Below are 106807 nucleotides of genomic sequence, written 5' to 3'. Positions count from 1 at the left end.
TGGAGAGGTTGTTCCGGAGCTTAAAAACAGAATGGATCCCATCAACTGGGTATATGAGCGCTCGTGAAGCCAAACGGGACATCGCCGCATACCTGATGGATTACTACAACTGGCAACGGCCCCATCAACATAATGATGGGGTGCCGCCTGCGGAAGCCGAGAATCGGTCTAAACAGGTGTCCGGATTTAGTTGACCACTACAGAATGCCCTTGTTCAAGAACTTGCTTGACGACTTCGTCCTTGAATTCTGGCATGTATCTTTTGTTGCTCATCCTGGTTCCTCCTGTGCTCAAAGAATAGCCTGGAGGTGTCTAATCAACCGTGGGCAGTCCATTCTAATCAGAACAGTGTCTAAGAAAAGCGGGGCGATTCATCTCAGAATCGTCACTTTTTGGGGTTCTTCGGCGGAACCCGATTCCGGCCTTAGAAAGGCTTGAGCCGTGTGCTGGGAAACTCGCATGCCCGGTTCTTAGGAGAGTGGTGGTCGGTAACGGCCACTACTTATCCGATTCAAATGCCCCCGCTAGTCCTCCTAGTCATTCAGGGCAAAAGTTACCAAATTTATTAGTTGGTCTTTGGATGATATTAGGTAGGTGTTGCACAATAGTTACCATTTTAATTTTTCGGTTTGAGTCTGTTTTTTATTGATTTATGCCAGTCTGCCTGTGAAAAGTTACCATCTTTATTGTTTCGCCACAAAGGCTGCCAATGAGGCAGCCTTTTTCTATTTAACTGATTGAGACTAAGGATTGGTATTTAAGTACGCTTGTGTCGAGATACGAGTCCAATCACGCACTTTGCTTAAGTAAGCTTGTTGAGAGTCGATGATCTCTTTAGCGAGTGGATCGCTTGCTGCCTGCTCTTGCAGAAGTTCGTTGTTGGCTTGGCGTAGCGCGGCAAGTACTGCGGGTGGAAAGTCACGAACTTTGATGTCTGGGTACTCACTTTTCATCGCTGCCCAGCTCGTTGCATTCGCATCGATCGCTTGGTTGTACATATCGAAAGCGGCGACGCGGAAAGCGGTTTCTAAGATCACTTGAATATCTTTTGGTAGCGTATCCCATTTCTTTTTGTTGACCAAAAATTGGGTTTCTGAGCCAGGCTCATGCCATGCGGTGTAGTAATAAGGGGCGATTTTATGAAAACCCATTCGCAGATCAAAGGCTGGGCCAACCCATTCCAGTGCGTCGATGGTGCCACGCTCCAGTGATGTGTACAGCTCTCCCGGCGCGATGTTGGTGGGCTTAGCTCCCACTTTTGCCAACACTTCACCTGCAAATCCAGGGATACGCATTTTCAGTCCCTGTAGGTCTTCAACGCTGTTGATCTCTTTTTTAAACCATCCGCCCATTTGAATATCCGAGTTTCCACCGGGGAAGGAGAGTAGATTGTGTGGCGCATACACCTTCTCCATTAACTGCATGCCACCACCATAGTAGAACCAAGCGTATTGCTCAGTGGCAATCATCCCAAATGGCATTGAAGAGAAGAAGAGGGTATTGGGTACCTTGCCTTTCCAGTAATAAGAGCTGGAGTGCCCAAGATCGTATTGACCGGATTTCACCATATCAAACACACCTAATGGTGCCTTGTGTTTGTTGGCAGAATCGATACGGATTTGAATACGTCCATTGGACATTTCTTCTGCCAGTTTTGCCATGTTTTTCGGAGCATCACCGAGGATCGGGGTATTGGCTCCCCACGTTTCGGCAAGAGTGAGTTTATAAACGGGCTGCTCATTAGCTTGTGCCGTACCTAAAACTGCGCTTAGGATGAGAGTTAGTGCGACGCGGCTTTGGGTGAAATAGGTTGTGATTGACATAACTTCCTCGTTGTTATCGTTATTGAAGTTGTAGAGTCTAAGCTGCTGAAAAAAGAGTCAATAATCCCATGTTGTGAATTGGCGATGAAATAGAGTACGAAACACCAAGATTGAACATAAAACAAGCATGATGAGTGGTGTTTATCGGTAGAACGCCAGAACCTTGAGATGGAATTAGGGAAGACTAGAATTTTATTTTGATTCAAGAAGTGTTTGATGGGTCACGCCAAGGTGAAGCTCCTTGGCGTAACGGTATTAGATATCGCTGAAATATTGGTGAGTTGCAAGATAGCGCTGAGCTTCTGCTTGTCCCATGTAACGCGCCAACGTTTTCGTTGGTACGTTGCGAAGATCCACAACGATCAAGCCATCTAACGCGTTATTGAATGCAGGGTCCACATTAAAGCTCACCAACTTTCCATTTAATCCTAAGTACTGGCGTAGTAATACTGGAATTCCCTTTCCCTCATCAATCCGAGCAATCACTCGTGAGAGGAGTTGCAAGTCAGCAAGTGAAGTCAAAAGGCTGGCATTCCATTGTGCCTGCCCTGTAGGCAATGGGTTGGTGGCCATCACCAGTTCAGCTTGCTCACGGTCGTAATAGTGTAAAGTCATGGTGTCTGCGAGTAGGTGCCTTGCTTGTTCACTATAATCATTGCTGATACTGACTGGCCCAAATAGGCGGGTGTATTGAGGGTGGCGCTCGATATAAGTACCAATACCTTTCCAGAGTAGGAGTAGTGCCGCCATACTTTTTTGGTATTTACTATCAATGACTGAGCGACCCATTTCAATCGCATTGCCCATTTTTGAGAGAAAGCGCTGATCGTATTGAAAGAGAGTGCTGGAGTAGAGACCGTGAGCTCCTTTATTTTGTAGAAGTTGATCGACCAGACCTAAACGGTAAGCACCAACCAGTTGGTTTTGCTCGCGATCCCAAATGAACAGGTGCAAATAATCGCGATCAAATGGGTCAATATCGAGCGCGCATCCAGTACCTTCTCCTACAGCACGAAAATTCAGCTCACGAACGCGGCCAATTTCATGCATCAATGATGGAATATTCTCAGCCGTTGTGCAGTACACATCAAATTGGTTATGACGCAGCATATGGTCGCCATAAGGAAGCTGAGCAATATCTTCCAGTAGGTCATCGAGTGGTAGACGCTCTGCCACGGGAAGCAAGGATTGATCCTGGGCTGTTTTATTGCGCATGGGAGAGGACTGTAAAAGGTAAGTATTGAGGCGCAGATAGTTAACCAACTGCTGATCACACAGATGCTGTATTTCACTGTGAACAATCGTTTCACCGATCGTAATACCTATTTCAGTCTGCTTTATATTCAACAATTCACGGCCTAGCAGCAAGGTGCGCAGCATCGGATGAATTTTTCCCGCGAGATAGAATGGGGTAGAGTTATGGCCATCAATATAAACAGGAACGGTGTGTGCTTGGTGTTTTTTGACTAGGCGTCCATTCTTTATCTTCTAAGCGACCCTGCTTACTATCGACCAATTGGGAGACCTCACCGGCTGGAAACATGAGTAGCAATCCACCTTGTTCCAAATGCTTATGAGCTTGGCGTAGAGCATACAGATTGGCTTTTGTGGCCTCAGTACCTTCAAACACATCCACCCCAATAAACAAAGAAGCGAGCTCGGGAACCAGTTTTAAATATTGATTGGCTAGAACTTTCACATCAGAACGAACGGAAAGCAGTAATTCGGACAAGATAACCCCTTCCACACACCCGAGAGGATGATTAGCGACGACGATAGTCGCACCCTGCGATGGAACATTGGTTAGCTGACCGCGTACCATTTGATAATCAATCCCGAGGACATCGAGAGTAAAGCGTAGAAATTCGCGAGTATCACCGCCGGCTGGGCGTTGTGTGTAGAATTGATTGAGACGCTTCAATCCAGTAGCCCATTCTGCTAAGTGCTCACCTAAACCAAATGGAGTTTTTCGTGGTAAAACGAATGGCGAATTAGAAAGCATAGCAACCTCTTATTTGATGAGTCATCAAGAGGCTAGTGTGAGCAGATTGCAAAATGGCGACAGTTCGATGAGATTTTTATTGCGCTAGTGAGATAAGTGAAAATGAGCTGAAATAGATGAGGTATTTTCAGAAATAAGTCCTTTTGCTCACAATTTGTACAAAAAGTGTGATGTGCAAAGAGTTTTAGTGCTAGTTTATTTAGGCGGGTAAAACGCAACCAATGAAAACGATATTACACCTTTGATTTGCTGATCTGGAATAGACGGGAGCTTATGCTCCCGTTGCTTTTCTCGGCGTAACCATTCGCTTCCCACCGAAATAAAAGTAACCGCTTACTCGCTGAGGTCGTGCGCGCTCATCTAATGCATAATATGTCTATGTTCATTGGACGTTACTCACTTACCATCTATCTGAATTTGGGTATATCGATCTGTAAAATCAGCCGGCCTAGTTAATCACACAATTTCTGTGCATTCCTTTTTGCTTAATCCTCTAAACCGCTAAATACTTAATTTAGATTGCGATAGAAAGGATTCACTATGCTTGGATACCGGTACCGATTTCATCAGTCTTGCTCCCACGGATTGCACAATGGCTTTACTTTGATTGAGCTAGTCAGTGTCATTGTGATACTTGCTATATTGGCTATTATTGCTCTTCCACGCTTTCTTAATATGTCGCAAGATGCTTATAGGGTGACGATTCAATCTGTTGCTGCCTCCTTAAAAACTAGCTTGGATTTAGCGCACAGTGCCTATTTGGCCGATGGAGATACGAATGGTCAGTGCAATGTGGGTGGCGGTCAAATTGATGTAGGGTATGCAGGATGGGGCGTTTCAGGTACGTGGCGCTGTGCAGGTGATGAATTAAATGATGGTGTTGGTCGAGGATTTGAGTACGTTCATTGCAGCAGCTTACTAACTGCAGCTATCAATGGTGTGCCCGATGGTATGCTGACTAAAGCGATTGATTATGGAAGCCCAGTTAATCGAGTATGTGTCTACTACTTTGATCAGGCGGTTTATAACGGGTCTTGGGTGATGTACAACTTAAGTGGCCGTGAGGGTGATGTCCAAGTGATAGAAGGTGCGATACCTTAGACAAATTGAATTGAAGCTGGCTAGAGATAAAGTGGTGGCCCCTCCCAGGTTCGAACTGGGGACCAAGCGATTATGAGTCGCCTGCTCTAACCACTGAGCTAAGGGGCCAAGTAGGTGTCAGATTATAGGGGAAGGGGTTAGGTGTGTCTAGCCAAAGCAGGTTCAATAGTGCTTACAATTTATTCACTTAGCTTATATAAAAAAGAAAAGGTGAGCTTGAGCTCACCTTTTTCAGTTCATAACCAACTTGAATTATTCATCCAAGAAGCTGCGCAGAACTTCTGAACGGCTTGGATGACGCAGCTTACGCAGCGCTTTAGCTTCAATCTGACGGATACGCTCACGGGTTACATCAAACTGCTTGCCTACTTCTTCCAGAGTATGGTCGGTATTCATATCGATGCCGAAACGCATACGCAGCACTTTCGCTTCACGAGGTGTCAGGCCTGCTAATACATCGCGGGTTGCAGCTTTAAGGCTGGTTGCTGTCGCAGAATCCAGTGGCAGTTCAAGAGTGGTATCCTCGATAAAATCACCCAAATGCGAATCTTCATCATCACCGATAGGTGTTTCCATGGAGATGGGTTCTTTCGCAATTTTTAGCACTTTACGGATCTTGTCTTCAGGCATTTGCATACGTTCTGCCAATTCTTCTGGCAGCGGCTCACGACCCATCTCTTGCAGCATTTGACGCGAAATTCGATTCAGTTTGTTAATCGTTTCGATCATGTGTACTGGAATACGAATTGTACGTGCTTGGTCTGCAATCGAACGGGTGATCGCTTGACGTATCCACCAAGTTGCATAAGTTGAGAACTTATAACCACGGCGGTATTCAAACTTGTCTACAGCTTTCATCAGGCCGATGTTACCTTCTTGGATCAAATCCAAGAATTGCAGACCGCGGTTGGTGTATTTCTTAGCAATCGAAATAACCAAACGCAAGTTTGCTTCTACCATCTCTTTCTTCGCACGACGAGCTTTTGCTTCACCGATTGACATGCGACGGCTGATGTCTTTAATACGTTCAACAGACAGTGAAGTCTCTTGTTCGATCATCTGTAGCTTTTGGATTGAGCGACGAATATCTTCTTCTTGCTCACGTACTTTTTGTACATAAGGTTTATCAGAAGCAAGCACTTTATCCAGCCACTCTTCGTTTGATTCATTACCTGTAAACAGAGCAATAAACGATTTCTTTGGCATTTTCGCGACTTCAACTACCGCTTTCATCACCAAGCGCTCTTGGGTACGAACGCGATCCATTGAGGTGCGTAGCGTTTCAACCAAATGGTCGAATTGCTTTGGTGTTAGGCGGAATTCGCGGAAGATATCCAGTACCAAGCCTGAAGCTTCAGAAGCTTGATTACTGTCACGACCAAATTCGTTGACCGCTAGCTGCAGATTTTGGAATTTACCGCGCAGTTCATTGAATTTTTCACGAGCAAGCTCAGGATCGATACCAACTTCTTCTTCAGAATCGCTGCTTTCGCTGTTGCCTTCTCCGTCTTCATCCTCGTCTTCGTCTTCCTCAGCGGCGATCTCGTCATCTTCATCGGCAAGATCGGCTTCAGTCAGTTCGGAACCGATGTGAGTTGCCGTAGGTGCTTCGGTCTCCATGTCGTTAGGATCAACGAAACCAGCAATCAGATCCGTTAGGCGTAATTCTTCAGCCTGAACACGATCAAACTGTTCAAGAATATAAGGGATGGTTCCAGGATACTCAGCAATCGCACTTTGAACTTGGTTGATACCATCTTCAATGCGCTTGGCGATATCGATTTCACCTTCACGTGTCAAAAGCTCAACCGTCCCCATTTCACGCATGTACATACGTACTGGGTCGGTGGTGCGGCCAATCTCACTCTCTACGCTAGAAAGTGCCGCGGCGGCTGCTTCAGCCGCATCTTCGTCAGTGATGGTAGTATCATCGCTGAGGGCAAGATCATCGGCATCAGGAGCAGTTTCAACTACCTTGATACCCATGTCATTGATCATCTGAATAATATCTTCCACCTGCTCTGAATCAACGATTTCAGCAGGCAAGTGGTCATTTACTTCGGCGTAGGTCAGATAGCCCTGTTCCTTGCCACGTAGGACAAGTTGTTTAAGCTGTGACTGCGGATTTTGATCCATAGACGGTATCCAACTTCGTATCTGGTGAAGGAATAAGTATGCGCAATGCAAACCACGTATACTAACAAATTTATTCTTTGCTGACTATCTCAACAGGGTTACGCTTTCAAGCCTTTTAGAATCAAATCTTGGAGCTCCCTTCTTTCTTCGGTTGATAAACCGACACTTCGCGCTTTAGCCTGCAAATTTTCAATTTGTTTTTCTACGCACTGGGCAAGAATTTTGTCCAATGAGTCTAAAAATAATTCTTCTTGATTGTCTTCAACAAGGGGGATCTCCCAGCTTGCTAGACGAGACAGAAGTGCCTCATTTTTTGAGTTTCGCCAATGTTCGAGCAATTGACCCGTAGTGATATGGGGATATTGACGACATTTCTCAAGTACTTCACTGAAGGTATCTAACCCCGGGATCATTAAATGACGAACACTAGCGAGGTCGGGTACCAATTCAGCATAGCTTGGATTTTGTACCAAGAGTGCAATAACATCACGCATCGGCGTGCGTTTTATTGCTTTATGTGGTGCGGGTCGATTTTCTGAATTACGCGCTTTTTTACGGCGCAACTGGTGATCAAATCCCGTCCGTTCATCGAGCAACTTTTCTAGGATCTCTTGTAAAAAAGGATCCGGTATCTTGTCGATAAGTGGTGTTGCTAATGCGCGTAATGCCGATTTTCCTTCATGGGATCCCAAGTTGAGCTGGTGAAGTTCAATAAGGTTATCAAACAAGTATTGTGAAAGCGGCGTTGCGTTAGCAAGCTGCTGTTCAAAATCGGCTTTACCGTATTTACGTACGTAGCTGTCAGGGTCTTCACCATCCGGCAAAAACAAAAACTTTAAGATATTTCCACTTTTGAGATAGCTTAGTGCATTTTCGAGTGCACGCCATGCGGCATCACGGCCAGCACGGTCACCATCGTAGCAACACACCACTTGGTTGGTTTGGCGAAACAGCAGTTGTAAGTGATCACCCGTGGTTGAGGTACCAAGAGAAGCAACGGAATAATCCACCCCATATTGAGCCAGTGCCACGACATCCATATAACCTTCCACCACTAGGATTTGTGGTGGCTCACGGTATGCCTGCAGGACCTCATAAAGGCCATACAGCTCTTTGCCTTTATGGAAAATCGGTGTTTCTGGTGAGTTCAGGTATTTTGGCGTGCCTTGCTCGGTAATCCGTCCGCCAAAGCCGATCACTCGGCCACGACGATCGCGGATCGGGAACATCACTCGGCCACGAAAACGGTCATAACGGCGGCCATTATCGCTCTCAATCAACACGCCGGCGGTCACTAGCATATCTTCGCTGCTACGCTGTTGACCAAAGTTGCGCCGTACAAGATCCCATTCATCGGCCACGTAACCGATACCAAATTTTTGGACGATTTCGCCTGACAAACCACGGTTTTTCAAATAGTCGATTGCGTGTTTATTGGCCGTTATTTTCAGTTGTTGTCGATAGAACTGTGCGATGCTGCCCATAAGGTCATACAGGCTGCGTTTCTCTTCACTTTTTACCGTTGGGGTGTTCTTGGCAAACGGGCTTGAAGGTGTGCGTTCTTCACGCTCCACTTCCAGCCCTACTGTCGAGGCAAGTTCTTCAATGGCTTCAGGAAACTCCATTCGCTCGAATTCCATGACAAAGTCGATGGCATTACCATGCGCACCACAGCCGAAGCAGTGATAGAACTGTTTTTCCTGACTGACACTGAATGAAGGGGTTTTTTCGTTATGGAAAGGGCAGCAAGCACCGTAGTTTTTGCCCTTTTTCTTCAGTTTTACGCGTGCGTCAATGACGTCGACAATATCGAGTCGAGCGAGGAGACCATCAATAAAACTGCGTGGGATGTGTCCTGCCATAAATCTTGCGTGCACCGAAAACGAGAGGGTCAAATACAAACAAGCCGTGCGTTCCAAAGGATTGCACGGCTTGCTGTAATTGGGTTGGGATTAAGCCAGTTTAGCGCGGACTAAACCGCTTACTTTACCCATGTCTGCACGCCCTTGAATGTGCGGTTTCAGTACAGCCATCACTTTGCCCATGTCTTGCATACCAGTGGCGGAAGAGTCAGTTATCGCACTGTCAATTAGTGCACTCACTTCTTCATCCGTCAAAGGTTGAGGCATAAATTCCTCAAGCACGGTGATTTCTATCTTTTCCGCATCAGCCAAATCTTGACGATTGGCTGCTTCGTATTGGCTTACAGAGTCGCGACGTTGTTTGACCATTTTGGTCAGCACGCCAACAATGTCGTCATCGCTCAGAGTGATCTGTTCATCGACTTCACGTTGTTTAATTGCGGCCAACGCTAAACGGATAGTGCCAAGGCGTTGTTTATCCTTGGCTTTCATCGCTAGTTTTTGCTCTTCTTTGAGACTATCAATCAGAGCCATAACAAATTCCTTAGTTTAGGAAATTGTTATTAGTACAGACGAACGCGACGTGCGTTTTCGCGAGCCAGCTTCTTAGCGTGACGCTTTTGAGCTGCTGCTTTAGCGCGTTTGCGAACGGTAGTTGGCTTTTCGTAGTGCTCACGACGACGCACTTCAGAAAGGATACCTGCTTTTTCGCAAGAGCGTTTGAAACGACGCAGAGCTACGTCGAACGGTTCGTTTTCACGTACTTTAACTACTGGCATATGCCTTTCACCTCAGGGGTTAATTCGTTAATGCTGATATTTTGGTGACCCGAGCAGCAAGAACTCTTGTGCGCCAAGTCGATAATCAGCCAGATCAAAATGGTGCGGAATTTTAATCCGATCGTCCTTCCTTTGTAAAGCACTTTGTCGCTTACATTCTGGACAAGGTTTGTTTGTCGCGCCAAGGCGAGGTAACATTACGCCATATTTGATTTTTAATGGCAGCGTGCTGAGAAAACTATGCGCATTATTGGTATTGAAACCTCTTGTGATGAAACGGGTGTCGCGATTTACGATGACGAAAAAGGACTGCTGTCTCATAAGCTCTACAGTCAGGTAAAACTTCACGCCGATTACGGTGGTGTCGTGCCGGAGTTGGCATCGCGTGACCATGTTAAAAAAACCATTCCGCTGATCAAAGCGGCGATGGACGAGGCGAATGTGGCGCCACAAGATTTAGATGGCGTGGCTTTCACCGCAGGTCCTGGTTTAGTGGGCGCTCTGTTGGTTGGAGCCACCATCGGACGTAGTTTGGCTTACGCATGGAATGTGCCTGCGGTGTCGGTTCACCATATGGAAGGCCATCTGCTGGCTCCGATGTTGGAAGATAATCCACCGCCATTTCCGTTCGTGGCTTTGCTGGTTTCAGGTGGCCACACCATGCTGGTGGAAGTAAAAAATATTGGTGAATACCGTATTTTGGGTGAGTCGATTGATGATGCAGCCGGTGAAGCCTTTGATAAAACAGCCAAGCTGATGGGGCTCGATTACCCTGGCGGACCGTTACTGGCGAAATTGGCGGAAAAAGGAACTGCGGGACGGTTTAAGTTCCCACGTCCAATGACGGATAGACCTGGGCTTGATATGAGTTTCTCTGGTTTGAAAACCTTTACTGCGAACACGATTGCCGCTAATGGTGATGATGAACAAACGCGTGCGGATATTGCTTACGCTTTCCAAGAAGCGGTGTGTGACACTTTGGTCATTAAGTGTCGACGTGCATTGGAAGAAACCGGTTTAAAACGCGTGGTGATTGCAGGTGGTGTGAGTGCCAATAAACAGCTACGTGCGGATTTAGAAAAACTGGCGAAGAAAATCGGCGGTGAAGTGTATTATCCGCGCACTGAGTTTTGTACCGATAATGGTGCAATGATCGCTTATGCCGGTATGCAGCGTTTGAAAAATGGTGATGTGTGTGAACTTGGCTTGCAAGCTCGCCCACGTTGGCCAATTGATCAGTTAACGCCAATTCAGAAATAAGCACTACGAAATGGTATTGAAACGGTCGCGCTAGCGGCCGTTTTTTCTAAACAAAATAATGGATTAGCGAAAGCTTGCTTTCTGTTCCGACTTGTCTAAGCCGCACTTCGTGTTAGAGTCAGTTTCTATTTTTAATGATGCAAGTATAACTAAAATGAATTCGTGGTTTATTGATGGCCAAAAAATGGCTTACCTTGATGTCGGGGAAGGAGAAGTGCTGGTGTTTGGGCACAGTTATCTGTGGGATCACCAAATGTGGGCTCCGCAAATTGCGGAGTTGAGCCAACATTATCGTTGTATTGTGCCGGATTTTTGGGCGCATGGTGATTCAGATGCCGCCCCTGCTGCGATGAGTAACCTCAAAGATTATGCGCAGCATATTCTTGCGCTGATGGATCATTTACAGATTGAGCAATTCTCAATCGTTGGTCTGTCTGTCGGTGGCATGTGGGGCGCAGAATTAGCTGTGTTAGCGCCAGAGCGCGTTAAATCACTGGTGATGATGGACACCTTTGTGGGGCTTGAACCGGAAGTCACGCATAAAAAATATTTTTCGATGCTTGATGCGATTGCTCAGCTTCAAGCTGTGCCAGCACCGATTGTTGATGCTGTTGTGCCGATGTTTTTTGCATCAGACACCCTGAAAAATGAGTTGCCTGTGGTTACTCAGTTCCGTTCTGCACTTCAAAAGTTATCCGGTGAGCGCGCAGTTGAAGTGGCGCGTTTAGGGCGCATGATTTTTGGACGTCGCGATTTGATGGATGAGATTGAAAACTTAACGCTGCCAGTGTTGATCATGGTGGGTAGTGAAGATACTCCTCGCCCAGTTTTAGAATCCTATCTGATGCAGGATGCGATTAGTGGTAGCCGACTCGAAGTCATTGAGGGGGCTGGGCATATCAGCAGCCTTGAGCAAGCAGATCAAGTCACGCATCATCTGAGCACATTCTTCGCAACGGTGTATTAATTAATCCATTTTTGAAAAGCCGCTGAGTCTTTACGCTTAAGCGGCTTTCTTTTTTACACATTGGAAATCAGTGTTAGGATTGATGGCTTTTTTTCTCGCCCACTTTTGGCTCCGTCCCTGCAAACAGACGTTTTACGTTTTGGTGGTGGCGCAGCACGATCAAGCAGCACAGCATCGCAACTGGAAGCGTATATTGCGGTTTGATAAGCCAAGTGTAGAGCGGCGCTAGCAACACAGTCACTAAGGCTGCAAGCGACGAGTAGCGAAACAGTACGACCACGACAAGCCAAGTGGCCATTACCATCCCAGTTAAATCGAGTCCAATCGGTGCGATTGCCCCTAAAGCCGTGGCAACCCCTTTTCCCCCTTTGAAATGGAAAAAAATCGGGTACATATGCCCAAGACAAGCGGCGATTGCCACCAATCCCAACATAAAAGGTTCAATATTGAGGAAGTAGCCGCCCCAGACTGGGATGGTGCCTTTGAGCATGTCACACAATAAAACGGCGACTGCGGCTTTTTTGCCACCGATACGCAGCACGTTGGTCGCTCCGGGGTTTTGTGAGCCCACATCGCGCGGATCCGGCAGGCGCAATATTCGGCAGATCAGCACCGCGCTGGAGATTGACCCCAGTAGATAGGCAAAAATGATCATGCTGAGCGCCAGTGGAGTCATAACAGCCTCAAAGTGCGTGTTTCGAAAAGTTATCTCGAATAAGTATTTGTATTCCCTGCTGAATAAGAAAAAATCTTTTAGGATTTAGCATCTTGAACAGGTTTGGGTATATCATATCGCGATTGAGTGGATAGTACGATTTTTTCATTGGTTTGGGTATCCGACCTGTGAACAGGAAGCGATTGAGCATGGATAAAGTCTTTATTGAACAGTTGGAAGTGATCACCACGATCGGTGTTTACGACTGGGAACAGCAGATTAAGCAAAAACTGGTGCTGGATCTGGAAATGGCGCATGACAACCGTCCTGCGGGAAAAAGTGATGATGTGACCGATGCTTTGGACTATGCCCAAGTCAGCCAAGCGGTGATTGAGCATATTGAACAAGGTCGTTTTCTGCTGGTAGAACGTGTGGCTGAAGAAGTTGCAGAGCTGATCATGACTCGTTTTGCTGTGCCTTGGATCCGCATCCGTTTGACCAAGCCGGGTGCAGTGCCGCAAGCCAAAGGGGTGGGTGTGATCATCGAGCGAGCGCGTGGATGATCACGGCTTATATTGGAGTGGGATCAAATCAAGATCGTCATCAGTCGATTGAAGCGGGAGTGCGAGCACTGACTCAGCTCGCGAGCACTTCACGCATCTCCACCATTTATGAGTGTCCGTCGGTGGGGTTTGCTAGCCATCCTTTTTTTAATTTGATGGTGGAGATAGAGACAACCTTATCTTTGCCTGGGTTAATAGCGCAGTTGAAAGCGATTGAATTCAGATATGGTCGTTCGCCTAATGCGCAAAAGTATCAGGATCGAACACTGGATCTTGATATTGTGTTATTCGGTGACTGTGTGTCGGAAATAGAGCCTGTTTTGCCCCGCCCTGATATTTACCGTTATCCGTTTGTGATCCAACCTTTATACGAGCTCTGTCCGCTGCGAGTGATTGCTGGCGATGGCCGAACTGTTGAGCAGATTTGGCAGCAAGCGCAGGATTTAGCAACACTCACTCCAGTACCTATTTGGTTTTCTATTGAAGAGAAGAAACAATCATGAGTTATTTTGAGTCATTCATTCTGGCTTTAATTCAAGGTTTTACTGAGTTTTTACCGATTTCGAGTTCCGCTCACCTTATCTTGCCTTCGGCAATTTTAGGTTGGGCAGATCAAGGGTTAGCCTTTGATGTGGCGGTGCATGTCGGCACTTTAGCAGCAGTGGTTATCTATTTCCGTAAAGAAGTGATCGCGTTGCTGAGCGCTTTTTTTGCCTCAATTTTTAAAGGTGATCGCAGTAAAGAAGCCAAATTGGCGTGGTTGATCATCTTAGCCACCATTCCCGCTTGTGTATTTGGTTTCCTGATGAAAGACATTGTTGAGTTGTACTTGCGCAGTGCTTGGGTTATCGCAACTACCACCATCATATTTGGTCTACTGCTGTGGTACGCCGATAAAAACTCAGAACTTAAAGCGGATGAGTACCAAGCGGATTGGAAAAAAGCACTGTTTATTGGTTTAGCGCAAGCGGTGGCGATCATTCCAGGTACATCGCGCTCCGGTGCAACCATTACCGCAGCGCTCTATCTCGGTTTTACTCGTGAAGCAGCGGCGCGTTTTTCATTCTTGATGTCGATCCCAATTATTGTGTTGGCGGGCAGTTATCTTGGCTTGAAGTTAGTCACCAGTGGTGAACCTATCCATGCTGGCTTTTTGCTCACCGGCATTATTACTTCATTTATTAGTGCTTATATTTGTATTCATTTCTTCCTGAAGCTGATTTCTCGCATGGGAATGACCCCATTTGTGATCTACCGTTTATTGCTCGGTGCTGGCTTGTTTGCGTTTTTATTAACTCAATAATCACTAGCCTGCGAGCTCATTTTCTGGGCTTTATGGTATAAATAGGCGGTATTCGAACAAATGACCAACGCCACGATCTTGTGGCGTTGGTTTTGAAAGAAAGATGGATTGGTGATGCGAGTATTTGCTTTGGCCCTAAGCCTACTGTTGGTCTGGCTGCTTTATACCCTGATGTGGGGAAAAAACGGTGTGATGGATTTTCGGGCTGTGCAGTCAGAAATTGAGGTGCAGCAGCAAGTGAATGCCAACTTACATCTGCGCAATCAAGAGATGTTTGCTGAAATTGATGATCTACGCCAAGGGCTAGATGCCATTGAAGAACGCGCCCGCAATGAACTCGGTATGGTCAAAGATGGTGAGACCTTTTACCGAATCATTGGTGAGGAATCTCGTCAATGAACAAGATGATTGCGATTGTGCCAGCCGCAGGTGTGGGGAGTCGAATGAAAGCCGACCGACCCAAGCAGTATTTAACCTTGCTCGGTAAAACGGTTCTCGAACATACCATTGAACATCTTTTAGGACACCCGCAAATCGAGCAAGTGGTGGTCGCCATTAGTGTCGATGATCCTTACTTTTCCACCTTGTCACTCGCGCAGAATCCGCGTGTAACCCGGGTTTCGGGGGGGAAAGAGCGTGCTGATTCCGTTTTATCCGCACTTAACTATGTTTGCCAACATGCGCTTAGTGAGTGGGTATTGGTGCACGATGCCGCGCGCCCTTGTGTGACTCACGCTGATATTTCTCAATTGATCGCCACGGCTTTAGAGCACCCAGTCGGGGCGATTCTTGCCGCCCCAGTGCGCGATACCATGAAGCGAGGCGACAATACACAGCAGATTGATCATACCGTTGATCGCATAGCCTTGTGGCACGCCCTTACGCCACAAATGTTTCGTGCCGAGCCGCTGCACAGTGCTTTGATTGGAGCGCTACAAAATAAGGTGTCGATTACCGATGAAGCCTCCGCTTTTGAATGGCGTGGCGAAAAGCCGGCCTTAGTGACGGGGCGTGCCGATAACCTTAAAATCACTCAACCTGAAGATCTCGCGTTGGCCGAGTTCTATTTAAGTCGTAATAAGGAAAAATCATGATCAGAATTGGCCACGGCTTTGATGTACACCGTTTTGGCGGCGAAGGTCCCATCATTATTGGTGGAGTGAAGATCCCTTATGAGCAAGGATTGATTGCCCATTCTGATGGCGATGTGGCACTGCACGCGTTAAGTGATGCCTTGCTCGGCGCGATTGCCGCGGGAGACATTGGCCGCCATTTCCCTGACACCGATGATAAATGGAAAGGGGCAGACAGCCGCGAGCTCCTCAAAGATGTGTATCGTCGAGTGAAAGCGCAAGGCTATGTACTCGGTAATGCCGATGTCACGATCATTGCCCAAGCGCCGAAAATGGCTCCTTATATTCAGGCCATGTGCGCGGCGATTGCCGAAGATCTGGAATCTGATCTGGGCAACATCAATGTCAAAGCGACCACGACAGAAAAATTGGGTTTTACCGGACGCAAAGAAGGTATTGCCTGTGAAGCGGTTGTACTTTTGCGCAAAGCTTAACTCAGCCTATAAAAAATTTTGGAATTAAGATGACTGATATTCTCTCTCCTCTGGCTTATTTGTGCGGTAAACCGACTGCGAAGGCCAAACTCAAAGCGCTGCCAGAACACTTTCAAGTCAATGAAGTGTTGGGCTATTCCTTAACGGGATATGGCGAGCACTTGATGGTGCGTATTCTTAAAACAGGGGAGAACACCAGCTTTGTGGCCAATGAATTAGCCAAAGCCTGTGGCGTACCTTCACGCGCGGTGAGCTGGGCGGGTTTAAAAGACAGGCATGCTGTTACCGAGCAGTGGTTGAGTGTGCATCTGCCGAATGGCGAAACGCCAGATTTCTCTGCGTTTCTGGCACAATACCCTAGCATTGAAATTCTAGAGGTGACTCGCCACGACAAAAAACTGCGTCCGGGCGATTTGCAAGGCAATGAATTTATTGTCACTTTATCGGAAGTCAGCGATGTTCCAGCCGTATTAAGCCGTTTAGAAACGGTCGCTGAACTGGGCGTACCCAATTACTTTGGTAGCCAGCGTTTTGGACGTCATGGCAATAACCTCAGTGAGGCTCGCCGTTGGGGGCGTGATAATGTCCGTTCGCGCAATCAGAATCAACGCAGTTTGTATCTTTCAGCCGCTCGTTCATGGATTTTCAATCAGATTGTCTCTAAGCGGATTGAGCAAGGCTGTTTTGCTCGCTTTATCGAAGGTGATATTGCTTTAGCCGAGCAACAAATGTTCAGCGTGGCAGATGATTTAGCACTTTGGGATCAGCGTTTGCAAGCTGGAGATGCGGCGATTTCAGCGGCTTTGGCGGGCGATAATGCACTGCCGACTACCGCTCAAGCCTTGCAACTTGAACAAGCTGAACTCGATGCGGAGCCAGATTTAATGGCCTTGATCCGTGGAAATCGCATGCGCCATGATCGCCGTGCCATAGCCCTCAAAGCACAAAACTTAAGCTGGCAAGTGCAAGAGGATCAAATCACCCTGCGTTTTGCATTGGATGCGGGTAGCTTTGCCACTTCCTTAGTGCGTGAATTGATCGAAGAGATCCCGGTGGTACGTCATTACGATCAAGGCCATGAACAAGAGAGCCGCGATTCAGAGAGCGAAGATTAAGATGAAGATTCTACTCAGTAACGATGATGGCGTTTACGCACAAGGCATTCATGCTTTGGCGGATGTGTTGCGTGATTTAGCCGAGATTGTGATTGTCGCGCCGGATCGTAACCGCAGTGGTGCCTCGAATTCACTGACCTTAGAGCATCCATTACGAGTATCGCAAATTGCCGAAAATACCTATTCCGTGCAAGGTACCCCGACCGATTGTGTGCATTTTGCACTGAACGAACTGATGAAAGATGATTTACCTGATTTGGTGCTGAGTGGGATCAATCACGGTGCCAATTTGGGCGATGATGTGCTCTATTCAGGTACGGTTGCTGCGGCAATGGAAGGGCATTTTCTAGGCGTGCAGTCGATCGCATTCTCCCTTACGGGGTCGACGCATTTTGCTACGGCGGCACACTTCGTGCGTCAACTGGTTGAACAACATCTCGCGAACCCTATTCCGACCAATCGCTTGCTTAATGTGAATATTCCTGATCGGCCTTTAGAACAAATTCAAGGTATTGAAGTCACTCGCTTAGGTGCGCGGCATCACGCAGAAAGCATGATAAAGCAGAAAGATCCGCGTGGGCATGATATTTATTGGCTAGGTCCTCCAGGCAAAGAGCAAGATGCCGGTCCGGGAACGGATTTTCATGCGATTGAACGTGGCTGGGTGTCACTAACGCCACTGCAGGTCGACCTGACGGCACATGAGTCGCTGCGCAGCATGGATCATTGGTTAAAGGAAAAGGTGAATGGCTAACCCAAAAGCCAACAGACTGATTCAATTTTTAACAGAGCAAGGGATTACCTCTCAACCCGTGTTGACGGCAATCCATGCACTGCCACGCGAGTTTTTCGTGGCACCCGCCATGATGCATCAAGCTTATGACAACAATGCGCTACCTATTGGTCAAGGGCAAACCATTTCACAGCCCTACATTGTGGCGAAGATGACAGAGTTGCTGGCTTTGACCCCTGAAACCAAAGTGTTGGAAATTGGTACGGGGTCTGGGTATCAAACTGCGGTTCTCGCTAAATTGGTAAACCATGTTTTTACGGTCGAGCGGATTAAGACCCTGCAATGGGATGCCAAACGACGCTTGAAACAGCTCGATATCTACAATGTTTCAACCAAGCATGGTGATGGTTGGCAAGGTTGGTCAGCACGAGCTCCCTTTGATGCAATTTTGGTCACTGCTGCTGCGGCTACAGTGCCACAAGGCTTATTGGAGCAGCTCGCAGAAGGTGGCCGCATGGTAATTCCAGTGGGAGAAGATGAGCAGCATCTCTACAGAATTGTACGTCAAGGCGATCAATTTATTTCTGAGCAAATTGAAGCAGTCCGTTTCGTGCCTTTAGTCTCAGGAGATCTCGCCTGATGACTCTTCACTCTTTCCGTCTGGTACTCTTGCTGCTCAGCAGCCTATTATTTGGCTGTGCTGCACAATCCCCTGCGCCAGTTTCCGGATTGGGTAAAGATTACAATGCGATTGAGCGTGGTAGTTATCGCGGAAGTTACTATGAAGTTAAAAAAGGTGACACGCTCTATTTTATTGCCTACCTCACAGATAAAGATGTAAACGATCTTATCCGTTACAACGATCTTTCCGCCCCTTATACCATTCATCCTGGGCAAAAACTGAAGTTATGGATCCCCAACTATACACCTCCCGCTTATGGTGGTACTGGCGGTGTCACTACGGTGGCGGCGGTTTCAAGCCTTGGTTCTGCGGTTGGCAAAACGGCAGCGGCAACCAGTGCTACGCAGCCTGTGAGTAAAAGCTCTAATACCAAAAATGCACAAAAAGGCTCAAACAATAGTCAAAATCTGACTAAAAAAGATCTAGTCAAGGCGGTTGATCAAACAAAAACAAAGGAGTATGTTGAACCTGTCGGTAAACAAAATGTTAATGTTAATGTAGCAAATGCTAAACCTTCGAATGAGAAGATAGCGAAGTGGCTATGGCCGACAAAGGGTAGAGTCATAAAGAATTTTTCTACGGGTGATCAAGGCAACAAAGGGATAGACATCGCTGGTCAACGTGGTCAGGCTGTCGTTGCTACTGCAGAAGGAACCGTAGTGTATTCGGGCAATGCATTACGTGGTTATGGCAACCTAATAATCATAAAACATAATGAGCACTATCTAAGTGCCTATGCCCACAATGATCAGCTGCTAGCAAAGGAAGGACAAACAGTGCAAGCAGGCCAGAAAATCGCCACCATGGGAAGCTCTGGAACCAATAGTGTACGCTTGCACTTTGAGATCCGTTATCAAGGGAAGTCAGTGAATCCTAAACGCTACTTACCTTAACTCATATTGCTAATGTCATACTGCAAAGGTTGTATCTCGCAATGACTCGCAAAGTTGCCAGGGGGAGGCCGCTATGAGTGTCAGCAATACCGTAACCAAAGTAGAAGAGTTCGATTTTGAAGATGAAGCACTGGAAGTGCTAGAAGCGGATGACGAGCTTACCAATGATGAAGAATTAGTGACTGCCGAAGGGGCAAGTGATGAGGTTCGTGAAGAGTTTGATGCTTCTGCCAAAAGTCTCGATGCGACCCAGATGTATCTCAGCGAGATTGGTTTTTCACCTCTACTGACTGCCGAAGAAGAAGTACTTTATGCTCGTCGTGCTTTACGTGGCGATGAAGCGGCGCGTAAACGCATGATTGAAAGTAACTTGCGTTTAGTCGTTAAAATTTCACGTCGTTACAGTAACCGTGGATTAGCACTGCTCGATCTGATTGAAGAAGGTAACCTAGGTTTAATTCGTGCGGTTGAAAAATTCGACCCAGAACGCGGTTTCCGTTTTTCAACTTACGCGACATGGTGGATCCGTCAAACCATTGAACGTGCGCTGATGAATCAAACGCGCACCATCCGTCTACCGATACATGTTGTCAAAGAGCTGAACATTTATCTGCGCACTGCGCGTGAATTGTCACAACGTCTTGACCACGAACCTACGCCAGAAGAAATTGCACTTGAGTTGGATCGCCCCGTTGATGATGTGACCAAAATGCTGCGGCTCAACGAGCGTATCAGCTCTGTTGATACACCGATTGGTGGCGATGGTGATAAGGCGCTCTTGGATATCCTGCCTGATTCTCACAATGCGGATCCTGAGTTTTCGACTCAAGACGATGATATTCGTGAATCACTACTGGGTTGGATGGATGAGCTCAATCCAAAACAGAAAGAGGTTCTTGCTCGTCGTTTTGGGTTGTTGGGGTATGAACCATCAACACTCGAAGAAGTCGGTCGTGAGATCAATCTAACTCGCGAACGTGTGCGTCAAATTCAAGTGGAAGGCTTACGTCGACTGCGTGAGATTTTGGTCAAACAAGGTTTGAATATGGAAGCTCTTTTTAATGTCGAATACGACATCAACTAACTTTTCTTTTGATTCAGACTAGATAGAGCCCTAGCAGATGCTAGGGCTTATGTTTTCGTGTCTAACTATTTATCTAAGCTAAGTTTTTATATTTATGGGTGGTTTACTGAGCTGTATCTAGTAAACGCATCGGACTGATGACTTTTTTCCAGATGACGTTAAAAAGGATGATGCCAGGCAAGCCAAAGCAGACTAGCCCCATCGCACCGGACTGCGGTTCTCCTTCAGCAAAAGAAGCCCATGACCAACCGATGCAAACCCAAAGGATAATAAAAACCGCCAGTAGGCCAAGATTGGCAAACAGGGTGAGTTGGTAACGCTGGCGAATCGAAAGATACCCCCATGCAGCTCCCGTTGTGAGCATGCCCATTAAGTACCACATTAAACCGATCATGCTTATTTCTCCTTATCTGATAGCCAGAATTTTTCGACGGCTTTATCGACTTCCATATTTCCGTAGCCAAAGAGAATATCGGCTTCTGTCATCAGCTTATGCACAAAGCCTGAAGTGACGGTATTGGAAGCGTCAATCAAACGGTGATGCCAGAAATCAGGCTTGTTCCAGGGACAGGCTTTAATACAGATCGCGCAGCCAATGCCATTATCACCCCAATATTTAATGCATTTTTTCGCATCGTTATAGAACTTGCGGATACCGGTCTGCCCGTGCCAAGCGTAGTCGGGATTATCGCTTCCTTGGTAGGTGGGAGCCATTGAAGGCTTATCATCCATACTGATGGCATTGGATGGACACTGTTCTGCACAACGCTTGCAGTTTTCGCAGAATTCCATAATGCCAAACGAGCGAGGTTGATCGTATTCGACAAATTCTAAATCGGTATACACTTTGGCGCTACGAACACGGCTACCTAAGTTAGGCACAATCAGTGTTCCGTTACGCGCGCCTTCTCCAAGTCCGGCGGCAATACTATAGGCTACGTTATTACCTAAATCGTTACCAGATGCGACAGCTTGGTAGCCTAGTCGGCGTAAGAAGTCTGCTAATTGTCCAGCAACGAGAGACATCTCGGTATATTCGTTGTTGATGGCTCCTGCCGAAACTGGTGAAGGTGCCGCACGGATTGCTTCATAATCCATTTCAAAGGCGAGCACGATGACGCTTTTGGGCTGAAATGGAAAATCTTCCTCCCACGTAAAGGTTTTTTCTTGCAAACAATCGTAGATTGGCGAGTAGTTCCAACGTGGATCGTTATGCGTAATACCCACTCGATCTGCGCCAAATAAGCAAGCTGCTCGTTTGATGTTGATGGAGGCTTCTTTTTTACTTGGGAATGACCATTTTTCAGGGGCAAGGTTGATTTGCTCCCAACGATGTTCCCCTGTGTTCGGGACCCCCATTTTACTGGCTGGGCCAAGGAATTTATCGAGAGGGTTTTTGGCGGCGGTGCCTAACGCCCAATCAATTTGGCGATAACCTAATGTATTGTTATCCCACATTGCTGGGTTAGGTTTTTCATGGGCTCGTAAGCTGGCATCAATTTGTTTGAATTGAAAAGAGGGATCACCAATTGCTTCTGCAAACACCGTATCACGAGCGGGATATTGAGCTTGTAGCTTAGGTGACATGATGTAGCTGAATACCATATTCCGTTGATCAAAGGGTTTCAGGACGGTTTGGTCTATCTCTACTGGAAAGTTATCATGTGGGATCCCGTTGACTCGATACGCAATAAAACCGCCAGCTCCAGTGGTTGCGGCAATACCAGCTCCGATAGCACTCATTTTAAAAAATTTACGACGCTCGGTATTCTCAGGAGCATCCTCTACATGGTTAGGTTTCTCGTTCATTATGGTTACCAAAACACAGAATCATGCTTCGAGTCTAACCAGATGGTGAAAAGTAAAGCAGAGCAAAAACGCTATAGCCCTAATGCGTTAATTAAATAGGTCTTGGCGCTGCTCAATGTATTGAATCAGCATATCGAGAAAGACTTTGACTTTACGTGGCACATAGTTTTTCGAATGATAGACAACATAATAAGGTTGATCGAAGCTGTATTTTCCATCAAACAGGCAAACGAGTTTGCCTTCTCGAACGGCACGGTTCGCCATAGGTTGGGGAATCCAACATATCCCTGCTCCTTTTAAGGCAAGTTCCATAGTTGCATCCACCGCATCACAAGTGAAACTGCCTTGAATGGGAACCGATTTCACTTCCCTTTCTTCGAGGTAAGTCCACTCTTCTACAGGGGAAACTCGATTATCAAAACGTAAGCAGTTATGGTTTTTTAATTCACAGGGATGGGATGGATGCCCATGCTTTAACAGGTATTCTGGTGAGGCATAAAAACGCCGACTCACACTAAAAAGTCGTCTCGAAACCATATTAGGATCGCGAGGAGGAAATAGATAGAAAATAAGGTCACCCTCTTGAATTTGCTCCATTAACGCTGGTTCAAAAGAGCGCGAGGTAATCCGTATTTCCGGAAAAGTTTTGATAAAAATAGGCAGAAAATCTGCCACGAGTAATCGAGTGAAATAAGGCATGCAGTAAAGAGTAATTTCTCCGCTAGGTTGGGTGCTGTAATCACGGAGAAAGGATTTCGCATCCTCAAATTCTTGAATAATCGTTCTACTGTGTTCGTAAAACTGACGGCCGGGTTCGGTTAGGAAGATTTCACGACTGGTGCGTTCAAATAATCGAACCTCTAATGTTTCTTCCATCTGCTTGATTTTTCTACTGACGGTGGATTGTGGCAGATCGAGAATGTTGGCCGCTCCTGTAAAACTGAGTTGATTAGCCACTTGTACAAATAAATGTAAATCTTCAATTTTCATAGGCTGTGGGGAGCTTAGTTGATATACAGGAGGGCGCACAGTGACAAGAACATAGGGATGCTTCATTGATAAACATCAATCTTGTTGATGTTTATGTCACCCTGCTATTTATACATAGCAAATTTGTGATACCCCTTATCCTTTATCACAGATAACTGAATTCGAGAATTGGTGCAAAAATACCGTTACCTTCCTCATTGGCAGTATGGGTTATGAAGAACAGACCTCAATTAGGTATTTTTAGGAAAAAGACCACGCGATGGCTTGGCTATTTGGCCCCGCTGACTCTGCTTATCGCTTGGTGGGTAGGCTATCAACATAGCGCAACTTTCACCGAGCAGCTGCAAGCACATTTTCCATCGGCGCAAATTACTCCGGTTACAAGATTAGAGCATGGCTTTGATATTAAGATAGGAAAAGAACACAGCCGTATTTATGCCGCGCAAGCCCAAGGGTATGGTGGTCCACTGAGTGTCGTATTCAGTGTCGATAGTCAGGATCGCATACGAAATTTGCAGTTGGTTGATCATGTGGATACCCCAGGATATGTGGTGAATGTGCTGAATCAACGTTTTCTTGAGCGCTTAGAAGGCAAGAAAATCACGGAGCGTTTTTCATTCGACTCGGATGTCGATAGCATTAGCGGGGCTACATTAACTAGCTCTGGCATTACACATGCAGTGCGGCTTGCGGCACATGAGCTTGCTACAAGCCAAGGCTTTCAAGTAGAAAATGCCTCTATAACTTGGGCTTGGGAAGTATCGGATCTGTTAGTGGTTCTATTGATTTTGCTAGTGCTTTTTGAGCGGCGTTTACCACGGGGCGTGCATCAATATCATTTACTGATTGTAGGGGGGCTTTCCGTTCTGGTTATAGGTTATTGGGCTAACATGGCGCTCTCCCTTTCCTCTGTCTCCTCATTTTTATTGGGGTACTGGCCGGATCCGAGACTGAACCTAGCGATCTATTTGATCTTAACGACTGTAGTGATTGGGGTGGTATTGATGGGAAAAAACCTTTATTGCAACAGCCTTTGTCCATTCCATCACATTCAACGTTGGGCGCATAAAATCAGCGGAAATAATTGGCCGATTCCTGAATTGGTTAAGAGAAATGCAGTAGATATTATTAATGTTTTGCTTTGGGTAAGCCTAGTCTTGATATTCCTCTCACGCAACCCTGCGATTAGCGGCTATGAGCCATTCTCGATGTTGTTCTCATTGGATGGAGTCGGAGTGCAGTGGTACATTTTACCTCTGGCGCTGTTTGGGAGTTTTTTCGTTAAAGATTTTTGGTGCCGGTTGTTTTGTCCGCTAGGGCGAGGGATTAATTACAGTGTTGCTAAACGGCAGTCGATAAGAAAAACATTGTCACAGTGGATTCACAGGAGGTCTTAATGTTGGTTTCTCAGCCGAAACGAACCGAGAAAAAAATGGGAATAACAGGCTTGGTAGCGACTTTGCTGTATATGCTGACACTGGTCGTTATCGTGCTGTTTTGGTGTAACAACAGTATTGATTTTTGGCGCTAATGGATAAGACCTCTCACCTATTATGAAATAGAGAGAGGTCTATTGAGCTGGCGCAACGCGAAGGTTACAGCATCTTTTTCAAACGATACAACGCATCGAGTGCCTGACGTGGCGTGAGTTCATCGGGATCGAGCTCCGCTAATGCTTGTTCAACAACACTTGGCTCCGGAATTAAGCTCAGTTGGTTGGCGATATCCACTCGGTTGGGCTTACGAGTCTCGGCAGGTTGTGAGCTTAATAGCTCAAGCTGCTGTAACTTGGCGCGCGCATTTTTAATCACGGGCTTCGGTACGCCAGCCAGTCCAGCTACGGCTAAACCATACGATTTACTCGCAGCACCCTCTTGCACTGCGTGCATAAAGGCGATGCTGTCGCCATGCTCTACTGCATCAAGGTGGACATTGGCTAAATGTGGCAAGCTGTTGGGTAGCTCTGTCAGTTCAAAGTAGTGAGTCGCGAAGAGGGTGAGTGCACCAATTTCACGCGCTAACCATTCCGCACTGGCCCAAGCCAGCGACAAACCATCATAGGTACTGGTGCCACGGCCGATTTCATCCATTAATACTAAGCTATGACTGGTGGCGTTGTGCAGTATGTTGGCGGTTTCCGTCATTTCCACCATGAAGGTCGAGCGGCCAGAGGCGAGATCATCGGACGCACCGATACGGGTAAAAATGCGATCCAAAGGACCAATTTGCGCGGATTCTGCAGGTACATAGCTGCCGATATGCGCCATGAGTGCAATCAATGCGGTTTGGCGCATGTAAGTCGATTTACCGCCCATGTTCGGGCCGGTGATGATCAGCATGCGTCGCTGTGGATTAAGCTCAATCGGGTTGGCGATAAACGGCTCATTCATCACTTGCTCAACCACTGGGTGACGCCCGCCAAGAATACGAATTCCAGCCTCTTTCACCAAAGTGGGGCGGCAGTATTCCAAGCTTTCCGCGCGTTCCGCGAGGTTTTGCAGTACATCCAATTGGGCAATGGAAGCGGCCAGTTGTTGTAATTGCTCAAGATGAGGCAACAGTAGATCGAACAACTCTTCCCATAACTGTTTTTCCACTGCTAAAGCACGAGATTTGGAGTTGAGTACCTTATCCTCGTGCTGCTTGAGTTCTTCGATGATGTAACGTTCGGCATTCTTTAAGGTTTGACGGCGTACATAATGTGGCGGCACAAGGTGGCTCTGACCACGGCTAACCTGAATGTAAAAGCCATGCACATTGTTATAGCCCACTTTCAGGGTATCAATGCCGTGGCGATCGCGCTCTTCGGCTTCCAAGCGCTCCAGAAACTCGGTTGCTCCGTTGGCTAAATCGCGCCATTCATCAAGTTCGGTACTGTAACCATCGGCGATCACGCCACCATCGCGGATCACCACGGGTGGGTTTTCTTTGATCGCGCGCTCGAGTAAATCGCACAATTCATCCATTGGTTGGGCGTGCGTGCGTAGCTCGGTAAGGTGAGGCTGCTCAAGTTCGCTCATGACAGAGTGTAATTCTGGTAACTGCTGCATGGCGTGGCGTAGGCGAGCTAAATCGCGCGGCCGCGCTGAGCGCAGTGCTAGACGGGCGAGGATCCGTTCAATATCGCCAATCTGTTTGAGTACGGGATGCAGTTCTCCATACAAAGTGGTTTCTTTGAGCTCAGTGATCGCATCTAAACGCTGGTTGAGAGTGGCGTTATCGCGCATCGGTTGGTGGACCCAACGCTTGAGCATACGACTGCCCATTGGTGTAGCACAATGATCGAGCACATCAGCGAGCGTGTTATCTGTTCCACCCGCCAAGTTATGAGTGAGCTCAAGGTTGCGCCGCGTCGCGGCATCCAAAATCACCGATTGATCTTGGCGAACCCAAGTCAGTGAACGAATGTGTGGTAAAGCAGTACGCTGAGTATCTTTGACGTATTGGATCAAACAGCCTGCCGCGCATAAGCCTAATTGTGCTTGCTCTACGCCAAAACCGACTAAATCACGAGTACTAAATTGTTGATTGAGCTGCTGTTTCGCGGTAGCTAATTCAAATTCCCAAATTGGTCGACGGCGGTTGCCTTGGCGATTGGCCATTAGATGCACAGGTGCGAAATCTTCAGGGAACAAGAGTTCACGAGGCGAAGTGCGTTGCAGCTCGGCGGCCATCTCTTCTTCGGTTTGCGGCTCACTGAGCTGAAAGCGACCGGAGGTAATATCCATGGTCGCGTAGCCAAAGTGGCCATTATGGTGATAAATCGCCGCGATCAGGTTATCGACTCGCTCTGAAAGCAGGGCTTCATCGGTCACTGTTCCCGGTGTCACAATCCGCACCACTTTGCGCTCAACGGGGCCTTTGCTGGTGGCTGGGTCGCCAATTTGTTCGCAGATCGCGACCGATTCTCCCATCTGGACGAGTTTCGCCAAATAACCTTCTACGGCATGGAAAGGTACACCCGCCATCGGAATGGGTTCACCCGCCGATGCACCGCGTTTGGTTAAGGAAATATCCAGCAGTTCAGAGGCGCGTTTCGCATCGTCATAAAACAGTTCGTAAAAATCACCCATGCGATAAAACAGCAGAATGTCTGGGTTTTCCGCCTTGAGTCTTAAATACTGTTGCATCATCGGGGTGTGGTGCGAAAGAGACTCGCTTGGTGAGGCGTTCGATTTCATCATAATCTTATATCGCTGCTTATCATCATCTGCGCAGGCCTTGCGGCATTTCATCGCAAGGCGGGCATGGGTCACTTAAAAACGGTTACAGAGCATAGCAAACCTGACTAGGGCGGGGCAATTGAGCTCTTTCTCTAGATGGTGAAGACCTTACGGGGCATTAGACCATCGCCGCAAGAGGTTTACCGAAAAGCGCGTAGGGAGCGTGATATGGATACCAAGTCAAAGAGGTTTCGACACTCTACTTAAGCCGAGTGTCGGAAGGCTCAGTTAGGAAAATAATCCTGAGGATAGATAACGATCGCCACGATCGCACACAATTGCTACCACCACGGATCCCGGATTTTGCTGGGCAATTTGCAAAGCGACAAACACGGCTCCGCCAGAGCTGACGCCGGCGCAAATCCCTTCTTCACGAGCAAGGGCGCGTGCGGTCTGTTCGGCGTCAGTTTGAGTCACGTCCAGTACCTGATCGACTCGTGCAGCATCAAATATGCCGGGTAGGTAGGCTTGCGGCCAACGGCGAATACCAGGAATCGCACTGCCTTCCGAGGGTTGTAAGCCGATGATCTGAATCTGCGGATTTTGCTGTTTCAGGTAGCGAGACACGCCCATGATGGTGCCTGTGGTGCCCATGCTCGAAACAAAATGGGTGATCTTGCCTTGGCTTTGCTGCCAAATTTCCGGTCCCGTTGAACGATAATGCGCGTCAGGGTTATCCAAGTTATTGAATTGATCCAATACCTTGCCTTTATCTTCTTGCTGCATCTGTAAGGCTAAATCGCGTGCGCCTTCCATCCCTTGTTCTTTGCTAACCAAAATCAGCTCAGCGCCATACGCTCGCATCGAATCTTTGCGCTCTTGAGTGGCGTTATCGGGCATGATCAGAATCATCTTGTAGCCTTTGATGGCGGCGGCCATAGCCAACGCTATGCCAGTATTGCCACTGGTTGCTTCGATGATGGTATCGCCGGGCTGTAAAGTACCGCGTGCCTCGGCTTGCACAATCATATTGAGGGCAGGGCGATCTTTCACTGAACCTGCTGGATTATTGCCTTCCAACTTAACCAATACGGTAGCACTGCCAGTGTTTAAACGCTGCAAGCGTACCAGTGGGGTTTGGCCAACATAGTCTTCAAGAGTGGGGAAATCAGACACTGGGCGATCCTTCTAATAATGACAACCGATAGAGCTTCTGTTGATTGACGGCGCAAGCGTAAGACGACTCTTTGCAAGCGGCGTTATTTTCATGTCAGCAGTATAAGAATGACTTTATCGAAGGCATACAATTTATTGCTAGAAATTATTCCAAAACGTTCTATTAATGTGCTTTTTTATAAACGAAATCTCTCATAATCTAGCGTCATCAAGGAAGCCATCTTGGCATAGTGATTCTGGAGTAGAACAACATGAACCGAATTAAATCGACATTAACGGCGTTACTGCTAGTTGGATCGTTTCAAGCCTCAGCAGCTGATCAGACTCTTCTCAACTCATCTTATGACATCTCACGTGAGCTGTTTGTGGCTTACAACCCAGTGTTTGCTGAGCATTGGCAACAAAAAACAGGTAAGACGGTCGAAATTAAACAGTCGCACGCTGGATCATCGGCTCAAGCGCGTTCTATTCTGCAAGGCCTAGCGGCAGATGTGGTGACATTTAACCAAGTGACCGATGTGCAAATTCTGCACGACAAAGGCAAATTGCTCCCAGAAAACTGGCAAACTTTGTTGCCAAATGGTAGCTCGCCTTATTACTCCACCACGGCGTTTTTGGTGCGCAAAGGCAACCCAAAGAACATCCAAGATTGGAGTGATTTGGTACGTGATGACGTGAAAAGTGTGTTCCCGAACCCGAAAACCTCAGGTAATGCGCGTTACACCTACTTGGCAGCGCTAGGCTTTGCACAAAAACAATTTGGTCAGGATAACCAAGTGCAGCAAGATGAGTTTTTGAAGAAGTTTTTGGCTAACGTCGCGGTATTTGATACTGGCGGCCGTGGTGCAACCACATCATTCGTTGAGCGTGGAATTGGCGATGTGCTGATCACCTTTGAATCGGAAGTGAATAACATTCGTCAGCAATACGGTGCGGATGATTACCAAGTCGTAGTGCCGAAAACCTCGATTTTGGCTGAATTCCCAGTCGCGGTCGTCGAGAAAGTGGCAAAACGTAATGGTACGACAGAGGTGGCAAACGAATACGTTTCATACCTGTACAGTGAACCAGCACAACGCCTGTTAGCTCAGTTCAACTACCGAGTGCACGATGCCAAGGTGCAAGCTGAATTTGCTGAGCGTTTCCCTACTGTTGAGTTGCTGACCGTAGAAGGGATTGCTGGTGGCTGGGAACAAGCGATGAAAACCCAGTTCGCCAATGGGGCTAAATTGGATCAACTGCTGCGCCGCTAATCTTGTCTTGAATTTCGCTCGGTTGCCAATGGATGGGCAACCTTAATTTCTCCCTGATGTATCTAAAGAGGTTTTATGGGTCAAACGCTTGCACACTCTCGCCCGCGCCAGCAACGGGTTTTACCCGGTTTTGCGTTGAGCCTCGGTGTCTCTTTGCTGTTTGTCAGCTTGATCCTGCTGCTGCCTGCCACTGGGCTTATCATGCAGACCAGCAACATGACCTTTAGCGAGTATTGGCAAGTGATTGCCGACCCTCGTGTGGTGGCAAGTTATAAAGTGACGGTTGGCTCGGCCTTGATTGCTTCACTGTTTAATGGTTTGTTTGGTTTGCTGCTTGCTTGGGTGTTGGTGCGTTACACTTTTCCTGGCAAACGCATTCTTGATGCGCTGGTCGATCTTCCTTTTGCGCTGCCCACCGCGGTGGCTGGGATTACCTTGGCAACACTGTATTCGGCCAACGGCTGGATTGGTAGCGTACTTGCCGAGTTGGGCATCAAGGTCGCTTATACGCCCCTCGGGATTATTGTGGCGATGGCTTTTACCAGCATTCCGTTTGTGGTGCGCACGGTTCAGCCTGTGTTAGAAGAAATTTCCCGTGAGGAAGAAGAAGCAGGCATGACGTTGGGTGCATCGGACGCTGCTGTATTTTGGAAAGTGATTCTTCCTTCACTCAAACCCGCTTTATTGGTCGGAACGGCGTTGTCTTTTACGCGCAGTTTAGGGGAGTTCGGAGCGGTGATCTTTATTGCAGGCAACATGCCTTACATCAGCGAAATTACCTCGTTAATGATCTTCGTACGTCTGCAAGAGTTTGATTTCCCAGCGGCGAGTGCCATTGCCTCGGTTGTGCTGCTGACCTCACTTTTGTTACTGCTGATGATTAACCTCTGGCAAGGCGCTTATCTGCGTCGCATTCACGGACGATAAGGAATCAGTGTATGGCACATTCTCAGCCTTTACGTGTCGGTGAAAAGCCGTGGGTGAAATGGAGTTTGATCGCATTGGCTCTGCTATTGGTGGCCGTGCTGCTGCTGATCCCACTGCTGAGCATTTTCCAACAAGCGTTTGCCAACGGCATTGGCGCTTATTTTAGTTACTTTAATGACCCCGATACGCGCCACGCGATTGGGTTAACGCTGGTGGTGGCGCTACTGACAGTGCCAATCAATCTGGTGTTTGGTGTGCTGCTCTCTTGGCTAGTGACCCGCTTTGAATTTGTTGGTCGCAAGTTTTTGATCACCTTGATTGATATTCCGTTCGCTGTTTCTCCGGTGGTGGCGGGTCTACTTTACCTGCTGCTCTATGGCACCAGTGGCTGGTTGGGCGAATGGTTGTATGAGCGCGATCTGCAAATCATGTTTGCTTGGCCGGGCATTGTACTTGTGACCGTGTTTGTGACCTGTCCGTTTGTGGCGCGTGAGCTAATTCCACTTATGCAGCAACAAGGACGTTCGGATGAAGAAGCCGCGGTGATTTTAGGCGCATCATGGTGGCAACTGTTTCGCCGAGTCACTCTGCCTAACATTAAGTGGGCGCTGATTTATGGTGTGATCCTCACCAATGCTCGCGCGGTGGGAGAGTTTGGCGCGGTAGCGGTGGTTTCAGGGAATATTCGTGGTGAAACCAATACCTTGCCTTTGCATGTACAGCTTCTGTACGAGGATTATCAATCGCAAGCTGCCTTTGCTAGCGCTTCGCTACTGGCATTTATCGCCCTATTAACACTATTACTGAAAGCTTTGGTCGAGTGGCGTCAAGAACGTCTTCAGGCGGTCGAGCATAATGAGCAGGGAACCTTATGAGCATTCGTCTAGATAATATTTCTAAACATTTTGGCCAGTTTCAGGCGCTTGCCCCGCTTTCTCTCAAGATTGAAGATGGTGAAATGATTGGTTTGTTGGGGCCATCTGGCTCCGGCAAAACCACGTTACTGCGCATTATTGCCGGTTTGGAAGGGGCGGATTCTGGTACGATTCATTTTCGAAATCGTGACGTAACCAACGTGCATGTGCGCGATCGCCGAGTCGGTTTTGTGTTTCAAAACTATGCGCTGTTTCGTCATATGACCGTGGCCGATAACGTAGCGTTTGGCTTGCAGGTGATGGAGCGTGCTAAGCGTCCAAATCCGGCGGAAATTCAAAAGCGCGTGAAGCAACTGCTTGAAATCGTACAACTTGGTCATTTGGCGCATCGTTATCCAGAGCAGCTTTCTGGTGGCCAAAAGCAGCGTATTGCGCTGGCTCGCGCATTGGCAACCCAACCTGAAGTGCTACTGTTGGATGAACCGTTTGGCGCTTTGGATGCCAAAGTGCGTAAAGAGTTGCGCCGCTGGCTGCGCAGTCTGCATGATGAGTTAGGCTTTACCAGCGTGTTTGTGACTCACGATCAGGATGAAGCCTTAGAGCTTTCCGATCGCGTGGTGGTGATGAGCAATGGCCGCATTGAGCAGATTGATTCACCCGTTGAGCTGTATGCTCAGCCCAATAGCCGCTTTGTGTTTGACTTCTTTGGGAACGTTAATCAGTTTGCAGGCGAGTGGCAAAATGGCCAGTGGGTCAATGGCTCTGCCTTTATTCAGCCACCAGAGAGTGACGCGACGCGTCAAAGTGGTTTGCTCTATGTGCGCAGCCATGAGTTGGCGCTGTCGGATAAAGAGAACAGCCAAGCCTCATTGCCGTTTGAAGTGGTCTCCATTAACCCAGTTGGGGCAGAAGTGCGCGTTGAGTTAGCGCCTGTCGGTTGGCAAAGCCAAGAGCTGTGGGAAGCAAAACTTTCACATCGCTCTTTAAGCGAAAAACGCTTGAATCGCGGCGATCAAGTCTTCGCCACACCGCAAGTGGGCTATTTCTTTGCCAGTGAAGGGCAAAGTAGCCCGAGCGTCCTACGCTGGCCATTCTTGGCTCCGGGTAGCTTGATGTTTGAAATCTGATTGAGAGGAGTGCCCAAAGGCACTCTTTGTTTTTATGAGGATTGCAATTCCTTCTCAATCCGGTAGCTTTGCTGATGTTTTTTACCCAATAACATGCAAATTTTGTGAAAAAGCAAACCTGAAGGGGGAAAGTATGGCGCAATTAATGTTAACGATTGGGCTTCCTATCGCGCTCGCTTGGATGATGTTTTGTGTCGGTATTACCTTGTCAGTGGCAGATTTCAAACGGGTGAGTGAATACCCAGGCAAAATTGCCCTTGGGCTTACTGCGCAGCTGGTTGGGTTACCGCTTATCGCTTATCTGCTGATTCATACTTTTGCTCTGCCAGAAGTGGTGGCTGTTGGATTGTGGATTTTAGCCTTGGCTCCGGGTGGGGCATCATCAAATGCGATTAGCCATTTAGCGGGAGGGGATGCCGCACTTTCGATCACGATGACGGCAGTGAGTAGCTTAATTATTCCTTTTAGTTTGCCGTTGCTATTACCTCTGGTGCTAACGGATGTTTCTACGGTTATTCCTTTAAAAACCGCCATCTTACAGCTGATGGTCGTGACTCTGTTGCCCGTCACGTTGGGTATGTTGTTACACCATTTTTGCAAAGGTGAGCGCTTTCACCAGTTCTCGGCATTCGCTGGAAAAACGGCGTTGTGGGCATTGTTCTTTACCGTTGCCGTGACTCTGGCGGCGAATACTGCCGTTTTTACACAGCTATTTTCTATTGCCGCATTAATGGTACTGCTGCTTTGCCTGTTAGGCATGGGGCTTGGGGTGGTTTGCGCTAAGCTTCTCTCTGGTGATGCGAAGCTAACCAAAACTTTTGCAATAGAAGTGGGGATACAAAATGCGGGCACGGCAATTTTTGTGGCGATTGTCCAACTTCAGCAACCGGAATTGGCATTAACGCCTTTATTGTATGGTGTGCTGATGAACCTTCCTGCTGCCATTTTAATTACATGGAATAAACAAAAAACAGTGAAGGCCTAGGCGTGTTTTTGGGCTGATTCTAAAATCGCGTTAGTGATGCTAAACAGACGAGAAAACTGAGCATGAGAACACCATTATTAATGAGTCAACAGTTAGGACTCTTACTCGCCAAGCAGCAGCAGATCCTGACCACGGCGGAATCTTGCACCGGTGGTGGTGTGGCTTACTGGGTGACAGAAGTGGCCGGAAGCTCTGCATGGTTTGATCGCAGCTTTGTGACTTACAGTAATGAAGCCAAACAAGAAATGCTCGGCGTTCGAGAAGCAACATTACAACAATTTGGTGCAGTTTCTGAACCGACCGTTGAAGAGATGGCACTTGGTGCACTCTTGCATTCAAGGGCTACGCTGGCGGCAGCTATTAGCGGCATTGCTGGCCCCGGTGGTGGTAGCTCAGAAAAGCCGGTCGGCACTGTCTGTTTTGGTTTTGCTAGCGTACAAGGTTGGCTCAAGATAGAAACGTGCCACTTTACAGGTAATCGCGAACAGGTGCGTCAGCAAGCCATCGAACATGTGTTGCAAAGCCTAATCCAGCACCTTACTTTGCGTGACGCTCAAAACGTTAACTGAGCCAAACTTTTTTCTATACAGGGGTGGACACTGTACAAATCAACAGTATAATAAGCCCCAACATGACAAATCAGCGTCGACCCGATTTCGACACAATTACCTATCACCTGAGAGTGACTATCCGGAGAGAGTAATGGACGAGAATAAACAGAAGGCACTTGCGGCCGCCCTCGGTCAAATTGAAAAGCAATTTGGTAAAGGTTCCATCATGCGCCTAGGCGACAACCGCGCGATGGACGTAGAAACTATCTCGACCGGTTCTCTGTCTCTGGATATTGCGTTGGGTGCAGGTGGTCTGCCAATGGGGCGTATCGTTGAGATCTTCGGCCCTGAATCTTCGGGTAAAACAACACTGACTCTGGAACTGATTGCTGCTGCGCAACGTGAAGGTAAAACCTGTGCGTTTATCGATGCCGAGCACGCGTTGGATCCGGTTTATGCCAAGAAACTGGGCGTGAATATCGATGAGCTACTGGTATCTCAACCTGATACGGGTGAACAAGCATTGGAAATCTGTGATGCTCTGGCTCGCTCTGGTGCGGTTGACGTCATCGTGGTTGACTCAGTAGCGGCTTTGACACCAAAAGCGGAAATTGAAGGCGAAATGGGCGATAGCCACATGGGTCTGCAAGCGCGTATGTTGTCGCAAGCAATGCGTAAACTGACGGGTAACCTCAAGCAATCCAACTGTATGTGTATCTTCATCAACCAAATTCGTATGAAGATTGGTGTGATGTTTGGTAACCCAGAAACGACCACTGGCGGTAACGCACTGAAATTCTACGCTTCTGTCCGTCTTGATATTCGTCGTACTGGCGCAATCAAAGAAGGCGAAGAAGTGGTGGGTAACGAAACTCGCATCAAGGTAGTGAAGAACAAGATTGCGGCACCGTTTAAAGAAGCCAACACTCAAATTATGTATGGCCAAGGTTTCAACCGCGAAGGCGAGCTAATCGATCTTGGTGTGAAGCATAAAATGGTTGAAAAATCAGGTGCTTGGTATAGCTATAACGGCGATAAAATCGGCCAAGGCAAAGCGAATGCGTGCAAGTACCTGAAAGAAAATACAGAAATTGCTAAAACGTTAGACAAAAAACTGCGTGAAATGCTGCTTAACCCAGAGAACATGCAACTGACTGGTGAAACGGCTTCTGCCGCTGATGATGTCGAATTTGGCGCAGTACCAGAAGAGTTTTAATCGACTGGCTGGACTCAGAGAGTTTCAGCGTCTAAGTATCGATTTTATGAAGCCCTGCAATGCAGGGCTTCTTTTTGGCTGCCAATTTAGTGAATCAAAACTCACCGTTAGCCTAACAGGAGAATTCCATGAGTCTCGACTTAACGGCTTGCCGACAAAGCGCTCTGCAACTGCTTAGCCGCCGTGATCATAGCGAGTATGAGTTACACCAAAAGCTAACGCTTAAAGGGCATGTCCATGAGATCGTGGATGAAGTGGTGAAATATTGTTTAGAGTTAGGGTATTTAAGTGATGTTCGCTACACCGCAAGTCAAGCGCGGCAAATGGTGCATAAAGGGTATGGTGAGCAGCGTTTGCGCCAACAACTCAAAGAGAAACGAGTGGCGGAAGCGGTGATTGAACAAGTGCTCGCAGAACAAACGATCGATTGGTTTGAGCTAGCAAAAGAAGTGGCAAACAAGAAATTCAAAGCCGGGATAAGCTTCGAACGCTCACAATACGCCAAGCAAGTTCGTTATTTGCAGTACCGTGGCTTCAACTTTGACCAAATACGATACGCACTTCAAGCCAGTGAGAGCGAGCAGTAATCGCTTTCCCCCCTCTGCATTCCCTTTGTTAATCCCGATCTAGATTTTATTCATTTGGGTTGAGTTGTCGCTCAACACACATTCAGTTTGTTAAAGAGAAGAAACTAGGCGAACTGTTATCCTTGCTTTACAATAGCGCAAAATTCTAACTTGAGTATTTCAGGAAGAGCTGCATGTTTATGAGCACGGACGAGGTGCGCCGCGCGTTCCTCTCATTCTTTGAAAGCAAAGGTCACCAAATTGTAGAAAGTTCTTCTCTGGTGCCTGCTAACGATCCGACCCTGCTGTTTACCAACGCAGGGATGAACCAATTTAAAGACTGTTTCTTGGGCTTGGAAAAGCGCGCCTACACTCGCGCTACCACAGCTCAACGTTGTGTCCGCGCAGGCGGTAAGCACAACGACCTAGAAAACGTCGGTTTCACCGCGCGTCACCACACTTTCTTCGAAATGCTGGGTAACTTCAGCTTCGGTGACTATTTCAAAGAAGATGCGATCCAGTATGCATGGGAGTTTCTGACTGACGTTTTGCAACTGCCGAAAGAGCGCTTGTTGGTCACGGTTTATGAAACCGATGATGAAGCCTTTGATATTTGGAATAAAAAAGTCGGCATTCCTGCTGACCGCATTATTCGTATCGGCGATAAAAAAGGTGGCAAGAAGTTTGATTCTGACAACTTCTGGCAGATGGGTGACACCGGCCCTTGCGGCCCATGTACCGAAATCTTCTATGACCACGGCGACCACATTTGGGGTGGACCTCCAGGCTCGCCTGAAGAAGATGGCGATCGTTTCATCGAGATTTGGAACAACGTTTTCATGCAGTTCAACCGTCATGCGGATGGCACGATGGAGCCATTACCTAAGCCGTCTGTAGATACGGGCATGGGTATTGAGCGTATCTCTGCGATCATGCAAGGCGTGCACTCAAACTACGAAATCGATGTATTCCAGACTCTGATCAAAGCGGCAGCGGAAGCGATTGGTTACCAAGACTTGACCAATCAATCACTGCGTGTTGTGGCTGACCACATTCGTTCTTGCGCATTTTTGATCGTTGATGGCGTGATGCCGTCGAATGAAGGTCGTGGCTATGTACTGCGCCGTATCATTCGTCGTGCAGTTCGTCATGGCAACAAGCTTGGTGCGCAAGGTGCGTTCTTCCACAAGCTGGTAGGACCGCTAGCGGAAGTGATGGGTACAGCGGGTGCTGAGCTGAAAAAGCAGCAAGCTCTGGTTGAAAAAGTCCTTCGCATCGAAGAAGAGAATTTTGGTCGTACTCTTGATCGCGGCATGAGCATTCTAAATGACGCGCTGGATCAACTGTCGGGCCAAGTGCTAGACGGTGAAACTGTATTTAAACTGTATGATACCTACGGCTTCCCAGCAGATTTAACCAATGATGTTGCGCGTGAACGTGGCTTTAGCATTGATGAGGCCGGTTTTGAAAAAGCGATGGAAGAGCAACGCCAGCGTGCTCGTGAAGCGGGCCAATTTGGTACTGACTATAACTCGCTGATCAAATCTGCAACCAATACCGAATTCTGCGGTTACACGGCGAGCCGTGGTCAAAGTGTGGTGCGTGAAATGTTCGTTGAGGGCGCGGAAGTTTCTGCTCTTTCAGCGGGTGATAAAGCGATCATCGTATTGGATAACACGCCATTTTATGCTGAGTCTGGTGGCCAATGTGGCGATACAGGTGTACTCAAAACCGAAGCGGGTATTTTCCATGTAGAAGACACGCACAAGTTGGGTAACGCAATTGCGCATCACGGTGTTTTGGCACAAGGTGTGTTAGCCAAAGGCGATCAAGTTGATGCGATTGTCGATGAACAGCGCCGTGCCGCAATTTCACTCAACCACTCTGCGACTCACTTGCTGCATGCAGCACTCCGTAAAGTGCTAGGTGAACACGTTGCACAGAAAGGCTCTCTGGTTCGTGCTGAAACACTGCGTTTTGACTTCTCACATCTGGAAGCGATGACCGCTGCAGAGATCAAAGAAGTGGAACGTTTAGTGAACCAAGAAATTCGTCGTAATCATCACATCGAAACCAACATCATGAACATTGATGAAGCGAAAGCGAAAGGTGCGATGGCGCTGTTTGGTGAGAAATATGACGACCAAGTTCGTGTGCTCTCAATCGGCGATTTCTCAACTGAGCTGTGTGGCGGTATCCACGCGAGCAACACGGGAGACATTGGCCTGTTCAAAATCATCTCTGAGGGTGGTATTGCAGCCGGTATTCGCCGTATTGAAGCGGTGACTGGTGAAGGTGCGCTTGATTATATCGAAGCGCAGCAAGCACAGCATGATGCAAAAGTTGTTGAGATGGCAGCTAAAGCCAAACTGTTAGAGAAAGAAATTCAGCAACTGAAAGATAAACTGGCGGCCAAAGAGAGCGCTGGTCTTATCAATCAAGTTAAGCAGATCGCCGGTGTGAATGTGTTGGTTGCAGGGTTGAATGGCGCTGACAACAAAGCACTGCGTGGCATGGTGGACGATCTGAAAAATCAACTTGGCAGCGGCATCATCATGCTAGGCAACGTGGCGGATGGCAAAGTGGGCTTGATCGCTGGCGTGACCAACGATTTAACCAGTAAAGTCAAAGCTGGTGAATTGGTGAACATGGTTGCCTTGCAAGTCGGTGGTAAAGGCGGTGGTCGCCCTGATATGGCTCAAGCTGGAGGGACAGATGCTCAAGCTCTGCCATCGGCTTTAGAGTCTGTTGACGCTTGGATTGCTGAGCGTCTATAACTGCGATAAATGCTTTATGCTCAATCAATATTTTTTGATTGAGCATAATTTTATCGAGCAAACCAAGTGGTTTAATTGGCGTAGAAATAGACGAAGCCAATTAGCTGCTTGGTTTTCTTTTAGTAACGATCAAATGTTGTCCGACAAGAATGTCAGAGCACTTTGATCCCGATGAGACTTTGGTCTTGGGAAGGTGAATACTGGTGAAAAAGCCCCTTATCGTGCAAAAGTTCGGCGGAACTTCGGTGGGTTCAATTGAAAGAATGCAAACCGTAGCTGAACACATCATTAAGGCGAAGAATGATGGTAATCAAGTTGTTGTGGTAGTTTCTGCCATGGCAGGAGAAACCAATCGACTGGTGAGTTTAGCTCAACAAGTCGATAGTGTGCCAAATGCTAGAGAACTTGATGTTTTGCTCTCTGCTGGTGAGCAGGTGTCGATGGCTTTGGTGGCGATGACACTGCATAAAATGGGCTATGCAGCCCGCTCACTAACCGGAGCTCAAGCGAAAATTGTGACGGATAATCAACACAATGACGCAACGATTAAACATATTGATACTCGAACGATTACCGAGCTACTGGATCAAGATTTTATTGTGATAGTCGCTGGTTTTCAGGGGATTAATGAAAATGGGGATATCACCACTTTGGGTCGTGGTGGCTCAGATACCAGTGCAGTAGCGTTGGCGGGTGCGCTGAAAGCGGATGAGTGTCAGATTTTTACCGATGTTGATGGTGTATACACTTGTGACCCAAGAATAGTGCCAACCGCGCGTAAGCTGGATGTGATCGACTTTCCATCTATGGAAGAGATGGCGCGCAAAGGCGCGAAAGTATTACATCTGCCTTGTGTGCAGTATGCTTGGAAACATTCTGTTCCACTGCGTGTACTGTCAACTTTTGAACTGAATCAAGGTAGCCTCATTAAGGGGGATGCCGTTACCCACGCTGTATGTGGCATCGCAATTCAAAGGGAGATGACTTTGGTTATGGTTGCAAGTGAATGTCTGGCTAGCACTATCAAGCAGTGCCAAATGCTCGGTGTGGAAGTCTGCACTACACTGGAAGAGCCTGAAAATAGTGCACTGGTCATTAAGCGAGATGCTTATGCTAAGCTAGAATTGGTTTGCGCTGATAAAATCTGTGGCTCAGAATCAATAAGCCTGATCACTAAGGTCGGTTTACAAGCTGGAGCACTTGTGACTCACGCTCGTACAACCTTAGCTGAACATGGCATCGGTGTGCGTTATGTCTCGGCCTCGGAACAATCATCTATGCTAATGTTGGATCCTGCACATGTGGATCGTGCTGCTAATATTTTGCACGACACCTATGTGACATCGGAAATCACTCAAGAGTTTGGTGTAAAACAAACCTTTTTAGGTTAAACGGGCTCCATTGAGAGTTTACGATGTCATGACTTTTGATGGATAATAGTGTGGTTGCAAAAAAATACAGAGATTACTCAAGGAGCTAAGAATGCTTATTTTGACTCGCCGTGTTGGCGAAACCCTGATGATCGGTGACGAAGTGACCGTGACAGTATTGGGCGTAAAAGGTAACCAGGTCCGTATCGGTGTGAATGCACCAAAAGAAGTGTCTGTGCACCGTGAAGAAATCTACATGCGCATTCAAGCTGAAAAAGGTAATGGTGGCGTTGCGTCTGGCAACTACTAATTATCGAAGAAAGGTCGGCCGCTAACGCCGACCTTTTTGTTTATCCCCGTGTTTTTATTTAGAAAGTGCAAATTCTCATCGCTTTGGTTAAATTGCCAACGGTTGAGCTGTTTTGCCGAGTTTTCTCCAAGAAAGTGTTTGACATATTTTTGGTAAATCGTAATATGTGCCTCCGCAAGACGGTGAGGTGGCCGAGAGGCTGAAGGCGCTCCCCTGCTAAGGGAGTATACGGTTTATAGCCGTATCGAGGGTTCGAATCCCTCCTTCACCGCCATTTCTTGCAATGCTTATTTCGATAAGCCACAGCGCGTCCGTAGCTCAGCTGGATAGAGTACCTGGCTACGAACCAGGCGGTCAGAGGTTCGAATCCTCTCGGACGCGCCATATTCTTCTAGAATATGAAAGTGGTGAGGTGGCCGAGAGGCTGAAGGCGCTCCCCTGCTAAGGGAGTATACGGTTTATAGCCGTATCGAGGGTTCGAATCCCTCCCTCACCGCCATTTATTGGCCTATGGTCAATTTTTTTGTTCTAGAAGAAAGTATTTGTGATATAGTTCACAACCTGCGCGCTCGTAGCTCAGCTGGATAGAGTACCTGGCTACGAACCAGGCGGTCAGAGGTTCGAATCCTCTCGAGCGCGCCACTATTTAAAACTCCTGAAGTTTCGGGAGTCGATTGTGAAAACAATCAAAGCCTGCGCGTCCGTAGCTCAGCTGGATAGAGTACCTGGCTACGAACCAGGCGGTCAGAGGTTCGAATCCTCTCGGACGCGCCACTCTTATCTCGTTAAGAGAGAAGGGTAATACCCTGATACTGAAATTTCGGTATCGAATCATTACAAAAATTGCGCGCTCGTAGCTCAGCTGGATAGAGTACCTGGCTACGAACCAGGCGGTCAGAGGTTCGAATCCTCTCGAGCGCGCCACTATTTAAAACTCCTGAAGTTTCGGGAGTCGATTGTGAAAACAATCAAAGCCTGCGCGTCCGTAGCTCAGCTGGATAGAGTACCTGGCTACGAACCAGGCGGTCAGAGGTTCGAATCCTCTCGGACGCGCCACTCTTATCTCGTTAAGAGAGAAGGGTAATACCCTGATACTGAAATTTCGGTATCGAATCATTACAAAAATTGCGCGCTCGTAGCTCAGCTGGATAGAGTACCTGGCTACGAACCAGGCGGTCAGAGGTTCGAATCCTCTCGAGCGCGCCACTATTAAAAGCCCTGCATGAAAATGCATGGCTTTTTTACATCCCTCGATCACTTCATTTACTCTTGATTTACAACTTATTGTTTTGTTGAGAGTATTTCCCGCTATATTAACTTCATCGCAGAATTTAGCCCTTTTTCGCTGTAACTTAAATGAAATGGGTGAAAAAACAGCCTCTTTTCTTTGTTCTTTCGAGGGATCTTGGCGCTGGATTTGATGATTTATTGTTCCAGTTTGTGTCCAAGCTAAAAGAGTGCTTGTAACCAAATTGACAATTATTTTTCAGTCGAGATAATCCAGTTCTTCTGTAATGTGAATGAAAAATAAGCATTAGCAGAAAATGTCAGGATGACACGCAAAGGAAGCAACATGATACATATTGGAAGTCTACTTATGGATGCCGCCACTCTGATGGTCACCGGAATGGCTGTGGTATTCCTATTTCTTACTCTTCTCGTTTATCTCGTTCAGTTTATGTCCCGTGTGGTACCTCAAGAGGCCCCCGAGGCTGCTGTAACGCCCAAGAAAAGTCAAAAAATTCAACCAGCAACTGATTCAGTTAGCCCACAAGTCGTGGCTGCAATTTCTGCGGCAGTGCATCAGCACCGTGCTGCGACAATGAAACAGTAAATCTGGATTACAAGGATTAAAAGGAGTTAATGATCATGTCTAAACCACTAGCCATCACAGATGTCGTCCTACGAGACGCCCATCAATCACTCTTTGCTACGCGTATGCGTATTGAAGATATGTTACCAATCGCGGCTGAGCTGGATAAAATTGGCTACTGGTCTTTGGAAACTTGGGGTGGCGCTACATTTGATGCTTGCATTCGTTTCTTGGGGGAAGATCCATGGGAACGTCTACGCGCTTTGAAAAAAGCAATGCCCAATACCCCGATGCAGATGTTACTGCGTGGGCAAAATTTGCTAGGTTACCGCCATTACGCCGATGATGTGGTTGAAAAATTTGTTGAACGAGCTCATGCCAATGGTATGGATGTGTTCCGTATTTTTGATGCCATGAACGATGTCCGCAATTTCCAAAAAGCGGTGAAAGCCACGATTGATGTCGGTGCGCATGCTCAAGGTACGCTCTCTTATACCACGAGTCCGGTTCACAATACTCAAACATGGGTAGATTTGGCGAAACGCTTGGAAGATCTTGGCTGCCACTCCTTGTGTATTAAGGACATGTCAGGGCTACTAAAACCGTACGAAGCCGAAGAATTGATCACACGAATTAAGCAGTCTTGCGCGGTGCCTTTGGCGCTGCATTGTCACGCGACAACGGGCTTATCTACGGCTACGGCAGTAAAAGCGGTGGAAGCGGGGATTGATATTCTTGATACCGCGATTTCCTCAATGAGCCAGACTTATGGCCATACGCCCACGGAAACGGTGGTTGCGATGCTACAAGAGACACCACGCGATACTCAACTCAAGCTGGAACAGCTTGAACCGATCGCGGCTTACTTCCGTGATGTGCGCAAGAAATACTCTAAGTTCGAAGGTCAATTAAAAGGAGTCGACTCGCGGATCCTGATTGCTCAAGTACCTGGTGGAATGCTGACGAATATGGAAAGTCAGCTGAAAGAGCAAGGTGCCGCCCATCGTATTGATGAAGTATTGGAAGAGATCCCACGTGTACGCCAAGATCTTGGTTTTATCCCGTTAGTGACGCCAACCTCTCAGATTGTTGGCTCTCAAGCGGTGATTAACGTTTTGACCGGCGAACGATACAAGAGCATTACCAAAGAAACTGCTGGTGTGCTGAAAGGGGAATACGGTGCAACGCCTGCTAGCGTGAATGCTGAGTTGCAAGCGCGAGTATTAGACGGCTCACAAGCGATTACTTGCCGCCCTGCCGATCTTTTGCAAGATGAACTTGAGCATCTGACCAAAGAGTTGCTTGAAAAAGCGCAGGCCGAAAAAATCACCTTAGCGGATGCGCAGGTAGACGATGTTCTGACTTATGCACTGTTCCCACAAGTTGGCCTGAAATTCCTGAAAAATCGCCATAATCCAGAAGCGTTTGAACCTGCACCAGGTAAAGAGCCAGCATTAACAGTGGCTCCAACTACCAAACCTGCAACGGGTATCGAGAGTTACAGTGTGAAAGTGGACGGTGTGGTGTATGACGTTGAAGTGGGTCCACAAGGTCAACTGACCTCTGTTGTTCCTGCAGTGCAAAAAGCGGCATCACAGCCAGTGATACCGACAAGTTCTCAGTCCACAGAAGCAGTTGCCGCACCACTTGCTGGGACTATTTTCAAAATTGAAGTGGAGCAAGGTACTGAAGTGGCTGAAGGCGATGTTCTGATCGTGCTAGAAGCGATGAAGATGGAGACTGAAATTCGTGCTGCGCGCAATGGGGTCGTTCATGAGCTGCATGTTAAAGAAGGCGACAGTGTTCGTGTTGGCGCATCACTGCTAAGTCTAGCGTAAGGGAAAATCATGGACGGATTAATTACCTTATGGCAAGAAACGGGGATTGCTAACTTTGAGTTAGGGCAGATCATCATGATCATGGTTGGCTGTCTGTTGCTATTTTTGGCGATCCGTAAAGGATTTGAACCGCTGCTGCTGTTGCCGATAGGCTTTGGTGCTGTGCTTGCCAATATCCCAGAAGCAGGTTTCACTGAGCCGGGCGGTTTACTGTATTACATTTATCACGTAGGGATTGAGTCTGGCGTGTTCCCATTGCTGATTTTTATGGGCGTGGGGGCAATGACGGATTTTGGTGCATTGATTGCCAACCCTAAAACCTTGTGGCTAGGGGCTGCAGCTCAGCTAGGTATTTTCGCTACTCTATTTGGTGCGATCTTACTGAACTTTGTACCAGGCATGGAATTTACCATGGCAGATGCTTCATCGATTGCTATTATTGGTGGTGCGGATGGTCCTACAGCCATCTTCCTTGCTAGCCGTTTGTCTCCGGATTTGCTAGGCGCCATTGCAGTGGCGGCGTATAGCTATATGGCGCTGGTTCCGATCATTCAGCCACCGATCATGAAAGCACTTACCACGCCAGAAGAACGCAAAATCAAGATGGCTCAACTGCGCCATGTGGGCAAAACCGAGAAGATCGTATTTCCGCTGGTCGTGCTTTTGATGACCATTCTGTTTTTACCGGCAGCAACGCCTCTAGTGGGCATGTTCTGCTTAGGAAACTTAATGCGTGAATCGGGAGTGGTGGATCGTTTATCCAAAACCGCCCAAAACGAGTTGATCAATATTGTGACCATCTTCCTTGGGCTTGGTGTTGGGTCAAAACTGCAAGCGGACAAATTCTTGAATTTGGAAACGCTAGGTATTCTTGCTCTCGGTGCAGCGGCATTCAGTATTGGTACTGCGGGGGGGGTGATCATGGCGAAAATTCTCAATAAATTTTCCAAAGAGGATATCAACCCACTGATTGGTGCTGCTGGGGTTTCAGCCGTTCCGATGGCGGCTCGTGTAGTGAACAAAGTCGGTTTGGAGGCGAACCCACAAAACTTCTTGTTGATGCATGCTATGGGGCCAAACGTAGCTGGGGTTTTAGGTTCAGCAGTTGCAGCTGGGGTATTGTTAGCTTTAGTCGGTTAAAGTTCTATTGGTTATCTTATGCTCAAAACCACAATGCAAAGTTAACGACTTAAAAGAAATTGGTATATATTCAAAGGGATGCTTCGGCATCCTTTTTTATTCACACGATAGGGATAGTGGAAATGGAAAACAAACAGATCGTCATTCCCCAATTTGGAACACCGGAGGTGTTAGCTTTACACTCTTCACCGCTCCCAACGCCTAAAGCGGGGGAAGTTTTAGTGAAAGTCGCTTTTGCGAGTGTTAACCCTATCGATGTGAAAACCCGAGCCGGTTTAGGCTGGGCGGCTGCGCAAAACAAAGATAAGTTGCCGTGGACGCCTGGCTACGATATCTCCGGGCGAGTTGCTGCTTTGGGTGAGGGGGTTACTCGCCTCAAAGAGCGGGATAATGTGGCGGGATTTATTGGCTTTCCTCTGCGTGGCGGCGGTTATAGTCAATATGTGTGTGTGCCAGAACAAGAACTGAGTTTAGTGCCAGATGCCGTGACTCTTGAGGCCGCTGCAGCTCTGCCTTTAGCTGGTCAAACTGCGGCGCAAGCATTGAGTAAAGCGCAAGTTCAGGAAGGTGAGAGAGTTCTGATTTTGGCAGGCGCGGGTGGAGTGGGGCATATTGCAGTGCAAATTGCACTAGCTGCCAAAGCCGAAGTCTTTACGACCTGTAGTGAGGCAAATTTAGATTACCTTGCTACGCTTGGAGCACATGCCATCAATTACCAATTTGCGCCAGTCTCTCAACGTTTAGAAGAGGTGGATGTGCTGATTGATTTGGTTGGTGGCGATGCTGCGTTGGATGCGCTTAAATGCCTGAAAGATAACGCTCGAGTGATTACGGTGCCGACGTTAACTGCAGAGCTGATCTGCGTCAAAGCCAAGTTACTTGGCTTTGACGCCACCGGCATGTTAGTTGACCCAAATCCAGAGCAGCTTGATACCATGCTCTACATGGTTAGTGTCGGTTTACTTAAATTGGAAATTCAGCAGATCTATCCGCTTAGCGAGGCGATGTTCGCTCATCAGCAGATCGAATCAGGGCACACCAGAGGCAAGTTGCTTCTTGATATGAAATGCTAGAGTGGCTGAATAATTTTTCTGATCCACTGACTTCTCTACTGGCTGAATCACCACTCAGCTTATTGTTTTGGAGTGGTTTTCTCAGTGCTACTTTATTACCGGGTGGTTCTGAAGCGGCATTGCTGGCGAGTTTATCGCTCGCTCAGCATCCGGTTTGGCTCATAGTGACCGTCTCAACGATGGGCAATACCTTAGGTGGCATGACCAACTATTGGGTCGGTTTATGGCTTCCGCATCGAACTCATACGCAAAAACAAGGTCATAAAGCCAAGCTCTGGTTGCTGCGTTACGGTTATTGGGCGCTGCTTGGCAGTTGGTTACCCATTATTGGTGATCCACTTTGTTTAGCCGCAGGTTGGTTGCGTTTACAGGCATTTCCTGCATTTTTAATGATTTTAGTCGGTAAAGCATTGCGTTATTCATTGCTTGCTGCACTCTATTACGGTTTGTTTTAAGGAGACGTGATGAGAAAACTCGCGTTGTTTGGATTTTCTCTGCTGTTGTTGGCAGGATGTAGTGCATCTGATTCCTCATTGCCTTTGTTTTCTTCCCTGCCGAAAGGCGTCACTTTAGTCGAAGAGGTGAAAGCCGAGCCGGGGAAAGTGATGATCCCGTACTCGAAGTATCGTTTAGATAACGGGCTTACCGTGATCTTGTCGCCTGATGATTCCGATCCTTTAGTGCATGTTGATGTGACCTATCACGTGGGTTCCGCTCGTGAGGAGATTGGTAAATCGGGCTTTGCTCATTTCTTTGAACACATGATGTTTCAAGGCTCTAAACATGTCGGCGATCAGCAGCATTTTCGTTTGATCACTGAAGCAGGCGGCTCGCTCAATGGCACCACAAACCGCGACCGTACCAATTATTTTGAAACGGTTCCTGCGAACCAATTGGAAAAAATGCTATGGCTAGAAGCCGATCGAATGGGCTTTTTGCTCGATGCGGTTTCACAGCGCAAGTTTGAGATCCAGCGTGACACCGTGAAAAATGAGCGTGCTCAGAATTATGACAACCGTCCTTATGGTTTGATGTGGGAAAAAATGGGTGAGGCACTTTATCCCGAAGGGCACCCTTATTCTTGGCAAACCATTGGCTACGTCAGTGATTTAGATCGTGTTGACGTGAATGATCTTAAAGCCTTTTTCCTACGTTGGTATGGCCCGAATAATGCGGTCTTAACCATAGGTGGCGATCTGGATGTGAAACAGACCCTAGCTTGGGTGCAAAAATACTTTGGCTCTATTCCTAAGGGCCCTGAAGTGGTGGATGCACCGAAGCAGCCAGCACGTTTGAGTGAAGATCGCTTTATTACGTTGGAAGATCGTGTGCAGCAGCCGATGTTGCTGATTGGATGGCCGACCCAATATTTAGGGGCTGAGGATGAAGTGGCACTGGATGCACTAGCGAGTGTATTGGGCAGGGGGAACAACAGCTTCTTATATCAAGAGTTAGTCAAAACACAAAAAGCCGTTGATGCAGGGGCATTTCAAGATTGTGCCGAGCTTGCTTGTACCTTTTATGTGTACGCCATGGCTCCCTCAGGTATGCAAGGTAACTTAGCTCCTCTCTACCAGGACATCCTGCAAGTATTGGAGAAATTTAAGCAGCAAGGGGTTTCTGCCCAACGCTTAGAGCAGATTACCGGCTCGGAAGAAGCTAATGCGGTTTTTGCTTTAGAGAGCGTCAAAGGCAAAGTGAGCCAATTAGCAGCCAATCAAACCTTCTTTAATCAACCGGATCGTATTGAAAGCCAATTAGAGAAAATTCGCTCGGTGACGCCACAATCACTTCAGCAAGTATTTACTCGCTATATTGATGGTCAACCGAAAGTGACTTTAAGTGTGGTGGCGAAAGGCAAAACGGAGTTTGCCGTGCGTCCGGCTACTTTTACCACGCCTGAGCGCCAACTGCTTGAGCATCAAAAAATTGGGGATGATCAGCTCGCATATCGAGAAGTGAAAGACAGCTTTGATCGATCACAAATGCCACAACTGGCTGAAGCGATTCAGGCTCGTTCGCCGAAGTTATACGATGTCTATTTTGATAATGGCGTGCAACTGCTCGGAACCCAAACCACTGAAACACCGACAGTGCTGATTGAAATCGAATTACCGGCAGGTGAGCGTCAAGTCGCGGTTGGTAAAGAAGGCTTAGCCAATTTAACGGCCAGCTTACTGCAAGAAGGCAGTCAAAACCGCAGTGCGGAAGAGATTCAAGCTCAACTGGATAAGTTAGGCTCGAGTATTCAAGTGGCAGCTGGGCCTTATTCAACCAGCATCGTTGTCTCAAGTTTGAAGAAAAACTTGCCAGCAACGTTAAACGTGGTGCAAGAGATGCTTTTAACACCAGCCTTTAATCGAGAGGACTTTGCTCGCTTACAGCAGCAGATGTTACAAGGCTTGGTATATCAGCATCAGCAGCCGAGTTGGTTAGCCTCACAAGCCACGCGACAAGTGTTGTGGGGCAAAAGCCTATTTGCTCGCTCGGCTGAGGGAACTCAAGCTTCGGTAGCCGCGTTAACGCTGCAAGATGTGAAGCAGTTTTATCGACAACATTACACGCCACAAGGGGCGCAAATTGCGGTAGTCGGTGATATCAGCGCGCGAGAAATTCGTCAGCAATTACAGTTTATTGTCGATTGGAAAGGTGAAGCTGCACCACTTATTACCCCTCAAGTCGTCCCCAATTTAACCAAACAAAAAATCTACTTAGTAGATAAGCCGGGAGCACCACAAAGTATTATACGTCTGGTGCGCAAAGGGCTGTCATTTGACGCGACTGGTGAGTTGTACTTAACTCAGCTAGCTAACTTTAACTTGGCTGGTAATTTTAATAGCCGAATTAACCTCAACTTGCGTGAAGATAAAGGCTATACCTATGGTGCGGGCAGCTATTTTGCTAGCAACCGTGAAATTGGTGCGGTTGTCTTTAATGCGCCAGTGCGTGCTGATGTGACGGTGGAAGCGATTCAAGAAATGATCAAAGAGATGCGTCAATTTAGCCAATCTGGCATGACTGACGCAGAGATGAAATTTTTACGTTTAGCGGTCGGTCAACAAGATGCATTGATGTATGAAACTCCGGCGCAAAAGGCGCAGCTCATCTCCAGCATTTTGACTTATAGCTTAGATCGTGACTATTTACAGCAGCGCAATGAGATCGTCAAAAGCGTGGCTCGCTCAGCACTCAATGAACTGGCGGCGAAGTGGTTTAATCCCAATGACTATCAAATCATCGTAGTTGGCGATGCAAAACAACTGAAACCCCAGTTGGAAAAGTTAGGCATCGCGCTAGAAGAGCTTGAAATCATCCGCTAGAGTACACATTTATTAATGGGGCACCTTACGCCCAACTCGTTATGCCGCCCAGAAAGTTGATTTCAGTGGCTGTATTCGATGATAACTACCGACATAAGCGAAGCGTATTTTGAGTAAATTTGCCGAGCGACTACAAACAGTTGCAAATAAACCAGAAGTATTTCAAAAGTTTGGCCGTGGATTGGAGCGCGAATCATTGCGTTACACGCCGGAAGGTGCACTCACGCAAACGCCACACCCGAAAGAACTGGGCTCAGCATTAACACACCGTTGGATCACAACAGACTTTGCTGAGTCTTTGCTTGAATTCATTACTCCGGTTTCTCATGAAGTGGATACGCTCATCGCACAGATGTCGGATATTCACCATTTCGCACAAACCAAACTGGGAGAGGAAAAACTCTGGCCTCTCTCCATGCCCTGTTATGTCGGCAGTGAAGATGGCATAGTGTTGGCGCAATACGGATCTTCCAATACAGGCAAAATGAAAACACTGTATCGCGAAGGCTTGAAGCGCCGTTACGGCAGTTTGATGCAGATTATTTCGGGAGTGCATTTCAATTTTTCATTCCCAGAAAGCTTTTGGGATGCACTGTATGGTGAACAAGATCCGCAAGCGCGCCAAGCAAGTAAATCGGCAGCCTATTTTGGCGTGATTCGTAACTATTACCGATTTGGTTGGTTGATCCCGTATCTGTTTGGTGCTTCACCGGCACTCTGTTCGTCTTTCTTGCAAGGGCGTAAAACCGACCTACCGTTTGAGTCGATTGGTAAAACCCTTTATTTGCCTTATGCCACATCACTACGTTTAAGCGATTTGGGCTACACCAACAGTGCACAAAGTGTGCTGCAAATTGGTTTCAACAGCATTGAGCAGTATCTGCAAGGATTGAATGAGGCGATCCGAACGCCATCACAAGAATTTGCCAAACTTGGGGTGAAGGTTGAAGGGGAATATCGTCAGCTTAACAGCAATGTGCTGCAAATTGAGAACGAGCTGTATGCCCCCATTCGTCCGAAACGCGTGACACAAAGTGGTGAGCGCCCTTCACAAGCTTTGGCTCGTGCAGGGGTAGAATATATTGAAGTGCGATCGCTCGATGTGAACCCATTTAGCCCGATTGGCATTGATGAAGATCAGGTTCGTTTCCTCGATCTGTTTTTAGCTTGGACAGCGCTGTCGGATTCAGACCCTATGGATGGTTGTGAACTCGGCTGCTGGCGTGATAACTGGCGTAAAGTCGTGCTAGAAGGGCGTAGACCGGGTCTGGAGCTCCAAATTGGGTGCTACGGTGAAGTGTTGACTTTGCAAGCGTGGGCAAAACGAGTATTTAGCGATTTACGGTTGATTGCTAAGACGATAGATGCATCACTGGGTGGAACGCCTTATCAGGATGTGTGTGAGAAGTTAGAGAGCTGGATTGATAATCCCGAGTTAACGCTCTCCGCGAAAATCCTCGCTGAAATTAAGCTGTATGGTGGTTTAGGTAAAACCGGTTGCACTTTAGGTAACGAATATCGTGCTGCGAATTTACAGCATCAATATCAATTTTATTCGCAAGCAGAAATGGAACAGGAAGTGGGTCGATCAACAGAAGCGCAAGCGCAGATTGAAGCGCAAGATACGCTCAGTTTTGATGCTTACTTAACGCACTATTTTGCGTATTTGCAGGTGACAGTTTAGGGTTAGTTATTGATTGGCACGCAGTAAGACGAGCCAGAAAGGGAGAAAGGAAATGCCATTATTAGACAGTTTTACGGTTGATCACACTCGGATGAATGCCCCAGCTGTGCGTGTTGCGAAAACCATGCAAACCCCAAAAGGGGATACGATTACCGTATTTGATTTGCGCTTTACTCTGCCAAACAAAGACATTCTGTCTGAGCGCGGTATTCATACCTTAGAGCATTTGTACGCGGGTTTTATGCGTGCTCATCTCAATGGTGGCCAAGTGGAAATCATTGATATCTCTCCGATGGGATGTCGTACCGGTTTCTACATGAGCCTGATTGGGGCCCCAACAGAGCAGCAAGTGGCGCAGGCTTGGCTAGCCGCGATGCAAGATGTGTTAAAAGTGGAAAGCCAAGATAAAATTCCTGAGCTCAACGAATACCAATGTGGTACAGCCGCAATGCATTCGCTAGAAGAAGCCAAAGGGATTGCGCAGAAAGTGATTGCGGCAGGCATCTCGGTTAACCGCAATGATGAGTTGGCATTGCCAGAATCCATGCTCAATGAGCTGAAAGTTCACTAAGTCGATTGCTGTATAGGTTGTAGTGAACGTCTATCATGTAAAAAGCCCGAATGTTTGTTCGGGCTTTTGTTTGGGTTATTCAGTTAAATCAAACAAGTTTTACTTTTCTTGGGTAAACCTTGACTAGCTTAATGCGATTCTCTTCCAGCTCTAAGATCTCCATTTTATGCTGTGCCACTTTCACACTGAGGTGGCTCGCGGGGATCTCTTCAAGGTGCTCTAGAATTAAACCATTCAAGGTTCGTGGGCCATCGGTGGGCAATTTCCACTTCAAGCTCTTGTTAATATCACGAATATTGGCACTACCTTCAATTAAGAAGCTACCATCACCTTGTGGGGTGATTTCATCCGCTAAGCTTGGCGACATCGACGTAGTAAATTCACCAACGATTTCTTCCAAAATATCTTCTAACGTTGTTAAGCCGATGATTTCACCGTATTCATCCACGATTAAACCAATGCGTTCTTTATTACGTTGGAACTTGAGCAGTTGAACGTTGAGCGGTGTGCCTTCAGGAATAAAATAGATCTCATCTGCTGCGCGCAGCAGCATTTCTTTATTAAAGTCGTTTTTTTCAAGCATAAAGCGTGAAGCTTCACGTAAGCGCAAGATCCCCACCACTTCATCAATCTTGTCACGGTACAGCACTACACGCCCATGAGGGGAGTGTGCAAGCTGACGAGTGATCGACTTCCAATCATCATTGATGTTGATGCCGGTGATCTCATTGCGCGGAATCATAATGTCATTCACGGTGACATGCTCAAGGTCGAGGATCGACAGCAACATATCTTGGTGGCGGCGAGGGATAAGACCACCCGCTTCATTCACTACAGTTCGTAACTCTTCCGAGCTTAAGTGATCGCCTTTTCCGTGTTTAGGTGAAATCCCGAGGATGCGGATCAAACCATTAGTAATGACATTGACGAATAGAACCAGTGGCGAAAGTAGCTTCATCAAGATCGTCAACAGCACACTGCTGGCGTAAGACACTCGCTCAGGATAAAGCGCAGCTAAGGTTTTTGGGGTTACTTCAGCGAACACCAAAATAACTAGCGTCAACGCACCCGTGGCAATCGCAACGCCTAAATCACCATACAAACGCATGCCAATAATGGTGGCAATCGCAGAAGCGAGGATGTTGACGAGGTTATTACCAATCAAAATTAAGCCGATCAAACGATCTGGACGATCCAAGAGCTTCTCAACCCGTTTTGCGCCTTTATGGCCGCTATTGGCTAAATGCTTTAAGCGGTAACGGTTGAGAGCCATCATGCCGGTTTCAGAGCCGGAGAAGTAGGCAGAAATAACAATGAGACACGCGAGTAGCGCAAATAAGATACCCGTTGATATGTCGTCCAAAACGCGAATTTTCCTTATGACAGAGTTCTAATTAAAGGCTGAATTTACTGTGAGTGTCAAATGACAGCTCGATGAATCTTGTTCAGCGCAAAATGATTTCACGTACAAAACGGCTACCGAAGTAAGCCAAAGTGAGTAAAGTGGCGCCCGCAACCGCGAACCAAGTGACTTTTTTACCACGCCAACCCTGACGATAATGGCCCCAGAGTAAAATAGAGTACACAATCCATGCCACAAACGAGAGGATACCTTTATGGGCTTTGCCTTGGGCAAACATATCCTGCACGAAGATAAACCCAGTGACTAGCGTCCCCGTGAGCAGTAAGTTACCAATCAAAATGATTTTGAATAACTGACGCTCCACCATTAGCAGTGGCGGTAAATTGGGATTGATGGAGAACACCTTTTTTGTTTTGAGCTTATGATCTAACCAAGCTAACTGCAGTGCATATAAGGCGCCGATGCTCAAGGTTGAGTAGGAGAATAGCGCTAATGAAATGTGCAACAGCAGTTTGGGATCACTCTCTAGGTGAGTGATGAAAGTCCCCGGTAAAAAGGTTGCAGCGGAAATATTAATGGCAGAAAAACTATAGGCAACAGGCAGCAAAAACCAGAGTCGAGTTTTAAACATGGCAATGCTCATTACCCAAGAGATAATGAAACTGATCAAAGACGCCACATTGAGAATGCTCAGATTTTGCCCTGCGCCATGCAGAATCAAATCACTGAGTAACCAGCCATGAAAAAGTAGTGCAATCGCCGCACTGATAAACACGGTTTTCGCTCGGATCCCAGTTTGATTGACCAACCCGGGTACGATAGTCGCAATCGACAAGAGATATAACATCGCCGCGGCCATCGCGATTAAGTTGTCCATACCTGCCACATAGATAAGGGTTAAGTGCGCGAATTATACCTTGCTCTCCGCTAATGGGCTACTTTGGATCGTCTTCGTTTTTGAGAGGTTAGAGCACAAAAAGCCATTCAACAGTGACATTCGTGAATGTGAGCACTGGGTAACGGGTATGCCTGTTCGTTTGTCTAAGGTATACTCACGCCAATTTATCGCCGCTTAGCGAAGAGAAAAAAGATGTTTGAGAATTTAACCGATCGATTGTCCAAAACGCTGAAAAATATCAGCGGCAAAGGTCGTCTTACTGAAGACAACATTAAAGATACCCTGCGCGAAGTGCGCATGGCACTATTGGAGGCGGACGTAGCACTGCCTGTAGTTCGTGATTTCGTGAATCGCGTCAAAGAAGGTGCCGTTGGTGTCGAAGTTTCTAAATCTCTGACTCCGGGTCAAGAGTTCATCAAAATCGTCCGCCAGCAACTTGAAGCGGTGATGGGCGAATCCAACGAAGCGTTGAATCTTGCCGCTCAACCTCCAGCGGTTATTTTGATGGCAGGTTTGCAAGGTGCGGGTAAAACCACATCCGTAGGCAAACTCTCTAAGCTCTTAAAAGAGCGTGATAAGAAGAAAGTGTTGGTGGTTTCCGCCGACGTGTATCGCCCAGCGGCGATCAAGCAGCTCGAAACATTAGCCAATGATTTAGGCGTTGATTTCTTCCCGTCCACACCGGATCAAAAACCGATTGATATCGCTAACGCTGCAATTGATCATGCTAAGAAGAAATTCTACGACGTACTGATTGTCGATACCGCGGGTCGTTTGGCGATTGATGAGCAGATGATGGCCGAGATCCAGGCACTGCATAAAGCGATCAATCCGGTTGAAACGCTGTTCGTCGTTGATGCCATGACGGGCCAAGATGCAGCCAATACCGCGAAAGCATTTGGCGATGCATTACCACTGACGGGGGTCATCCTGACCAAGGTTGACGGTGATGCCCGTGGCGGTGCGGCGCTGTCGGTCCGTCATATTACCGGTAAGCCGATCAAATTTATCGGTGTCGGCGAGAAAACCGATGCGTTAGAGCCTTTCCACCCTGATCGTATTGCTTCACGTATTCTCGGTATGGGTGATGTTCTGTCGCTGATCGAGGATCTGCAGCGCAATGTTGACCAAGAGAAAGCTGAAAAACTTGCGAAAAAATTCAAAGAAAAGAAAGGCTTTGACTTAGAAGATTTTCGTGAGCAGTTAGGTCAGATGAAAAACATGGGTGGCATGATGGGTATGCTCGATAAACTGCCCGGAATGTCTCAACTGCCTGCGGATATGAAAGATAAAGTGGATGATCGCGTTTTCAAGCAGATGGAAGCCATCATCAACTCAATGACCATGAAAGAGCGTCAAAACCCCGATCTCATCAAGGGCTCACGTAAAAAGCGGATTGCTGCGGGTTCAGGTACCCAAGTGCAAGACGTAAACCGCCTGCTCAAGCAGTTTACCCAGATGCAGAAGATGATGAAGAAAATGCAACAAGGTGGCATGAAAGGCATGATGCGTAACATGCAGGGCCTAATGGGTGGCGGTGGTCGTGGTGGTTTCGGCGGGGGGTTCTTCGGGCGTTAGTCCACTCACACGCAACCATTTGAGTGATCAGTGAGCTTTTCAATCTGTTAGCTGAATCACGGTAATTCGTAGCACTTTTTGCTGGTGAAAAAGTAGCTAAACCCCTTGCAAAGCCTCGGAATAAGAGTAGAATTCCGAGGCTTTATTTTGGCACGAGACCCTAAACTAAATTTTGTGAATTTTTTGCAAGATGGTTTTCGGGGTTAATTTTATTTTTGAAAAGCAAAGAGGACGACATGGTAACCATTCGTTTGGCACGTCACGGCGCGAAAAAGCGTCCATTCTATCAAATCGTTGTAGCTGACAGCCGCAACTCAGCAACTGGCCGTTTCATCGAGAAAGTAGGTTTCTTTAACCCTACTGCTACTGGTCAAGAAGAAGGCCTGCGTCTAGACCTAGATCGCGTGAACCATTGGGTTTCACAAGGCGCATCTTTGTCTGATCGCGTAGCACAGCTAGTTAAAACCGCTCAAAAAGCGGCTTAATTATTACTGTTAAGTAGTAACTAGTTTATGTCGATGAAAGGTAAAGAGACGATGGGCAAGCAAAACGAAAGATTGGTTGTGGGAAAATTAGGTTCTTCTTACGGCATTCGTGGCTGGCTTAAAGTTTTTTCCTACACAGACAATCCAGAAAGTATTTTTGATTACAGTCCTTGGTTTATTGACCAAAAGGGCGAGTGGGTTGAGTACAAGGTAGAAGGCTGGAAACGCCACAACAAAGGTTGGGTAGTAAAACTTCAAGGGCTTGACGTTCGTGAAGATGCACACCTGCTGACTAACTTTGAAATTGCTATTGACCCCGCATCACTACCAGAATTGTCAGAAGATGAATTCTACTGGCGTGAATTGTTTGGTATGCAAGTAGTGACCACGAACGGCTACGACCTTGGTGTAGTAACCGATATGATGGAAACAGGCTCCAACGATGTTCTCGTGGTGAAAGCGAATCTGAAAGATGCTTTCGGCCAAAAGGAACGGTTAATTCCGTTTCTTGAAGAGCAAGTGATCAAAGTTGTTGATCGCCAAGCTCAACGGATCGAAGTTGACTGGGATCCTGCGTTTTAACTCTTAAAATCGAATAAGCGAGGAAACATGTGGGTTGGCATTGTTAGCCTATTTCCTGAAATGTTCCGCAGCGTTACCGATTTTGGAGTAACAGGTCAGGCGGTTAAAAAAGGGTTGTTGTCAGTTGAAGCTTGGAATCCTCGTGATTTCGCTCATGACAAACGTCGCACTGTCGATGATAAACCCTACGGTGGCGGTCCAGGCATGTTGATGATGGTGCAACCTTTGCGCGATGCCATCCATGCTGCGAAACAAGCGTCACCGGGTAAGACGAAAGTGATTTACCTCTCTCCACAAGGTCGAAAACTCGACCAACAAGGTGTGGAAGAGCTGGCGCAAAACCAGAACCTGATTCTGATTTGCGGTCGCTATGAAGGGGTAGATGAACGCATTATTGAATCTGAAGTTGACGAAGAATGGTCAATTGGGGATTTCGTAATGACGGGTGGGGAACTCCCAGCCATGACGTTGATTGATTCGGTCTCGCGGTTTATTCCGGGAGTATTGGGGGATTTTGCGTCAGCAGAAGAAGACTCTTTTGCTAATGGTTTGTTGGATTGTCCTCACTACACGCGTCCTGAAGTGTTGGATGGAAAAGAGGTGCCAGCGGTACTGAGATCCGGCAATCATGAGGACATTCGTCGTTGGCGACTCAAGCAGTCGCTTGGCCGTACCTGGCTTAGAAGACCGGAGCTCCTGGAAAACCTAGCTCTGACTGACGAACAGGAACAATTACTGACCGAGTACATTAAAGAGACTCGCCATCAGTAACCTATTAAATTTAGTATCAGTTTATTCTAGGAATTTAGACAATGAGTAACATCATCAAGGCTCTAGAACAAGAGCAAATGAAACAAGACCTGCCTCAATTTGCACCAGGCGACACTGTTGTGGTTCAAGTTAAGGTAAAAGAAGGTGACCGTGAGCGTCTACAGGCTTTTGAAGGCATCGTAATCGCAATCCGTAACCGTGGTCTGCACTCAGCATTCACCGTTCGTAAAATTTCTAACGGCGAAGGTGTTGAGCGTACGTTCCAAACTCACTCTCCAGTAGTTGATAGCATTGAAGTTAAGCGTCGCGGTGCAGTACGTCGTGCCAAACTGTACTACCTGCGTGACCTATCTGGTAAAGCTGCTCGTATCAAAGAGAAGCTGGCTAAGAAGTAATGCTAGAACTCTCGTTCTCGTAGTAAAAAGCGGAGCCCAAGGGCTCCGCTTTTTTGTGTTCTTTTATCACGATTCATCGCGTTAAATTAATATTAGTTCGTTACTCACGAGTGTCTTCCCCGATGGTGACCGGGATGACGATTTCTTCACCTTTTCGCAGCAAGGTAAAATCGACTACGGTGCCTGGTCGTAAATCGGTCACGGTATCCGTGACATTTTGGCGGCCATTCACTTTCTTTCCATCGATTTTCAGTAAGATATCTTGCTCTAAAAAACCAGCTCGCGCTGCAGGGCCATTAGGGTCTACCCCTAAAATAATGATCCCGCCGACATGCTCATTGCCTAGCAGACGTGAAGTCATCGAATTAATATCTTGCCCATCGACACCAATATAACCACGGATCACGCGTCCATCGGCAATGATTTTGGCCATGATTTTACTGGCAAGCGAGTAAGGTATGGCAAATGAGATGCCGTAAGTTTCCAGATCCGTTGCCTGCTGAAAAGAGGCGGTATTGATCCCAACCAATTCACCTTGAGTATTCACCAATGCGCCACCTGAGTTTCCGTCATTGATAGCAGCATCAGTTTGAATAAACGCTTGGCGTCCATCAGCGCTGATGGAGGATCGTCCTGTGGCTGAGATAATCCCGAAAGTCGTGGTTTGTCCTAAGTTGTATGGGTTTCCAATGGCTAATACCACATCGCCGACTTTGGGATAGTAGTCTGGATTGAGTGGAATTACAGGTAAGCCCGTGCCTTCCACCCGTAATATTGCGATATCCGTACGACGATCTTTTCCGACTAATTGCGCGGCCGCCGCTCTGCCATCTTGTAATGCAACGACAATTTGATCGGCTTGAGCCACGACATGATAGTTGGTAATGATGTAGCCTTTTTCACTGACAATGACCCCAGAACCTAAGCCTTGAGTTGAGAGTTTTTGGCGATCATTTTCACTGTATTTTCGATTGTAAATGTTAACTACTGCAGGGGCTGCTCTACGTACTGCATCATTAAAGGATATCTGTAATGCACCTATGTTACTTGGACTAGAGTCAGCGGAGGGGAGTAGTTTTACACGTAGTGAGGGTGTGACAAAAATGATGATAATCGCAGCCAATAGCCCAAGGCTAATTGAGCGAACCCAAAATTTCAGCATAATTTCCCCAACTCAGTAATGAACAAATTTCTCACGATGAGTGGGCAAGAATAACACTGGAAGGGCTTTTCACCAAAGTGGCATCTCGGTAGTTATGGATAACTTTTTGATAGATTAGTTGACTTTACGCAGTTTAATTGTGGAGCTGGAATACATGTTGCCACCTAAAGGTGGCAACACTGGGTAGAATTTAACGAACGACAAGATAGATCGTACGATCTCCTCGTTGGATATTTAGCGCCAAAATATTGGGTGATTTCTCCATGATCTTGCGAAGTTCAGCGATGTTTTTCACTCGTTTACGGTTCACACCAATAATGATGTCATCTTTTTGTAGTTGATAAGATTCCGCGGCTGAGCCTTTTTGAACTTCAGTGACTTTAACGCCTTGGATTGGGTCACTCTCAGTGGTATTGCTTAACTCGGCACCACTTAATCCTTGATGCAGCGATTCAGCTTTGGTTTTAGCATTTTGTTGCTCGCCTAGCGTGACATCAAAACTTTTTGTTTGACCATCACGCAATACGCCAAGCGTAATCGTTTTTCCTGCACCAAGTGTCGCGACTTTAGCGCGTAATTCAGAGAAAGTATCTACTTTTTTACCATTGAGTGAGGTGATGATATCACCCGCTTTGATCCCCGCTTTATCTGCTGCACTATCTGGAACGACTTGGCTAACAAATGCTCCTTTGGATGACTCGTAACCTAATGCATCCGCTAACTCAGAGGTGATCTCCCCACCTTGAACGCCGAGCATGCCGCGTTTCACTTCACCAAACTCTAAGATCTGATCGGAAAGGTTTTTCATCATATTGGAGGGGATGGCAAAACCGATTCCAACGTTCCCGCCGTTAGGACCAAGAATGGCAGTGTTGATTCCGATCAATTCACCATTGAGATTGACCAAGGCACCACCAGAGTTACCACTATTGATGGCGGCATCGGTTTGAATGAAGTTTTCAAAGTTTTCGATATTCAAACCGCTACGACCTAAAGCAGACACAATACCAGAGGTTACGGTTTGCCCTAAACCGAAAGGATTACCAATGGCCACTGCAAAGTCACCGACTCGCAGGACGTCAGAGTCGGCAATTTTAATTTCTGTTAGGTTTTTGGTTTTACTGAGTTTTAACAAGGCGATGTCAGACATCTCATCACCGCCAACGAGCTCTGCATCAATTTCTCTGCCATCATGTAGTTTGACGCGGATTTTCTCAGCACCATTAATGACATGATAGTTAGTGACGATATAGCCTTTATCTGCATTAATGATGACTCCTGAGCCTAAACCACGGAAAGGTCGTTCTTGGAGTTGCTCGATTGGGAAATCAGGACCGAAGAAAAAACGAAATTGGTCTGGCAAGCGCTGCCTTGAAACCTGAGTTCCTTCCACTGCAATACTCACAACGGCTGGAGTGACTTTTTCGAGCATAGGTGCAAGGCTTGGAACTTGTTCCCCGTTGATAGAAAGGGGGAGAGCTGCTGTGGCAGGTAACGGTGTGAGAATGGAGCTCAAGCTAAGTGACAGAGCAGTTAAAACAAGTAAAGGTTTTTTCATCATAAACTCCTCGTTCAATTTAACGTCTGGTTGAAGTAGAAATAGGTTCATTTAAAGAAACTTCAACTGACAATCTGCGAGTTATGACTCAAAAACCTTTACAAAGTTCACCGCAGGATGGTGAGAATTGATTAACTAGCTTTGGCATTCACCAGATCCGAGGAGCGAATAATGGGCTTTTCCTCGCCGCGCAATAAGCCAGTTGCACCTAAAGCATAATCTTTTGGCGGCTGCTCCAAGACCTCTTCTTGTTTACCCTCTTCCTCTTTTTGCTGCGCTAATTTGCTGATAAATGGATTATCTTGCTCTGGCAGATTAGGGATCAGATCAGTAGCCGTTTTGGCCATATGTTGATAGAGCTTGGTGTAGTCTTTTCCTAGGGTATCGAGCATTTCAGCCGTCTGTGCAAAGTGATCAGACAATTCTTGGCGTTGTTGCTCTAGAGTGAATTTAGCGCTCTCGAGTTCTTTCTGTAGATTCTTCTGTGTCTTGTATTGAGGGGTAGTCAAACGAGCAATCAGCATCCCGACAACAATCCCCACTAGCAATCCAGCAATGGCATAGATCCAAGGCATAACAGCTCCTTATTGTTGTTATTTAACATGTTTTTTACCTGTTGGTTACACATGTACGGGGGACATGTTACTATGAGAGCTAGGTTGGATAAAGCAAAATGCATGTATGCCATTTTACCTTTAAGGCTCTCATTGTAACTGTAGTAGACCAGTATGACACCGAAGCAACGATACGAAAAAGATTTACAACGTTCTGATTTTTATAGTGATGAGGCACAGGCGAAAGCTGTAGAGGCATTGGATAACTTGTACCATCAATGGATTGAGTATCTTAATCAGCCAGTGGTACGACCTTCTGTGTGGCAGAAATTGCTAGGCAAGAAAGCACACGTTTCTCAGCCTCCCAAAGGGCTTTATATGTGGGGTGGAGTAGGGCGAGGAAAAACGTATCTGATGGACACCTTTTTTGAAGCATTACCGACTGAGAAAAAGCTGCGGGTTCATTTTCATCGCTTCATGTATCGAGTTCATGATGAGTTACGTACGTTATCTGATGTGAGTGACCCTCTGGAAATCGTTGCTGATCGTTTCTGTGCCGAAGCCAATATTATCTGCTTTGATGAGTTCTTTGTTTCGGATATTACTGATGCGATGATTTTAGGGACTTTGTTTGAAGTTCTATTTAGACGAGGCGTTGTGTTGGTTGCGACCTCCAATATTCCCCCCAAAGAACTGTACCGTAATGGGTTACAGCGAGCCCGCTTTTTACCCGCGATTGCATTGGTGGATACCCACTGTCACGTATTGAATGTCGATAGTGGGGTTGATTACCGCTTACGGACATTGCAGCAAGCCGAAATCTATCATTACCCTCTTGATGCAAAAGCGACGGAAAATCTCCAGCGCTATTTCCAACAGTTGGTTAGTTCGGAGCAATTGCCTGAGAATCAAATAGAAGTGAATCATCGTCTTGTGCCCGTGAACGCCGCCTGTGATGGTGTTTTATATGCGACTTTTGCTCAGCTATGCCAAACGGCCCGTAGCCAAAATGACTATATTGAATTGTCGAAAATTTATCACACAGTGCTTTTAGCTGATGTCAAACAGATGGATAAAAGTAACGATGATGCAGCAAGGCGGTTCATCGCGTTGGTAGATGAATTTTATGAACGGCATGTAAAATTAATTATTTCAGCCGAAGTCAGCATGGCAGAGTTATATTTGCAAGGTTTGCTAGAGTTCGAGTTTAAACGTTGCCAATCAAGACTGGTTGAGATGCAAAGCCATGAATATTTGGCGAAACAACATTTAGCTTAATGGTGCAAACAAGGTATAAACAAGAGATGGGATTTTTTTATCTTTTTCTTCAAAAAAAGGTGATTTTTTCTGCGCCCTTCTCTATAATCCTGCGACCCACCGTTACTGCAGGTTCTTTGTGACCGAGAGTGCCACCCACTCGAAGGGGTGATGACTGGGCTCTTAGACAGTGGGAGCGAAAGCTCCTTGAAGTGTAAATTTAAATTAACGGGTTATTATTAGCATGAAAACTTTCGTTGCTAAACCAGAAACTGTAAAACGCGACTGGTACGTTGTAGACGCTGAAGGTAAAACTCTTGGCCGTCTAGCAAGTGAAATTGCATCTCGCCTACGTGGCAAACACAAAGCTGAATACACTCCACACGTTGACACTGGTGATTACATCATCGTTGTTAACGCGGAGAAAGTTACTGTTACTGGTAACAAGGCTAAGAACAAAATGTACCACCGTCACTCTGAGTTCCCAGGTGGCCTGAAGTCATTCAGCTTCGAGAAGCTGATTGAGCGTAAGCCGGAAATGGTACTTGAGTTAGCGGTTAAAGGTATGTTGCCAAAAGGTCCTCTAGGCCGTGCTATGTACCGTAAGCTAAAAGTTTACGCTGGCGCTGAGCACAACCATGCTGCTCAACAACCAAAAGTACTGGACATCTAATCGGGGATTTCGGAAATGGCAGAGAATCAATACTACGGCACTGGCCGTCGCAAAAGCTCAGCTGCTCGTGTTTTTATTAAACCAGGCAGCGGCAACATCGTAATCAACAAGCGTAGTCTTGAAGAGTACTTCGGTCGTCCAACTTCTTGCATGGTTGTTAAACAACCTCTTGAACTGGTTGACATGGTAGAAAAACTGGATTTGTACATCACTGTTAAAGGTGGTGGTATTTCTGGTCAAGCAGGTGCTATCCGTCACGGTATCACTCGCGCTCTGATGGAATACGATGAGTCTCTACGTCCTGTTCTACGTGCAGCTGGCTACGTTACTCGTGACGCTCGTCGCGTTGAACGTAAGAAAGTGGGTCTACGTAAAGCACGTCGTCGTCCACAGTTCTCTAAGCGTTAATTTTTCCTTTTGGGAAAATACGCTCCAGTGTTACTGGATGTGGTTCAAAAACCCGGCTATTCAGCCGGGTTTTTTTATGCGCTTTAATCACCTCACGAGACTTTGCTCTATTCTCTTTCGGGTACATGATAAATAAGTTGTTCCTTTTGTGATGCCACAAACGATTTGAATTGACGAATGTTACAGAAAGGTAGCTTTATCTTGTCAAAAAGTAGGGTTTTATTTATCATTTGCTATCAAATAAATACAAAATAAACTCGTGTTTGTTAGCCTTGCTCTTTAACGGAATAAGCAGGATCCATAAGGAGCAAATGGGAGAATGTCTGGATGAGTAATGCGCCTCTAAATCAAGGTCGCAGACGATTTCTTACTGCCACAACGGCTGTTGTCGGTGGGTTAGGAGCTGTCGCGGTCGCTGTACCTTTTATTAAATCATGGAATCCTAGTGCCAAGGCAAAAGCTGCCGGAGCCCCTGTCGAGGTTGATGTTAGCAAACTCGAAGAAGGGCAAATGGTTCGTGTTGAATGGCGTGGAAAGCCTGTTTGGGTAGTTCGTCGAGCACAGTCAGTGGTTGATGCTCTCAAAGAACATGATAACCAACTTCGTGATCCTTCTTCTCAAGAAGAACAACAGCCTAGCTATGCTCAGAATGGTTATCGTTCTATTAAGCCTGAATACTTTATTGCCGTCGGCATCTGTACTCACCTTGGGTGCTCTCCAACTTATCTTCCTGACTCTTTTAGTGAGCAAGTTCAAGGGGTGAAATCAGGTTTCTTCTGTCCATGTCATGGCTCGAAGTTTGATATGGCAGGTCGCGTATTTCAAGGTGTTCCTGCTCCACTTAACTTGGTCATTCCAAAACATATGTATCTCACAGAGACCAAAATTGTCATCGGTCTTGATGAGACAGGGGAGGCATAATGCAAGCTCTACTTGATTGGGTAGAAAAACGCCTACCGGCAATGAATGCGTATAAAAAGCACCTTTCTGAGTACCCAATGCCAAAGAACTTTAATTTTTGGTATCTGTTTGGTTCTCTGGCGATGTTGGTCTTAGTTAACCAAATCCTAACGGGTATCTGGTTAACGATGAATTATGTCCCTTCTGGTGAAGGGGCATTTGCTTCTGTTGAATACATCATGCGTGATGTTGAGTACGGTTGGTTGCTACGATATATGCACTCAACGGGTGCATCTGCATTTTTCGTGGTGGTTTACCTGCATATGTTCCGTGGCTTGATTTACGGTTCATACCAGAAGCCTCGTGAACTATTGTGGCTTTTTGGTATGTTGATATTCCTCGTGCTGATGGCAGAAGCTTTTATGGGCTACTTGCTACCTTGGGGACAAATGTCTTATTGGGGCGCGCAGGTTATCATTTCACTATTTGGTGCAATTCCTGTTATCGGTGATGATTTAACACTATGGATTCGTGGTGACTACGTTATTTCTGGCGCAACATTGAACCGTTTCTTTGCGTTGCACGTGATCGCGTTGCCAATTGTGTTATTGCTGTTGATTGTATTACATATTTTGGCACTACATGAGGTCGGCTCAAACAACCCTGATGGTATTGATACAAAACTGCCGAAAGGTTCAATGGGGGACGGTTACGAAACGCAGTTCAAGTTCCATAGTTATTACACCAAAAAATACGACATTATCGACTCTGTCCCGTTCCATCCTTATGGCACGGTGAAAGACTTAGTTGGTGTCGCTGGTTTCTTGTTCCTATTCTGCTATGTGCTGTTCTTTAATCCAGAAATGGGTGGATACTTCCTTGAACCGCCCAACTTTGAAGCGGCTAACCCGCTAAAAACGCCTGCTCATATTGCGCCTGTTTGGTATTTCACGCCGTTTTACGCAATTTTGCGTGCGGTTCCAGATAAGTTGTTGGGCGTTATTGCGATGGGAGCGTCAATAGTTGTTCTGTTCCTATTGCCTTGGTTAGATCGTTGTAAAGTGCGTTCTTATCGTTATCGTAGTAAGTTGCATCTCATTAACATTGCACAATTTACCGTTTGTTTCATTGCATTGGGTGTACTTGGGGCTTTACCTGCTACACCAACCTATACCTTACTGGCACGAATCTTTAGCTTGGGTTACTTCATGTTCTTTGTATTGCTTTTCATCTACAGCAAAAATGAAGCGACCAAGCCATTACCAACAAGGGTGACATACAAATGAAAAAATGGATTGTAGTTTTGTTTGCTATGCTGCCATCGCTGGTTATGGCTGCTGGGGCAAATGTGCATTTAGATAAAGCGAATAACGATTTAACTGATCAAGCATCGTTGCAAAATGGTGCCAAACTATTTATGAACTATTGTTTTGGTTGCCACTCTACTCAGTATCAACGTTATGAACGAGTAGCGAACGATCTCGGCATTCCCTTAGACTTGATGAAGGACAATCTTATTTTCAATCCTCAGACCAAAATCGGCGAATTGATGGAAAATGCGATTCCAGATAAATCTGCTGCGAAATGGTTTGGTGCGCCACCACCCGATTTAACACTGGTTGCACGTGTGCGTGGATCGGATTGGTTATACACCTATCTGCGCTCTTTCTATACTGACCCTTCACGACCATTCGGTGTGAACAACATCGTTTTCCCAAGTGTAGGTATGCCGCATGTATTAGAAGAGCTTCAGGGGACACCAGAGCCTATTGTTGAGACAAAAATGGTTGATGGTGTTGAAGTTCAACATGTTGTTGGGGTTAAGTCTCGTGGTAATGGTGAGCTGAGTGAAGGAGAATATAACCAAGCAGTGCGTGATTTAGTGAACTTCTTGGAATATTCCGGTGAGCCGATGAAGCTTGAGCGCCAAAACTTAGGCTGGTGGGCAATGGCTTTCCTAGTCATCCTCACTATCGTGGTTGTTGCGCTCAAGAAAGAGTATTGGCGTGATGTGCACTAATTGTGCTATTATGTTGCGCTAATTCCCGATTGTTAACTCATCAGTGGAGGCTTAAGCCTCCATTGATTTTTTGTATCCGTATATGTACTGGAGGGCTCCATGGCTGTAGCTGCCAACAAACGTTCTGTGATGACTCTGTTTTCAAGTGCATCTGACATGTATAGCCATCAGGTTCGCATTGTTTTAGCTGAAAAAGGCGTCAGTTTTGAAGTGGAGCTGGTTGATGAAAGCAACCTTCCTGCAGAGCTGATTGAGCTGAATCCTTATAAGACGGTTCCAACACTGGTTGATCGTGAGCTTGCTCTGTATGACTCAAAGATCATCATGGAATATCTGGATGAACGTTTCCCTCATCCACCGCTGATGCCTGTTTACCCAGTTGCACGTGGTAACAGCCGTTTAATGATCTACCGTATCGAAAGAAACTGGTATTCACTGGCGGAAAAAGTGGTGAATGGTTCACCTGAAGTTGCAGAGAATGCACGTAATAAGCTGCGTAATGATTTATTGACGCTTGGTCCTGTATTTGCTGAGTATGAATACTTCATGAGTGAAGAGTTCAGCTTGATTGATTGCTACTTAGCTCCACTATTATGGCGTTTACCTGTTCTTGGCATTGATCTAATTGGTCCTGGTTCTAAAGAGTTGAAAGTGTATATGAATCGTGTATTTGAACGTGATTCATTCCTTGCTTCACTCACAGAAGCAGAGCGCGAGATGCGTCTGGCACGTTAATGGATGCTGGAATGGATATTGGTCAAATGACTCCGCGCCGACCTTATTTGTTACGCGCATTTTACGATTGGCTGTTGGAAAACGAACTTACACCACATTTAGTCGTGGATGCTATGCTTCCTGGTGTGAAAGTGCCACTTGAATATGTTCAAGATGGTCAGATCATTCTTAATGTGGCACCACGTGCGGTGGGGCATTTAGAGCTCGGTAATGAGGAAGTGACATTTAATGCTCGCTTCGGTGGGCGTCCTCATTTAGTAATTGTACCGATTTATGCGGTACAAGCCATTTATGCCCGTGAAAATGGAGCTGGCACTATGTTTGAGCCTGAGCCTGCTTACCTCGATATGATGGAGTTTTCTGAAGAATTAGACTCAGATGCTCCTCTGATTGAGGTAGAGAATGGTTTAGGTAATGATCATTCTAGTGATGAGGAAGCGCCACGACCTAAAGGTAAGCCTAGTTTGCGAGTGATTAAGTAAGCACATAGATGTAATGTAAAATGGCAGCGATGATCGCTGCCATTTCTTTTATGTGTAATTTATGGCTTATTAATTCACTGAGCGTATTCGAAGGCTTTTACGACTTGTTTTACGCCGATGATGTTTCTGGCTACATCGATCGCGATATCCGCATGTTCAGCTGAAACGTATCCAAACAGGTAAACCACACGATCTTCAGTCACTACCTTGATTTTAATGCCGTTTAATTCTGATTTTGTAAGTAATGCTGATTTAACTTTAGTGGTGATCCAACTGTCGTTACTAATTTCACCAACGGAAAGGGGAGCCTTAATTTGCACTTGATTGTGCAATTCTTTCACTCCTTTGAGTTGGCGTGCTTGGTCGATAAATTGCTCTAACGTTGCATCGTTACGGGATTGTCCAAGTAATACAACGGTTCCTCGATAAGAGACAGCAGAAATGCGGGTATCTTTGCGATAGGGCTCTTTATTAGCAAGCCCTGCTACCTCTAACTCAGCGTTGTTATCTTGCCAAATTTCCTGAGTGCTGCGTGGGTCGGTGACGATATTGGCTGTTGTTGCTGCTCCTGCAATAAATAGCCCTGCACATCCAGTAAGAGTGAATAACAAGCTGGAAAGGATAAGTAGTCTAATAGTTTTCATGATCATTCCTCATGAGCTGGGAATAACACTTGGTCAATCAAATCGCACAGACAGTGCAGTGTCACCATATGTACTTCATGGATGCGTGCAGTGCGGTGTGATGGTATACGGATCTCTACATCATTTTCGCCAAGTAATCCGGCCATTTCACCACCATCTTTACCGGTTAAGGCAATGATGGTCATATCGCGGGTTACGGCTGCTTCCATCGCTTTGATGATGTTTTTGCTATTACCACTTGTTGAAATGGCTAGTAGGATATCTCCAGGTTGGCCAAAAGCTCGTACTTGCTTAGAGAAGATTTCTTGATAGTGATAGTCGTTAGCAACTGCTGTTAATGTAGTGTTATCTGCAGTAAGAGCCATTCCGGGTAAGCTTGGGCGCTCGGTTTCAAAGCGATTAAGAAGGCAAGAAACAAATTGTTGTGCATTGACAGATGAGCCACCGTTGCCACAGCAAAGAATTTTGTGGCCGTTGAGCAAGCTAGCAACCATGGCTTGTGCTGCATGCATTATGGCATCAGGCAGTGCTTCGGCTGCTGCGATTTGAATTTGAATGCTTTCTGTAAAACTGTCTTTAATGCTGTCGAGCATTGTTTATCCTTCAGTAATAGCGTTTTTTAACCATTCGATCTGTTGCCCTGCTTGGTGAATGGCAACAATATCAAATCGGAAATCCGCACTGTGACTATTAATCTTGTTAGCGAGCATCCAACAATTCGCTGCTTTGATCAAGCGAGCTTGCTTGGATCGAGTGATGGTTTCAGCTGCGTGACCATGATTTGTACTGGCTCGGTATCTCACTTCTACAAAGACTAAGGTGGTCCCATCACGCATCACCAAATCCAATTCACCGAGGTGATAATTAGCATTGTGTGTGATGAAAGTGAGCCCTTGGCGGCGAAGATACTCCGCCGCCATTTGTTCATAGTAACTGCCTTGCTGTCGAGTGTTAGCGAACACTATACTCTGCCCAACTGATTTCCCGCTGAACTACACACTGATCATCAATACTCAGTACACCGGTCTGACCTTCAATGTTATATCCTTCGACGATTTTCATCTGTGGAAGTTCCACCATCAGTCGGTAAGCATCCATGCCTAGTGCTTGCAAACGACGCTCTGCATTCGAGCTTTCAGGCCAGATTTGAGTCAGTTGCTCTTTAAGGCTTGGCGTTGGGTGAACAAGCAGAGGAATATCACTGTATGTTACGCCGGATAAGTCTTCGTATTGACGACCCCCTGTATTGCTGTTTGAGTTAGAAAACAGTTTAGGCGGACGAGTATCTGGGTTAATCGCGACTTCGATAAATGGTTTGATCAAAGTCAGTTCTGAACTATTGGCCACGATATACACCGCATCAATATCACGACGACTACGTGGCTGGCTTTCCAGCCCCATGCCTAACAAAGATTCCATTTGCGCAATGTTTTGTTGACTATCTTGCAAGCCAAAAACCGAGTTGATGTTGCGCTGTAATTGGCGTTTATCACCAAACAGGTTTACCGCCACTTTATTCTTGCTGTAGCGACGCCATTCTTCATTAAACGCTTCGACCACACGTTCACCGTAGCTATTTTGTGGTGCGAGGATCAGTGGGTAACGATAGCCCTGAGTAAACAGATGTTTAGCGGCTTGTGCAACTTCTTGTTCTGGCGATAAGGCGAGATAGCATGTTCCTGCTGCAGGATCAATTTGATCAGGGATATTGAGTGCTAACGTTGGGATCGTTTGGCCACGGCTTTGTTGGAATTGCTGTAGCTTTTCGATGTTACTTTTAATCAGCGGACCAACAACAAAATCGATCTGTTTGTTGGTGAGGATGGCATCGACAGATTCCAAGGTTTCTGCATTGGTATCAATAATGGTAAGAGTAGCTTCTGGTCGGCGGTCTGGATCGTTCATCATTGCGAATACAAAACCATCCCGAATAAATTCAGCCTGTTTGGCAAACTTACCCGTTAAAGGAAGTAAAAGTGCGGTTTGAACCGGTTTGACGATTTCCAACGCTAAAATATCTGAGATTGCTTTCGGGGTATAAATCGCAGCGGGGTGCTGTGGATTTTCTGTTAACCATTTTTCCAAGGTGTTCTTTAACTGAGGCAAATCACTGCCCAGTGTTTTCATGTAGATAGTCAGTTGCAACCAACCATCCAATTCAGCTTCGCCTGGCTCTGCAGAAAGCTTGATTACTTTGCTTGCCGAGTAGTGGTTTAAATTGGCCCAGATTTGATCGGCCAAGGCTTCTTGTTCTTTGCTTGATGCCATGGCATACAGAGCGACCAACTCTCGAGTCGAATCAAAGGAGCGATCGAGCGCAGTAAAGATATCTGCACGTAACTGGTGGTACTGTTGCCATTGAGCTTGTGGCAATGACCAATTTGCTTGGAAATTGAGTTGGTCAAGTGCGTCTTGATACTGCTCAGCATTCACTAGTAACTGAGCTCGCAGTAACTGCCATTGTGCTTGTTGAGTTGGGGTAAGCGGCTGTTTGGCAAGTCGCATTACTAATAGTTGAGCCTGGTCGGGATTGTTTTCTTCAATGGCTGCTTTTAGCGCCATGATCAACCAGTCATTTTGTTGAGAGCCTTGAGTGGAGTCGGCTCGCATCAAATAGGTTTGGGCCGTTAAGAGCGGTTGAGCGGTAATATCGACCACATCCGGTGACGAAGGTTGAGTCGAACAAGCTGATAACACGATTGATAATGCAATCGGAGTGAGTAAGCGTGGTACACTGCGTCGCTGATGGTGGTTCATAGCCATGAGTTCTTTCGTTAGTCCGTGTAAAATTGTCTCTATATTAATCGTTGATGTGATGGTAAACAAATGACAGATAATAAATCCGCACCAAATGGTGCTCCAACTCTTTATATTGTCCCAACCCCAATTGGAAATCTGGGTGACATCACACAACGAGCATTAGATGTACTAGCCAGTGTCGATATGATTGCTGCTGAAGATACGCGTCATACAGGTAAATTGTTAGCGCATTTTAACATTTCCACCAAAACCTTTGCGCTGCATGACCATAACGAACAGCAAAAGGCACAGATATTAGTGGATAAACTGTTATCTGGTCTGTCAATTGCACTGGTCTCCGATGCGGGTACACCTCTGATCAGCGATCCAGGTTACCATTTAGTCACTCAATGTCGTCAAGCCGGCGTTAAAGTTGTGCCACTTCCTGGCCCATGTGCAGTGACCACAGCACTCAGCGCTTCTGGCCTTCCATCTGATAGCTTTAGTTTTGAAGGTTTTTTACCTGCGAAAAGCAAAGCACGCAAAGATAAACTGTTAGAGATAGCCAAAGTAGCGCGTACGTGTATTTTTTATGAATCGCCACATCGGATCTGCGAGTCACTGCAAGATATGTTAGAAGTTCTCGGTGGCGAGCGCGAGGTAGTATTGGCGCGTGAATTGACCAAGACCTTTGAAACTATTCAAGGAATGCCTTTGGCTGAGTTGATTGATTGGATCGCTGAAGATGATAACCGCAAAAAAGGTGAGATGGTGTTACTGGTACATGGATACCGTGATAAGGCGGAGCAAGAGCTCCCTGATGATGCTCTACGCACTCTAGCTATTTTGACTAAAGAGCTGCCATTGAAAAAAGCGGCTGCTTTAGTGGCTGAAATTCACCAGTTGAAAAAGAATGCATTGTATAAATGGGGTTTGGATAATCTGGGCGAATAAAGAATCATCCAGCCTCATCAAGGTAACAATAAAAAGGGCGCTTGAGGCGCCCTAAGTATTGTTTGATAGTGCAAAAACTAGTTCTTATAGATACACAGCATATTGAGGTAGCTATCGACCAACTTGTACACCGCTTCCTGCTCGCCTAAGCGATTCACTTGTAGGAAGATGGAGTAGAAGATGCCGTGGAACAGACTTGCCATATTCTCTACATCATGTTTTTCACACAATTCACCTCTTTCCATGGCTTTAATGAACATGTTTTTGATCAGAAGTTGATTGGTGCGGTTGGTAGAAACAAACAGCGGCCATACCTCATCCCGTGTTGAAGCACTCCATTCAAACCATACTTTGAGCCAGTGGCAATCGGTCATTGCCAATTTCACCATCTCTTTGCACAGAGTCTGTAGGTTGCTTTTAACATCCAAATCCAGATCAATGTGATCGGTGAGGAAGTTGGAATATTGGCGAACCACAAAGTTGAGTACATCGTCGACCAGATCTTCTCGAGTCGGGAAGTAGTTGAAGACAGTAGCAACGGAGACTTGTGCAATCTCCGCGATGTCAGCGTGACCACCACGGCCAATCCCACGTGTTGCAAACACTTCTAATGCGATTTCCATTAACTGTAGTTTGCGTTTTTGAGGTGATAGCCGAGTCCGGGGGCGTTTTTCGATTGATGCGTCCATAGGTAAATATCCTTGCCAATTGAGTTGTTTGAGCATTTTGCTCTAATGATTATTTTGTTAGTTGCTTCTTAAAGCCCTATGAGTGTAATGGTGCATATTAGCAAGGTCAATCTTTGCTGATTGAAAAGTGTTCACTTATGTTAATTATCAGTTGTTTCAGTTTGTTTTATTGAGCTGGCGCATAACAAGGCGGTAGGTACAGGGAAACGATTAACAGGATCTGAGTGAGGTGTTACTATACGCGCCACCAAAGTCAGCGATGCTGACATCGCCCAACACAACGAGAATGGTATGAAACACACAGTTGAAGTCATGATTTCTGAGCAGGAAGTCGCCAAACGCATTCGTGAATTAGGCCAACAGATCACTGAGCATTATCAAGGCAGCGCAGATTTAGTCTTGGTCGGATTGCTTCGTGGTTCCTTTGTTTTTATGGCGGATCTTGCTCGTCAAATTCATTTGACTCATCAAGTCGACTTTATGACTGCTTCTAGCTACGGCAATAGCATGGAAAGTTCACGTGATGTACGCATCCTGAAAGATCTCGACGATGATATCAAAGGTAAAGATGTGCTCTTAGTAGAAGACATTATCGATACTGGTAACACCCTCAATAAAGTAAAAGAGATACTGACGTTGCGTGAGCCGAAGTCGATCCGCATTTGTACTTTGTTGGATAAGCCGACTCGCCGTGAAGTCGATGTAGAAGTGAACTGGGTAGGTTTTGAAATTCCAGATGAATTTGTGGTGGGTATTGGTATCGATTACGCGCAGAAATATCGTCATTTACCTTACATTGGCAAAGTGGTTCCTTTAGCTGAATAAATGTAATGCCACGGCTAAAAATTTAGTTTATAAAAACGCCCACGGCTACGTGGGCGTTGTCATTCTTACCTAGCAGTAGAAAACACTAGCGACACAGCAAGCGATGTTCAGGATTGAGGATCATCTCTAACGCTTTGTGATAGTTATCTTCAACGGCGGCTCTTGAAGCGCAGCGTACGCCGAGATATTCCAATCGACCATCTTCTATCCCGTAAACAAAACCGTGCACTTCTACCGCTTGCCCGCGTTCCCATGCGTTTTGCAGTATTGTTGAGTTGGCTAAGTTGTACACTTGCTCGGCAACGTTGATTTCAGCCAGTTTGTCGGAGCGATCTGCAGCAGGCATTTGATCGAGATATTCACGATGTTTAAGGTAGTAATCGCGAATATGCAGTAGCCAGTTATTGATTAAGCCGAGCTGTGGATTATCGATGGCAGCGGTAACACCACCACATCCATAGTGACCACAGACAATGATGTGTTTGACTTGCAGCACATCAACCGCGTACTGAACCACCGATAAACAGTTAAGGTCAGTGTGGATCACCTGATTAGCCACATTGCGGTGCACAAACAGTTCACCAGAATACAGGCCCGTTAAACGTTCAGCAGGAACTCGACTGTCGGCACATCCAATCCATAAAAAATCCGGATTTTGCCCTTTGGCTAGCTTGGCAAAGTATTCCGGACTTTCAGCTTTGATCGACTCAGACCATTTTGAGTTGTTCTCAAAAAGTTGTTTAATTTCTGGCATCTTACTTCCCTTAATTGATTGCCAACAATATACACAATGTTACAAATTCAAGCTCATTTAATTTACTTTCTGATTAACTCATCTGACGTGTTTTTACAACATTCATCATAAACTAGGCGTCATTGGATGACATCTAGAGGGGAATGGACGTGTTTCAAGCTCGGTTTGCGGATCTTAATTTACGTGGTGACCTGTTTGGTGGGGTAACAACAGCGATTATCTCACTGCCATTGGCGCTAGCATTTGGTGTGGCTTCTGGTGCTGGAGCCGAAGCTGGCTTATGGGGTGCGATACTCGTTGGTTTATTTGCTGCCTTGTTTGGTGGCTCTTCAACGCTGATTTCAGAACCAACTGGACCAATGACAGTAATTATGACGGCGATACTGACCACCATGGTGTCACGCTATCCTGAATCTGGTGCGGCCATCGCGTTTACAGTCGTCATGATGGCGGGGGCGTTTCAGATTCTGCTCGGTACGCTCAAACTCGGAAAATACATCACGCTCATGCCTTACAGTGTGGTATCAGGCTTTATGTCTGGTATCGGGGTAATTCTGATCATTTTGCAACTTTCCCCACTGCTTGGGCATCCTTCGCCGGGCGGTGGCGTTGTGGGAACACTTTCCGCATTACCTGAGTTGTTGGCTAATCTAAAGTTCAGTGAGCTGTTTTTAGGGTTACTGACACTCGGAATTTTGTTTTTTTTACCACAAAAATACCGCAAACAAGTCCCCGCACAGTTGGTGGCACTGGTGGCGGTAACGCTGTTTTCGGTCATTTTCTTTGATACTGACGATATTCGGCGGATTGGAGAGATCCCAGCTGGTTTGCCAAGTATCGTCATCCCCACTTTCACTAGTGAAATTTTCGTGACTATGGTGATTGATGCTCTAGTGCTTGGCACTTTGGGCTGTATTGATACGCTGTTAACCGCGGTGATTGGCGATTCGTTAACTCGTAAGGAGCATGATTCCGATCGCGAATTGCAAGGACAGGGCATGGCTAATATGGTGGCGGGGTTATTTGGTGCTTTACCTGGTGCCGGTGCCACTATGGGCACCGTGACCAACATTCAAGTGGGCGCTCGCTCTCCATTGTCTGGAGTGACTCGTGCTTTAATGTTGGCGCTGGTGGTTTTGGTTGCTGGCGGTTTAACCGAGCCTATTCCAATGGCTGTGTTGGCTGGTATCGCGGTGTATGTCGGGGTGAATATTCTCGACTGGGCTTTTATCCAACGAGCGCACAAAATCAGCATACAAGGCATGGCCATCATGTACGGTGTGATGCTGTTGACCGTGTTTGTTGATTTGATTGTGGCTGTGGGGCTGGGAGTGTTTATCTCCAATATTTTGGTGATTGAGCGTTTAAGCCGAGAGCAAGCTCGTCAAGTGAAGGCGATCAGTGATGCGGACGATGATGATGTTCCACTGACGGAGAGTGAGCGTAAATTGCTCGATAAAGCCAATGGCAAGGTGCTGTTTTTCTATCTGTCGGGGCCGATGATTTTCAGTGTGTCGAAAGCCATTACTCGCCAGCACAGCAGTGTTGATCAGTATCAAGCGATGATCCTCGATCTCACGGATGTGCCTATGATTGATGTCACTGTTGGCTTGGCGCTAGAAAACGCGATTCGCGATGCTCAGGAAGCAAATTGTGAAGTCTATTTGCTTTGTCCAAATGAGAAAACTCGTGCGGAGTTAGAGAAATTCCATGTCATCGACTTGGTACCTGATCAGAACATGTTTACTTTCCGCTATGAAGCGCTTAATGCGGCGGTAAAACAGGTCACGGTTAGTGAGTGATAAATAGAAATAGCCTATAAATCGTCAGGTAAAGTGCCGCAGTGATGCGGCACTTTTGTCTCAAGACGTTTGAATGAACTGGAAACCTATATTAGCTATTTCTGTATTAATGATTGCCCTTAGCCAATAAAGGGTTGAAAAAACGCCATAAAAGCGCAACATCGTGGTTGTTATTGATAACAAGGTTTCTGCCATGTACGCACTGGAAATAGAACAACTTAAAAAAACTTACGCAGGTGGCTTTGAAGCGCTCAAAGGTATTAGTCTGCAAGTCAAAAAAGGCGATTTTTACGCTCTGCTGGGGCCAAACGGGGCAGGTAAATCGACCACGATTGGTATCATTTCATCACTGGTCAACAAAACATCCGGCAAGGTGACCGTGTTTGGTTACGATCTGGATTCACAGCTTGAACTCGCCAAACAGCAGCTCGGCTTAGTGCCGCAGGAGTTTAACTTTAACCCGTTTGAAACGGTTGAGCAGATCGTACTTCAGCAAGCGGGTTACTACGGTGTGCCTAAAGCGTTAGCCAAAGAGCGTGCAAAAAAGTACCTGACTCAACTCGATTTGTGGGAAAAACGCAGCGAACGAGCCAGAAATCTCTCCGGCGGTATGAAACGCCGTTTGATGATTGCGCGCGCTTTAATGCATGAACCGCAACTGCTGATCCTTGATGAGCCAACGGCGGGAGTCGATATCGAACTGCGCCGCTCCATGTGGGAGTTTCTCAAGCAGATTAACGCGCAAGGGGTGACGATTATTCTCACCACTCATTATCTCGAAGAAGCGGAAATGCTCTGTCGCCACATTGGCATCATTCAACGCGGCGAGCTGATAGAAAACACCACCATGAAATCTCTGTTGGGTAAGCTGCATGTCGAAACCTTCGTGTTGGATATCGATGGCACCGAAACCATTGCGCCATTGCAAGGTGTTGTGAAGCAACAGATGGTGGAAGGCTCGTTGGAAATCGAATTAGAAAAAAGCCAAGGGATCAACCATGTGTTTACCCAACTCACAGAGCAAGGGGTAAAGGTCCTTTCCATGCGCAACAAAGTAAACCGTTTGGAAGAGCTGTTTGTCAGCATAGTGAATAGTGGTAAGCGAGGTTAATCAGCATGTATCAAATTTATTGGACGGCATTTTGCAGTCTGTTGGGTAAAGAAATTAATCGTTTTACCCGTATTTGGGTACAAACTTTGGTTCCACCAGCCATCACTATGACGCTTTACTTCATCATTTTTGGTAACTTGATTGGCTCTCGAATCGGTGAAATGAACGGTTTTAGCTACATGGAATATATCGTGCCGGGCCTCATCATGATGTCGGTGATCACCAACTCTTATTCCAATGTGGCGTCGTCTTTCTTTAGCTCTAAGTTTCAAAAGAACATTGAAGAGCTGTTGGTGGCTCCGGTGCCAAACTACGTGATTATCGCCGGTTACGTGATGGGCGGGGTCGCACGTGGTCTGTTAGTTGGCGCGATGGTGACAGTGGTATCACTGTTATTTGTTGATCTAAAAGTCGATCATTGGGGCATCATTATTGCGACCGTATTTTTAACGTCAGTGGTGTTTTCTCTTGGTGGGTTGATTAACGCGGTGTTTGCCAAAACTTTCGATGACATCTCGATTGTTCCGACCTTTGTCCTCACGCCGCTGACTTACCTCGGTGGAGTGTTTTATTCGATCAGCTTGCTGCCTGAGTTTTGGCAGGGGGTATCGAAGATCAATCCCATCGTCTACATGGTCAATGCGTTCCGTTACGGTTTCCTCGGTGTATCGGATGTGAATATCACGACTTCGTTTGCCGTGTTAATGGCCTTTGTGGTGGCGTTGTACGGTGTGGCGCATTATTTGGTGACCAAAGGCAAAGGGCTACGCAGCTAACTTGAGCCAATAGAGATAAAAAAGGTCAACCGAGGTTGACCTTTCTTGATCCAGAGGCAAGAGGATTATTCTTCTTCGCTGCTGGCTTTGGTGTCGGTTTGCAGATCGAGAACTTGGTTATCAATCAAGCGCACTTTTCCTAAGAAAGCCGACATTAGGATCACCGCTTGCTTACTGTCGCCGCTGATAGGCAGTAGAGTACGAGCATCACGGATGAAGATTTCATCTGGCTCCAGATCGGCTGCGCGCAGCTGATCAACCGCGTCTTCAATGATCGATGGATAATCATCGCGACCACCACGGATCGCACTGTTAATCCAACGCATGGTACGAGCCAATACTGGAGCGCGTTGGCGCTCATTTAGCGTCAGTAAATTGTTGCGCGAGCTCATAGCCAAACCGTCCAATTCACGAACCGTCGCAACACCGACAATTTCGATATCCATGCACAGATCTTCCACCATTTGACGGATCACCGCCAATTGTTGGTAATCTTTTTCGCCAAAGCACGCCACATCAGGCTGCACAATGTTAAATAGCTTAGTGACGATCGTTGCTACACCACGGAAATGACCTGGACGAGAAGCGCCTTCCAGCATGAAGGACAGTCCCGGTACTTCAACAAAGGTTTGTTTATCCAAACCTTGTGGGTACATGGTTTCCGGGGTCGGCGTTAATACGAGATCAACCCCTTCACCATTGAGTTTACTCAAATCGTCTTCTAGGGTGCGTGGGTAGTTTTTCAAATCTTCCGCGCGGTCAAATTGCATCGGGTTGACGAAAATACTCACGACTACCACATCGGCAAGTTCACGAGCTTTACGAACCAGAGTTAAATGGCCTTCATGTAAATTACCCATGGTCGGCACAAAAGCGACTCGGCGGCCCTCACGCTTGATCTGTTTGATTTGCTCGCGAAGAACGGCAATGTCAGCAAAAACTTGCATGAATGACTCCTTAGGCAATGGTATGAGCGAGATCTGGGAAAGCGCCACTCTCGACATCTTCGATATACTTGGCAACGGCTTGGCGAATGTCGCCCGTCTCAGCCAAGAAGTTTTTCGAGAATTTTGGCATGTAGTTCGCCGAAATTCCAAACATATCGTGCATGACGAGAATTTGACCATCTGTACCGTTGCCAGCACCAATACCAATCACAGGGACATCAAGAAGTTGAGTGATGCGGTTTGCCAATTCGGCAGGAACGCATTCCAGCAGGACAATTTGTGCGCCCGCTTCTTGCAGCGCCAACGCATCACGTACCATGCGATCCGCTTTATCTTGCTCGCGGCCTTGTACTTTGTAGCCACCAAAAATATTGACGGATTGAGGCGTTAAACCGAGGTGAGCACACACTGGCACTGCACGTTCAGTCAACATTTTTACGGTGTCGACTAACCAATCGCCACCTTCAATTTTCACCATGTTCGCACCGGCGCGAACCAGTTTGGCAGCGTTTTCACACGCTTGTTCTGGTGTGGCATAGCTCATGAAAGGCATATCCGCCATGAGCAAACAATTTGGGCTGCCCTTACGTACACAACGGGTGTGGTAGGCAATCTCATCCACCGTCACGGGTAGGGTGTCGGCTTCTCCTTGTAACACCATGCCAAGTGAATCACCGACCAACAGGACCGGCATTTCTTGGCTCTCAAATAACTGAGCAAAACTCGCATCATAAGCGGTTGATGTAGCAAATTTGCGACCTTCCTGCTTCCATTTCATCAGGTCGTTTATGGTAATTTTTTTCATTGTTAGTCCTTACTCGACGTTGGCGAATGCCAAATGCTGAGCCCATTGAGCGGTACTTGTTGCAATAGCGCTTGGATTTCAGTCCCGTCAGGGAGAGTTAAATTTGGTGCGATTTCCGCGAGCGGATACAGTACGAATTCACGTACTTTCATTCCATAGTGCGGAATGGTCAGGCGCTCGGTCTCTATCACCTCATTGCCGTAAAGCACAATATCGAGATCGAGTGTTCTCGGTCCCCATCGTTCGTCTTTACGGACACGCCCCTGTTCCAGTTCAATGCGTTGTGTGCAATCGAGCAGTTCCAGTGGCGTTAATTCGGTTTCAATGGCCGCGACCGCATTAATGTAATCCGGCTGATTTTGCGGTCCCATTGGTGTGCTGCTATAGAGCGATGAAGCCGCGATAAGGCGCGACTTCGGTAATTGAGTAAGCTGTTGTATGGCTTGTTGGGCTTGAGCGACAGAGTCGCCCAAGTTACTGCCAATCGCAATGTAGGCAAGCATCATTCGCTCGATTTACTCTTATGCTTATTACGTGATGGTTTACGACGGCGTGAGCTAGGTTTACCTGTGCCAGTTGCGTTCCCCATGTCACCGACCATCGCCTGACGCATATTGCGCCCCGCGTTTTGGAAAGTGGCCCACCATTCAGCCAATTGCTTGGTTTCTCCGCCTTCAATTTCGCCACGCATTTCGAGGAAATCAAAGCCTGCACGGAACTTGCTCAGTTCCAACAAACGGAAGGCACGTTTGCCACTGCGACGTGGTAAGCGTTGCTGTAACTGCCAAATATCACGAATGGTCGTGGTGTGGCGACGCGGGATCGCGATGCGTTTGACTACTTCATCTAAGATGCGGTTACTGGCTTCTGTCATCGCATCAAATTCGTGGAGGCTGAGTGACTCCATCAGTTGGTCGGCGAGCTTGATCATCGGATACCACAGCATGGCGGCAAACATAAAGGCCGGGTTGATACGCAGATCTTCTTCGATACGAATATCGGTTGCATCCAGCACCAAATCCAACATCTGCTCGGTTTGTGAGCTGTGATCGGAGGTGAAATGTTCCGCGATGGTTGGGAAAAGCTGCTGGAACAGATTGTATTCGCGCATCAAGTGGTAGGTTTCTAAACCATGACCTGCTTGCAGCATTTTGAGCGACTCTTCATACAGACGAGCGGCGGGAATATCACGCAGCAGAGGAGCAAGGTGTTCAATCGGCTCGGCCGTGTCTTCCTCAATATCAAAATCGAGTTTGACCGCAAAACGCACCGCACGCAGCATACGCACCGGATCCTCGCGATAGCGTGTTTCCGGATCGCCAATCAGACGCACTAAGCGATCTTCAAGATCTTCCATGCCGCCGGCATAGTCGTGAATGCTGTAGTCCGCAATGTTGTAATACATCGCATTGATGGTGAAGTCGCGGCGCTCGGCATCTTCATCAATCGTGCCGTACACGTTGTCGCGCAGTAGCATGCCGGCTTCCGATTGCGCAGCAATATTTTGGCTTTGGCTTGTTTCTTGATGATGGCCACGGAAAGTGGCGACTTCAACGATATCGCGCCCAAACATAATGTGCGCGAGACGAAAACGGCGACCAATCAGACGACAGTTACGAAACAGTTGGCGCAGCTGCTCTGGCGTGGCGTTGGTGGCCACATCAAAGTCTTTTGGCTTGCCACCAAGGAGTAAGTCACGCACACCACCACCAACGAGGAAGGCTTCAAACCCTGCGCCATGCAAGCGATAGAGCACTTTCAGCGCATTTTCGCTGATCTGCTGACGCGAGATAGGGTGTTCCTGACGCGGAATAATAGTCAAAGCTAAGTCTGGATATGTGCGAGTGTTGCTCGGTTCAAAATCGTTATTATTCATGTGCTTCTGACAATGATTGCTGTTGCCGCTCTAAGCGCTACGCTGCTTAATTTGACGCTCAAACGGACGGAATTTGGCGCTAATAATAGCTTAAGCAGGACCATTTGAGAATCTTGGTGTGATCTCGATCGCTTCCGGCAGTTGGTTCACCTGCCAATGTTGGCATCCCCAAGCCAGCATTTGCTCAGTATTTGCATCGGAAAAATCCGCAGGTAATACAAAGCCGAGAAACTGCATGGCATGCGAAATCGTCTGCCGAGGATAGGATGACTCAATCGCTGGAGCGTGGTTCTGTTTTGAGAGTTTATTCCCGTTACCATCCATCGCCAAAGGCAAATGTAAGTAGCTGACCGGCTTTTGTTTTAAAGTGTGATATAGGCTGATTTGCCGCCCTGTGGGTTCAATCAGATCCGCACCACGCACCACTTGGGTAACACCTTGGTCAATATCATCAAGTACTACCGCGAGGTTATACGCAAACAGGCCATCACGACGTTTGATGATGAAATCCTCTTCTGCTAAGGCTTTCGGTATGGTGATTGAGCCGTGTTTCAAATCAATGAAATCTTGTACCGGGTTATCCATACGCAGCCGAATCGAGCAGTCTTGATGCTGAGCAGGCGGATGGCTTTTGCAGTGGCCGTTATAAAACCCGCCCATGGCTTTGATTTCTTTTCGGGTGCACTGGCAGTAATAGGCTTGTCCTGTGGCGAGCCATTCATTGATTTGGTTCTGGTACAAGGCGTGACGCTGGCTTTGGTAAACCACTGAGTCATCCCAGAGCAGGCCATAGGTTTCTAATGTACGTAGAATATGGGCTGCTGCTCCGGGCATTTCTCGCGGCGGGTCAAGATCTTCAATGCGTACTAGCCACTTACCTTGATTGGCTTTGGCTTGGAAATAGCTGCCTAAGGCCGCAATCAATGAACCAAAATGCAACGGGCCAGAAGGAGAGGGGGCGAAGCGACCAATATAGCTCATAGGGCGATTTACCTGTAACTCCAAGTCGTTTGGAAAAAATGCAAATAAACAAGAAAAGGGAGCGTGTGCTCCCTTTTCTTTACTGCTTTATCTTAGCCAAGCATCTGCTTTTCTTTGATTTCAGCGAGTGTTTTGCAATCGATACACAGATCAGCGGTTGGACGCGCTTCTAGTCGGCGAATGCCGATTTCGACACCACATGAATCACAGAAACCGAAATCCTCTTCTTTAATTTTGTCGAGAGTCTTTTCGATTTTCTTGATCAGGCGACGTTCGCGATCACGGTTACGCAGTTCCAAGCTGAACTCTTCTTCTTGAGAAGCACGGTCAACAGGGTCTGGGAAGTTGGCCGCTTCATCCTGCATATGGTGAACGGTACGGTCCACTTCTTCTCTCAGTTGGTTGCGCCATGCTTCCAAAATTTTTGTAAAATGTGTGATTTGCGCAGGCGACATATACTCTTCACCTGGCTTCTCTTGGTATGGCTCAACACCTGCACTGGCTAGGATGCCTAGTGTTTTCTTTTTAGACTCTGTCATACAGATCTCCTACTAACCCCTAGTCAACTGCGAGAGCAGTTAAATTTAAGGCGGGTATCTATAGCAAAAAGAAGTGGGGGAGGCAAACAATCCAACGTAAAGTTATCGTCAATGTGAAGACACCATCAATTTTTTGTCACTTGATGGGCAAATTTGACTTCAGATACTAGTTGGATACCCTCTTCGGAAAGTGAAGCTTTGTAGCACAACACTTCCACGCCGACTTCCTGTGCCGCTTTTAGTAACTGTGAATAGTTCGCGTCTATATGGAGAGCGGGAGAGACTTTTTCAATCCCCGAATGTAAAACGGCAAACAAAAGTACCGACCTGCTTCCATCTTTGGCCATTTCTGCCAGCTCACGGAGATGTTTTTGCCCGCGAGTCGTGACTGCATCAGGGAAGTAACCTTGTCCTTTATCGCCTTGAATCTCATCCAAAAGAGTGACGCTTTTTACTTCTATAAAGCAGTTTGGTTGAGAATCTGACTTTAGCAAGATATCGATACGGCTATTTTCATGGCCGTACTTCACTTCCGTGCTGAGTGCGTCATAACCCTGCAGTTGGGGGATCTCTCCAGCCAAAATTGCTTCGACCACCAATGCGTTGGCTCGCGCGGTATTCACGCAAATCCAGTGGCCTGCTTGAGTCTGCGTCAGCTCCCAGCTGTGGGCGTATTTACGTTTGGGATTATCCGATGTAGAAAACCACACCGTACTGCCTGGCTTGGCACAGCCAGTCATCGCTCCTGTGTTCGCGCAATGCATGGTGATCACCGAACCATCTTCCAGCATCACATCGGCCAAAAAGCGTTTGTAACGCTTGAGTAAGGTGCCTTTTTGCAGGGGTGGGGAAAAGTGCATTTCTCTCTTCTTATTCATACCAAATTGCAAGGCCATTTAAGCATACCCGCGTTGCTTTTGTAACAATCGCTATTCCCTGTCTATTTTAGCTTTGGCGGTATTGGCTTGTTCATTCACCCCACTTACCTAATCGCCTATGTTCATGGGGATGAACTCACTTGCCGACCATCGGCAACGCCAAGTCGTTTGGATATAATAATTAAGCGAATTGAGCACTAAATTCTATTGTTTCATGGTGTTAAATGCTTATGCGAACGATAGGTTAGCGGCAGGTGAGAAAGTGCATCATTTGGCCTCTGGTGAAGCATTGAAGTTGAACATATAATAGCCACCCGCCCGAGCATGGGTATCTTTTTTTGGTAAGATTACTTGCGTAAGTTTTTGAAAAATATAGCCATATTTAAGGTTGTATTATTGGCTGTCCTCGCGTTGTCAATTTGGTCTACCCGCATTCCCGATGTACCCTATCATCAAGTCACGCCTGAGTTGAGTCGGTCTGATTTCCATGTCATTGAATTTAATGATGATGGTGACATGCATCTGCCTGAGCAATACGAAAAGTTGAAGGCTAGGCTAGCCAAAAACCCAGGGGCAGAATTGCTGATTTTCATCCATGGCTGGCATCATAATGCCGCACCCACTGACGATAATTTTGTCGCTTTTCAACGTTTTCATCGCGAAATGGCCAAGAGCAAACCGGGCCTCATCGGGCTGTACATTGGTTGGCGTGGTGATCAATATGATCCCTTATGGCTAGATGGTTCTGATGATCCTGAAAGTCAGGTTGAAGCGTTGGATTTTCCGACCATATTAACCAGCAAGCAGGTGGCACGAAGAGTGGGTGAGCATGGGGTGAGAAAGTTGCTAGGCTCATTAGATGATCTGCACCGTCAGGGAACGCTGGGGCGCTATATTTTAGTCGGGCACAGCCTCGGTGGCGTGGTTGCGCTACACGCTCGCAAACAGGCGATTTTGGATAATCTGGCCGCCGGTCGCGGTGAAAACCATTTAACGGTGCTGCTCAATCCTGCCGCTTCCGCCAAAGAGTATCAGCCACTGGATAAGTGGCTGAGTCCAGAAGGTTTTGGTCCATCAATGTTGGTGTTGCAGTCCAAAACCGATTTTGCGGTGCGTGAGGCCTTTAACTGGATCAAAGATGGCGAGCGCGCCGTGGGTAATTCATGGGCGATCACTCATGATGTGGATCCGTGCTCGGGGCGTGATTGTAATAAAGCAGTCAAGATCCCTCAGTGGCTGCTTGAGCACGATGCGAAACCAGGCTGCATGCAGGTATTGGAAGGTGCGGGTTGGAAAATTCGCGCCAGGTTGCATGCCCGCAAAACCGTACAAAGTTGTGAAGATGCCAACCGTCAGGCGGTGTGGGTACTCGCGGTGTCTGATGGTGTCATTGCTGGCCATAACGGCATTTTAACCAATGATCAGGCATTGGCTTTGAATGCTTGGATGAAGCCCAAGCCTGTACTGGCCACGGTATCACTAGCGTCTGCGTCAACGGAGAGTCCAATTGTTGCGTCTACCCATCTTGGGAATGAACCTGCCAGCGCGGAAAATACGCCAATTGATGTTGAGAATGCTCATTTGCCAAGTACGATGCCAGCAGGGCTTGAACTCCAAGAGAGCGAGAGTGCTGTACCAGCGATTTCTGAACCCACTCTTGAGGCTCCTTTGGCTGCTCAACCAGCAGACTTAACACCACAGTAAGTTTGTTGTCTGCCGAGCCTCTTGATAGGAATGCACTTTGGGCACTTACTGAGTTTATGTACAATGGCGCAGCCATTTCATGTTGTAGGAACTGCCCTTGTCACCACTGCCCATTATTGAGGTGATGCCGAAGCTGTTGTTCGGTCTCACTCAATCTCCGCAACTTATTCTCAAAGCCGCCCCCGGCGCCGGCAAGTCCACCTACTTTCCGTTGCAATTGCTGCAAGCGGGATTTTTCAACGGCAAAATCATTATGCTGGAGCCACGGCGTTTGGCTGCTCGTAACATTGCCCGCTATTTGGCGCAGCAACTGGGGGAGGAGGTTGGGCAGCGCGTAGGGTATCGGGTACGTGGTGAAAACCGAGTTAGCCGTGCAACTCAGTTGGAGATTGTGACTGAAGGCATTATGACGCGCATGCTGCAAAACGATCCTGAGCTGGATGGGGTGGATGTGCTGATTTTCGATGAGTTTCATGAACGCAGCATTCACGCCGATACTGCCTTAGCGTTGGCGCTCGAAGTGCAGTCTGCGCTGCGCGATGATTTAAAAATCGTGGTGATGTCGGCCACACTCGATCAGCAAGCTTTGCAAAACTTACTGCCGCAAGCGAGCTATGTCGAATCACAAGGGCGTGGTTTCCCGATAGAGATTCGCTATCAGCCTCTGCGCCCTGATGAGCCTTTGGTGGCGGCGATGAAGCGACAAATTCGTCATCTTCTGCAGCACGAAACGGGCTCATTGCTGGCCTTTTTGCCCGGTGCCGCCAGCATCAACCAGTTAACCGAACAGATGAGCGATTTGGCCAACGAGGTTGAAATCTGCCCGTTGTATGGACAGATGGAATTCGCCGCGCAGCAACGTGCGATTGCTCCCGCGGCGGCGGGGCGGCGCAAAGTGGTCTTGGCCACCAATATTGCTGAAACCTCGCTGACCATCGAAGGTATCCGCATAGTGCTAGATAGTGGACTTGAACGCAGTGCGCGCTTTGATCTCAAAACTGGCATTACCCGCCTTGAACAAGTGCGGATTGCGCAGTCTTCAGCTGAACAGCGGGCAGGGCGTGCCGGACGTTTAGAGCCGGGGATTTGCGTGCGTTTATACAGCGAAGCGCAGCTCAAGCAGCAACCTTGGGTGCCGGATCCCGAAATGCTACATACGGACTTAGCGCCACTGGCATTAGAATTGGCGCAATGGGGCGCGCAGCCGAGCGATTTGGCTTGGTTGAATTTGCCACCGAGCAGTGCGTTTGTGCAGGCGCAGCAACTGTTGCAGCGTCTTGGTCTTTTGGATGCGCGTGGGCAACTCACTGCGGCGGGTAAAGAGGCGCACTCACTGGGCGTTGAGCCGCGGATTGCGGCGATGCTGCTGCGCGCCGATCGCTTAGGAGAGTCTGCCTTGCAAAGCGCTTTAGCTCTGGCGGTGTTACTTGAAGAGCCAGAACGGCAAGTGATTGATGTACAACATAGCTTGCATCGTTGGCAGCAAGGTTGTCATCCAAAACAAAAACTGCTAATGCAGCGTGCGCACAGCTTGGCGCGCAAACTCGATACGGCGTTTTCACTCTCCTCGGTTGAGTCAGCATGGCTTCCTTTAGTGGCGTGTTTAGCATTTCCAGATCGGGTTGCGCAGCAGCGTGGCCAACAAACAGGGCAATTTTTACTGGCGAATGGTCACGGCGCTTGGTTAGCGGTGGAAGAACGTTTGTCCGCCGCCGATTATCTGGTCGCCTTGGATTTAATGCGCGGCCAAACCCAAGCCAGTCAAATTTTCAGCGCGCTTGAGCTTGATATCCACGTGCTTGAGCGCCTATTGCCAGCGCTGATTTCTCGTGTTGAACAAGTGGATTGGGATGAAAAAGCCGGCCGCCTGAGCGCGGAAGCGCAGTGGCGAATCGATCAACTGGTGCTCCGCCGTGAAAAGCTGCCTGAACCCGATAAACAAAAAATGACACAAGCTTTGCTGAGCTTTGTACGGCGCAAAGGCTTAACAGTGTTACAGTGGAGCGAAGAGGTGAGCGAGTGGCTAGCCCGCGCGCGCTGCGCCGCCGAATGGCTGCCGGAAGAGGCATGGCCAGATCTGGATGATGAAGCGCTACTTGCGCACCTCGAACTGTGGTTAGAGCCGTATTTGGCCGGCGTAACCTCGGTGAAAGGTTTGCAGAATGTCTCTGTTCTTCAAGCGCTCAAACATTATCTTGGCTGGGATCTCAGTCAGCAGCTTGACGAGTGGCTGCCAACCCATCATTTGCTGCCAACGGGGAATCATAAAAAAATCCGTTATCAGCCGGGGATGGAGCCGACACTTTCTGTGCGCATGCAAGAAGTGTTTGGTGAGCAAACCTCACCGCGTGTTGCTAAAGGAACGCGCGCCGTGGTGATGGAGCTGCTTTCCCCCGCGCAGCGCCCGTTGCAAGTTACACGCGATCTCGCCAGTTTCTGGGCGGGCGCGTACAAAAAAGTGCAAAAAGAGATGAAAGGCCGCTACCCGAAACATGTGTGGCCGGATGATCCTGCCAATCATGTGGCAACCAGTAAAACCAAACGACAATTTAACGCATGACAAGAAAAAGTAGTAACAAGCCGCGCACCCGCAAAGCGCGTAGTGGTAAAAGTAGCTCTTCCTCCAAGCTGCGAGTTTGGCTTGGGAGGATTTGGGGCATCAGTTGGAAAATGGCACTGGCGCTAGCAGCCGTGTTGGTTTTTATTGGTATCTATCTCGATTCGATGATCAAGCAGCGCTTTGAAGGGCAGTTGTTTGATTTGCCAACCGTGGTGTATGCGCGCATTTTGACGCTTGAGCCGGGCAACGGTCTGAGTTTGCAGGAGCTGCGTAATGAACTCGATGTCCTCAATTACCGCAAAGTGGCACAACCCCGTTTTCCCGGCGAATACTCTTCTTCTTCAACGCGGATTGAGTTAATCCGCCGTCCGTTTGAGTTCGCCGATGGCCCAGAGCCGGATCGTCGCGTCATGCTTACTTTTGATGGCAGTGGTTTGAACAAAATCGAATCATTAGAGCAAAAACGTGAGCTAGGCTATCTGCGGTTAGAGCCGAAGTTGATGGGGATGTTGGAAAAAGACTCACCGGAGCAGCGACTTTTCTTACGCCGTGAACAGTTCCCTGAAGTGCTAGTGGATGCGCTATTGGTGACCGAAGATCGTGACTTTTACCAGCATGATGGCGTATCTCCGATGGCGATTGGCCGTGCTATGGTGGTTAACCTTAAAGCGGGGCGCACCGTTCAAGGGGGAAGTACCTTAACTCAGCAGCTTGCCAAGAATATTTTCCTTTCTAGCGATCGCACCTTGTGGCGTAAGTTACGCGAAGCGTATATGGCACTGATCATAGATTATCGCTACAGCAAAGATCGCATTCTTGAAGCCTATCTCAATGAAGTTTACTTAGGTCAAAGTGGGGCGGATGCGATCCACGGTTTTGGTCTGGCTTCACGGCTCTATTTTGGTCAGCCGCTGCAAGAGCTACGGATTGATCAATTGGCATTGTTGGTCGGCATGGTTAAAGGACCTTCTTATTACAACCCGATGCGTTTTGCCGATCGCGCTCGTGAGCGACGCGATCTGGTGCTTAAGTTGATGATGGAGCACGATATTCTGACCGCACAAGAGTACCAACAGGCGGTGACTCGTCCGTTAGATGTGCAGAAAACTGCACAAATTGCCGGTCGTCAGCCTGCTTATTTCCAACAAGTCTCGATTGAGCTAAAAGAAAAACTGGGTGACAAATTCAAAGCAGACTCTGGGTTGCGAGTGTTTACTTCGCTCGATCCGGTTTCGCAGTCCAAACTGGAGCAAGCGATCCACGATCAGATCCCGCAACTAGCGAAAACCGCAGGCAAAGATCTCGAAGCTGCGGCGATTGCGGTGGATCGTCACAGTGGGGAAATACGCGCCATGGTTGGTGGTAAGCGCACGGGTTACGATGGTTTTAACCGCGTGCTTAATGCCAGCCGACAAATCGGATCTCTGGTCAAGCCAGCAGTCTATCTCACGGCGCTAACTCATTCCGAACAATACAATTTGGCCACGACACTGGAAGATAAACCGATCACTTTAAAAGGCAGTGAAGGTACAGAGTGGACACCGAGAAACTACGATCGAAAATACCGTGGTGAGGTGCCACTTTATTTGGCGCTCGCTCAATCGCTCAATGTGCCGACCGTCTCTTTGGGGATGAAGCTTGGGATTGATCAAGTCTCTGCCACCTTGGGTAAGCTCGGAGTGAATCGTGACGAAATTCGCCCTGTACCATCGATGTTGCTTGGTTCATTCTCACTCACACCATATCAAGTGGCGCAGATGTACCAAACGCTGACCAATTCCGGCAAAAAAGCCCCGCTGTCAGCGCTACGTTCTGTGCTCGATTTGGAAGGCAATGTGCTGTATGAATCCCTACCCAAAGTGTCGCAAGCGGTCGATCAACAAGCAGCATGGCTAACCACTTATGCCATGAAACAAGGTGTACAAGAAGGCACCGGACGTTACTTGAATGCACAATTCAGCAGTGCTGCGTTGGCGGGAAAAACCGGTACTACCAACGATAACCGAGACAGTTGGTTTGTAGGGGTGGATGGCCGAGAAGTGACCACGATTTGGCTTGGCCGTGATGATAACCAACCGACCAAGCTCACAGGAGCAAGTGGTGCGTTGCGCGTATATGCTCAGTATTTGAAATACCGAATTCCTGAGCGATTACAGTTGCCGTGGCCGGAGGGGGTCACCACTTTCGGATTTGCGAAACAAGCTCAAGGTGGATTAACGCTCGACTGTGATAACGCTTTTAAACTGCCAATCTGGGATAATCAGCAGCAGTTAAAACAGCAGTGTGATAATCGCCCGACGGAATGGCTTAAAAAGCTCTTTCTATGGTAGATATTTTTGACTTGAAGAGCGGTAAACCCAATGTTACACAACGGGAACATTGGGTAATGAATAGCGAAAACTTCAAGTTGTGAGGCCGAATGTAGGCGTTTATAGTGGTTTGATTCTTAAGGATTTCGAGGATAACTAACGTGATGAAGTGGGCAGTATCATTCAGCGTAATGGTAGGGGTGTTGTTTGCCCCATTGGCGTTGGCACAAGAAGCTAATGCTCAGGCCGTTAAGCGACCTAAAATCGCGTTAGTCCTGGCTGGAGGTGGAGCCAAAGGCGCAGCGCATATGGGCGTACTGAGAGCGCTAGAAGAGCTGCATGTTCCCGTTGATATCATTACTGGTACCAGCATGGGCGCTTATGTTGGCGGCTTGTATGCCACTGGGATGAGTGCCGAGGAAATCGAGTCACTGATTTACAGTGTGGATTGGAATAGCGGTTATCGTGATCGTGTCGATCGTAGCCAGCGCCGAGTACGCGACAAAGAGTACGAAGATCGTTATCAGATCACTACTGACCTTGGCCTACATTGGGGGGAGGTTCGCGCGCCCAAAGGCGTGGTTCAGGGACAAAACATGCTGCGTATGCTACGCGAAAGCACGGGGAATTTGCCTGCTTTTGACTCCTTTGACCAACTGGTGATCCCATATCGTGCGGTGGCTACCGATATTATCCATCTGCAAGAAGTCGTGCTTGATAAAGGCTTTTTAGTGGATGCGATGATGGCCAGTATGTCAGTGCCGGGGGCGTTGCCTCCTTACGAGATTGATGGTTTATGGTTGGTGGACGGCGGTGTCACCAACAATATGCCAGTGGATATCGCTCGTGCGATGGGAGCCGATATTATCATCGCGGTAGACATCAGTACCGATTACAAATCCCAAGAAGATTTCACTAACCTGTTTAGCGTGGCGGATCAACTGTCCAACTATTTAGTGCGTCGTAGCACCGAAAAGCAGAGTGACAACCTGACTGAGCACGACCTGCTGTTGCGTCCTCAGGTCGGAAAAATGGAAACCACTGAGTTTGATAAAATGCCCGATGCTTTTGCGATGGGCTATCAGGTCGCGATGGAGAACCGAGCCTTCTTCAAGAACATCGCCTTGAGTTCGGCGCAATATCAAGAATACATTGATGAGAAAGAAGAGCGCCGCAAAACATTACGTTATGGTGACAAGGTTAATGTTGATGAGATCGTTCTACGCAATGCCACTCACTACAGTGATAAATTGCTACTCAATCGCTTAAACCTAGATCCCAACCAAAAACTCAGCACAGAAGAAATCGAAGCCAGTGTCGAAAACTTATACGCGTTAGATCGGTTTGAACTAGTGCGTTATCAATATGAGCAGCAAGGGGAAGACGATCAATTAGTGGTCGATGTGCGCGAAAAGTCGTGGGGGCCGAATTACGTTAACTTTCGCTTCTTTCTAGAAGATGATTTCACAACCAATAGCCAATATGCACTGGGTATTTCTACCAATTTCACTGATATCAATCCGCACGGCGCTGAGTTGACGCTGAATATGGATATTGGAACAGATAAGCTGTTGGAAGCGGAGCTGTACTCCCCGTTTTTATCTGGGCAGAAAACCTTTACTACCGCTTCGCTGCTCTACAGTAATGAAACGCGCAATGCTCCCTTAAGTGGCTTTGATGATACGTCATTAAGTGCTACCGAAAACTATCTACCTGTGACTTATTCGGAGTGGGTTGCGGAAGTGGCATTGGGATATCAAATTGAGTTATGGCGAGAAGTAAAACTTGGTGTTCGATACAGCCAAGGTAATGGTGAAGCTTCGTCCTTGCCTGTATTTGGCGATTTTGATTTTGAGCGCAGTGGTGTCTTTTTTGATTACCGGCATGACACCTTGGATGATTTTAGTTTACCTCAGCAAGGGGTTTACTTTGATTTGGAATACCTGCTCTCTAGAGATAGTTTTGATGGGAGTAATCCAGTGTCGGATGAAACTAGCAGTTCAGATACTGTTTCTGAATTTTCCGGCAAGTTAATCGCAGCACACACCATTTCTCGCCATACTTTAGTCGCAAATCTGGATATGGGGGTTGTGAAAAGTAAGCACTCGTCCACACCGATTGATCCGAAAAGTATTGGCGGATTTCTCAATTTATCGGGCATACCCCGTAATAGCCTGATTGGCCAAAACAAGGTGTACGGAAATCTGGTTTATCGTTATCGTTGGTTTGACAATGACTTTGGAATGTTCACTTCTCCCGTCTATCTAGGGGCATCCATTGAGTATGGTGGTGTATGGTCAGATTCCGATATTCGCTTGCAAGATGCTCCACTCTATGGCGCAGGCTCGATTTTTGCGGGAGTGAATTCGCCTATCGGACCGATCATGTTTGGTTATGGGCGTACCGAGCAGAACTATGATTCCGTCTATTTTATTATTGGTACTACCTTTAAATAGCAGTAACTTGAGATATGAGTGAGGTTGAACGCTTTCCACTCGCTGAGAAAGCTTAAACTTTAGTCTCAAGTTGCTATGTTGGTCAAAATGATGAGATTTTAATTTATCGTTAAACTTGCTATTCTGACGCCCACAGTTTGGCCTCTATGGCGCTGTTTCTCAGTCAATTTGAGTGAAAACAAGGGCTAGGGAGAGCCAAGTTTCCAAGGATGTTCGCTCGTATTTTTATAATCAACTGAGTGAACCGCAATGAGAGGAAAAAGTCGTGCTTGAAGCCTACCGTAAACACGTCGCAGAGCGTGCCGCTGAAGGAGTTGTACCTAAACCCCTAGATGCAGAGCAAGTCGCAGGACTTGTAGAACTTCTGAAAAATCCCCCACAAGGTGAAGAAGCTTTTATTCTTGACCTACTTGAAAATCGAATTCCTCCAGGTGTCGATGAAGCGGCTTATGTAAAAGCGGGTTTCTTGACTGCCGTAACCAAAGGACAAGTGACTTCTCCTTTGGTGAGTCGTGAGAAAGCGGCTGAGCTGCTGGGTACGATGCAAGGCGGTTACAACATCGAACCTTTGATTGATTTGCTTGACGATAGCGCGTTGGCACCAATCGCTGCGAAAGCGCTGTCTCATACGCTATTGATGTTTGATAATTTCTACGATGTAGAAGAGAAAGCCAAAGCGGGTAACTCATTCGCCAAGCAGGTGCTGCAATCTTGGGCTGATGCAGAATGGTTCTTGTCTAAGCCAGCACTGGCTGAAAAAGTGACCTTAACTGTGTTTAAAGTGACCGGTGAGACTAACACGGACGATCTTTCTCCTGCTCCTGATGCATGGTCACGTCCTGATATTCCTGTGCATGCGTTAGCCATGCTCAAAAACGCGCGTGATGGCATTGAACCGGATGTACCGGGCAAAGTTGGCCCGATCAAACAGATCGAAGCTCTCAAAACTAAAGGTCACCAACTGGTTTATGTGGGTGACGTTGTGGGTACTGGTTCATCACGTAAATCGGCAACTAACTCAGTGCTGTGGTTTATGGGGGACGACATTCCTAACGTGCCAAATAAACGCACAGGTGGTTATGTTCTGGGCGGTAAAATTGCCCCGATCTTCTTCAATACTATGGAAGATGCTGGCGCGCTGCCAATCGAAGTGGATGTTTCCAAGCTCAATATGGGTGATGTGATCGATGTTTACCCATTTGAAGGCAAAGTGTGTAACCACGCGACCGGTGAAGTACTTGCGACTTTCAAACTGAAAACCGATGTGCTGTACGATGAAGTACGTGCTGGCGGTCGTATTCCACTGATCGTTGGACGTGGTTTGACCGATAAAGCGCGTCACGCGTTAGGTTTGGAAGCCTCAAAAGAATTCCGTCGCCCAGTTGCAGTTGCGGATAGCGGTAAAGGCTACACGCTGGCACAAAAAATGGTGGGTAAAGCGTGTGGCGTGCAAGGTATTCGTCCGGGCACCTACTGTGAGCCTAAGATGACCACTGTGGGTTCGCAAGATACCACTGGCCCAATGACGCGTGATGAACTGAAAGATTTGGCGTGTCTTGGCTTCTCTGCTGATTTAGTGATGCAGTCTTTTTGTCACACGTCTGCTTATCCAAAACCGGTTGACGTACAAACTCACCACACCCTGCCTGATTTCATCATGAACCGTGGCGGTGTTTCACTGCGTCCGGGGGATGGTGTTATCCACTCATGGCTAAACCGCATGCTGCTCCCAGATACTGTCGGTACTGGCGGTGACTCGCATACTCGTTTCCCATTGGGTATTTCTTTCCCTGCGGGTTCTGGTCTGGTGGCGTTTGCGGCAGCGACTGGCGTGATGCCACTGGATATGCCGGAATCTATTCTGGTTCGCTTCAAAGGTAAAATGCAGCCGGGAATCACTCTGCGTGATTTGGTGCATGCCATCCCTTACTACGGCATCAAACAAGGTCTGCTCACGGTAGAAAAAGCCGGCAAGATCAACGAATTCTCTGGTCGTATTCTGGAGATCGAAGGGGTTGAACACCTAACGGTTGAGCAAGCATTCGAACTTTCAGATGCTTCTGCAGAACGTTCTGCGGCCGGTTGTACTGTGAAGCTTTCACAAGCGTCGATTGAAGAGTATCTCAACTCGAACATCGTGATGTTGAAGTGGATGATTGCTGAAGGTTATGGCGATCGCCGTACTATTGAGCGTCGTATCAAGGCAATGGAAGCTTGGCTGGCAACGCCAGCATTGATGGAAGCGGACAAAGATGCGGAATACGCGCATGTGATTGAAATTGATCTCGCAGACATCAAAGAACCTATCTTGTGTGCACCAAACGATCCGGATGATGCACGCCTGCTCTCTGAGTGTGCGGGTGAAACGATCAATGAAGTCTTCATTGGATCTTGTATGACCAACATTGGTCACTTCCGTGCAGCAGGCAAACTGCTTGATAAATTCAACGGCCAGTTGAACACACGCCTGTGGGTGGCTCCGCCAACCAAGATGGATCGTGACCAACTGACAGAAGAAGGCTACTACGGTATTTTTGGTCGCGCTGGGGTGCGTATTGAAACTCCGGGATGTTCACTGTGTATGGGTAACCAAGCGCGCGTCGCTGACAAAGCGACGGTGATGTCAACTTCAACGCGTAACTTCCCGAACCGTTTGGGTACTGGTGCTAACGTTTACCTTTCTTCTGCTGAATTAGCGGCAGTTGGGGCGATTCTGGGCCGCATCCCAAGCGTGGCAGAGTACATGGAATATGCGAAGCAGATTGATGCTGCGGCAGCGGATACTTACCGCTACCTCAACTTCCATCGTATGGGTCAATACACCAGCAAAGCAGATTCAGTGATCTTCCAAGAACCTGCATAAGCAAAGTCATTTGTTTATCTAATAAAGCCGCGCTTGTCGCGGCTTTATTTTTTTGCTCACTTTTAGTGCGCCACCGCTATTTTTTATCAAGTTGTGGCAGGTAATTCTATTTCATGGGGAAATGAAAGGGGATATCACTTGTCTAAGTATCGCGAAGCAGTTTGAGATATACTCGCCATATTGATGATCTATGGAGATATAACCATGGAGTTTGAATTTATTAAAAATACCTTGTTGGGTGAATATGCGGTCAAATGCAGTATGGAGCATCAGATCGTCGGACGCTGGCTACAAGAAGAGATTGGTCAAGATCAGGCTAAAATCAATCAAGTTTTAGCGCTTATCGAGCAAGCAGAACAATCTCCAGCACAAGAGTTTCTATGGACTGGTCGTGAAATCTCTCTCATGGTGCAAGGTGATGAAGTCCAAGTGCAAGATAATGCGCTGGCGTATGACGCCGAACATGAGTTAGAGAGTGATTTCTTTCTGTATGACAGTGAAAGTGTTGCTGCCTGTGGGCGAGAAGATTTCATTGCTTTGCTGGCTCAGTGGCAGAACTTTGTACAAGGGAAATAATCAGTGCAATAGCCATTGTTGTTAAAATTTGTGCGTTATTGTTGGGAAAAGGCTGCACCGAAGAGGTGCAGCCTTTTGTTTTTTATTAAACCAGACACTATTTTTTTATTTTAAATCATAGTGTTAATAAGTTGGCATATACCTTGGATAGTGAAGAGTAAATGGACGACTGCTTTAGAGAGGAAGAGATGAAACTGATTAACGCAATCATTAAACCATTCAAGTTGGATGATGTTCGTGAAGCGCTTGCGGATGTAGGTATCGAGGGAATGACGGTTTCTGAGGTGAAAGGCTTCGGGCGTCAGAAAGGACACACTGAGCTATACCGCGGCGCGGAATACCAAGTCGACTTTCTACCCAAAGTAAAAATTGAAATCGCTACGCAAAGCGACAATGTGGATCGTGTGGTGGAAGCGATCATCAAGGCCGCACACACCGGAAAAATTGGTGACGGCAAAATCTTTGTCTATGACCTTAGCCAAGCGGTGCGTATCCGTACTGGCGAAATGGATTCAGAAGCCCTTTAAATTTAAGGATGGGAGAGTTGATTATGGAACTATCAGTCACTGTTACCGAGCTGCGTTACGCACTCGACACCTTTTTCTTCCTGATTTCAGGAGCTCTAGTCATGTGGATGGCAGCAGGGTTTGCCATGCTGGAAGCGGGTTTGGTTCGCTCAAAGAACACCACAGAAATTTTGACTAAAAACTTTGTTCTGTACGCGATTGCTTGTACCACTTATTTAATCGTTGGCTACAACATCATGTATGTCGATAACACTGAAGGTGGCTGGTTGCCTTCACTTGGTGCGCTGATTGGTTCACAAGCGGATGGTGCCGATCACTCTCTGGAATCAGATTTCTTCTTCCAAGTTGTGTTTGTTGCAACAGCGATGTCAGTGGTTTCTGGTGCAGTGGCTGAGCGCATGAAACTCTGGGCCTTCTTGATTTTCTCTGCCATCTTGACCGCTTTCATCTACCCAATGGAAGGCTACTGGACTTGGGGTGGTGGTTTCCTTTCTGCGGCAGGCTTTAGCGATTTTGCTGGCTCAGGCATCGTACACTTAGCAGGAGCTTCTGCAGCGTTAGCGGGCGTACTGCTGTTGGGGGCTCGCAAAGGTAAATACGGCAAAAACGGCGAAATTTACCCAATCCCAGGTTCAAACATGCCATTAGCAACCTTAGGTACCTTTATCTTGTGGTTCGGCTGGTTTGGTTTTAACGGCGGCTCACAACTGATGGTATCGGATTTTGAAAATGCCACATCAGTGGGCAAGATTTTCCTCAATACCAATGCCGCTGCGGCTGCGGGGGCTATTGCTGCGCTACTCGTGTGTAAAACCACTTGGGGTAAAGCGGATCTCACCATGGTACTCAATGGTGCATTAGCCGGTTTGGTGGCGATTACCGCGGATCCTCTATCACCTTCACCACTGTACGCGGTAGCAATTGGTGTGGTTGCAGGGGCTCTGGTGGTGTTTAGCATCATCGCTCTCGATAAACTGAGAATTGATGATCCTGTTGGTGCAATCTCAGTACATGGTGTGTGTGGTTTCTTCGGTCTGATGGTGGTGCCACTCAGCAATGCCGATGCAACGTTTGGTGCGCAATTACTGGGAGCTGTGGTGATTTTCGCATGGGTGTTTGGTGCAAGCCTGCTGGTTTGGGGTGTACTCAAAGCAACCATGGGGATCCGCGTTTCTGAAGAAGAAGAAATGGAAGGGATGGACATGCACGATTGTGGTGTCGGAGCTTACCCTGAATTTGTGACTGTGAAGTAACATTTAGTTACCAAGTTCATTTTAGAGAACCTGCCCTCTGGGCAGGTTTTTTCTTTTCACTGATTGTTTTCTTAATAATTATTCTTATAATGTAGTGAAACTGATAAACGTTATCATTAGTAATTATTAAAGGACCTAAAAATGAAAAAGCTGCTCACGTTGTCTGCGATTGCTTGCGGTGTACTCGCTCCTTCTGCAATGGCCGCTGAAGAAGTGAATGTTTACTCTTACCGCCAACCATTTTTGATTGAACCTATGTTCCAAGAGTTCACCAAAGAAACTGGCATCAAAGTTAACGTGAAATTTGCTAAAGAAGGGATTGCAGAGAAACTCGCGCAAGAGGGCGAATACAGCCCAGCCGATGTGATCTTAACTGCTGAATTCAGCCGTTTGTTTGAACTGACCGAAAAAGGCCTGACTCAGCCACTGGATAGCAAAGTGATTGAAGAGAACATTCCTGCTCAATACCGTGATAGTGGTGATGAGTGGTTTGCACTGACGCAGCGTACTCGTAGTGTGTATTCTTCACGCGATCGCGTAGGCAAGCCGGGTGATGATTTCGATTATATGGATCTCGCTAAGCCAGAGTTCAAAGGCAAAATTTGTACTCGTAGTGGTAAGCACCCTTACAACATCGCGCTTGTGGCTTCTATCATCGCTAACCATGGTGAAGCCGAAGCAAAAACTTGGCTGGAAGGTGTAAAGGCGAATCTGGCTCGTAAACCACAAGGCAATGACCGTGACCAGGTTCGTGCGATCAAAGAAGGCCTGTGTGATGTGTCGCTAGGTAACAGCTACTACCTAGGTGCAATGGTGAATGACGAGAAACAAAAATCTTGGGCTGAAGCGGTATACATCAACTTCCCAGGTCAAAATGCGCAAGGCACTCATGTGAACGTGAGTGGTATGGCAATGGCGAAATACTCACCAAACCGTGATAACGCCGTTAAGCTGATGGAGTTCTTGACTGGCGCAACCGCACAACAAATGTATGCAGAAGTGAACTACGAATACCCAGTGAAAGAAGGGGTGAAACGTTCAGCTCTCGTGGAGTCTTGGGGCGCGTTTAAAGCCGATAGTCTGCCACTAGAAAAAATTGCAGATAATAATGCCGCAGCGATCAAGTTGATCGATGAAGTCAAATTTGACCTGTAAGTAAAATCAGGGGTATAACGTACCCCTATTTTATTTGAGGGATGCAGCGCTTTGAGCGTTGTTCAAGCCTTGTACTGTTAGGCGATGAAAGAAAAATATTTTGCATGGAAAACCAGCAGCGTTGTGTTAACCACTCTGCTGGTTTTACCGATCTTAGCGATCTTCTACACCGCATTCGGCAACAGTGATGAGGTTTTTGCTCATCTGCTGGCGACTGTGATGCCCACCTATATTTTCAATACCTTAGTATTGACGGTTTCCGTACTACTATTGGCTTTGCTGTTTGGTGTGCCTTCAGCTTGGCTGATTGCGATGTGCAAATTACCCGGTGAGCGTTGGTTGCAGTGGGCGCTCGTCCTGCCATTAGCGATGCCAGCCTATATTATTGGTTATCTGTTTACTCATTGGTTTGATTTCGCAGGCCCCATTCAAATCGCTTTGCGTGATTGGACGGGCTGGCAAGCGGGCAGCTACTGGTTTCCGGACATCCGAAGTTTAGGCGGTGCCAGTGTGGTACTGGCTTTGGTGCTTTATCCTTACGTTTATCTACTGTGCCGTGCGGCCTTTATGGAGCAGAACGTCACTTTGCTCCAATCGGCTCGTCTACTGAGATGCACACCGTGGCAGAGCTTTTGGCGTATCTCTTTGCCATTAGCGCGCCCTGCGATTGCGGTTGGCTTGTCTTTGGTGGCAATGGAAACGATTGGGGATTTCGGCACCGTAAGCCTGTTTTCGGTCAATACCTTAACAACGGCGGTTTACGACACTTGGCTTGGCTACTCAAACCTCAATGCGGCTGCGAAAATCTCAGCGATTATGTTGGTGATTGTGCTGTTGCTGCTCAGTAGTGAACGCTATAGTCGACGTCGACAAAAACTCTACCAAAACCATTTTAATAGCCATGAAGAGTACCGTTATACCTTAAAAGGTTGGCGCCTATGGGCAGCTTTAGTCTGGTGTTGGGGATTGGTGGCGGTGGCGTTCATTTTGCCACTGTTGCAATTAATCAGTTACGCATGGTCTTACTTTGCACAAAGCTGGACAGCGCAGTTTAGAGAGTACGCACTGAATAGTTTTACTGTCTCAATTAGTGCGGCTGTCATTGCTGTGTTGGTGGCTTTGATCGCCAATTTCTATGCCCGTCTACAAAACAATCGTACCAGTGTTGCGCTGATGCGCCTTTCTTCCATGGGTTATGCGGTGCCGGGAACGGTACTGGCGATTGGTATTTTGGTACCGGTGTTGGCACTGGATCATCTGGTCAACGACATAGCTAAAATGATGGAGTGGGGACGCCCGGGGTTAATCTTCTCCGGAAGTGTGTTCGCGATTGTGTTTGCGCTCGTGGTACGGTTTTCGGCGGTGGCGATTGGCAGTATTGAAAGTAGCTTAAGTAAAGTTTCACCTTCGTTGGATATGGCTGCGCGTACCATGGGGTGTCATGCCAACCAAATGCTTAAGCGCGTACACCTGCCGCTGATCCGACGTGGTGCGTTAATTGCAGGATTGTTGGTGTTTATTGAATCGATGAAGGAGTTAAACGCGGCGATTTTATTACGCCCATTTAATTTTGAAACGCTCGCCACTTACGTCTATAACTACGCTTCAGATGAGCGTTTAGAATTGGCAGCATTGCCTGCCATTTTACTCGTGTTGGTTGGGCTTATCCCACTTGTTATCGTTAACCGTTCTTTGGAGCAAAAGCACTGATGAGCTGCGCACTGCTGATTGAAAATCTGACTTGCCAATACGACTCGCAAACGGTATTGAAATCCCTATCACTGCAAGTGAACTCGGGCGAAATCGTCTGCCTGCTTGGGGCAAGCGGTTGTGGTAAAACGACCTTACTTAAGGCGATTGCCGGCCTTTTACCGTTGGCGTCAGGTCGATTGAACTTGAACTGCTTGACGTTGGATGATGGTAAACACTGGTTGCCACCTGAGCAGCGTAACATTGGGATGATTTTCCAAGATTATGCTCTGTTTCCCCATTTAACCGTGGCGCAGAATGTCGGCTTCGGTCTGGATGCTATGTCCGCCGCGCAGAAACAGGCCAAAATTACCGAGATGCTCTCTTTGGTTCATCTTGATGCTTTTGCAGAGCGTTACCCGCATCAACTCTCGGGTGGTCAGCTGCAACGCGTTGCCATCGCACGTGCCTTAGCTTATAAGCCAGATCTGCTGCTGCTTGATGAGCCGTTTTCGAATATCGACACGCAAGTACGTCATGAGCTAATCATTGAGATTCGTAAAATCTTTAAACAACAGGGCGTGACGGCGATTTTCGTGACTCACTCACGAGAAGAAGCGTTTGCCTTCGCCGATAAAATGGCGGTGATGAATCGTGGTGTGATTGAACAGTACGGAACAGCAGCAGAGCTTTACTACCAACCGTCGAGCCAGTTCGTGGCTGATTTTCTGGGTGGTGGCAGTTATCTGAATGCCACGCGGATCAGCGAAACCCAATACCAAACCGCTCTTGGGGTTGTGGAAGCCACTGCGCGCCAACCAATCGCTGTAGACGCGGAATGTAAGTTATTGCTGCGTCCACAGCAGGTGCAGATCCGTGCCGAAGAAGACAGCAGTGTGACGGTGACTGAGCAGCAGTTTATGGGTGACCATTGCCGTTATCTGATTGATGCGCATGGCACTCAGCTTATCGCGACCTCTTCACAACCGCTGGAGCTAGGGCAGGCGGTGTCGGTCAATATTGATACGCAAGGGGTATTGGCTTTCGCCTAATCGATCTCGCCGCTGAGCTTTGTCATTCCAAGCACATTCTACCCGTAATAAAAAAGCCCGACGTCTAGCGTCGGGCAAATGTTCTTCTCCGCTGAGGGGACTTAACCTCAGGGGATGATTACAACGCCAAGAAGGCTTTCATCTGTTGAAGAACACGCTCCGCAGTATCTTTGTCGGCCATTTCGGCAAAAATACGTAATAGAGGCTCAGTACCGGAGAAGCGGGCAATCACCCAGCCACCGTTCTTGAAGTAGACCTTAGCACCATCTTCATAGCTGACTTTTTCGATCTCGAATTCAAATTCAGGCAGTTTTTTCTCAATGTAGACTTTGTTGTAGATCTCATCGCGTTGGGCTGGTTTAAATTTGCAATCGCCTTCCGCAGTGTAGGCATAACCGTAACGATCATAGATCTCGGTTAATAGCTCAGAGAGTTTCTTGCCAGTCACGCTGATCATTTCCACCAATAGGCTGGAGGCGAACACGCCATCTTTCCCCTTGATGTGGCCACGAATCGTCAAACCGCCAGAACTTTCACCACCGATCAGTGAATCGTCAGCTTCCATTTGTGAAGAGATGTGTTTGAAGCCCACAGGCACTTCAAAGCATTGCTCACCATGATCGGTTGCGATTTTATCCAACAAGTGAGTGGTTGCAATGTTACGTACCACAGAACCTTTCCAGCCTTTGTACTCTAGTAGATAGTAGTAAAGCAGGATCAGCACTTCGTTAGGATGAATAAAGTTACCTTTTTCATCAATGATGCCAAGGCGGTCCGCATCGCCATCGGTACCGATACCGATGTCATAACCTTCGTGTTTAACGAGATGCTTCAAGCGATACAAGGTGGCCGCGCTAGGCGAAGGCATCAAACCACCGAAATCTGGGTTTTTGCCATCGTTGATCACGTCCACGTCGCAGCGGCCATTGATCAGTACTGTTTGCAGTGCGTTTTTCGCTACCCCGAACATAGGATCGATCAACACACGCAGATTGGCTTTCTTGATCGCTTCAATATCGATGAAGTTGATGATGCTATCGACAAACTCGTTCATCGGGTTGATGATTTTAATCAGCTTGTCATTGACGGCTTGATCGAAATCGATCGATTTCACGTCTTGCGAGGTCAGCGTTGCGATTTGCTGCTCGATCTTCTGAGTGATCACTTCATCAGCGTCACGACCGCCCCGGATAAACACTTTAATACCGTTGTAGTCGGCTGGGTTGTGCGAAGCGGTAATACAAGCTGAGTAAGCACAATCCATCTCTTTCGCTTTAAACATCACCACAGGTGTTGGCACAAACTTGTCGATAAAGCTCACCACAACGCCATTCGCTGCTAAAACTTCGGCAAACCAGCAACCTGCTTTGTCAGACAAAAAGCGGCGGTCATAACCAATCACGAAGCCTTTTGCGGCGGCTTGTTCATGATTGATGATGTTTGCTAAGGCTTGAGCAACCAGACGTACGTTATCTTTAGTGAACTCTTCACCAATAAAAGCACGCCAGCCGCCAGTACCAAATTTAATCATTTTCTCCCCCTATCCCTTCCCACTTGACGTTGCAGGAGTGTTGGCTGCATTCATTCACCCCAATCACATAGTTTATCTATGCTCATAGGGATTCATTCATTTGCCGCCTACCTGCAACGACAAGTGGTTTGGGCATATAAAACGCTTAGGTATTAGAAAACGGGCACTCAGCGAGTGCCCGAAAATGGGTTAACCCAGTACAACAACCACTTGGTTGACGCTGCCTGCTGCTTGAACAGGGACTGCGCCTTCAATCGCTTGGCCATTCAGGGTGATGGATTTCACGCCTTTTGAAACGCCTTGTGGGTTTTCAATTTTGATCTGGTAAGTCGCGTCACGCCACTCACGAGTCACTTCAAAACCGGGCCATGAAGTTGGGATACAAGGATCGATCTCCAGTGCATCGAAGCCCGCTTTGATACCCAAGATATAGTTGGTGGTAGCGTGGTATGCCCAGCCAGAAGTACCGGTTAACCATGGGTGGTTAGCGCGGCCGTGATCTTGGTGGTCACGACCCATGATGAACTGTACGTAAGAGTAAGGTTCAGCAATACGGGTTTCGATGATGTCGTTTTGGTTGTATGGGTTGAGTGCGTCATACAGTTCCATCGCACGATCACCACGGCCCAGTTTCGCTTCTGCTACCCATGCCCATGGGTTTGGATGCGAGAAGATCGCGCCGTTTTCTTTCACGCCTTGGTAAACGCGAGTCACGAAGCCGATGTCATCATTTGGAGTCGCGAATGATGGAGCGTTCAGGTGTAGGCCGTATTTGGAGAACAGGTATTTGTAGACCGCATCCATCGCTTTGATGCCGCGCTCATGGCTTACAGTGCCTGACAGAACAGCCAGTGAGTTAGACTCTAAGTGAACTTTACCTTCCACTTGATCGAAGGTACCGATCTTGTCGCCATTTTTGGTCAGGCCACGGATGTACCATTCGCCTTGTTCATCCCACAAGTGAGTTTCACACGCTTCGCGTACGCCATCAGCCATAGCTTGGTACTTGTCTGTTGCCGCTTCATCATTGCGGTAGCGTGACAGCTCAAGGAAAGACTCCAACGCCCAGAAGTGCAGGAAAGACACCATAGATGACTCGCCGCCACCGAGGTTCAAACAGTCGTTCCAGTCTGCACGCAGACCTTTACAGATACCTGTTTGACCTACGTATTCTGCAGAGAAATCTAACGCTGCCATCATGTGCTCGTACACAGTTGCGTTGCCGCCATCAGCATAAGGGATCACTTCGTCGATAAAGGCGAAGTCACCGGTCTCTTTCACATAGCTGAGGATGGTTGGCACAATCCACAGGTGATCGTCAGAACAGGTATCTTTGATGCCGTGGATCTTGTCTTCATCCGATGGTGTTGGTACTACTGTTGGTGATTTAGACGGTTTAACATCCGCTTTTTCTGGATCGAACCAGTCAGGATCAAATAGGTGTAAACCGTAACCCGCTTTCACTTGACCACGCAGTAGGTCAACCAGACGCTTACGGGTCATTGCTGGGTTAGTGTGCGGTACAGAGATCGCGTCTTGCGCAGTATCACGGTAGCCCAGACCTGTACGGCCGCCAACTTCAATGAAAGAAGCGAAACGAGACCAAACCACACAAGTTTCCGCCTGGTACAGAGTCCAAGCGTTGATCATGGTGTTCAGACCTTCGTTTGGCGATTTCACTTGGAACTTCGCACAACGCTCATCCCAGTGTGCTTTGATACCTGCAAATGCAGCGTCCACTTTGCTCAGATCTTGGTATTTTTCACGCAGTTTTGCGCCGTTGCCTTTACCTACACCTAAGATCACTGCGAAGCGAACTTTTTCGCCCGGTTGCAGAACGAATTGCTTATGCAGTGCACCACAGTGGTTGTAACAGGTTTGCGCGCTGTTAGAGCACTTACCTTGCGCCACTGCGATTGGGTTGGCTTCATCTCGGTACATGCCAAGGAATTGGTCACGTTGGCCGTCGTAGCTGTCTGCATCGAAGGTCGCGGTCAGGTAGTAGAAGCCTAAGAAATCGTCTGTGTTGTAGTACAGGTCATACTCAATCACGCCATCTTTGAACGCTGTACCTGCTGAGTAGAGCGACATCTGATGGTTTTGGTTGTCTGACTTGATGTGGCTGAAAGAGAACTCAACGTAGTTGAACGCACTAATAGTACGCACTTCATTGGAGGTGTTTTCGATCACAACATCCCAAACTTCTGCATCTTCACCCTTAGGAACAAACAGCGTTTTGGTCGCGTGAATGCCGTTGTATTCACACTTGAATTTTGAGTAAGACAAGCCGTGGCGAACTTCGTATTTCGCTTGTTCAAGGCTTTTCGCAACAGGTTGCCAAGAGATAGACCAGAAATCACCCGTCGCATCATCGCGCAGGTAAACATAGTGCCCTGGACGATCTTGGGTAAAGTTTGGACGGAACTTGGTTACGCGGTTGTACTCAGGTGAGTGATAGAACGAGTAACCACCTGCGTTGTGAGAAATCACAGTACAGAACTTTTCAGTACCGAGATAGTTAGTCCAAGGTGCGGGTACGTCAGGGCGAGTGATGACGTATTCGCGATTATCATTATCGAAATAGCCGTATTTCATTGTGCTTTCCTTTTAAACCAGCTGCCTGCTGGCAGCTAAAACCTATGCTAGTGAAAACTTGCGCGAGAGCTCTCGCGCTGTCGTTGTTATGTCTACGGATTGTTATTTCCAAGGTGCGCGATAAGGGATGTTCTGCTTATCCAGCAGTGACAAGTGCCCTTTCAAACGTGCCAAATAGTCCAACCAGTTACGCTGGGATTTCTCTGTCCAACCACCTTCCGCTAACGCGGTTAAGCGTGGGTAGAGCATGTATTCCATGCGTTCTGGGTTATTGATCAGTTCACACCACAATGCACACTGGACACCTAAAATGCGCTTGCGCAGTGGGTCGTCAGCG

At 47.3% G+C, this 106807-nt stretch carries 97 protein-coding genes, 9 tRNA genes and 1 pseudogene (1 of these 107 only partly in view); 73 read left to right on the top strand and 34 right to left on the bottom strand.

What is annotated here, in order from left to right; genetic code table 11:
• The coding region (locus VOA_RS18960) for an integrase core domain-containing protein (RefSeq protein WP_000363908.1) at positions 1 to 194 on the top strand (194 nt) is incomplete at its 5' end.
• A gap of 549 nt (positions 195 to 743) precedes the next feature.
• On the opposite strand, the gene VOA_RS15560 is transcribed toward VOA_RS18960, so the two are convergent.
• Positions 744 to 1823 carry a TRAP transporter substrate-binding protein gene (locus tag VOA_RS15560; protein WP_000029165.1) on the bottom strand — a complete coding sequence of 360 codons (1080 nt, stop codon included), beginning with the start codon at positions 1821 to 1823 and terminating at the stop codon, positions 744 to 746.
• A gap of 255 nt (positions 1824 to 2078) precedes the next feature.
• Positions 2079 to 3825, bottom strand: a pseudogene (locus VOA_RS0117230) (lysophospholipid acyltransferase family protein).
• 540 nt (positions 3826 to 4365) lie between these two features.
• Here VOA_RS0117230 and VOA_RS18890 point away from each other — a divergent pair.
• Positions 4366 to 4926, top strand: coding sequence for a prepilin-type N-terminal cleavage/methylation domain-containing protein (locus VOA_RS18890; RefSeq protein WP_000902032.1), 561 nt, complete (start codon positions 4366 to 4368; stop codon positions 4924 to 4926).
• Between the two features lie 32 nt (positions 4927 to 4958).
• Here the strand turns inward: VOA_RS18890 and VOA_RS15565 are convergent.
• The 5 genes from VOA_RS15565 to rpsU form a co-directional block, all read right to left on the bottom strand.
• Positions 4959 to 5034: transfer RNA gene (locus tag VOA_RS15565), tRNA-Ile, on the bottom strand.
• Positions 5035 to 5178: 144 nt separating this feature from the next.
• Positions 5179 to 7062, bottom strand: coding sequence for an RNA polymerase sigma factor RpoD (rpoD, locus tag VOA_RS15570; RefSeq protein ID WP_000372614.1), 1884 nt, complete (start codon positions 7060 to 7062; stop codon positions 5179 to 5181).
• A 98-nt stretch (positions 7063 to 7160) separates the two neighbouring features.
• Entirely contained in the window at positions 7161 to 8924 is a 1764-nt protein-coding gene (gene dnaG / locus VOA_RS15575; protein WP_000907218.1) for a DNA primase, read from the bottom strand.
• A gap of 90 nt (positions 8925 to 9014) precedes the next feature.
• Positions 9015 to 9458: a GatB/YqeY domain-containing protein gene (locus VOA_RS15580; RefSeq protein ID WP_001173865.1), complete on the bottom strand. Its 444-nt coding sequence runs from the start codon at positions 9456 to 9458 to the stop codon at positions 9015 to 9017.
• A 29-nt stretch (positions 9459 to 9487) separates the two neighbouring features.
• Positions 9488 to 9703: a 30S ribosomal protein S21 gene (gene rpsU, locus VOA_RS15585; protein WP_001145625.1), complete on the bottom strand. Its 216-nt coding sequence runs from the start codon at positions 9701 to 9703 to the stop codon at positions 9488 to 9490.
• A 240-nt stretch (positions 9704 to 9943) separates the two neighbouring features.
• Between rpsU and tsaD the strand changes: the two genes are divergently transcribed.
• Complete coding sequence (gene tsaD, locus VOA_RS15590; RefSeq protein ID WP_001220130.1) at positions 9944 to 10963, top strand: tRNA (adenosine(37)-N6)-threonylcarbamoyltransferase complex transferase subunit TsaD; 1020 nt, start codon at positions 9944 to 9946, stop codon at positions 10961 to 10963.
• A gap of 154 nt (positions 10964 to 11117) precedes the next feature.
• The gene (locus VOA_RS15595) at positions 11118 to 11930 is read left to right on the top strand and encodes an alpha/beta fold hydrolase (RefSeq protein ID WP_001089723.1); all 813 of its coding nucleotides are present in this window, start codon (positions 11118 to 11120) and stop codon (positions 11928 to 11930) included.
• Positions 11931 to 12003: 73 nt separating this feature from the next.
• Here the strand turns inward: VOA_RS15595 and plsY are convergent, their stop codons facing one another.
• Positions 12004 to 12606, bottom strand: coding sequence for a glycerol-3-phosphate 1-O-acyltransferase PlsY (plsY, locus tag VOA_RS15600; protein WP_000188014.1), 603 nt, complete (start codon positions 12604 to 12606; stop codon positions 12004 to 12006).
• A 188-nt stretch (positions 12607 to 12794) separates the two neighbouring features.
• Here plsY and folB point away from each other — a divergent pair, with 188 nt between their 5' ends.
• From folB to rpoS, 11 genes are all read left to right on the top strand, one after another.
• Positions 12795 to 13148: a bifunctional dihydroneopterin aldolase/7,8-dihydroneopterin epimerase gene (gene folB, locus VOA_RS15605; RefSeq protein ID WP_000361958.1), complete on the top strand. Its 354-nt coding sequence runs from the start codon at positions 12795 to 12797 to the stop codon at positions 13146 to 13148.
• Entirely contained in the window at positions 13145 to 13651 is a 507-nt protein-coding gene (folK, locus tag VOA_RS15610; RefSeq protein ID WP_000627016.1) for a 2-amino-4-hydroxy-6-hydroxymethyldihydropteridine diphosphokinase, read from the top strand. Before folB ends, folK (VOA_RS15610) begins: the two co-directional genes overlap by 4 nt.
• Positions 13648 to 14451, top strand: coding sequence for an undecaprenyl-diphosphate phosphatase (locus VOA_RS15615; RefSeq protein WP_000119804.1), 804 nt, complete (start codon positions 13648 to 13650; stop codon positions 14449 to 14451). The genes folK (VOA_RS15610) and VOA_RS15615 overlap by 4 nt, the downstream gene beginning before the upstream one ends.
• Positions 14452 to 14565: 114 nt before the next feature.
• A complete protein-coding gene (gene ftsB, locus VOA_RS15620) occupies positions 14566 to 14850 on the top strand; it encodes a cell division protein FtsB (protein ID WP_001262062.1) in 285 nt (94 codons plus the stop codon).
• Positions 14847 to 15545 carry a 2-C-methyl-D-erythritol 4-phosphate cytidylyltransferase gene (gene ispD, locus VOA_RS15625; protein ID WP_001038429.1) on the top strand — a complete coding sequence of 233 codons (699 nt, stop codon included), beginning with the start codon at positions 14847 to 14849 and terminating at the stop codon, positions 15543 to 15545. The genes ftsB and ispD overlap by 4 nt, the downstream gene beginning before the upstream one ends.
• Positions 15542 to 16018 carry a 2-C-methyl-D-erythritol 2,4-cyclodiphosphate synthase gene (ispF, locus tag VOA_RS15630; RefSeq protein WP_000619206.1) on the top strand — a complete coding sequence of 159 codons (477 nt, stop codon included), beginning with the start codon at positions 15542 to 15544 and terminating at the stop codon, positions 16016 to 16018. The genes ispD and ispF overlap by 4 nt, the downstream gene beginning before the upstream one ends.
• A 29-nt stretch (positions 16019 to 16047) precedes the next feature.
• A complete protein-coding gene (gene truD, locus VOA_RS0117215; protein WP_000129770.1) occupies positions 16048 to 17133 on the top strand; it encodes a tRNA pseudouridine(13) synthase TruD in 1086 nt (361 codons plus the stop codon).
• Position 17134: 1 nt separating this feature from the next.
• Entirely contained in the window at positions 17135 to 17887 is a 753-nt protein-coding gene (gene surE, locus VOA_RS15635; RefSeq protein WP_000698382.1) for a 5'/3'-nucleotidase SurE, read from the top strand.
• Positions 17880 to 18506 carry a protein-L-isoaspartate(D-aspartate) O-methyltransferase gene (locus tag VOA_RS15640; protein ID WP_000002987.1) on the top strand — a complete coding sequence of 209 codons (627 nt, stop codon included), beginning with the start codon at positions 17880 to 17882 and terminating at the stop codon, positions 18504 to 18506. Before surE ends, VOA_RS15640 begins: the two co-directional genes overlap by 8 nt.
• Positions 18506 to 19441: a murein hydrolase activator NlpD gene (gene nlpD, locus VOA_RS15645; RefSeq protein ID WP_000172494.1), complete on the top strand. Its 936-nt coding sequence runs from the start codon at positions 18506 to 18508 to the stop codon at positions 19439 to 19441. The genes VOA_RS15640 and nlpD overlap by 1 nt, the downstream gene beginning before the upstream one ends.
• Before the next feature lie 73 nt (positions 19442 to 19514).
• Entirely contained in the window at positions 19515 to 20525 is a 1011-nt protein-coding gene (gene rpoS, locus VOA_RS15650) for an RNA polymerase sigma factor RpoS (protein ID WP_000116732.1), read from the top strand.
• A gap of 103 nt (positions 20526 to 20628) precedes the next feature.
• On the opposite strand, the gene VOA_RS15655 is transcribed toward rpoS, so the two are convergent.
• The 3 genes from VOA_RS15655 to VOA_RS15665 all read right to left on the bottom strand — a co-directional run bounded on the left by VOA_RS15655 (position 20629) and on the right by VOA_RS15665 (position 23324).
• A complete protein-coding gene (locus VOA_RS15655; protein WP_000579751.1) occupies positions 20629 to 20919 on the bottom strand; it encodes a hypothetical protein in 291 nt (96 codons plus the stop codon).
• A gap of 2 nt (positions 20920 to 20921) precedes the next feature.
• A complete protein-coding gene (locus VOA_RS15660; RefSeq protein WP_001003268.1) occupies positions 20922 to 22334 on the bottom strand; it encodes a reductive dehalogenase in 1413 nt (470 codons plus the stop codon).
• Between the two features lie 87 nt (positions 22335 to 22421).
• Complete coding sequence (locus VOA_RS15665; RefSeq protein ID WP_156794448.1) at positions 22422 to 23324, bottom strand: LysR family transcriptional regulator; 903 nt, start codon at positions 23322 to 23324, stop codon at positions 22422 to 22424.
• A gap of 212 nt (positions 23325 to 23536) precedes the next feature.
• On the opposite strand from VOA_RS15665, the gene VOA_RS15670 reads away from it, so the two are divergent.
• Both VOA_RS15670 and VOA_RS20330 read left to right on the top strand, forming a co-directional pair.
• Entirely contained in the window at positions 23537 to 24721 is a 1185-nt protein-coding gene (locus VOA_RS15670; RefSeq protein WP_009355742.1) for an FMN-binding protein, read from the top strand.
• Positions 24721 to 24855 carry a hypothetical protein gene (locus VOA_RS20330; RefSeq protein ID WP_009355741.1) on the top strand — a complete coding sequence of 45 codons (135 nt, stop codon included), beginning with the start codon at positions 24721 to 24723 and terminating at the stop codon, positions 24853 to 24855. Before VOA_RS15670 ends, VOA_RS20330 begins: the two co-directional genes overlap by 1 nt.
• 64 nt (positions 24856 to 24919) lie before the next feature.
• Here the strand turns inward: VOA_RS20330 and mutS are convergent, their stop codons facing one another.
• Both mutS and cysM read right to left on the bottom strand, forming a co-directional pair.
• The gene (gene mutS / locus VOA_RS15675; protein ID WP_032468144.1) at positions 24920 to 27508 is read right to left on the bottom strand and encodes a DNA mismatch repair protein MutS; all 2589 of its coding nucleotides are present in this window, start codon (positions 27506 to 27508) and stop codon (positions 24920 to 24922) included.
• Between the two features lie 267 nt (positions 27509 to 27775).
• Positions 27776 to 28663 carry a cysteine synthase CysM gene (gene cysM / locus VOA_RS15680; RefSeq protein ID WP_001279368.1) on the bottom strand — a complete coding sequence of 296 codons (888 nt, stop codon included), beginning with the start codon at positions 28661 to 28663 and terminating at the stop codon, positions 27776 to 27778.
• Between the two features lie 251 nt (positions 28664 to 28914).
• Between cysM and cysP the strand changes: the two genes are divergently transcribed.
• The 27 genes from cysP to luxS all read left to right on the top strand — a co-directional run bounded on the left by cysP (position 28915) and on the right by luxS (position 52059).
• Positions 28915 to 29916 carry a thiosulfate ABC transporter substrate-binding protein CysP gene (cysP, locus tag VOA_RS15685; RefSeq protein ID WP_001079841.1) on the top strand — a complete coding sequence of 334 codons (1002 nt, stop codon included), beginning with the start codon at positions 28915 to 28917 and terminating at the stop codon, positions 29914 to 29916.
• 75 nt (positions 29917 to 29991) lie between these two features.
• Positions 29992 to 30843 carry a sulfate/thiosulfate ABC transporter permease CysT gene (gene cysT / locus VOA_RS15690; protein WP_000531809.1) on the top strand — a complete coding sequence of 284 codons (852 nt, stop codon included), beginning with the start codon at positions 29992 to 29994 and terminating at the stop codon, positions 30841 to 30843.
• Between the two features lie 11 nt (positions 30844 to 30854).
• Positions 30855 to 31718, top strand: a complete 864-nt coding sequence (gene cysW / locus VOA_RS15695) for a sulfate ABC transporter permease subunit CysW (RefSeq protein ID WP_000951359.1) — start codon at positions 30855 to 30857, stop codon at positions 31716 to 31718.
• Positions 31715 to 32845 (top strand): sulfate/molybdate ABC transporter ATP-binding protein, encoded by a 1131-nt coding sequence (locus tag VOA_RS15700; RefSeq protein WP_000027775.1) that lies wholly within the window; start codon positions 31715 to 31717, stop codon positions 32843 to 32845. The genes cysW and VOA_RS15700 overlap by 4 nt, the downstream gene beginning before the upstream one ends.
• A 133-nt stretch (positions 32846 to 32978) precedes the next feature.
• Complete coding sequence (locus VOA_RS15705) at positions 32979 to 33830, top strand: bile acid:sodium symporter family protein (RefSeq protein ID WP_000057898.1); 852 nt, start codon at positions 32979 to 32981, stop codon at positions 33828 to 33830.
• A gap of 62 nt (positions 33831 to 33892) precedes the next feature.
• Entirely contained in the window at positions 33893 to 34399 is a 507-nt protein-coding gene (gene pncC, locus VOA_RS0117210) for a nicotinamide-nucleotide amidase (protein ID WP_032468140.1), read from the top strand.
• A gap of 133 nt (positions 34400 to 34532) precedes the next feature.
• Entirely contained in the window at positions 34533 to 35597 is a 1065-nt protein-coding gene (gene recA, locus VOA_RS15710; RefSeq protein WP_000344158.1) for a recombinase RecA, read from the top strand.
• A gap of 128 nt (positions 35598 to 35725) precedes the next feature.
• The gene (gene recX, locus VOA_RS15715) at positions 35726 to 36184 is read left to right on the top strand and encodes a recombination regulator RecX (protein ID WP_000050884.1); all 459 of its coding nucleotides are present in this window, start codon (positions 35726 to 35728) and stop codon (positions 36182 to 36184) included.
• Between the two features lie 173 nt (positions 36185 to 36357).
• The gene (gene alaS / locus VOA_RS15720) at positions 36358 to 38940 is read left to right on the top strand and encodes an alanine--tRNA ligase (RefSeq protein WP_000481027.1); all 2583 of its coding nucleotides are present in this window, start codon (positions 36358 to 36360) and stop codon (positions 38938 to 38940) included.
• 203 nt (positions 38941 to 39143) lie between these two features.
• On the top strand, positions 39144 to 40331 hold the full coding sequence (locus VOA_RS15725; RefSeq protein ID WP_000743111.1) for an aspartate kinase: 1188 nt from the start codon (positions 39144 to 39146) through the stop codon (positions 40329 to 40331).
• Positions 40332 to 40422: 91 nt separating this feature from the next.
• Positions 40423 to 40620: a carbon storage regulator CsrA gene (gene csrA, locus VOA_RS15730; RefSeq protein ID WP_000906485.1), complete on the top strand. Its 198-nt coding sequence runs from the start codon at positions 40423 to 40425 to the stop codon at positions 40618 to 40620.
• A gap of 181 nt (positions 40621 to 40801) precedes the next feature.
• Positions 40802 to 40894: transfer RNA gene (locus VOA_RS15735), tRNA-Ser, on the top strand.
• Between the two features lie 33 nt (positions 40895 to 40927).
• Positions 40928 to 41004, top strand: a tRNA-Arg gene (locus VOA_RS15740).
• 22 nt (positions 41005 to 41026) lie between these two features.
• Positions 41027 to 41119: transfer RNA gene (locus VOA_RS15745), tRNA-Ser, on the top strand.
• Between the two features lie 66 nt (positions 41120 to 41185).
• A tRNA-Arg gene (locus VOA_RS15750) sits at positions 41186 to 41262 on the top strand.
• 55 nt (positions 41263 to 41317) lie between these two features.
• A tRNA-Arg gene (locus tag VOA_RS15755) sits at positions 41318 to 41394 on the top strand.
• A gap of 73 nt (positions 41395 to 41467) precedes the next feature.
• Positions 41468 to 41544, top strand: a tRNA-Arg gene (locus VOA_RS15760).
• Positions 41545 to 41599: 55 nt separating this feature from the next.
• A tRNA-Arg gene (locus tag VOA_RS15765) sits at positions 41600 to 41676 on the top strand.
• Positions 41677 to 41749: 73 nt separating this feature from the next.
• Positions 41750 to 41826 (top strand) — tRNA-Arg (locus tag VOA_RS15770).
• A 367-nt stretch (positions 41827 to 42193) separates the two neighbouring features.
• Positions 42194 to 42454, top strand: a complete 261-nt coding sequence (locus VOA_RS15775; RefSeq protein WP_000581306.1) for an oxaloacetate decarboxylase subunit gamma — start codon at positions 42194 to 42196, stop codon at positions 42452 to 42454.
• 35 nt (positions 42455 to 42489) lie between these two features.
• Positions 42490 to 44271 (top strand): sodium-extruding oxaloacetate decarboxylase subunit alpha, encoded by a 1782-nt coding sequence (gene oadA, locus VOA_RS15780; protein WP_000042725.1) that lies wholly within the window; start codon positions 42490 to 42492, stop codon positions 44269 to 44271.
• A gap of 9 nt (positions 44272 to 44280) precedes the next feature.
• Complete coding sequence (locus tag VOA_RS15785) at positions 44281 to 45411, top strand: sodium ion-translocating decarboxylase subunit beta (protein WP_000348850.1); 1131 nt, start codon at positions 44281 to 44283, stop codon at positions 45409 to 45411.
• Between the two features lie 122 nt (positions 45412 to 45533).
• Positions 45534 to 46484 carry an NADP-dependent oxidoreductase gene (locus VOA_RS15790; RefSeq protein ID WP_000428638.1) on the top strand — a complete coding sequence of 317 codons (951 nt, stop codon included), beginning with the start codon at positions 45534 to 45536 and terminating at the stop codon, positions 46482 to 46484.
• Positions 46478 to 46939 carry a YqaA family protein gene (locus tag VOA_RS15795; protein WP_000895344.1) on the top strand — a complete coding sequence of 154 codons (462 nt, stop codon included), beginning with the start codon at positions 46478 to 46480 and terminating at the stop codon, positions 46937 to 46939. Before VOA_RS15790 ends, VOA_RS15795 begins: the two co-directional genes overlap by 7 nt.
• A gap of 9 nt (positions 46940 to 46948) precedes the next feature.
• On the top strand, positions 46949 to 49804 hold the full coding sequence (locus VOA_RS15800; protein ID WP_001228190.1) for a M16 family metallopeptidase: 2856 nt from the start codon (positions 46949 to 46951) through the stop codon (positions 49802 to 49804).
• A 109-nt stretch (positions 49805 to 49913) separates the two neighbouring features.
• Complete coding sequence (gene gshA, locus VOA_RS15805) at positions 49914 to 51488, top strand: glutamate--cysteine ligase (protein ID WP_000032603.1); 1575 nt, start codon at positions 49914 to 49916, stop codon at positions 51486 to 51488.
• A gap of 52 nt (positions 51489 to 51540) precedes the next feature.
• Positions 51541 to 52059: an S-ribosylhomocysteine lyase gene (gene luxS / locus VOA_RS15810; protein WP_001130223.1), complete on the top strand. Its 519-nt coding sequence runs from the start codon at positions 51541 to 51543 to the stop codon at positions 52057 to 52059.
• Positions 52060 to 52147: 88 nt separating this feature from the next.
• Here the strand turns inward: luxS and VOA_RS15815 are convergent, their stop codons facing one another.
• Together VOA_RS15815 and VOA_RS15820 are read right to left on the bottom strand one after the other, a co-directional pair.
• Complete coding sequence (locus VOA_RS15815; RefSeq protein WP_000340996.1) at positions 52148 to 53422, bottom strand: HlyC/CorC family transporter; 1275 nt, start codon at positions 53420 to 53422, stop codon at positions 52148 to 52150.
• 82 nt (positions 53423 to 53504) lie between these two features.
• Positions 53505 to 54299, bottom strand: a complete 795-nt coding sequence (locus tag VOA_RS15820) for a cytochrome C assembly family protein (RefSeq protein ID WP_000369281.1) — start codon at positions 54297 to 54299, stop codon at positions 53505 to 53507.
• A gap of 213 nt (positions 54300 to 54512) precedes the next feature.
• Between VOA_RS15820 and ffh the strand changes: the two genes are divergently transcribed.
• The 5 genes from ffh (at position 54513) to rplS (ending at position 58131) form a co-directional block, all read left to right on the top strand.
• Positions 54513 to 55898, top strand: coding sequence for a signal recognition particle protein (ffh, locus tag VOA_RS15825; RefSeq protein ID WP_000462721.1), 1386 nt, complete (start codon positions 54513 to 54515; stop codon positions 55896 to 55898).
• A 236-nt stretch (positions 55899 to 56134) separates the two neighbouring features.
• A complete protein-coding gene (rpsP, locus tag VOA_RS15830; RefSeq protein ID WP_000256449.1) occupies positions 56135 to 56383 on the top strand; it encodes a 30S ribosomal protein S16 in 249 nt (82 codons plus the stop codon).
• A gap of 27 nt (positions 56384 to 56410) precedes the next feature.
• Complete coding sequence (gene rimM, locus VOA_RS15835; protein ID WP_009355733.1) at positions 56411 to 56965, top strand: ribosome maturation factor RimM; 555 nt, start codon at positions 56411 to 56413, stop codon at positions 56963 to 56965.
• Between the two features lie 27 nt (positions 56966 to 56992).
• A complete protein-coding gene (gene trmD / locus VOA_RS15840) occupies positions 56993 to 57736 on the top strand; it encodes a tRNA (guanosine(37)-N1)-methyltransferase TrmD (protein ID WP_000270019.1) in 744 nt (247 codons plus the stop codon).
• A gap of 41 nt (positions 57737 to 57777) precedes the next feature.
• Entirely contained in the window at positions 57778 to 58131 is a 354-nt protein-coding gene (rplS, locus tag VOA_RS15845) for a 50S ribosomal protein L19 (RefSeq protein ID WP_000065250.1), read from the top strand.
• A 100-nt stretch (positions 58132 to 58231) separates the two neighbouring features.
• On the opposite strand, the gene degS is transcribed toward rplS, so the two are convergent.
• The 3 genes from degS to zapG form a co-directional block, all read right to left on the bottom strand.
• Positions 58232 to 59293, bottom strand: a complete 1062-nt coding sequence (degS, locus tag VOA_RS15850; protein ID WP_000911603.1) for an outer membrane-stress sensor serine endopeptidase DegS — start codon at positions 59291 to 59293, stop codon at positions 58232 to 58234.
• 190 nt (positions 59294 to 59483) lie between these two features.
• Positions 59484 to 60851: a DegQ family serine endoprotease gene (locus tag VOA_RS15855; RefSeq protein WP_000743143.1), complete on the bottom strand. Its 1368-nt coding sequence runs from the start codon at positions 60849 to 60851 to the stop codon at positions 59484 to 59486.
• A gap of 131 nt (positions 60852 to 60982) precedes the next feature.
• Positions 60983 to 61426 carry a Z-ring associated protein ZapG gene (gene zapG, locus VOA_RS15860; RefSeq protein ID WP_001145868.1) on the bottom strand — a complete coding sequence of 148 codons (444 nt, stop codon included), beginning with the start codon at positions 61424 to 61426 and terminating at the stop codon, positions 60983 to 60985.
• A 153-nt stretch (positions 61427 to 61579) separates the two neighbouring features.
• Here zapG and zapE point away from each other — a divergent pair, with 153 nt between their 5' ends.
• The 8 genes from zapE to sspB all read left to right on the top strand — a co-directional run bounded on the left by zapE (position 61580) and on the right by sspB (position 67880).
• The gene (gene zapE, locus VOA_RS15865; RefSeq protein ID WP_000187992.1) at positions 61580 to 62683 is read left to right on the top strand and encodes a cell division protein ZapE; all 1104 of its coding nucleotides are present in this window, start codon (positions 61580 to 61582) and stop codon (positions 62681 to 62683) included.
• A 223-nt stretch (positions 62684 to 62906) separates the two neighbouring features.
• Positions 62907 to 63335 (top strand): 50S ribosomal protein L13, encoded by a 429-nt coding sequence (gene rplM / locus VOA_RS15870; protein ID WP_000847599.1) that lies wholly within the window; start codon positions 62907 to 62909, stop codon positions 63333 to 63335.
• A 15-nt stretch (positions 63336 to 63350) separates the two neighbouring features.
• Positions 63351 to 63743 carry a 30S ribosomal protein S9 gene (rpsI, locus tag VOA_RS15875; RefSeq protein WP_000829823.1) on the top strand — a complete coding sequence of 131 codons (393 nt, stop codon included), beginning with the start codon at positions 63351 to 63353 and terminating at the stop codon, positions 63741 to 63743.
• 327 nt (positions 63744 to 64070) lie between these two features.
• On the top strand, positions 64071 to 64664 hold the full coding sequence (gene petA, locus VOA_RS15880) for a ubiquinol-cytochrome c reductase iron-sulfur subunit (protein WP_000063597.1): 594 nt from the start codon (positions 64071 to 64073) through the stop codon (positions 64662 to 64664).
• Positions 64664 to 65929 (top strand): cytochrome b, encoded by a 1266-nt coding sequence (locus VOA_RS15885; protein ID WP_001148349.1) that lies wholly within the window; start codon positions 64664 to 64666, stop codon positions 65927 to 65929. Before petA ends, VOA_RS15885 begins: the two co-directional genes overlap by 1 nt.
• Positions 65926 to 66663, top strand: coding sequence for a cytochrome c1 (locus VOA_RS15890; protein ID WP_000758878.1), 738 nt, complete (start codon positions 65926 to 65928; stop codon positions 66661 to 66663). Before VOA_RS15885 ends, VOA_RS15890 begins: the two co-directional genes overlap by 4 nt.
• A 99-nt stretch (positions 66664 to 66762) precedes the next feature.
• Positions 66763 to 67398, top strand: a complete 636-nt coding sequence (sspA, locus tag VOA_RS15895) for a stringent starvation protein SspA (protein ID WP_000257307.1) — start codon at positions 66763 to 66765, stop codon at positions 67396 to 67398.
• Between the two features lie 11 nt (positions 67399 to 67409).
• Entirely contained in the window at positions 67410 to 67880 is a 471-nt protein-coding gene (gene sspB / locus VOA_RS15900; protein ID WP_000351075.1) for a ClpXP protease specificity-enhancing factor, read from the top strand.
• Between the two features lie 74 nt (positions 67881 to 67954).
• Here the strand turns inward: sspB and VOA_RS15905 are convergent, their stop codons facing one another.
• From VOA_RS15905 to VOA_RS15920, 4 genes are read right to left on the bottom strand one after another with little or no spacing between them, the layout of a single operon-like run.
• Positions 67955 to 68524 carry a BON domain-containing protein gene (locus VOA_RS15905; RefSeq protein WP_000849471.1) on the bottom strand — a complete coding sequence of 190 codons (570 nt, stop codon included), beginning with the start codon at positions 68522 to 68524 and terminating at the stop codon, positions 67955 to 67957.
• Between the two features lie 2 nt (positions 68525 to 68526).
• A complete protein-coding gene (locus tag VOA_RS15910; RefSeq protein ID WP_000887295.1) occupies positions 68527 to 69117 on the bottom strand; it encodes a phosphoheptose isomerase in 591 nt (196 codons plus the stop codon).
• A 3-nt stretch (positions 69118 to 69120) separates the two neighbouring features.
• Complete coding sequence (locus VOA_RS15915; RefSeq protein WP_032468139.1) at positions 69121 to 69489, bottom strand: YraN family protein; 369 nt, start codon at positions 69487 to 69489, stop codon at positions 69121 to 69123.
• On the bottom strand, positions 69476 to 71281 hold the full coding sequence (locus tag VOA_RS15920; RefSeq protein WP_001015486.1) for a penicillin-binding protein activator: 1806 nt from the start codon (positions 71279 to 71281) through the stop codon (positions 69476 to 69478). Before VOA_RS15920 ends, VOA_RS15915 begins: the two co-directional genes overlap by 14 nt.
• Positions 71282 to 71350: 69 nt before the next feature.
• Between VOA_RS15920 and rsmI the strand changes: the two genes are divergently transcribed.
• Positions 71351 to 72217 (top strand): 16S rRNA (cytidine(1402)-2'-O)-methyltransferase, encoded by an 867-nt coding sequence (gene rsmI, locus VOA_RS15925; protein WP_000131532.1) that lies wholly within the window; start codon positions 71351 to 71353, stop codon positions 72215 to 72217.
• A 77-nt stretch (positions 72218 to 72294) separates the two neighbouring features.
• Here the strand turns inward: rsmI and hapR are convergent, their stop codons facing one another.
• Positions 72295 to 72906 (bottom strand): quorum-sensing master transcriptional regulator HapR, encoded by a 612-nt coding sequence (gene hapR / locus VOA_RS15930; RefSeq protein WP_000340101.1) that lies wholly within the window; start codon positions 72904 to 72906, stop codon positions 72295 to 72297.
• Between the two features lie 291 nt (positions 72907 to 73197).
• Here hapR and hpt point away from each other — a divergent pair, with 291 nt between their 5' ends.
• A complete protein-coding gene (gene hpt / locus VOA_RS15935) occupies positions 73198 to 73731 on the top strand; it encodes a hypoxanthine phosphoribosyltransferase (protein WP_000683345.1) in 534 nt (177 codons plus the stop codon).
• 85 nt (positions 73732 to 73816) lie between these two features.
• Here hpt and can read toward each other — a convergent pair whose 3' ends face one another.
• The gene (can, locus tag VOA_RS15940) at positions 73817 to 74485 is read right to left on the bottom strand and encodes a carbonate dehydratase (RefSeq protein WP_001114115.1); all 669 of its coding nucleotides are present in this window, start codon (positions 74483 to 74485) and stop codon (positions 73817 to 73819) included.
• 149 nt (positions 74486 to 74634) lie between these two features.
• Here can and VOA_RS15945 point away from each other — a divergent pair, with 149 nt between their 5' ends.
• The 3 genes from VOA_RS15945 (at position 74635) to VOA_RS15955 (ending at position 78174) form a co-directional block, all read left to right on the top strand.
• Positions 74635 to 76287 (top strand): SulP family inorganic anion transporter, encoded by a 1653-nt coding sequence (locus VOA_RS15945; RefSeq protein WP_009355729.1) that lies wholly within the window; start codon positions 74635 to 74637, stop codon positions 76285 to 76287.
• Positions 76288 to 76480: 193 nt separating this feature from the next.
• Positions 76481 to 77398: an ABC transporter ATP-binding protein gene (locus tag VOA_RS15950; protein ID WP_000271059.1), complete on the top strand. Its 918-nt coding sequence runs from the start codon at positions 76481 to 76483 to the stop codon at positions 77396 to 77398.
• Positions 77399 to 77403: 5 nt separating this feature from the next.
• The gene (locus tag VOA_RS15955) at positions 77404 to 78174 is read left to right on the top strand and encodes an ABC transporter permease (RefSeq protein WP_000284378.1); all 771 of its coding nucleotides are present in this window, start codon (positions 77404 to 77406) and stop codon (positions 78172 to 78174) included.
• Between the two features lie 65 nt (positions 78175 to 78239).
• Here the strand turns inward: VOA_RS15955 and panC are convergent, their stop codons facing one another.
• The 7 genes from panC to sfsA form a co-directional block, all read right to left on the bottom strand.
• A complete protein-coding gene (panC, locus tag VOA_RS15960; RefSeq protein WP_001195743.1) occupies positions 78240 to 79121 on the bottom strand; it encodes a pantoate--beta-alanine ligase in 882 nt (293 codons plus the stop codon).
• 10 nt (positions 79122 to 79131) lie between these two features.
• Entirely contained in the window at positions 79132 to 79926 is a 795-nt protein-coding gene (panB, locus tag VOA_RS15965) for a 3-methyl-2-oxobutanoate hydroxymethyltransferase (RefSeq protein WP_000724410.1), read from the bottom strand.
• A gap of 2 nt (positions 79927 to 79928) precedes the next feature.
• A complete protein-coding gene (gene folK / locus VOA_RS15970; protein ID WP_000978987.1) occupies positions 79929 to 80432 on the bottom strand; it encodes a 2-amino-4-hydroxy-6-hydroxymethyldihydropteridine diphosphokinase in 504 nt (167 codons plus the stop codon).
• A complete protein-coding gene (gene pcnB / locus VOA_RS15975; RefSeq protein ID WP_001062041.1) occupies positions 80429 to 81802 on the bottom strand; it encodes a polynucleotide adenylyltransferase PcnB in 1374 nt (457 codons plus the stop codon). Before pcnB ends, folK (VOA_RS15970) begins: the two co-directional genes overlap by 4 nt.
• Positions 81803 to 81892: 90 nt before the next feature.
• Positions 81893 to 82783: a tRNA glutamyl-Q(34) synthetase GluQRS gene (gene gluQRS, locus VOA_RS15980; RefSeq protein ID WP_000120359.1), complete on the bottom strand. Its 891-nt coding sequence runs from the start codon at positions 82781 to 82783 to the stop codon at positions 81893 to 81895.
• 92 nt (positions 82784 to 82875) lie between these two features.
• A complete protein-coding gene (gene dksA / locus VOA_RS15985; protein WP_000140369.1) occupies positions 82876 to 83322 on the bottom strand; it encodes an RNA polymerase-binding protein DksA in 447 nt (148 codons plus the stop codon).
• Positions 83323 to 83447: 125 nt separating this feature from the next.
• Positions 83448 to 84182, bottom strand: coding sequence for a DNA/RNA nuclease SfsA (gene sfsA, locus VOA_RS15990; protein WP_000545813.1), 735 nt, complete (start codon positions 84180 to 84182; stop codon positions 83448 to 83450).
• Between the two features lie 396 nt (positions 84183 to 84578).
• Between sfsA and VOA_RS15995 the strand changes: the two genes are divergently transcribed.
• The 11 genes from VOA_RS15995 (at position 84579) to VOA_RS16045 (ending at position 102344) form a co-directional block, all read left to right on the top strand.
• Positions 84579 to 85904: an alpha/beta hydrolase gene (locus VOA_RS15995; RefSeq protein WP_032468143.1), complete on the top strand. Its 1326-nt coding sequence runs from the start codon at positions 84579 to 84581 to the stop codon at positions 85902 to 85904.
• A 97-nt stretch (positions 85905 to 86001) separates the two neighbouring features.
• Positions 86002 to 88464: an ATP-dependent helicase HrpB gene (gene hrpB / locus VOA_RS16000; RefSeq protein WP_000074752.1), complete on the top strand. Its 2463-nt coding sequence runs from the start codon at positions 86002 to 86004 to the stop codon at positions 88462 to 88464.
• Positions 88461 to 90794 carry a penicillin-binding protein 1B gene (gene mrcB / locus VOA_RS16005; protein WP_032468138.1) on the top strand — a complete coding sequence of 778 codons (2334 nt, stop codon included), beginning with the start codon at positions 88461 to 88463 and terminating at the stop codon, positions 90792 to 90794. Before hrpB ends, mrcB begins: the two co-directional genes overlap by 4 nt.
• 143 nt (positions 90795 to 90937) lie before the next feature.
• Positions 90938 to 93229: a patatin-like phospholipase family protein gene (locus tag VOA_RS16010; RefSeq protein ID WP_000870554.1), complete on the top strand. Its 2292-nt coding sequence runs from the start codon at positions 90938 to 90940 to the stop codon at positions 93227 to 93229.
• A 265-nt stretch (positions 93230 to 93494) separates the two neighbouring features.
• Positions 93495 to 96092, top strand: coding sequence for a bifunctional aconitate hydratase 2/2-methylisocitrate dehydratase (gene acnB / locus VOA_RS16015; RefSeq protein ID WP_000888592.1), 2598 nt, complete (start codon positions 93495 to 93497; stop codon positions 96090 to 96092).
• A 204-nt stretch (positions 96093 to 96296) separates the two neighbouring features.
• Positions 96297 to 96668 carry a YacL family protein gene (locus VOA_RS16020; protein WP_000393911.1) on the top strand — a complete coding sequence of 124 codons (372 nt, stop codon included), beginning with the start codon at positions 96297 to 96299 and terminating at the stop codon, positions 96666 to 96668.
• Positions 96669 to 96856: 188 nt separating this feature from the next.
• A complete protein-coding gene (gene glnK, locus VOA_RS16025; protein WP_000767166.1) occupies positions 96857 to 97195 on the top strand; it encodes a P-II family nitrogen regulator in 339 nt (112 codons plus the stop codon).
• Positions 97196 to 97218: 23 nt separating this feature from the next.
• A complete protein-coding gene (locus VOA_RS16030; protein WP_000423813.1) occupies positions 97219 to 98448 on the top strand; it encodes an ammonium transporter in 1230 nt (409 codons plus the stop codon).
• Between the two features lie 141 nt (positions 98449 to 98589).
• The gene (locus VOA_RS16035; RefSeq protein WP_000735576.1) at positions 98590 to 99603 is read left to right on the top strand and encodes a Fe(3+) ABC transporter substrate-binding protein; all 1014 of its coding nucleotides are present in this window, start codon (positions 98590 to 98592) and stop codon (positions 99601 to 99603) included.
• Positions 99604 to 99687: 84 nt separating this feature from the next.
• Complete coding sequence (locus tag VOA_RS16040) at positions 99688 to 101313, top strand: ABC transporter permease (RefSeq protein WP_000660936.1); 1626 nt, start codon at positions 99688 to 99690, stop codon at positions 101311 to 101313.
• Positions 101313 to 102344 (top strand): ABC transporter ATP-binding protein, encoded by a 1032-nt coding sequence (locus VOA_RS16045; RefSeq protein ID WP_001277498.1) that lies wholly within the window; start codon positions 101313 to 101315, stop codon positions 102342 to 102344. The genes VOA_RS16040 and VOA_RS16045 overlap by 1 nt, the downstream gene beginning before the upstream one ends.
• A 118-nt stretch (positions 102345 to 102462) precedes the next feature.
• Here the strand turns inward: VOA_RS16045 and VOA_RS16050 are convergent, their stop codons facing one another.
• The 3 genes from VOA_RS16050 to VOA_RS16060 all read right to left on the bottom strand — a co-directional run.
• The gene (locus VOA_RS16050) at positions 102463 to 103875 is read right to left on the bottom strand and encodes a phosphoglucomutase/phosphomannomutase family protein (RefSeq protein WP_000589199.1); all 1413 of its coding nucleotides are present in this window, start codon (positions 103873 to 103875) and stop codon (positions 102463 to 102465) included.
• 189 nt (positions 103876 to 104064) lie between these two features.
• Positions 104065 to 106470 (bottom strand): GH36-type glycosyl hydrolase domain-containing protein, encoded by a 2406-nt coding sequence (locus tag VOA_RS16055; RefSeq protein ID WP_000873671.1) that lies wholly within the window; start codon positions 106468 to 106470, stop codon positions 104065 to 104067.
• 102 nt (positions 106471 to 106572) lie between these two features.
• Positions 106573 to 106807: the final stretch of a beta-N-acetylhexosaminidase gene (locus tag VOA_RS16060; protein WP_000122117.1), read on the bottom strand. Its footprint extends 1679 nt past the window's final position; only the last 235 of its 1914 coding nucleotides appear in the window; its start codon lies beyond the right edge, outside the window; the stop codon is at positions 106573 to 106575.

Source organism: Vibrio sp. RC586, from assembly GCF_000176715.1.
GTDB lineage: Bacteria > Pseudomonadota > Gammaproteobacteria > Enterobacterales > Vibrionaceae > Vibrio.
This window is presented reverse-complemented; position numbering and strand designations above follow the sequence as displayed.

Excerpts from the sequence above, each read along its gene's own strand:
- VOA_RS15560 (WP_000029165.1), bottom strand. The coding sequence starts at position 1,823 with ATGTCAATCACAACCTATTTCACCCAAAGCCGCGTCGCACTAACTCTC.
- VOA_RS18890 (WP_000902032.1), top strand. The coding sequence starts at position 4,366 with ATGCTTGGATACCGGTACCGATTTCATCAGTCTTGCTCCCACGGATTG.
- rpoD (WP_000372614.1), bottom strand. The coding sequence starts at position 7,062 with ATGGATCAAAATCCGCAGTCACAGCTTAAACAACTTGTCCTACGTGGC.
- dnaG (WP_000907218.1), bottom strand. The coding sequence starts at position 8,924 with ATGGCAGGACACATCCCACGCAGTTTTATTGATGGTCTCCTCGCTCGA.
- VOA_RS15580 (WP_001173865.1), bottom strand. The coding sequence starts at position 9,458 with ATGGCTCTGATTGATAGTCTCAAAGAAGAGCAAAAACTAGCGATGAAA.
- rpsU (WP_001145625.1), bottom strand. The coding sequence starts at position 9,703 with ATGCCAGTAGTTAAAGTACGTGAAAACGAACCGTTCGACGTAGCTCTG.
- tsaD (WP_001220130.1), top strand. The coding sequence starts at position 9,944 with ATGCGCATTATTGGTATTGAAACCTCTTGTGATGAAACGGGTGTCGCG.
- VOA_RS15595 (WP_001089723.1), top strand. The coding sequence starts at position 11,118 with ATGAATTCGTGGTTTATTGATGGCCAAAAAATGGCTTACCTTGATGTC.
- plsY (WP_000188014.1), bottom strand. The coding sequence starts at position 12,606 with ATGACTCCACTGGCGCTCAGCATGATCATTTTTGCCTATCTACTGGGG.
- folB (WP_000361958.1), top strand. The coding sequence starts at position 12,795 with ATGGATAAAGTCTTTATTGAACAGTTGGAAGTGATCACCACGATCGGT.
- folK (WP_000627016.1), top strand. The coding sequence starts at position 13,145 with ATGATCACGGCTTATATTGGAGTGGGATCAAATCAAGATCGTCATCAG.
- VOA_RS15615 (WP_000119804.1), top strand. The coding sequence starts at position 13,648 with ATGAGTTATTTTGAGTCATTCATTCTGGCTTTAATTCAAGGTTTTACT.
- ftsB (WP_001262062.1), top strand. The coding sequence starts at position 14,566 with ATGCGAGTATTTGCTTTGGCCCTAAGCCTACTGTTGGTCTGGCTGCTT.
- ispD (WP_001038429.1), top strand. The coding sequence starts at position 14,847 with ATGAACAAGATGATTGCGATTGTGCCAGCCGCAGGTGTGGGGAGTCGA.
- ispF (WP_000619206.1), top strand. The coding sequence starts at position 15,542 with ATGATCAGAATTGGCCACGGCTTTGATGTACACCGTTTTGGCGGCGAA.
- truD (WP_000129770.1), top strand. The coding sequence starts at position 16,048 with ATGACTGATATTCTCTCTCCTCTGGCTTATTTGTGCGGTAAACCGACT.
- surE (WP_000698382.1), top strand. The coding sequence starts at position 17,135 with ATGAAGATTCTACTCAGTAACGATGATGGCGTTTACGCACAAGGCATT.
- VOA_RS15640 (WP_000002987.1), top strand. The coding sequence starts at position 17,880 with ATGGCTAACCCAAAAGCCAACAGACTGATTCAATTTTTAACAGAGCAA.
- nlpD (WP_000172494.1), top strand. The coding sequence starts at position 18,506 with ATGACTCTTCACTCTTTCCGTCTGGTACTCTTGCTGCTCAGCAGCCTA.
- rpoS (WP_000116732.1), top strand. The coding sequence starts at position 19,515 with ATGAGTGTCAGCAATACCGTAACCAAAGTAGAAGAGTTCGATTTTGAA.
- VOA_RS15655 (WP_000579751.1), bottom strand. The coding sequence starts at position 20,919 with ATGATCGGTTTAATGTGGTACTTAATGGGCATGCTCACAACGGGAGCT.
- VOA_RS15660 (WP_001003268.1), bottom strand. The coding sequence starts at position 22,334 with ATGAACGAGAAACCTAACCATGTAGAGGATGCTCCTGAGAATACCGAG.
- VOA_RS15665 (WP_156794448.1), bottom strand. The coding sequence starts at position 23,324 with ATGAAAATTGAAGATTTACATTTATTTGTACAAGTGGCTAATCAACTC.
- VOA_RS15670 (WP_009355742.1), top strand. The coding sequence starts at position 23,537 with ATGAAGAACAGACCTCAATTAGGTATTTTTAGGAAAAAGACCACGCGA.
- VOA_RS20330 (WP_009355741.1), top strand. The coding sequence starts at position 24,721 with ATGTTGGTTTCTCAGCCGAAACGAACCGAGAAAAAAATGGGAATAACA.
- mutS (WP_032468144.1), bottom strand. The coding sequence starts at position 27,508 with ATGATGAAATCGAACGCCTCACCAAGCGAGTCTCTTTCGCACCACACC.
- cysP (WP_001079841.1), top strand. The coding sequence starts at position 28,915 with ATGAACCGAATTAAATCGACATTAACGGCGTTACTGCTAGTTGGATCG.
- cysT (WP_000531809.1), top strand. The coding sequence starts at position 29,992 with ATGGGTCAAACGCTTGCACACTCTCGCCCGCGCCAGCAACGGGTTTTA.
- cysW (WP_000951359.1), top strand. The coding sequence starts at position 30,855 with ATGGCACATTCTCAGCCTTTACGTGTCGGTGAAAAGCCGTGGGTGAAA.
- VOA_RS15700 (WP_000027775.1), top strand. The coding sequence starts at position 31,715 with ATGAGCATTCGTCTAGATAATATTTCTAAACATTTTGGCCAGTTTCAG.
- VOA_RS15705 (WP_000057898.1), top strand. The coding sequence starts at position 32,979 with ATGGCGCAATTAATGTTAACGATTGGGCTTCCTATCGCGCTCGCTTGG.
- pncC (WP_032468140.1), top strand. The coding sequence starts at position 33,893 with ATGAGAACACCATTATTAATGAGTCAACAGTTAGGACTCTTACTCGCC.
- recA (WP_000344158.1), top strand. The coding sequence starts at position 34,533 with ATGGACGAGAATAAACAGAAGGCACTTGCGGCCGCCCTCGGTCAAATT.
- recX (WP_000050884.1), top strand. The coding sequence starts at position 35,726 with ATGAGTCTCGACTTAACGGCTTGCCGACAAAGCGCTCTGCAACTGCTT.
- alaS (WP_000481027.1), top strand. The coding sequence starts at position 36,358 with ATGTTTATGAGCACGGACGAGGTGCGCCGCGCGTTCCTCTCATTCTTT.
- csrA (WP_000906485.1), top strand. The coding sequence starts at position 40,423 with ATGCTTATTTTGACTCGCCGTGTTGGCGAAACCCTGATGATCGGTGAC.
- VOA_RS15775 (WP_000581306.1), top strand. The coding sequence starts at position 42,194 with ATGATACATATTGGAAGTCTACTTATGGATGCCGCCACTCTGATGGTC.
- oadA (WP_000042725.1), top strand. The coding sequence starts at position 42,490 with ATGTCTAAACCACTAGCCATCACAGATGTCGTCCTACGAGACGCCCAT.
- VOA_RS15785 (WP_000348850.1), top strand. The coding sequence starts at position 44,281 with ATGGACGGATTAATTACCTTATGGCAAGAAACGGGGATTGCTAACTTT.
- VOA_RS15790 (WP_000428638.1), top strand. The coding sequence starts at position 45,534 with ATGGAAAACAAACAGATCGTCATTCCCCAATTTGGAACACCGGAGGTG.
- VOA_RS15795 (WP_000895344.1), top strand. The coding sequence starts at position 46,478 with ATGCTAGAGTGGCTGAATAATTTTTCTGATCCACTGACTTCTCTACTG.
- VOA_RS15800 (WP_001228190.1), top strand. The coding sequence starts at position 46,949 with ATGAGAAAACTCGCGTTGTTTGGATTTTCTCTGCTGTTGTTGGCAGGA.
- luxS (WP_001130223.1), top strand. The coding sequence starts at position 51,541 with ATGCCATTATTAGACAGTTTTACGGTTGATCACACTCGGATGAATGCC.
- VOA_RS15820 (WP_000369281.1), bottom strand. The coding sequence starts at position 54,299 with ATGGACAACTTAATCGCGATGGCCGCGGCGATGTTATATCTCTTGTCG.
- ffh (WP_000462721.1), top strand. The coding sequence starts at position 54,513 with ATGTTTGAGAATTTAACCGATCGATTGTCCAAAACGCTGAAAAATATC.
- rpsP (WP_000256449.1), top strand. The coding sequence starts at position 56,135 with ATGGTAACCATTCGTTTGGCACGTCACGGCGCGAAAAAGCGTCCATTC.
- rimM (WP_009355733.1), top strand. The coding sequence starts at position 56,411 with ATGTCGATGAAAGGTAAAGAGACGATGGGCAAGCAAAACGAAAGATTG.
- trmD (WP_000270019.1), top strand. The coding sequence starts at position 56,993 with ATGTGGGTTGGCATTGTTAGCCTATTTCCTGAAATGTTCCGCAGCGTT.
- rplS (WP_000065250.1), top strand. The coding sequence starts at position 57,778 with ATGAGTAACATCATCAAGGCTCTAGAACAAGAGCAAATGAAACAAGAC.
- degS (WP_000911603.1), bottom strand. The coding sequence starts at position 59,293 with ATGCTGAAATTTTGGGTTCGCTCAATTAGCCTTGGGCTATTGGCTGCG.
- VOA_RS15855 (WP_000743143.1), bottom strand. The coding sequence starts at position 60,851 with ATGAAAAAACCTTTACTTGTTTTAACTGCTCTGTCACTTAGCTTGAGC.
- zapG (WP_001145868.1), bottom strand. The coding sequence starts at position 61,426 with ATGCCTTGGATCTATGCCATTGCTGGATTGCTAGTGGGGATTGTTGTC.
- zapE (WP_000187992.1), top strand. The coding sequence starts at position 61,580 with ATGACACCGAAGCAACGATACGAAAAAGATTTACAACGTTCTGATTTT.
- rplM (WP_000847599.1), top strand. The coding sequence starts at position 62,907 with ATGAAAACTTTCGTTGCTAAACCAGAAACTGTAAAACGCGACTGGTAC.
- rpsI (WP_000829823.1), top strand. The coding sequence starts at position 63,351 with ATGGCAGAGAATCAATACTACGGCACTGGCCGTCGCAAAAGCTCAGCT.
- petA (WP_000063597.1), top strand. The coding sequence starts at position 64,071 with ATGAGTAATGCGCCTCTAAATCAAGGTCGCAGACGATTTCTTACTGCC.
- VOA_RS15885 (WP_001148349.1), top strand. The coding sequence starts at position 64,664 with ATGCAAGCTCTACTTGATTGGGTAGAAAAACGCCTACCGGCAATGAAT.
- VOA_RS15890 (WP_000758878.1), top strand. The coding sequence starts at position 65,926 with ATGAAAAAATGGATTGTAGTTTTGTTTGCTATGCTGCCATCGCTGGTT.
- sspA (WP_000257307.1), top strand. The coding sequence starts at position 66,763 with ATGGCTGTAGCTGCCAACAAACGTTCTGTGATGACTCTGTTTTCAAGT.
- sspB (WP_000351075.1), top strand. The coding sequence starts at position 67,410 with ATGGATATTGGTCAAATGACTCCGCGCCGACCTTATTTGTTACGCGCA.
- VOA_RS15905 (WP_000849471.1), bottom strand. The coding sequence starts at position 68,524 with ATGAAAACTATTAGACTACTTATCCTTTCCAGCTTGTTATTCACTCTT.
- VOA_RS15910 (WP_000887295.1), bottom strand. The coding sequence starts at position 69,117 with ATGCTCGACAGCATTAAAGACAGTTTTACAGAAAGCATTCAAATTCAA.
- VOA_RS15920 (WP_001015486.1), bottom strand. The coding sequence starts at position 71,281 with ATGAACCACCATCAGCGACGCAGTGTACCACGCTTACTCACTCCGATT.
- rsmI (WP_000131532.1), top strand. The coding sequence starts at position 71,351 with ATGACAGATAATAAATCCGCACCAAATGGTGCTCCAACTCTTTATATT.
- hapR (WP_000340101.1), bottom strand. The coding sequence starts at position 72,906 with ATGGACGCATCAATCGAAAAACGCCCCCGGACTCGGCTATCACCTCAA.
- hpt (WP_000683345.1), top strand. The coding sequence starts at position 73,198 with ATGAAACACACAGTTGAAGTCATGATTTCTGAGCAGGAAGTCGCCAAA.
- can (WP_001114115.1), bottom strand. The coding sequence starts at position 74,485 with ATGCCAGAAATTAAACAACTTTTTGAGAACAACTCAAAATGGTCTGAG.
- VOA_RS15950 (WP_000271059.1), top strand. The coding sequence starts at position 76,481 with ATGTACGCACTGGAAATAGAACAACTTAAAAAAACTTACGCAGGTGGC.
- VOA_RS15955 (WP_000284378.1), top strand. The coding sequence starts at position 77,404 with ATGTATCAAATTTATTGGACGGCATTTTGCAGTCTGTTGGGTAAAGAA.
- panC (WP_001195743.1), bottom strand. The coding sequence starts at position 79,121 with ATGCAAGTTTTTGCTGACATTGCCGTTCTTCGCGAGCAAATCAAACAG.
- panB (WP_000724410.1), bottom strand. The coding sequence starts at position 79,926 with ATGAAAAAAATTACCATAAACGACCTGATGAAATGGAAGCAGGAAGGT.
- folK (WP_000978987.1), bottom strand. The coding sequence starts at position 80,432 with ATGATGCTTGCCTACATTGCGATTGGCAGTAACTTGGGCGACTCTGTC.
- pcnB (WP_001062041.1), bottom strand. The coding sequence starts at position 81,802 with ATGAATAATAACGATTTTGAACCGAGCAACACTCGCACATATCCAGAC.
- gluQRS (WP_000120359.1), bottom strand. The coding sequence starts at position 82,783 with ATGAGCTATATTGGTCGCTTCGCCCCCTCTCCTTCTGGCCCGTTGCAT.
- dksA (WP_000140369.1), bottom strand. The coding sequence starts at position 83,322 with ATGACAGAGTCTAAAAAGAAAACACTAGGCATCCTAGCCAGTGCAGGT.
- sfsA (WP_000545813.1), bottom strand. The coding sequence starts at position 84,182 with ATGCACTTTTCCCCACCCCTGCAAAAAGGCACCTTACTCAAGCGTTAC.
- mrcB (WP_032468138.1), top strand. The coding sequence starts at position 88,461 with ATGACAAGAAAAAGTAGTAACAAGCCGCGCACCCGCAAAGCGCGTAGT.
- VOA_RS16010 (WP_000870554.1), top strand. The coding sequence starts at position 90,938 with ATGAAGTGGGCAGTATCATTCAGCGTAATGGTAGGGGTGTTGTTTGCC.
- VOA_RS16020 (WP_000393911.1), top strand. The coding sequence starts at position 96,297 with ATGGAGTTTGAATTTATTAAAAATACCTTGTTGGGTGAATATGCGGTC.
- glnK (WP_000767166.1), top strand. The coding sequence starts at position 96,857 with ATGAAACTGATTAACGCAATCATTAAACCATTCAAGTTGGATGATGTT.
- VOA_RS16030 (WP_000423813.1), top strand. The coding sequence starts at position 97,219 with ATGGAACTATCAGTCACTGTTACCGAGCTGCGTTACGCACTCGACACC.
- VOA_RS16035 (WP_000735576.1), top strand. The coding sequence starts at position 98,590 with ATGAAAAAGCTGCTCACGTTGTCTGCGATTGCTTGCGGTGTACTCGCT.
- VOA_RS16040 (WP_000660936.1), top strand. The coding sequence starts at position 99,688 with ATGAAAGAAAAATATTTTGCATGGAAAACCAGCAGCGTTGTGTTAACC.
- VOA_RS16045 (WP_001277498.1), top strand. The coding sequence starts at position 101,313 with ATGAGCTGCGCACTGCTGATTGAAAATCTGACTTGCCAATACGACTCG.
- VOA_RS16050 (WP_000589199.1), bottom strand. The coding sequence starts at position 103,875 with ATGATTAAATTTGGTACTGGCGGCTGGCGTGCTTTTATTGGTGAAGAG.
- VOA_RS16055 (WP_000873671.1), bottom strand. The coding sequence starts at position 106,470 with ATGAAATACGGCTATTTCGATAATGATAATCGCGAATACGTCATCACT.